Genomic DNA, 104,960 nt, shown 5'->3' on the forward strand with positions numbered 1-104,960 from the left:
ATAACCAGCGAGCAATCGATGCTCGGTCTCCTCAGCCTGTTCCATTGCCGGAATCCAGAGGATGGCGTACAGACGCTGATCGGAGATCCATTCAGCCCATACTTCCGTTCCTTCATGACGCGCACTCTCCTGCAGGATACTGGATAACACAAATTTCAGGAGGGATTGGTCCTGATCATGATACTCCGTCACAAATGTATCATACCGATCCATTTCAATTACCATGACGGCCCAACGATGCTCCAGCTCAGGCAGTTTGAACTTCTTCATCTCCGCTGTCAGCTCCGTGCTCGTAAAGTCTCGTGTGCCCTCCAGCAACTCCTGAAAGAACATTTTTTTCTGCAAAATCAGATTCTCTTCGTGCTCCTCCTGATATTGTCTCGTCTGATCAATCATGCGTTCCAGCGTTGTATGGATGAATCGAAACTCATTCTCCTTGCCATAGCCCAGCCCCGATTGCTTCTGCGAAGAGACGGTCTGAATTAACGTGACAATCTGCTGAATCGGCTTGTAATTTCTACGGGTCACGTAGATCACCCACACCACCCCGATCAACACAACCACTACCGCAAAGGCAAACCAGATATTATAAAATTGCAGCGTCCATTTGACGATTTTTCCATTGTTGAGACCTGTCTGCACCTTCCAACCGCTATAACTCGACGTGAATTCGGAGAAGACTTCTCCCGACGTGGTTTTAGTAGAAGCTGCACCCCCTCCTGGCATGCTGCTATCCCACAGATTGCCGCCCGAACGGTTGAAGATGTTCACAAACGTAAATTCCGGATCATACATCTGCATGATGGATTTTCTCAGGGTACTCAGGTCCACGTTTGTGACCACAAGTCCTTTGCCGTTTCCTACACTGCGCACAATCGTAATCACTTGCTCAGTCGCTTGCGATGGAAAAGCCCGGAACGCTCGTGCCCCTGCCCACTTCTGTTCATCCCTTGACCGGCTATCTGCAATAAAGTCTGCATCCGGGAACTCTTCAATCGGAACAGCCTTCCCGTTACTGAAGACCGTGCCATCCCCGTATCGAACGAGATAAATCGAATCAATCAGCGGATACTCTATTTTCAATTCATCAACCACCTGGACCGCCTGAATGCCGGCATACACATCATCGCTGCCAGATACCGAGAAATAATTCTTCAAGTTAGGGTTGGTCAAAATCTCACGCAGTACCTTGAAGTCGATGGAACGCAGGGAGTTGTCCAGATATTGCGTGACCTGAGAGGCCAGAAATTCATTGGCCTTAAGCGCTTCTCTACGGTTCTGTTCATTGAATACTTGAAAGAAAATAAAGAATAGAATGGTCGTCACAATAAAGAAAACAGGCAGATACGATAACAGCAAACGTCTAAACCAATTGTTGTTCATCTCCGAGATCCCCCCACCATTACTGTTCATGCTGAATGACGACAAACATCTGTGCTGATCGCTAATTTTCCATAAATATTCAGTACATTATATCGGATGACGTGGGGTTGTCATAGGAGAAGACCGTCCCGGTCACGGGTGACAGACGGGACAGCCTCTATATTGAATCCTTCAATTATTGATTCTTCTCAATGGCACGCTGGTAGATCTCAAGGTAATTACTCAGTCCGAGACCATCAAAGCCTTTGACATACGAATCCCATTCCTTATCAATGCTCTTGCTGCCAATAATGAACTGTGCCATATTCGTCTGTACATAATCCTTGATGGCCGTAGTCAGTTGTGCGGCTGATTCCGTATCCTCTGGACGAATAAATACGTTCGCAGGGTATACTTCTTTGGGTGCATAAGGTTCATACACATTGGTAGCTTGAGCCAGACGTGTACCATAACCCTCTGCTTCTAAAGGATTCTGTCCTTCCGCAAACAGATTACGGAACGTGTTGGACAAGTCATGTGCTCCGATCTGTGACCAACTCTCGTTCACAACAACGTTTGGATCACGCTCAGGCAGGTTGTAGTAGCTGTATTTGGCCGGCTCGCCATTGATGTTTTTCTCATCGGCATCTGCCTTCTTCCAGCCCTTGCCTTCAGTTGGTCCATACTCCGCGTACAGCGCACCTTCTTCACTGAACATGTAGTCTACGATCTTGATGGCGGCAATCTGCTGTGCTTCTGTCGCTTTGTTCGTGATGGCAAACTCAAACTCACCTACGCTCTGCGTGGCGCCTGTCGTCTGCACTCCATCTGGTCCTTTCAATGGAGGAACGATCTCCCAGTGCTGGTGACGGGTGATATCTTTGTCATAAGTATTCACGAGATAACTGACCAGCGCCGTTGTAATGGAACCGACCACTTCATCGCCTTCCTTGTTCCCCAGCTGTCCAATCGCCTGATCATTCTGTGTAAAGGAAGCCGGATCAATCAGGCCATCTGCATAGAGCTTGTTCATGTACTCCAGCCCTTTCTTCCAGCCTTCCTGATTGGCGGCAAAACTCACCTTGCCATCGTTCACGATCAGATATTTGTCGTTGTCATTGTATATAAAGCTATTCATCAGGTAGGCATCAATGTTGCCATTCCATACATACTTGTTCGGTGCGCCTGTAAGTGGAATCTCGTCCGCTTTCCCGTTACCGTTTGGATCTTGTGTCTTAAACGCCTTCAGAACGGTATACAGTTCATCAGTTGTGGTTGGCATTTTCAGAGCCAGATTATCGAGCCATTCCGTGTTGATCCAGTATTTCTGTGCATACGTACAGTGGTAACATTCATTGAAGATAGGCAGCGCATAGATGTTGCCGTCCGGTGCCGTAATGGCTTCTTTGAAGTATGGTTTCTCTTCCATAATCTTGGTCAGATTCGGACCATACTTCTGAATCAGATCTTGTAGCGGAAGGAACACGCCCTGTTTTCCATAGGTTTGAAGGTCTGAGGTGGTGAACTTGCCGTGAAGAAATACTTCCGGATAATCACCACTAGCCAGCAGCAATTGTCTGCGATCCTGCAAAGCGTCCGTTGGGGCCAGATCCCATTTTAGGGTAACGTCGAACTTGTCTTCGATAAATTGGGTAAATTCATTCTCTTCCATGGACGCTTTGCCTTGCGGAGCAAAGAGGGTCATGGTTACAGGACCGCCGCTCTCCCCGCTACCGTCGCTACTTCCACCCGATTCCTCGGATGAACTGCATGCGGACAACAAAGCCATCGAAGCAAAGACCAGAAACAACATCGAAATCCAAGATTTTCTCAATCTGACTCCTCCTTTTTGTTCATAACGGCAAATTATTGACTTGTACTGCACGTGTATAAAATCGACCCCGGAAGCCGGCGTGTTCCTTCCACCTCCTTTCAAGAGGCAACCGGGCTTAACTCACAAGGATTAACCTTTCAGGGAACCAACCATGACCCCTTTAACAAAATGTTTCTGTACAAATGGATACATGATCAGAATTGGAATGCTCGCGACAACAATCAGTGCATATTTCAACACCTGCTCGAACCCTTGGTCCCGCATCTGTTGGCTGGTATTGGCGAGCATCGCCGGATCAGCCGCGTTCAGGATAAGCAGATTGCGAAGCACGTATTGTAGAGGGAACAATTTCTCGGAACGCAGGTAGATCAATGCATCAAAGTACGCATTCCAGTGACCTACGGCATACATGAGTGTCATGACTGCCAGAATGGGCTTTGATAAGGGAAGAACTACGCTGATCAGATACCGGATATCCCGGCAACCATCCATTTCCGCGGCCTCCCCGAGTTCTTCCGGAATGGAAGATTGGAAGAAAGTTCTTGCCACGATTACCTGGAATACTGCGAGCGCCCCGGGCAGCCACATCGCCCAACGTGTATCGAGCAGGTGCAAATCCTTCATCAAGAGGTAGGTGGGAATCAGACCGCCATCAAAGAACATCGTGATCATCATGAAAATAATGATGGCCCCTCGTCCATAGAACGATTTTCGTGACAAAGGATACGCCAGCATGACGGTCAGCACCACGTTAATGAACGTGCCCACCACGGTGTAAATGATCGTGTTATAGAAACCGAGCATAAGCTGTTGGCTTTTGAAAATGGAGATGTACGCCTTGATGTTAAAGTCTACCGGGAACAGCCACACCTGACCGGATGTCACGGCTCGTGAAGAGCTGAACGAAGAACTGATGATATACAAAAGCGGATAAAACACTGTTAGCAGTATGGCGAACAGAAAGATATAGTTGAATGTCATGAAAATGCGGTCACCGAGCGGGTCCTTGATCCGGTTACGATTAATCAGGTTGAACATGGATAAACTCCTCCTTTACCACAAGCTGTTCTGGGATACTTTGCGCGATATGCCGTTGACGATAACCAGCAGGATCAGGTTGATAATGGAGTTGAAGAACCCAACTGCCGAGGAGAAGCTGAAATTCGCTCCGATCAGACCCACCTTGTACACATACGTGGAGATAACCTCCGAAGCGCTTGTGTTGAGTGGATTCTGCATCAGGTATATTTTCTCAAAGCCCACACCCATAATGCTGCCCAGACTCAGAATCAGCATGATAACGGTGACTGGAACGAGCGATGGGAGGTCGATGTGCCATATTTTCCGAAGCCTTGATGCGCCGTCCATCTTTGCTGCTTCATAGAGAGATGGATCAACACCAGCAAGAGCTGCGATATATATAATTGATGAATATCCCATGCCCTGCCACACACCTGACCAGACATATATCGATTTGAAGTATTCCGGAATGCCCATGAAGTTCGTCATCGGGAAGCCGAGCAGTGTGAACAGCTTGTCTACCACGCCCACATGCGGGGAGAGCATCAGAATGATAATGGATACCATAACAACCGTTGAGATAAAATGCGGAGCGTAAGTGACCATCTGCACGGTCTTCTTGAAGTAACCCGTTCGAATCTCATTCAGCGCCAGCGCCAGAAGGATCGGAATGGGGAAACCGGCAATTAAGGAATAAAAGCTGATGCCTATCGTGTTTTTGATTAACAGCCAGAAGTTTGGAGATTGGAAGAAGGCTTCAAAGTGTTTGAATCCGACCCACGGGCTTCCCCAGATTCCTTTGACCACACTGAAGTCCTTGAAGGCGATTTGGACACCTACCATAGGAATGTACTTGAAGATCAACAGATACAACACCGGGGGCAGCACGAGCAGGTAGAGCTCCCAGTGTTTCTTGAGGCTTTTGATGAATGGATGCTGCCGCTTGGGCTCTACATGTTTCCTCTGATGGAGTTCCATCTTGGCGGGTATGCTTTCCGTAGCTCGACTCATTTGCGTCACTCCTTCTACACCTCAAGTGTAATAATACATTACATTTACATCCCTTAAACATCCTTTTTTCTGTTCTTAGTTCCTTGTTCAACAAATATGATGTAAACATTCATATCAGGTAGCGCTTTCTTGATTTGATAGTACATCGCTCGATAAACTTTTATCAATTTGCAATTTTCTCCGACTTCTCTTTATTCCACAAACCCTTGTGTGACAAGCGATTGCGAGCCGTTTCTATTGGGCATCGTGTCCCTTATGTATGAATAAAAAAATCCCGGAGGTGGTTATATCTCCCCCGGAATTGACATGGCATTCTTACATGCAAGTTCAAAAAGTTAACGATTCAGCACCGAGAAGGCTGCGAGAACCTGAAAGAGGAGGAGCGGAGTGTAGGCAAACCTACATGAGCACCGGACTCCGAAGGTGAACGCAAGATTCGATGTCGAGTTCGCTTCGTGGTTTACTTCGTGATCAATTGGGGACTTTTTGAACAACCTCTATGCGCTTGTGACCAATCTGAACGTATGTGTGATGGGAGCTTCATTGGTTGTAGCGGATTGGGGCAGATCCACAAGAAGTCCGTCTTCTGTCTGCTGATACGAAAGTACGTCATCGCTACCGACGAGTTCGATCCGCTCTACCTTTTCCAGATAAGGAATGATTAACTGTGGTTGTACGGTCTCATTCTCGTTTCGGTATATACGGAAGGCATACACGGTGTTGATCTCTTCTTTCTGTGTGAAAGCCCAATCTTTCGTAAAATATGGCCCGCAGATCCGGGTTCCATAGACGCCTTCCCCATGAGTACCCAACCATTCACCGAGGCCCTTGATGCCTCGAATTGCCCCTTTTGGCAGACGCCCATCGGGTTGTGGACCTACATTCAGCGCCAGGTTACCGCCCTTGGACACAACTTCGAGTAGAATATGTGCCAGCTGTCTTCCCGTTTTATACTGATCATCGAATCCGAAGGCAAAGGAGTTCCCCACGGTAATACAGCTCTCCCATGGAATGTTCATCGGATGTTCCGGTATGGTCTGCTCGGGGGTAACGATATTCTCATACGCCCCACCCACGGTGCGATCTGCGGACAGGAGCCAAGGTTGTGTGGTCTTACGCGCCCGTTCCACGACTTCTCCAAGCCTGATATCCTGACCATGGCGACCTTCGCGCACCCATCCAGCATCCAGCCACAGACATTCGATTCGCCCGTAATTCGTCAGTAGCTCCATGATCTGCTCATGTGTGAACTCCACGAATTTCTCCCACAGCCACGGATACTTATGGGGATCATACGAGGGCCCGCGCCACATATGACGTCCACGCTCCATGCCCGGTGCCCAGTAATACGGGGTATGCCAGTCCGCTTTGGAGAAATACGCTGAGATGCCCAGTCCTTTGGCCCGAAATGCATCAAATAATGCTCGACAGATGTCCGCATACTTATGGGTATGAAAAGGCGTGTCCTTGCCCGTTATCCGGTAATCCGTCGTCTTGGTATCCCACATGCAGAAACCGTCATGGTGCTTGGTGGTGAACAGGAAATATTTGAACCCGTTATCTGCCGCCATTTGTGCCCATTCCTCAGGCTGGAAACGAATCGGATTGAAGGTTTTGTTCAGATCAAAATATTCCCGCTTGAAGTCTTCCATGTCATCCGTCCAGTCGATGTCATCGCGCGACCAATCGCCATCTTCGTCGCTCAGCGCCCAAGATTCCACGAGGCCAAGCTGGGAATACGGCCCCCAGTGCATCATCAACCCCAGCTTCTGATCCTTGAACCACTCCAACCGCTCATTCAGCAGCGGGTCCTCCGGTTTGATCCACTCGTCCTCTTTGCTAAAATTGTGCACGCCGGCTTCGACAAACTGCTCTTCCTGCTCCAGTACGGTTTCTTTGGCTTCGCTCATCCTGTTTCATCTCCTTTGGATTGGATAAAAGATAAACCATGCATGTTACGCCTGGTCACTCCGAGTGCAGTACCATCTTCCGATCGCTGTTATCCCCGGATTTCTTTTATTTCACTTTATAATTGTTGGAAATCCGGTGATAAAGGCGAGCGCTTCGCTTCTTCAGATTGGTTCTGCACTCTCCGTTTTGGCGTAAACGCTAGTTTAACTATTAAGGGGCGTAGTAACTTTGTTATTTCGAGTGCGGTGCCATCTTCAATCACTATGGAACCCCTTATTTCCCTTGTCTCTATAAGGGAAATCCAAGCTGCTGATCCTGGTGAATAAGTAGAATATTTCTTAAGGAACACAGGGCGTCTTATTTAACCTTATGATCCTCTTTTAAAATTGTAAGGAACATCAGACACGTTATTTCCCGAAATTAGCTGATAAAAACGCTGTAAACTGCTGCTTATTCTGATATTGGATGTGTCAGATTCCTTAGATTTCGACTAGCGCTCCGAATCCTTAAATAAGATGTCTGAGATTCGTTAGCATTCGCTCCCTACTCTGCTCCACCGGCGAGCGGGAAGGACGAATCCACACCCGCCCGGAGCGGAGCTTTTCATTGAAAAGGAGCGAAGTGCTCATAACTTTCAATGCACGGGAGTAGTAAAGTATCAACTTGAGCATCTCCGTATTGCAAGGCCCCAATTACAGCGTGATTTCGCGGCCCTGGCGTGCTGATTCGTAGATGGCACAGAGCATCTTCATTACCTCGACGCCGTCTTCGACGGGGCTAAGTGTTTCTTTGCGGCCCTGTGTACTATCGATAAAATGGTTGATTTCATTGCGGAACGATCCCATAAAGTCGAATGATTTGAAATCCACCTGTGGCGTCATGTTCAAAATGGTGTTGAATTTCTCGCTAATGATCGAAATTTCCGGCTCCAGCTCGGCACCGCCTTTATCGCCATATAGCTTTACCGAAGTCTCATCCGCTTTAGCATGGAGCGTGAAGCTGACATCCACGAGTAGGCTCGCACCGTTCTCGAAACGAATCAGTGCATTCGCCATGTCCTCAACGGTGTTCTGCCCCGCGTCATAGTCCGCTGCCTTGTAGAACGACAGATTGTTAATATTCGAGCGGTTTCCCAATCGATTGGACACGTTGGCGGAGACGGATTTCACCTTTGGTCTGCCCATGAGATACCAGCAAATGTCGATTACATGCACCCCGATATCGATCAGCGGACCACCACCAGAACGGTTGATATCCGAGAACCAGCCACCCGGATTGCCCAGACGACGAAGACTGGAGGCTTTGGCATAATAGATCTCGCCCAGCTCACCCTCGTCGATAAACTTCTTCAGAATTTGTGCATTGTCGCTATATCGGCGAACAAAACCGACTTGCAGCAGCTTTCCACTGCGATGAACCGCCTTCTCTACTTCGAGGGCATCCTCCACCGTTTGGCAGAGTGGTTTCTCACACAGCACGTTTTTGCCCGCGTCCAGAGCAGCAATACTAATCTCCGCATGGGAGTCGTTCCATGTACAGATGCTGACGGAATGGATCTCAGGCAGTGCGAGCAATTCTTTGTAATCGGTAAACACATGAGGTGCATTATATTGCTTCGCCACTTCTGTGGCACGTTCTGCATTCAGGTCGCAGATAGCGTATATTTCAACGTCCGGGTTACTGGCGTAGGCTTGCAAATGGCAATCGGATATGGATCCGGCACCGATAACGGCGACTTTCAATTTGGACATAGTGCTGACTCCTCCATCGTTTTCATATGAATTGACTCAAGAAATTATACTCGGCTTAACGTAACGACGGTGAATGCTTGGACTTTCGGCCGCTGTTGTCTGCAAATTTCTTTTATTGACCGCTCTAGCGGTTGAAATCCGCAGACAAAGGCGGTCGCTAACGCTCCTACAGTTCCAAGCTTCCCCTCTGTTACTCACGCCTTCTTTAACATTTGATTCAATTTTATTCATTTAAAACAAGTACTCAGCCCTATGCCTCTTCCCATAGGCGGCGGACGTTATCCATGGCAATGCGTGAGGCGGTTTTACAATCCTCCATGCCTTCAAATTCTACCGAGATATATCCGTCGTACCCGGATTGTTTCAACACCCGGAACACCTCAGGCATGTCGATATCGCCATGGCCCACAATGGCACCGCGCAGGTAATTGCCATGCGAGGTTTGGAACCAGCCTTCACCGGGGTTCCGGTAGGAAGGTCTCCAGTAGAAGTCTTTGGCGTGCACGATCGACGCGTACGGAATGTTATTTTTTACGGCACTCACCGGGTCTTCGTCCACACAGAGGAAATTGCCGACATCCAGCGTGGTCTTAAAGTTACTCCGCGCCGTTTCTTGTAACAAACGCTGAATTCGCTCACTCGACTGCACATAGTACCCATGGTTCTCCACGCTTGTTGTGATTCCAAAATCCGCTGCATAATCGGCTATCCGCTGACAAGCCTTCACCAATACCGGCAGGTCGATCTTGAACTGTGCTACGGTTCCCTCTGGTGCAGGGCGGAAAGCCACGTCATGACGCATTAACTTCACACCGAGCGCTGCAGCCACATCCACATGTCGCATCACATTCTGGATCTCTTGCTCCAACGCTTCGGCGTCCTCCTGAACAGCGAAGTTTGCGCCGATGGCGTAATTGGAAATGTCGATCCCGACCTCTTTTGCCACAGCTTTAATCTCATCAATCAACTCCGGATTATCGATCAGACTGAATCCCATCGGTACAATCTCCACATGTTCCCCGCCCTGATCGGCGATCCAACGAATGGCATCTGGTACGTTTAATTCTTTGCGATCCAATGCTTGTTGCAGACTGTAGGTGCTGAGTCCAACTTTCATTTTTCCTCATCCTCTCCTTTAGGACGTGTCTCAAAACTCACTGAAGTGCATCTTTTACCGCCTTTTCGCCCCCTGCTGCGTCACTTTCCCTTGACGTGCCCCGGCACGCCTGCGGAAAATTTCCTTGCTTGGAACGAAAATTCGGCAAAATCTGCGTCCTTCGGAGTTTTCAGACACGCCCTAGTCGATGTCCATACCCAACGTATACCTTTTTCCGGCGGACACGACAATTCTCAATAATCGTTTTGCTCTACTATTTTCCTTTTTCTAGCCCAAATCCGGTGTATCTACAAACGTTACGGCCTGATCAGCCGTCTGATGAAGCTCGAATACCATGATTTCATTCTCACCTTCATGGAGGAACGGGGCTGGTACATATAACGTTTTTTGCGGTCCTTTATTCCAGTAGCGCCCCAGATTGAATCCGTTTACAAATACAACTCCCTTCGTCCAGCTATCCAGTCGCAGAAAAGTATCTCTTACATTCGTGATATTAAACTCTCCTCGATAAAATGCTGGTCCCTTTACTTCATTAACTGTTTCGTTAATTGCCTCGCTAATCACATCACTAAATTGTAAACCCGACAGATCAGTTAATGGCAGACAATGAATCGTCCAATCATATAAAAATTGAAAGCCATGTCGTACCCCCTCCGTAATCCCCTTCGGATCTCTCAGGTATGGACCATAATTAATTCGCCCCATATTTTCGACAAGGATCAATAGTTCTGCGCCCTCTGGCGGTACTTCAAAGGAAATCAATAATTCCGTATTGCCCCGCTCGAACACACCTTGAAATTGCCCATCAACAAACACAAGCGCACGGTCACGCACCTCCTGAACCACCAGTTCCTGTCCCTCCCTTGGGCCGGATATTCGGGTTTGATAACAAATAAAGCCATAATCCTGACCCAGCTTCTCCATCGGTTCCGGATTCGTGCGTTGTACCGGGACTGATATCCGGTCCATCTGCGCCAGTAATGACGCCTGTTGGGTCAACTCCACTCGCCCATAGGCGATAGTCCCCTTCGATTTTGGTAGCACAAGCTCACCCAGATCTTCATTGCTATACCGAGCAATAAGATCACGTACGGCATGGAACTTCGCTGTCGGCTCCCCGGATTCGCTGAGCAGTGAATCGTAGTCGTAACTTGTAATTGTGGGTTCGTATTGATCCTTCTGCTGACAGTTCGCCCCATTGTAAAATCCAAAGTTTGTTCCACCGTGGAACATATAAAAGTTAACCGAAGCTCCTGCTCGAAGCATCTCCTCAAACACACCAGCCACATCTGTGGCTTCTCGGGTGTGATGTGACTCACCCCAGTGATCGAACCAGCCGTTCCAATACTCCATGCACATCAAAGGTTCATCCGCCTGATATTCACGCAACTTGGCGAACGCTCCTTCCGTTCCTGATCCAAAATTAACTGTAGCCAGATGCCCCGGGACTGATCCCGCTTGCAGCATGTGGTCTGTCGGTCCGTCCGAGGTAAATAACAACACATCCATACCGCGCTCCACCATGCCCTCACGTAAATATCGCAGGTAACTCGCGTCGTTCCCGAAGCTGCCGTACTCATTTTCAATCTGCATTGCAATGATCGGCCCGCCATGGGTGCTCAGAAGAGGTTTCAACTTGGGCAAAAGCACATCATAATAACGATCCACATTCTCCAGAAATTTTGCATCACTACACCGCAGACGAATTTCATCATCGGCAAGCAGCCAGGCAGGTAATCCGCCAAACTCCCACTCGGCACATATATAAGGACTTGGACGAACAATCACATGCAGACCCACATCTCCCGCAATGCGAATAAAACGTTCCAGATCAGCCATGCCTTCAAAACAATACTGGCCCGGCTGGGGCTCATGAACATTCCACGGCACATACGTTTCCACCGTATTGAAACCGCAGGCTTTCAGCTTGAGTAACCGATCCTCCCAATAGTCGGGGACCACTCTGAAATAATGAATGGCACCCGACAAAATCTGAATGGGCTCGCCATCATACATAAATTGTGAACCTTTATACGTTAGCACGGCCATATTACAACCCTCCCCGCTCGCTCAGATATATGCCTAACCCGGACAACGTAGGGCACCATCTGGATTCATGAATGCTTAAACGCATCTTTCTCGATGTAACCTGTGGGAAACAGCAAATTCGCTTATACCCCACCACCGTCCCCTTGTAAAACTCTTCCCAACCACCATCTGCCCTCTGCGACTCCAGCGTAAAACGCTCAATCCGTTGGCCTGTCTGGATATGTTCCATCAGCACCACCCGGTCAAACGATCGTTCCCCCTGCAAATCCAGCTCGATCCAAGCCTGCTCCGTTCCTTCGTGAGGACACCAATACGTATCCCGTCGTTCCGTGAGCACTTCCGATACGGCATGTTGTTCATCCATCGTCTCCGATGCTTTTACCAGCGCCTGCAAGGCGAAATTTTCCTGAAAAATGGTGCGCAGTGAATCTCCCAATTCCTGTAGTCGCTCCACATCCCGCTCGTGAATGAGACCACGCATATCCGGTGGCAGATTGAGTAAAAAGGTGGCGTTGCCCCCCACTGCGCCGTAATAGACGGCGAGCAGTTCTTCCAGTGTTTTGACCTGATCATCTTCACTGGCATGATAGAACCATCCTGGGCGAATCGAGGTATTCACCTCGGCAGGGTACCAGATCAGTTGCTCACCTTGGGAACGAATGACCTCTCGGCTTCCCAAATCACCGTCCTGCGTATTGATCCTTGTGGCGAACTCACCATCATCCACCTGTTGCGATTGCTCCTGAATCTTCTCATTATCCTGCATATGCGCTGGCACAACGCTCCATTCCGATTCCCGTGTGTGTCCCGCTTCATTGCCACACCAGCGAACATCCGGGCCACATACCGAGATGACTGCTTCGGGCTGAAGTTCACGAATAAGCGCATAATAGGCGTCCCAGTCATAGACCTGCCTTTTGCCATTCGGACCCTCCCCACACGCACCGTCGAACCATACACAGAAGATGTCGCCATAATTCGTAAGCAGCTCGCGCAACTGTTGGAGGAAAAACTCGTTATACCTCTCGGAATCTCCATAAGTGGCTTCATGCCGATCCCAAGGAGACAGGTACACGCCAAACTTCAATCCACCCTCACGACAAGCATCGACGACTTCCCGAACCAAATCCCCCGTACCATTCCTCCACGGACTAGCCGCGACCGTATGCGCTGTAAACTGACTGGGCCACAAACAAAATCCATCATGATGCTTACATGTCAGAATCAGCCCCTTCATCCCCGCAGCCTTGCACGCCTGTATCCATTGCGTTGCGCTCAGTTCAGAAGGATTGAAAATCGCCGGGTCTTCCTCCCCAGTGCCCCATTCCTGATCCGTAAATGTATTTACCGTAAAATGAATAAACGCGTAGAACTCCATCTCCTGCCACCTCAGCTGGCGTTCGGATGGGCTGACCTGTGCTGCGGACTTAATCCATTCGGCTGGTTGCAGTTCTTGATTCATGGCGTATCACTCCTTTTATTTCGTACATTCCTATGTCACTAGATCTCCATCGCTTGGATCGCTACTCAGTGCACTACTGTCCATGAAATGGCTGTGATGCAAGCAATAACTGCTGCTTGGCTTCTTCAACCAAATGTGGATCAATAGGATAATTAAAGCTGCCTTTGTACCTCACGCCTGATCCCATATGGATTTCCGTGATACCCGTCTGACTCACTAGCGTTTGAATTCCCTCTATGGTGACCCCCGACCCTGCCATGACAGCGATGTTCAAGGTTTGCCCCAATTGCTGAAGCTGTTTCAGTTCCAGTATGGCTTCAGGTGCTGTCTGTTTCCCTCCCGATGTAAGCACACGCTCCACGTTGCCCAATGTGTTAATAGCCTTGAGCGCCTCAGTCAAGCTTGTGCTCACATCAATTGCACGATGAAACGTAACGCCCAAACCCTGAGCTTCGGCCATACATAATTGCATGGGTAAAAGGTCCACTTCACCATCTCCGGTGAGGGCACCGATTACGATGCCAGCGGCTCCAAGTTCCCTCGCCACGCGTACATCCCGGGTCATAGCGTGGATGTCATCTGGGCTATAGCGGAACGAGCGGCTATGGGGACGGATCATGACATACACCGGAATGGATACCTGGGATACCACATGCTCCATGACACCATAACTGGGGGTAAGTCCTCCTTCAGACATCGCAGACACCAGCTCAATCCGATCAGCCCCTCCCTCCTCAGCTGCTCTGGCATCTTCCACATTCACAGCAATGACTTCCAATACAGGCTGTCTTTCCATAAGGTCGCTCCCTTCACTTCATCGTAGATTATTCCAGAACCGTTAACCCGTATCGATACACATCTCTCGAACTGCACACAGCCTGATCCATGACATAAAGGACCGACTAAACGCTTCATCAGCGCTCCTGCGGTCCTTCTTCATCATTATTTGACGACGGTCAGCTTCTTAATCTGCAAAGGCTGACCTTCCTGAACGATATATGGTTTGTCGGCAATGATCTTCATGATTGGATTCTCCTTTGGGGACCGGAATGGGCTAGCAAATAGAGAGTGCAATGGATTTCATCACTTTATCTAATGAGTTTTGTTATTTTTGTTATTTGTAATGTTATTATTTATTAGCAATAGTCTAAAACGTTAGGATCAGAACGTCAATACAAAAAAAGACACCCGGAGGGTGTCTTCGTGTCTTGGATAACCTTCTCGTTATCCGAGCTTTTTCTATTTTCTACGCCGAGCCTTCGTCATTCGATTAAACATAATCAGTGCAGCAATGATCATGGCTATCATGGCAATATTACTCGCCACTTCTTGTGATAATCCGAAAAGAACTCCCAGGTTAGTCACCAGGCCTCTCACAATCAGCGCCACCACAACCAGCAGAATTGGACTCAAAAAATTATAATTTCTCATTCCTCGCAACACCCCTGACCCCATTGTTCAGAACTACGAATCTCATAACACTATCATAACAGTAGCTATTCTGTGTTACAACAAAGGACACCCGCGTACAGTGTCCTTTGTCATATACCAACGTATTCTGCTTTGGATGACAGAACAACCTTCCGATTGCTCTTATCACCTGATATTTCCGATTATCTTCTAGACCTGCTTGAATTCGATCCAGTCAATCTGGAGGCCTGGTTTGGTGAAGTCCAGTTTCAATTCATACAGTCCTGCTTCAAGGTCTACTTTGACAAGTTTCTGTCTGATCCATTTACCTTCCGTACCATTCGTTTGAATGGTGGTTACCAACTGGTCATTCAAGAGCAGGTTACATGCACTTTGAGCGAGTTCCGGCTCTGGGGACATGATCTGTACGATAATCCGATAATGGCCGGCCTCGCTCACTTTCATGTAGACGGGTTCAGCTACTGCAGGTTTCACCTGTGCGTTCTCAACCAGATCCTGAGCTTGTGCAGCAGATAGGGAGGCATTCGCTTGGAACGAAGCGACATTCTCCACGATCTCATGTTTTCTGCCGGACACCGGTGCATTCATGATGAACTTGCAGATATTAATCGCCGAGCGTTGCAGCTCTCCGCGAGTCAATGTTCCATTTTCCAAGGATTCAATCGTGTTGTCGTCCCAGCCATTGATCTCTGCGCCGTAGTTCGGTACAACCATGTAGAGATCATTCTGCGCACGAATCATCCAGTTGGTGTATTTGCGATCAGCCTCGCCACCTTCGGTCACATCGTTCATAATCGCCCACCAGTCGGTCATTACGATTCCGTCGAAATTCCATTCGCCACGCAAAATCGTGGTGTTCAGGTCGTAGTTGGATGCCGCCCAGTGTCCGTTAACCGGGTTGTAGGAGGTCATGATGGAGTTTGCTCCGCCTTCTTTTACAGCGATTTCGAACCCTTTCAGGTAAATTTCACGCAGTGCACGTTCGGAGACAACAGCATCTACTTTACTGCGGTGTTTCTCCTGATTGTTGCAGGCAAAGTGTTTCAGTGTGGCATTGGAACCACCCTTCATAATACCTTTTGTACATGCTGCTGCAAATACACCCGAGATTAGTGGATCTTCAGAGAAGTACTCAAAGTTCCGGCCATTGAGCGGGCTCCGGCGGATATTGAGTCCAGGTCCGAGCAGGGTATCCACCTGATTTCTCAGTAATTCCTGTCCTTCCATCACATACAACTCTTCAACAAGATCCTTGTTCCATGTCGCAGCAAGCAACGTACCAATGGATACCTGTGTTGCCTTCTCGCCACTATCCATACGAATACCGGACGGGCCATCTGCCGTACATGCTACCGGAATACCGTAGTTAAACAGGCTGTCGCTGACACCACCAAATGCAGATGCCGTCCCCGAAGTAACGAGCGGACTGCTCATGCCTTCACCACGGACAATCGCCGCCAGATCCTGATCACTCAGTTGAGCGATGAAGGTTTCCAGACTCACTTTGCCAGCCTTAACGTCACTCAGCTTGTGGCCCTGGTTACCTGTCTGCTCCAGCGTTTGCGGGAGATTCTGCTCAATCCGGTTTGCCATGGATATCTTACGTTTCGGTACTTCTGCATAAGTCAGTTCATAAGATCCATCTTCCTTGCGTGAACCTGGTTTCATCCGTGTAAAATCTTCAGTTGGGGCCATCGCTTCTTGCAGTTGCTCCACCAATTGAAGAGATTCAATACTATAGCCATCCTGGCCATCAATGCTGATATGCTGCACTTGTTTCACACTGGTTCCTACATGCAGTCGGTATGTGCCTTCTTCCAATACGTACGCGGAAGCAAGACCTGTAACGCCTGCATCATCGTAAGATGCCATGGCATGGATCGGGAAGCTGATCGTCAGAATTTCTGACTCGCCCGGCTGCAACAATCCTGTTTTTCCAAAAGCCACCAAAGCCTTCACCGGTTGTCCCAGTTTGCCTTGTGGTGCCTCATAATAAACTTGCACAACCTCTTTGCCCGCATATGTTGTACCTGAGTTGGTCACATTGACACGAACTTGAATGTAGGTTTCGCCGTCTTTAGACACGGATTTTGCTTCTTCGTGCTGGGCCAAAAACGTCGTATAAGACAGGCCGTAACCGAATTCAAACTGAACGCGCTCAGGTCGAAACGTTTCGAAATAACGATAACCTACATAGATATCTTCCTGATACAGGTTCTTAAACTCATTGCCGTAGTTGCTTGTCGAAGGATAATCTTCGATGGAATATGCAATCGTATCTGTCAGTTTACCGCTTGGTGTAACGTCCCCCGCCAGCACATCGGCAATCGCATTGCCACCCTCCATACCGCCATGCCAGGAGTAAATTACGCCTTGGATCGGATGTAGATGCGTTTCGTTTAACCAGCTCATGTCGATGATATTTGAGACATTCAACACAACAATTGTGTGTTCGAACTGCGAAGTGACTTGCTTCAACATCGCTTTCTCATCTTCTGTCAGTTGGTAACTTCCTGGCGCATCCGCATTATCCTGGTCTTCTCCTGCTGTACGTCCAATCACGATAATGGCTTTGCTGGATTTGCTTCTAGCCTGTGCAACAAGTTCATCCGTCAAAGGCATTTCTTTTTGATTCCATGGCTCGGCCGCCCATACTTTTCCGCCATCATCAAATGGATTTTCCTCAATCCACTTCTCATAGACAGCTGCTAGCTCTTCATTGACCGTTATATTCTTCTTGCTGCGCAGACCATCCAATAGATTCGTTGTGTAGGCTACATGAACACTACCGCCTGAACCCGTGCCGCTGCGATAATAATTGACTTGAATCCGTCCAAAAACTGAAACGTTTTCGTTTTCACGAAGTGGAAGCACTTGGCCTTCATTTCTGAGTAAAACGGCTCCTTCAGCGGCAACCGTACGACTAAACTCTGCAAACCCTTCCAATGGAACTCCGATTTGATGTGTGCTCAATGATTTCCCTCCTGATTGTCATCCCCATACCAACGAATCGCTATATATAAAATGAACTATATAAATTGAACTAAAGAATATCTACACTGGACACTCCGATGACAGAATAACCTTCCGATCGCTGTTATCCCCAGATTTTATGAATCCCCCTTATATGGGGAAAATCCGGGGATAAAGGCGAACGCTTTCGCTTCTTCAGGTTTTTTCTGTCCTCTCCGTTTCGTGTAAATGTTTAGTTCAATTTATATAACAAAACGTACACTCATTTTATAAAAAGATATTCTATGATCTGGTAGATTCACTTGTTCATAGTCTCATATTAACAGATTCTATAGAAGAAATTAAATTAGATTTGTGCTTTATTTATATTATTAAAAAATGTCCAGGATTAGCGGCATAATAAAAAGCCACGGACACCTGTTGTCCGTGGCTTTTCTTGATTTTATATTACTCATATTAAGTCGTAAGTTTCGCATACACCAAGAAGAATAACATGTCTTCGCCCATGATCACATAAGCAGGAACCCGGTAGACCAGATCAACAAGGACAAATGCCACCAGTAAGCCCACCATGACTGCCAGATGACGTGGCCGGAGTCGTAGATGTGCGTGTCTGTAACGGTGGAACACAAGTGATGTCGACAAGAAATACAGTAACGCTGATCCAAATACAAACCCCAGCATGAACACATAGTTTAACTGATTCTGATATAACAGCTGAATTGAGGCAGCGATCATACTCATAGAGATGTAGATGAACAGATGGCCGTATATGATCGCTTGCCCGGCAGTCTGAATCTCTTTGCTGACTTTTTTCTCCACGTTGTCGAAGTATTGCCACCATATCGCAATGACAAAGATGGACGTAAAGGCGGCAAACAGAATGGATTTCATATCCCAATGATCGGCTTGCAGCACAGCGATAATGCTTACCACCGATTCACCCAGCAGGATAAGTGTAAAGAGCGCGAAACGTTCCAACAAGTGATGGGTCTGAACCGGTACCTTCACCAGATTTTTGCGTCCGATCAACGGAAGTATGATGTCCACAGCAATCCCCGCATACAAGATAACGTAGCGTAACCAGGAATCGAAGAACAAAGAACCCGATGAGATCAATATGCCAATGAGGAAACAGATACCCAAATAACGGGCCGCTCGCTGCTGATGCTCGCCTTTTGACTTGTGAGCCGTCAGATACTGAATCGCCGTAAATGCCCGCGAGCCGATATATCCTATGAAGAAGGACAAGTAGTATTGGTCAAAATGGGTAGAAAGACTCGCCGTCATGACCATAACGGACAGAAGCTGAAGGATGAGGAATATTCGATGGATCAGGATGTCTTGACCATAACGGTTAATAAACAAGGTCTGACCGACCCATGCCCACCAAACAGGGATAAAAATAAGCACAAACTTCATTAAATATTCAAACGTAATTACTCCATGTTCGGCATGTAACAAGACATGACCCGCTTTGGCGACCGCTGCTACAAAGAGCAGATCGTAAAACAGCTCCAGCCAGGTAACCTTTTTCTCCATCATCCTTCGTTGCTCCTTTAGGTTTTTCTCATAATACAACGCCTGTTGCTAACTCAGTTACCTTCCCGCTGACCTGGTGACGCGCCCAGAGGAAAAACTCTGAGCGCCATCTACCTTACTTCATTGTACTGTAGCAGGTACGAGCGTTCTTACCACGATTGGTTGCAGATTGTCCTCAATTTGAGGGCGGTATTTCTCAAACCACTCTGGCAGCATCAATTTTTGTCCAAGCGAATCAGCAGGTTCATCTTTGGCAAAGCCCGGAGGATCTGTAGCAATTTCAAACAGAATGCCGCCAGCTTCTCTGAAGTAGATTGCGTTAAAGTACTGACGATCCCGAACTGGAGTTGGTTGGTACCCATAATCACGTACAGCTTCACTCCACTGTGCATGCTCCTCATCGTCTTTGGCGCGCCATGCAATATGGTGCACGGTTCCTGCGCCGCCCATACCCAGAGCCATACGGGTCACTGGAACATCTACGACATTACCGATATCCCCGCTGGACCGGAAACGAGCATACTCTTCATTTTCACTCACTCTGACAAATCCCAAAATTTTCTCAAGAGCATCCATCGTTCTTTGCGGGTTAACACTGAACAGGACAGCACCACCAAAGCCTTTGATTGCTTTATCTGTTGGAATGCCTTCGTGTGCCCAAGTGCTGGTTGCTCCCTCTTCCCGTTCAACAAGCTCAAGCCGCAGGCCTTCGCCATCTTCGAATTGAAGCAGGTCTTCATTGAAGCGACTTGTTTTGGTTACCTCAATGTTATACTGTTCCAGCCGATTCTGCCAGAAGCCAATCGACCCAGGAGGAATGACATAGGAAGTGATGCCGACCTGACCTCCACCAATTTTCCCCCGTGGTGATCCAGCGGATGGGAAGAAGGTAATGATGGTACCTGGGCTTCCGTGCTCATCGCCAAAATACAGATGATATACATCAGGTGCATCGAAGTTGATTGTTTTTTTCACCAGACGAAGTCCCAGAACTCCGGCATAAAAATCAACGTTGGCCTGTGGATCTCCTGCGAAAGCTGTAATATGGTGAATACCTGCTGTTTGAATAGTCATGATTATTTCCTCCTTGGTTTGGTAAGCATGTTTTGAATTGAGTAGGTGTTGTACATATTTGAGTTAGTTAAATGAGTTAGATAATTGATTTATAGTAAGTTTGTATTATCTTTAAATTAAGATATATGGTCTAGCGAATTGTATTCTAGTCGTTATTTTGATTGGCCTGTTCTTGTTTCAATTTATCAGGAGTCACGTCATCGCCGTTTGGATCATAGATGGTTGCATTCAGCAGAATGTCGTTGACCGAACCGCGAAAAGTTTGCAGATATTCCTGGCGAAGACGAACCTGTTCCTCTTTCTCCATCTCCGTCAATCCGCCCTCTTTGGCTTTTCTTGAAAGTTCATTTATTCTGGTCAATGTTGGGATAATCATCTTGATCTCTCCTTGTGTAATGGATTAAAGATATTTATTTGGGTTGCTATTTATATTTAAATTAAATATCTTAAGTTAAAGATAAATGATTTGTGAGCAGTTGTCAACTCTTTTATCAAAATTAAATAACTGCACTCGTTCCTCTGCTCTACGCCATGTTGCTTTAACTATGTACCCATACCAAAAAGGGCTAGCTCCGCAGTAATTTCACTTACTACGAACCTAGCCCTACATGTATTTATTTGATTAGCCCAGCTTTTGACCACAATTTGGACAGAAGTTGGCTCCTTCATTTTTGGCTCCACAGTTCGGGCAGAAGTTTGGCTTCTTGTTGCCTTCTGTAGATGAAGAGTTACCTGAATCACCGTTGCTATTTCCCGCTGGTTTCTGGTCGTTATTTTGATTCTGAGACGAATTGGAATTATTGTTCTGGTTTTGGCCTTGATTCTGGTTCATGTTTTTCATCATTTCATTGGCCATGTTCATACCCATCATCATGCCAGCCATATCTGAGGCCGCGCCGCCGCCCTGTACTTTACCGGATGAGATGCCGTCTGTCATACTCACCTGTTGATACTTTTGCAGATTACCAATCATCTCATGCGAAGCGGTCTTTGTAATCATATCCTGAATCTCTTTCGGATAATTGAAGCTCATCACTTGGAAACCGGTAATCCCAATGCCGATATCCATCATCTGCATATCAAGATCTTCCTGAATCCCTTTGGCAATATCCGATGCGTTGGCCTGCAGGTTGAACATATCCTTCCCTTCACGGCTAATCCACTTCATTAGAAGCTGATCCAGCACGGAAGTTATTCGGATTTTGACATCCTCCACCAGATAACTCTGCTTGATGCCTGCAATCTTATCAATCAGGGTCACGTAGTCACTTACTTTGAAATTAAATGTTCCGTTAGCCCGAATTGGCATCCCGCCCGGGAGCTGTGGTGTTGGAATCAACACCGGACTTTGCGTGCCCCAGCGCACGGTGAACTCTTTTGTATTTACAAACAAGACTTCGACCCGCATGCCACTGTTGAATCCGAATTTGAACCCTTTTAATGTAGAAAGGAATGGAATGATCTCGGAATCGATATTAAATGATCCTTCGTCCTCGAAAATTCCTTCCACTTTACCGTTATTTAGGAAAATGGCGTCCTGACCGGAACGGATGATCAGTTTACTCCCCTTCTTGATCTCCCGGTTGCTCCACTTCCAAAATATCATGTCATCTCTAAACTCTTCCCATTCCACCACATTCGAAAATTGATTTCTGAAAAATCCCATATTCGTTTCCATCCCTTCTATTAGTAAGCATTGTGTGTCATCATGCCTGCGTTAAGTTATTGCGAGTGTCCGTGATGCTAGAAAGATCGGCTGCTACCGCTATGGGAATGGCCACCTCGGGTAGTTCCTCCACCGCCGCCTCCGCCACCGTTATTATTGTTCTTCTCAATCTTCCGTTTGGTGACAGTTGTACGAATGTACCGATCCTGACGATCAATTACACTGGAATTACTGGAATCCTCATACGTTGCACGATTTACAGTAACTCGCCCGCCAGAACGATGGGTCATTATACCAACTACAATTCCTCCGATTGCCACGGATACAGCAAGTTGAAACCACGTCTTAAAGAGGATATTATCCGGGTTTACCCCGGGCTTAAGATCCATATATTCGTAGGAGAGCTCCAGATATTTTTCAAAAGCCAATCTATAATTTCCATCCGATACATCTGGGGCAATTTTGGCCGTAATTTTATCGGCTCTGCCATTATCGATGTACTCTTCCCCTTTGTAAAAACCAGCCAGATACATCTTCCGATTGTACATGTCTATTGTAAGAATAACTGCGTTTCCATGCGTTTTATCGTAACCAAATCCCTGATCGTCATAAAAGTCTTCGGTAAGCAGTTTTTCACTTTTATGCTCCTCATTATTGGAGGTATAGATTACAAAGTCCGTCTGCCGTTCCGCGCCATACTGATTCGCAAGCAGATTCAATTCACTTATCTCCTGCTCACTCAGCAGGTTGGCCTCATCGTAGATGAGATTTTTGCTCTCCGCTGCGGATGCCGATGACATGGGAATCAACGGAGCGACAAGGGTTATCATAAGTAAAATGAGCGTAGCCATCACGGCCAGAGGGGTTCTTTTTCTCATAAGAATCCACCTCCCATCATCCAAGAAACCAGCTTCAGTGACAGTAACGAGACCGCAGAGACTCCTGCGAACCAGCCGGCCACTTTGGCTTTGCTGATCGGCGGTTTGCCGACCACTTTACCTGTCTGACCATTCATGGCAAAGGTATACTGTGCCCGATTGTAGTCATAGTTGACCATCCACACTGGGAGCAGCACATAGTCCGCATTTTTGAGCGTAGTATCAATCTGTTTGTCCGTGTAGCTCACGCTGGTATATCCGGATACAGTTGAGGCAATATAAGAATCAATGTACGATCTCGTTTTATCCTTGGCCCGTGGGAAAAGTTCCTCGTCCGTATAACTGTATTTTTCCGCAATGTACCCCGCCAGATACGGGGTCTTGAACAATTTCAGCTGATTATATGGAAAAGGCTCAAGCTTATCCATCAGTTCATCTTTCATTTTCTCCGATGCATCGATGGGCAGGTTCACGTAATTCAGCCGAATCCGGCGGTATATATCGAAATGCTGTGTTTCCGTGTAATGGTAGTCGCCCTGGGTGTAGGATCTGACCTTGGTGCCACGACCATGCACTTCGATTTTGTTATGTAACTCGTACAACCAGAACGGAACGTACATGCCGGTAATGCTCTGAATCCGATCGGCGGACATGAAGCCACTTGGCGTTAAAAGGCCGTTTTTGCACCACTTTTTGAAAGCCTGCTTGGCTTGATCCTTGTTGATCGAAAAGGGAATCACCATCGCAGGGGCCAGATTGCCCGTCAGCCGATCACTGAGTACAACCGCTGCACCGCAGAAACTGCAGGTCGTCGCACTGGTCTCCGGTTCTGTCACAATGTCAGCTCCGCAGCTGTTACAGTGGTATTCCTTGACCTCATTTTCGGTGAATACTTGTCTCTTCAAGGGATCGGGGATCTGCTCTATGTTGTCCTGGCGGCCGCAGCTGGGACAGGATAATGCACCTGACACACTGTCAAAGATCATACCACTGCCGCAGTTTGGACATTTATATTCAATAACCGGCATCTGCTCACCTCAATGTTAACGAAATGGTGTAACGTATTACTTATTCTTCAGCTTTTCCTGAATCGCTGCGAGTTCTTCCTCTGCACTTGGCGACGCACTCTCATTATTACCCGCATCTGCGTTCATGTCCCTCTCCAACTGGGCAATTAATTCGTCCAAATCATCTTCCTGTGCCCCAGCACGAAGTTCTGCCAAAGCCTCTGCTTCGTTCAGCGCCTGGTTCGCCTTGTCTTCCATGGCCTTCAATGTAGCATCAGCTCTGCCCGCAGATGCATTCCGTTCGTTGACCTGTTGCTGCCCCTTTGCATCTGCCATGCGACCTTTCAGTTCTGCATGCCGCGCCTCCAATTTCCCCAGATCTGCAACGAGTTTATCATTCATATGTTTCATCATCTTGGCTTTGGCTGAAGCACGTTCATAGGCAGCCTGTAATTCGTTCAATTTGTCAGCCAACTTCACTTTCTTCTCCAGAAAACCACGTGCCTTGTCTTCGTCTCCCGACTCCGCCGATTTTTCCGCATACCGCTGTAACTTGTTGACCTCGGCGCTGCACTCATCCAATGCTCGCTTCGCCCGGCTCTCATCCGACAGCACCGCTGCCGTTTCAGCCTTCACCTGACCCAGATCACTGCTCAGGCTGCGCATATATTCATTCACACTTTTCTCCGGGTCTTCCGCCCGAGACAACATGTGGTTCACATTGGCCTTCATCACGTCTCTAAACCTCGATAAGATTCCCATTACTTGTTCCTCCTCCGAAAAGTTCATATGTATACTATAATACATGAATACGCCCACATACGTTTCACATTTCACGATGGCAAGTGGAGTTACTACGATCCAAACTCGGGTAATGATGGAGTAATAAAAGAAAAGACGAACACCTATAGTGTCGCCTTATGACCTTGTATAAACACACAAAAACGTAAGTACTAAACCCTTTGCCCGCAATCCACAATTCCCTGCTAATCTATGGCTCAACTGGAAGGCTCTCCACCGCTGTGAAAAACACATCCAACAGCTCAACGTTATACGTTTTATGGACGTATTTTGTGATTAACGCCACATTCTCTTCCCTTTGATACTCCAGACATGGGCGGCCTTCACTCCACAGCACCCTGCACGGGAACTTTCCGACAACATCCTTAATGATGTGATCCGGCTCAGCAACTTTATGAATCTCTCCCATTTAGAATCTCCTCATTTCTCTATACTTAGCGTGTGCAATTATGCATTAATTTTGAAATACATAACGATTCGATTCAGTGCATTTCATCACATTCCACTCGGAGAGTTATGAAGGCATAAACACAGGTATTTTGCAGACACAACAGGGCTGGTTCCCCCATAGGTGCCATTCCTTCGCAAGTTGGCTATAATAAGGGGATCAAAGTTTTCTATAAAGGCAGGAAAATTATGCGTACACGAGTTCACTTTATTGCTCCCTACGAATCGATGATTCCTATTATACAAGAGTGCATTCCTCGCTTTCCCCAGTTAACCATTCAGACGGACGTGGGCGACTTGGCAAACGGTGTGGAATTAGCAACTCAAGCTGAGAAAAACGGTGCAGAGATTATCATCAGCCGCGGCGGAACCGCCCAACTCATTAAAAAAGCAGTGACCATTCCCGTCATTGATGTGCAGTTATCGGGCTATGATATGATTCGTTCACTTACACTAGCAAGCCAGTTTAACGGCCAAACAGCTATTGTTGGCTTCTCCAACATCACCTCTGGTGCACAATCGATTATTGATCTGATGGATCTGCCCCTCAAGGTCTATACCATACATAGCTCGGAAGATGTGGCACGATTACTCTTGGAGTTGAAAGCTTCCGGGTACCGACAGATTGTCGGAGATGTGATCACCGTCAACACCGCGAAGACTTATGGTCTGGAGGGATTGTTGATCCAATCCGGCCAGGAATCCATCCTTAGAGCGATGGAGGATGCGCAGTTGGTCTATCGTTATTTGAGCAAAAATCATGCGATATCGATCATCCTGAATGACCTGGTTACACGGGAACATCCCAATTTAGTTATTTTAAATGAACGGAATGAGGTTGTATTTGAGAACCTGACCGATTTTGAGCAAAATCCGCTGACCGATAATCACATATATCTGACCAATACCAGTCTGGAATTCCATCAATCCCAGATCCAAAATGTGTTTATGGTGGACGATTATCAACTTACGGTTAACGCCTATGAAACGACCTTGGACAACAAGAACTACAAGGTATATATGCTGGAAAAAGGACAACCCTATGCCTTTGCACAATTCGGCATCACAACGTTTACGGACGCATCGATGGAGCCTATCGTTGCCGAATCCCCTGCCATGCAGGCGGTATTACAGAACATTCGGGCACTCTACGAGAATCATGAACCGATCTATCTGCGGGGTGAAGCGGATTCCGGTAAATCTTTTCTGGTCAAACATATTCATCAGATGTACTCCGGTGGCGGACTCTTATTACAGATGGATCTCTCACAAGTTCCGCCCGGTCATTTGCACAAGATACCACTCGCCAAGGTTAGAAATGTAGAGATTAACCACATGGAAACACGTATGGAAGATCCGGAGTTGCTCGCCTTTATCCAGAGTTGCCTTCAAAACCAAATAGGTGTGTTTATACTCGGGGAACAGATATTGAACCCGCAGTGGTCACTTGATCTGGAGCTTAATACAATCATGATGCCAAATCTTGCGGATAGACCGGAGGATCTGGCTCCACTGATGCAGCATTTCCTGACGGATTACTACCACAAATACGGAACTACTGCGGTGAGAATCAAAGAAGATGCTCTACAGCTGATCCAAGATCAGATCACACATATGAATGTCAACCAGCTGAAACATCTGATCAAGCAGGCTGCACTCAACGAACAAGATTATGTAATCACCACGGCTACCTTGTCCCGCTTGCTGGATCAGCAACCTTCTTCAAGCCCAATGAAGTTGAACGGTACGCTGAAGGAGATTGAGAAAGAAGTTATTCAGTTCGTGCTTCAGGAGGAAAATAACAATCAATCAAAGGCCGCAGAGCGTCTGGGGATTAACCGGGCCACATTATGGCGTAAACTTAAAGATTAACTTTAAGTTTGCGTCTTTTTTATCGCTTTTATGTGTTGCATTTTTAAACAGTTAACAGCGTATTTAAAATTTACAATAATTTATTGTTGCTATATTAAACGATATGGGATAATATAATCCCTGCAAGCGCTTCATAAAAACGATTACTTCATAAGGAGCTACTACTATGAACATTAAAGCAACTTTAGATCGCATCCCTGGCGGTATGATGGTCGTTCCCCTGTTACTTGGTGCAACCATTAATACATTCTTCCCGAATGCCCTGCGCATTGGCGGATTCACGGAAGCACTTTTTGTTAACAGTGCCAGTACGTTGATTGCCCTATTCCTGTTCATTGCGGGTACACAGATTACGTTTAAAACAGCAGGTTCCTCTGTCGGCAAAGGTTTGACCTTGCTTACGTTCAAATGGGTGATTGGTGCAGCCCTTGGTTTTATCGCTATTTTGTTCGCGGATTCAAACGGGTTATTTCTCGGTCTGGCCCCGCTTGCCATTATTGCTGCGATGACTAACTCTAATGGCGGTTTGTACATTGCTCTCGCCGGCCAATACGGGAAAGAAGATGACAAAGCAGCCTACCCTTTCCTCGCTCTCAGTGATGGTCCTTTCCTGACCATGGTAGCGCTCTCCATCTTTGGTGCGATGGGTTTTGCAAACGGTATGTTTTCCCCTATGGCCTTTGTTGCGGTATTGCTTCCACTCATCGTTGGTGTCATTATTGGTAATCTGGACCGCAATCTGGCGGAATGGCTGCATAAAGGCAGTGACAAACTTGTTCCGTTCTTTGCATTTGCTCTGGGTATGAACATTAGCTTCTCCTCCATCATTCAAGGTGGTCTTAGCGGAATTTTACTGGGTGTGTTAACCGTGTTATTAACGGGGGGAATCGGTTTCCTGCTCTTTAAAGCCATCGGCTGGAACCCTATCGTTGGTGCTTCCGAAGGTTCAACTGCCGGGAATGCCGTAGGTACACCTGCTGCCATCGTGGCTGCTAATGCTTCATTTGGCCCAATTGCCGAGATTGCTACGGTGCAAATTGCAGCGAGCGTTGTAACAACAGCCATCCTGTTGCCGATCTTCATCGGGTTCCTCTCCAAACGATTAGAGAAATCAGGTGGAGTCGAGAAATACAATCAACGACCAACCACATAAATGGGTATCACCTGATTTAATTTGCTTAATCTGTGCTTAATGGATGATCTGAACGGACTTTTTATTAAATTGTGCTTACAAGGAGGGATGACTGCATGAAATTAGCCATTATTGCAGATGATTTGACCGGTGCCAATGACAGCGGGGTGCAGCTTGCCCGTCACGGCTTGAAGACCAGTGTTCTTTTTAATATGGATGAAGGCCCTCTTACACGTTACGATGCCGTCGTCTTTGATACAGATAGTCGTTCCATATCCTCGCAGGAAGCGTATGACCGTGTATATCGGGCTGCTGAATTGCTGAAGAACAACGGATTTGAGACGATTTTCAAAAAAATGGACTCCACCATGCGCGGTAATATCGGTATCGAGATTGATGCTGTATATGATGTCGTAAAGCCGGACTTTATGATGATTGCCCCAGGTTATCCAAAAAATAACCGGACGATATTGGAAGGAATTCATTACCTGAACGGCGTTCCGCTGGCAGATACTGAAATTGCCCATGATCCGAAGACACCTGTAACGATTTCCTACCTTCCGGACTTGTTGAAACAACAGACCAAGTACGAAGTTGGCGAGATCACCGTCGCCGATCTGGAAGCCGGGCAGAATCATATTCGCACCAAGCTAGAGCAGTTGAAAACAAAGAATATCCCGTATGTAATGGTGGACTCCACCGAAGAAAGACATCTGGAACTGATTCTGCAGATGACTCGCGAGTTGGAGTATACCTTTACTTGGGCAGGTTCGGCGGGCATTGCCAATTACCTCCCCGCACATTACGAGTTGGAATCCAGGGCTTCGTCACTTGATATCCCGGAGAATCCCGGTCCAATCCTAACGGTGGTTGGCAGCGTGAACAAAAACTCCCGAGAGCAGCTGCATCGCTTGATGCGCAAGTCCCGCGTAGCTTCAGTCTCCTTCCATTCTTTCAAAGCGGTATCCGCAACCGCAGACCGCGCGGAAGAGATGGAACGTGTATATAACGAGGTTCGAGACAAAGCGCTGGAAGGACAAGATGTTGTCCTCTACTCCACCGCTGAACAGGTGGATATCGAACTGGCACGAGCAACGGGCGAAATTCGTGGTCTCAATCACACGGAAGTCAGCAACGAGATTGTACTTGCGATGGGTGAGATCTGTGCCAAACTGCTGGAAGAGGGATTGTTCAAAGGGGTATCCATGACCGGTGGCGATACAGCAAAACAAATCTGTCTGAAATGGAATATTAGCGGCTTCGAGCTGCTGGATGAGCTTGAAATCGGCGTGCCGATCTCCAAGTTTATCGGGATTGATGATCTGCATGTGATTACCAAAGCAGGCGGATTCGGCAAACCGGATGTCTTTATCCATGCGATTCAAAAATTAAAAGGGGGTATTCTCGTATGAAACCTACAATTGGAATTACGATGGGCGACGCAGCAGGTATTGGACCGGAGATTATTATGAAAGCACTGGGTCATCAAGAAATGTACGATCAGTGCAATCCACTCGTTATCGGTGATGCAAAGATTCTGGAGCGTGTGTTGCCAGTCATCGGTTCAAGTCTGAACGTTAACGCGATTCAAGAGCCTTCTGAAGCCAAGTATGAATTCGGTACAGTGGATGTGATTGATCTGAACCTCGTTCCTGCGGATCTGGAATATGGTAAAGTATCTGCCGTGGCTGGAGATGCAGCATTCCAGTTTCTCGCCAAAGCCATTGATCTTGCCAAAAAACAGCAGATTCACTCCATCTGCACCGCACCTTTGAATAAAGAAGCTCTCCATCAAGGGGGGCACCTGTATCCGGGGCACACCGAGATTCTGGCTGACCTGACCGATACACAGGACTTCTCGATGATGCTGACCACGCCTAATCTGCGCGTTATTCACCTGACAACACACATGGGTCTGATCGATGCCATTGCAAGTATTAACCCGGAAAGAACCTACACCGTCGTGAAGCTTGCTCATGATACGTTGAAAAAAGCAGGCTTTGAGAATCCGCGCGTTGCCGTATGCGGAATCAATCCTCATGCTGGAGAGAACGGCTTGTTCGGTAATGGAGAAGAAGAAGAGAAGCTTCAGCCCGGCATTGAGCGTGCACAGAAGGAAGGCATTAACGTCGTTGGTCCACTCCCGGCGGACACACTCTTCTTCCGCGCTGGTCGCGGCGACTTCGATATCGTCGTAGCTTGCTACCACGACCAAGGCCATGCGCCGATCAAAGTAATGGGCATTGAGGAAGGCGTGAACATCACCGTTGGTCTGAAAGGCGGTATCATCCGTACGTCTGTTGACCACGGTACGGCCTTTGATATCGCTGGCAAAAATATCGCAGATGATAAAAGCATGCTGGCTGCCATCCGCTCCGCTATTGAGCTGGCGCCGAAGGATCACGTTTAAGAATAGCCGTCATACGGGAACATGATTGAGAGAGTGAGTCTGGTCAGGAGGACCATCTCCAGGTAGACGTATCTTTATATAGAAGGAAACAGAAAAAGGCATTCCCTTTGTAACTTAGAGGGTTTGCCTTTTTTATTAGTCCTCTATACATTCTTGGCTGTCGCGATTTATGCAACACATCTCCACTGACATCCCCAGATTATCTCTGTCTTCAATCAGCGCTCAGGACTACCCAAAGATATCAGTTCACGCTCACTCTGTGAATGTCTGCTACGGCGATATGCGCTCGGTGACATGCCATTCAGTTTATTGAAAATTCGATTGAATTGAGAGAAGCTGGCGAAGCCACACTGTGCAGCAATATCTGTGATTTTCTCACTCGAATTCAGCAGCATTTGCTGGGCATTCCGAATACGGGTCATCTGCACATACTCCGTGAAGGTGAAGCCGGTAACCTTATTGAATTGGCGAGACAAGTGATGGGCACTTACATAAAAACGCTTGGATACCTCGTCCAAAGATAAATCCTGCTGATAATGGCTGTGAATATAAGAGGCAATGGCATACATGCGCCTGGACATCGTTGATCCAGTCTCTTCACGCACATACCCGTTCTCTGGTGAGTAACGATGAAGAGCACAGAGAAACTCCACGAACTTGCTATGAATCATAACCGATTGAAGGACAGAAGACTGCTGCGATATAGCAAAAATATCATTGATCGGCGCGAGGACTTCCTTGCGTCTTTCTTCTGTAAATCGGAATATCGGGACCGGTTTATTAAAAATCGAAAACAGCTCTGTGTAACCGCTCTCAAGACCAGGTGTATTACGTGGCATGGCAAAGGTGATCATCAATCGTTTCGGCGGGGCACCCTTCGGATATTGCGTTTTATGCAGCAATGAAGGCCGCAGCAGAACGATATCCAGAGGCTGGATCTCATATAAACTGCCTTCAATGATGTGCGCAGCTGTTCGATCCAGAAGAATACAGATTTCATAGAAATCATGGAAATGCTGAAATTCCATATTCAGTTCATGGGAGCGCTCGTCATAATCCAGATGATAAAAAAGTGAATCTCCAGGCTGGTTCACATGGATCGCATATCCTTGCTCGTATGCCAAAACCGATGGTGTCATGGACATGCCCCCTATCCTGATTCTAATGATTTTATTTTAGCATGAAATGCAATAAAAAGACGTTATTTTCAGCATACAATACGTAGTTTCGCCCATTTCTCTTTTGTTATGATAGAGTTGATATGTTAGCGCTTGCAGTATTTTCGCCCCAACAACGACTACAGCCTGTACTTACTACAAACCAAGGTGGGAAACCAACATGAAAATGAATTCCTTATATACTCGAATCCATACCATTGTGAAACACTTGGAACGTGCACGACTAACCTCAAAGACATATATCCCTGAGCTTTATCATAAAGAAAGTGGATACCACTCCTGGGAACTGGTGCATGAGGACCCTTCCTCCTGGAACGTATTCCGTAAGGGTGATGGCTGGGGTGGCAAAGATGTACACAGTTGCTTCAAAACCCGCATTCGAATCCCGGACCATCTGGAAGGAAAAAAGGTCGTATGTACCATCGTTACTGGTGCTGATGACATCTGGAATTACGATAATCCGCAATTCTTAGCATTCCTCAATGGGGAACTGATCTGCGGTCTAGACGTGAACCATACGGAAATTGACCTGACACCCGCTGCGGCAAAAGGTGATGAATTCGAACTGGCATTATATGCGTATTGCAGTACGTCTGCTGCGGATGTTTTTCTAAATGTATATATCGCCGAGCATCATCAGCAAGTCTCCGATTTGTATTACGATCTCAAGGCTGCGCTGGATGCTGCGGATCTGTTGCGTGAGGATGATCTGGAGCGCCTGAAGTTGGTCGAACATCTGAATAAAGCCGTGAATTTGCTGGATTTGCGTCAGGAAAACAGTGCAGAATTCCATGCGTCGGTACTGGAAGCGCGCCGATATCTGCAAGATCATGTCTATGGTGATATCCGCCCTGCCGGTGATCACATCCCTACCGTGCACTGTATCGGACACACGCATATCGATGTGGCATGGCTGTGGACGCTGGATCAGACTCGGGAGAAGGTCATTCGTAGCTTCGCGAGTGTATTGTATCTGATGGACAAGTTCCCGGAGTATACCTTTATGTCCTCTCAGCCCCAGCTGTATGCATACCTGAAAGCAGACTACCCGTCCCTATATGAAAAAATCAAAGAAAAGGTGGCCGAAGGCCGCTGGGAAGCGGAAGGTTCAATGTGGCTGGAAGCCGATTGTAACCTGATCTCGGGTGAATCCATGATTCGTCAGATTATATACGGGAAACGTTTCTTCAAGGAAGAATTCGGTGTGGAGAACCGTGTGCTCTGGTTGCCGGATGTATTTGGTTATAGTGCAGCGATGCCGCAGATTATGCGCAAGAGCGGCATTGATTATTTTATGACAACCAAAATTGCCTGGAATGATACAAACCAAATTCCAAACGATACGATGTACTGGAAAGGAATCGACGGATCAGAGGTCCTGACCCACTTTATCACAGCAACAGACTATGACAAACACCCTGATTTCAGGCAGCGTCGCTTCGAAACGACCTATAATGGACGATTTAATGCTTCGCAAGTGAAAGGTACATGGCAGCGATACCAGAACAAAAACATCAATGCAGATGTGCTTCAATGTTTCGGATTTGGAGATGGCGGCGGCGGACCAACCGAAGAGATGCTGGAGCATGGCAGACGACTCGATGTCGGATTGCCGGGTGTACCCGCGGTGAAACGCACCTTTGTACGCGAGTTTTTCGAGAAGCTGGAGCAAAATCTGGCTGATGTTCCTTCCGTTCCTCGCTGGTCGGGTGAGCTGTATCTGGAGTATCACCGGGGTACCTACACTTCCATGGCGCGCAACAAACGGTATAACCGTCATAGCGAATTTGCGCTGGCCGATGCCGAACTATATGCCATGATTCATCGTCAGGCGAATGCACATGCGGCCTATCCAACCGATGCACTGGAGCATGCGTGGAAGCTCACGATGCTGAACCAGTTCCATGATATTCTCCCGGGCAGCTCCATTGAGCAGGTATATGTGGATTCCAAGGAGCAGTATGAAGAAGTTCTGCGTGTCACGGATGAGCTGAAAGACAGTGCGCTGAACGGCATTGCAAGCCAAATTACATCTGATGGCGAAGCCATTGTAGTATTCAACACGACCGGATTTGTACGGACGGATGTGGTTGAACTGCCTGCTTTTGCGAGAAAAGTAACCGTCTATGATGGAGATCGCCCTGTACCAAGCCAGCGGACTCCCGAAGGCGGACTTGTGTTCCTTGCAGAGAACGTGCCTGCATCCGGGTATAAATCCTTCCGAATCACACCAGATCTGACAGACGAGCTTGTTGCGGGCGTATCGGTTGCACAGTGGGAAGCAGATCGGCGCCACATCCATACACCTTGGTACAATATTCACCTGAATGAAAGTGCCGAGTTCACATCCGTATGGGACAAGCTGGAGGGCCGTGAGCTGCTTCAGTCTGGCAAGCGTGGTAACGTGCTGCAAGTGTTCGAGGATCGACCTGCGGAATACGAGGCATGGAACATTGACGATTATTATGAACAGCATATGTGGGAGATTAATGACCTGCAGTCGCTGGAGTGGGTTGAAAGTGGGCCGGTACGTTCCGTGCTTCAAGTGAAGCGACAGTTCCTGGACTCGGTCATTGAGCAGACAATCATCTTCTACGCGCATACGCGCCGGATTGATTTCCGTACGTTTGTGGACTGGAAGCAGGAGCATTTGCTGCTGAAAGCCGCTTTCCCGCTGGATATCTGGAGTGAAAAGGCCGTCTACGAAATCCAGTATGGCAACGTTGAGCGTGCTACCCACCGTAATACGAGCTGGGATCAAGCCCGGTTTGAAGTATGCGGGCAGAAGTGGGCCGATCTGGCGGAGAACGGGTACGGTGCTGCTCTGCTGAACGACTGCAAATACGGATATGATATTCATAACTCGGTGATGCGACTGTCGCTGATCAAGAGCGCAACGTACCCGAATGAAAATGCCGACAAAGAGCAGCACGTATTCACCTACGCGCTCTATCCGCATCAGGGCGACTTCCGTGAAGGACGTGTCATCCAAGCTGCTTATGATCTCAACCGTCCGCTGGTTGCCCGTGAAGTAAGTCCGCAAACCGGTACGTTGCCGGGAACATGGTCAATTGCATCGGTCGATCAGGATAATGTCGTGCTGGAGGTTATCAAAAAAGCCGAGAACAACGATGATATGATCATCCGAGTCTACGAAGCACATGGCCGCCGCAGCCGTGCTTCCCTGCAATTGCCTGAGGGAGCAGGTGCTACGGCGTACGCGTGTGATTTGCTCGAGAATAACGAAGCGGAATGCGCCGTGGAAAATGGTCGAATTTCTTTTGATATCAAACCGTATGAGATTCTGACCTTCCGTATCCCTGCTGAACAGTAAACAGAAATTACGCAACATGAAAAACTGCAACATTGCTTAATATGCTTCAACAATAAAGCAATAAAGGGCTGCCTCCTGTCATATCTGACATGAGAGCAGCCCTTCATTTGTCGTTCTTTAAAATTCTTCGTACTCGCTTGGGTCCTGATCCCACAAACGTCCATCCGGACGATTAAATGCAGAGATGACCTGCATCTCTTCTGTGCTCAACTCAAAATCGAATATATCGATATTTTCCTGTTGATGCTGCAAGGAGCCGGCTTTCGGAATGGGAATGGAACCCAGTTGAACATGCCAGCGCAGAATGATCTGGGTTGGCGTTTTGCCATGCGTTTCCGCAATCCGAAGAATGTTCTCATCCTTCAGAATATCCTGTACGGCATCATTGCCACGTCCAATCGGACTCCAGGATTCGTTCACGATGCCATGCTTTTTATCCTGTTCCCGCTGATCGGCTTGGTCAAAGAACGGATGCAGCTCAATCTGATTCAGACTCGGCGCTATCCCCGTTTCCTTAATCAGCCGATCATTGTGCTCAGGCAGGAAGTTGCTGACTCCAATGGATCGTATATATCCACGTTTTTTGGCTTCGATCAGTGCTTGCCATGCCTCGACATACATGTCCTTTTTCGGATTGGGCCAGTGAATCAGATACAGGTCGTAATAATCCAGATCCGCTCTGTACAGGGATTCCTGGATCGCCACAAGTGCTTTATCATGAGCGTGATAACGCCCCGGCAGCTTCGAGGAAATGAGCAGTTCTTCTCTGGCGATGGAGCTTTGTTTGATTGCTCTGCCCACCGTTGCCTCATTCTCATAGTTATACGCCGTATCAATTAATCGATAACCCGTATCCATTGCGGACGCGATCGATTCAACGCCTTCTTCACCTTTTAAACTATAGGTACCAAATCCAATTGCAGGCACTTTCAAGCCATCGTTCAATGTATATTCCGGAATTTGATGATTCATCTGAAGACTCTCCTTTGCAAAAGGTATACGAACAATATGGTAAAAATAATGCCCCTCTCCGTTTATCTACCCCTCCATACGCGCTTGAATCAATTGGAAGTCACCACTCCGTTTTAGTCGGGTGACGGCTTCCTCTTCTAGCTCTCATGAAGAACGCTCTCCTTTTCATTCAAACGAAGAGATGGGCGTCGCCGATAACGGCTGATTGCCTATAAAGTTCTTAATAGCCATAGCAGCCTGCTTATACCCGCCAGCATCGCGTAACGTTTTCCCAATAACCTCAGCATGCTCCTTGTAGGAGGCATTACCGAGCACTTCTAATACTGCGTTTCTAAGCACATCGGGTGTAAGGTTATTTTTGTCCACGATGACCCCTGCTCCCAACTCCTGTACCCGGCCTGCTACACGCGGCTGATCCGATGTTAACGGAAGCATGATTAATGGTACATTGTAATACAAAGCTTCGCTGGTACTGTTCATGCCTGCATGGGTCAGAAAAGCATCTACACACTGCAACACTTCCAGTTGAGGGACATAGGGTCTTATGATGAAATTGTCAGGAATGAGATCAGCAATGGGCTCTATATCGGTATCCTTCCCAGAAGATAATATAAACTGCACAGGCAAATTACGAAAGGCCGTAAAGCAAAGCTTATAAAAATCAAGATCTTTATTTAAAATGGTTCCCATCGAAATATAAACGACCTGCTTATAAAGAGCATGCAGAGATTCATTTGCAAAAGCTGGCGCATCCTTGCGTGGGATAATGGATGGGCCGGTGAACACAAAGCTGTCGTCCAGCTTGTCCCCCATGGGTTGAAAATAACGACTTGTATAGATAATCTTCAGTTGTCCTGAATGCCCTGAAAGTTCCGCCAGGGAAGGTACAGCCACATCGAACTGGGAAGCTATTTGCTGGGACATTTCCACGATGCTATTATATAGCTCCTTGACCTCCTCCGTATCATCATTCAGTTGATTGTCTGATCCAAGAGGCTCCACAAAAACAAAGGTGCTGGTTGAGCATACCGTTGGTATACCTAACTTCTCACCTAGAATTTGTCCTCCCCAGCCTATTATGGAGTCAAAAATGATATAATCGTAGGTTTCATGTTCGATCAGATTCAGAACATCTGGTATAAAGCGTTGAATCACTTTATTCAATATCATATATAAAAATTGGTAAGGATGCTTGAGTTCGAATGGCTTCATTCCAGGGTTATTGAGCAGAGTTGCCTCGTTGAAAGAGTATGCTTTAAATTGTGCGCCTATCGCTTCAATCTTCGTCCGGTATTTTTCGGTACAACAGTAGACCACTTCATCACCGTTCTCAACCAGTTCCTTGATTAATCCAAGCGACGGATTGATATGGCCTTCTGCAGGAATCATCACAACTAATGCACGTGCCACGACACTCACCTCCATTAAATTTTCCAATGAACTCAAGTGGGGAAATGATAACCCATTCTTCCAGACCATTGGCTTGAATAAATAAAACTCTACTACCTCATTGAGGCGGTAGAGTTCCTATTCATGAGACGGAAGCATTAAAGTCTACGATACCTAACGTTATTTTACTCTCACGAGCTGGTCACGGCACCCAGACATCCCTTTTATAAAAGGTTACGCTGTAAGCATCGGTATCGCTGTATCTTCCATCTTTGCTTACCACTTTAAAATATACATTATTGTAGTCGACAAGAACCGTATCCGCTCCTGACGTATTCGTAGAAGAAGCAACCAAATTTCCAGCGCTGTCATAGGCGTACAAATCGTAATCATAACCGGAAGGAGAACCCAGCACGACAGATTTGCCATGCCCTCTGAATGTAAAGTAGTCTACATCTGTCGGGGAAGATAGATAAGACCAAGCACTTCCACCCCAGTAAGCCGGACCGTAGGGAGTGGCCACCGTTTGCGTTGGGATTTTATACGCGCTGCTCAAAGTGTCATTCGACTCGTAATTATCCGCCAAGGCCGTACCCACAATCGATCCTGATAAAAGCGTCATCATAATAGCAGAATACAATGTTTTCTTCATTTCATTCTCCCTCCATTTCTTTTGAAAAGTTAGCACGCCAAAGAGACTCCATGCTTTTCCCTCGTTCATAGACACGCCTGATCAGAAAAAGCTCCAAATCACCCCTTTCAAAATATGGAATTAATTAGATTATAATGTAAATAAATACATATTGTCTACTTGTTTTTACAGTAATTCTGTTTTGCTAACTGTATTTGATCCCGATTCCAGAACTGTGCCGTCAGTCTCATAAATAAAGCACTTGGATCTGTTCCTGTAATTTTAAAATTAGCCAACTTACCAACACTCGACGTGTTCTCACCCATGGCCAATTTGGAGGGGCATCCAAACGTAAAAACGACCACCAATATGGTGGCCGTCACATCTATTTTGATAAATCTTCTTAATACTCTCGTGCATATTGCTTATCCTCTTTCAGTTGCACAATGTCATGTCCGGTTGGATTCTGGAAGGCCCGTAGTCCAAATGTTGACGCCACCGCGAAGATATGGTCAAAGATATCCGCCTGAACGTTCTCATATACACCCCAGTTAATATCATTGCTGAATGCATAGATTTCCAGAGGCAGCCCGCGATCTTCCGGTGCTAATTGTCGCACAATCATCGTCATATCTTTATTGATTTTTGGATGATTCCTCAAATATTGATGGATATATTCCCGGAATACACCGACATTTGTCAGTTGTCTGCCGTTCACGTTGCTTTCGGTATTCACCTCGTGCTCCATATTGTATGCTTGAATTTCCTTTAATTTTTCCGTGACATAATCAGTCAGGTAGTGGATTTTCTCAAATTCAGCCACCATCTCTTCCGTACAAAAACGGATACTGCTGATATCAATATAGATACTCCGCTTAATCCTTCTGCCGCCGGACACCTGCATGCCTCTCCAGTTACGGAACGAATCCGAAATGAGGGCGTAGCTTGGAATCATCGTAATCGTTTTATCAAAATTCATAACCTTTACCGTATTCAAAGTAATGTCGATGACGTCACCGTCCGCATTATACTTTGGCATCTCGATCCAGTCACCAACACGCACCATATCGTTTGACGATAGCTGTACACCGGCCACGAGGCCCAGGATTGAGTCTTTGAATACGAGCATTAATACCGCCGATAACGCCCCAAGTCCACTAAGGATAATGAGCGGGTTCTGTCCAATCAGGCTGGAGATGACGATGATGCCCCCGATAATGAACAGGACAATCTTGGCTACCTGAATGTAACTCTTGATTGGGCGAATCTTCGACACCTCATAGGTACGATAGATATCATCGAACACATTCAGCAGAGCATTCAGAACCGTAATCATGATAACAATCATATAGGTCATTGCTGATTTTTCAATTATGGCCTGATAGGGCGAGAAAATATAAGCAGAATAATAGATTATAATGGCTGGCACAAGATGCGACAGCTTCTGAAATAAATTTTTCTGAACCACAATATGGCCCCACTTGAAACGGTTGTTACTTACGATACGATGGACCGTCTTCAGTACCACTCGCTTGGCAATCACATTCGCCAATATCGAGATCACTGCTATAAAAATAATCATAATGATGTTTGAAAGATAACCAATGGAGGGTCCACTCATGCCGAGTTCTTCTAGTTGATTTCTGATAAAGTCCATTGTTTCCTCCTGACATAATCTAGTTTAGCCTATTATTATAAAGTAGTTTGAGAGGGCAAGCAAAGTTTGTGCTCCCGCTCCGTTCTTCCTATGCATTATATATATTAAAAAAGGACCCTGTCATTCAAAGAATGATGGGTCCACTTGATTATGTCGTCTTTGCATTATGATCACGAGAAATGTCCAGCAACTCACTCACCGTCACCAGACGGTACCCTTCCGCGACCAGTTCATCCACCAGCACACGAACCGCCTCCACCGTCTGGGAACGATCCCCGTACCCGTCATGGAATATGAGCACGCTGCCGGGTTTCACCGCAGACCGGGTATGCTCCAGAATGTGCTCAACGCCGGGATTGTCCCAATCTCTCGCATCACCGTTCACCGCACCAATCGTACGATATCCACGCTCCGCCGCCAGAGACAATATATCATCGTTTACGCCAAAATACGGCGGTCGGAAGCAGCGGGCAGGTTGCCCCGTAACTTTTTGAACAAGATTTTCTGCACGTTGCAGCTCCTCCCCGGCTTCCTCCAGCGTCAACTTGGTCAGATCTGGATGCGTGTACGTATGGTTGGCGATCTCATGCCCTTCACGGTGCACCTCCGCGGCAATCTCCGGGTGGTTCTCTATCTCTTGGCCAATCATGAAAAACGTCCCCCGCCCACCTGCACGGCGGAATATCTCAAGAACTTGAGGTGTATACACCGGATGTGGCCCATCATCAAACGTGAATGCCACAACCTTTTCCCGAACAGACTCCTGCTCTACCATCACGATATTGACCATATTATAATGACCCCTCTCTGCAACTGCCTGGCTACATACACCCTTATTATTCCATGACCACAGGCTCCGGTCTAGTCCAGAGATCACACCTTGCGAAATCCTGAATCAGCCGATATCCACCAGAAAGAGAGCACAGCGAGCGAGCAGCAAGCCCTTCTACCGCCACGCCCTCCAGTCCAGCCTCCAGCTAACCTTTAATTGCACCTGCGATCATACTCTTCTGCACCTGTTTGTTCAGCAGCAGATAGATGACCACCGTTGGCACCGTCGTAATCATCAGTCCCGCACCAATGATACCCCATTGCGTAATGTACGTTCCCACCATCGACATCATGCCCACCGTCAATGTCTGGTAAGCCGTGTTATTGATAAACGTAACTGCAAACATCAGCTCATTCCAGCAGGACAGAAATGTGAAGATAGCTACCGTTGATATAGCCGGGGTTACCAGAGGCAGGATAATGGAGAAAAACGTCCGGTATATGCCGCAGCCGTCGATAACCGCCGACTCCTCCATCTCTCTTGGGATACCTTTGAAAAAACTGCCCAGAATGAATACCGCCATCGGAATGCCAAATGCCACATAGGGAATGATCAGAGACCAGTAACTGTTGAGCAGGCTCAGATTCTTCAAAATAATAAACAATGGCAGCAGCGCTGCATGAATCGGCACCATCATGCCCAGCAAAATAATCGTCATCGTCAACCCACTGAGCTTCCAGTTCATTCTCGTGATTGCGTAACCCGTCATGGAGGACAGGATCAGTACCAAGACAATGGAGGCCGCAGTAACCAGCACACTATTCATAAAATAGGTCAGCACATGGCCGTCGGACATTGCTTTGGTGTAGTTGCTCCACAGAAACGCTTTGGGCAACCCGGCTACATCACCGCTGAAAATCTCACTGTTATCCTTCAGGGAAAACAGCGCCAGCCAGATGAGGGGATAGATCTGCACAATCGCAACGAGGATCAGAAACGCTTGCAGGAACACTTTCCCGATCGGTCCGGAGATGGACCTCGGCTTGGGCTTTTTTTGCAACATGACTTCTACGGTACTCATGCCTTATGCCTCCCTCTACTCCGTTTTGAACAATGAATTAATGAGGATCGTACACACCAGACACTCCACAATAATAAAGACCGAGATCGCACTGCCATATCCGTACCGGAACGTATCAAAAATGGTAGCGTACATCAGCGTGCTTGGCACTTCAGTGGTGTAAAATGGCCCGCCACCTGTCAGCACATAGATCAGGTCAAACACCTTGAATGCACCGATGACCGAAAAAACAAGGCTTACCTTCAGAATTGGCTTCATCAACGGGATCATAATGGACCACGCCGTCCGAATACGGGAAGCACCATCCATTCGAGCCGCTTCGAGCACATCCTGAGACACGGACTTCGCACCTGCATACATCAGCAGCATGTGATACCCCACGTACTGCCACAAGGTTGGAATAAAGGATGCCGCCAGCGCGGTGTCCTTCTGCCCCAGCCAGTCCTGCGCCAGGCTGGATAAGCCGATACTTTGCAGCAGCACATTCAGCAGGCCGTAATCGGCATTATAGATTTTTGACCACAACTGGGCAATAACCACCGTTGAGATCAACACCGGGATGAAATATACGGTGCGGTAGAAGCCTTCCCACTTGACGTTGGACGCCAGAATCAGTGCGAGCACCAGCGAGATCGGCAGTTGAATGAACACCGAAGCACCCGCGAATAACAGGGAGTTCTTGATCGAATTCAGCACCCGGGTATCCTTAAACATCTCTACATAGTTGTCCAGGCCGATAAATGTACCCCTGCCTACGCCGTTCCAGTCCAGCAGACTGTAATAACTGGAGACAAAGATGGGAATAAGCACAATTCCGCAGAACAGAAGCAGGGTGGGCAGTACAAAGACGGCTATCGTGCCTTTATTGGAAAATACAGAGTTCATTGTTGTTCTCCTCTCAAAGGCGTGACCGGGATATGCCGGACCACGCCTTGTTTGGGTTCATCTTCATTGTTAGAAGCGGTAGCACATTGCAAGCTCACAAGGTCTATGCGCAAGATATTCACAGGTAATTTGCAAAGACTTGTAGTGTAAGGACCTAGGGCCTGTAAGCATTTAAGCTTGTAAGCTTGCACGCACGTATACCTGCCTACCTGTTTTCTATAGACTTAGCTCTGTTGGTTTGAGCTGTGCCATCTGTTTGCAGAACTCTTCCGGTGTTACATCGCCAGCAAGCAGCTGGGCAATTAGGTTTTTGTGCGCTTCGGCAGACTCCGCAGGCAGAATGTTATCCCACCACGCGATGAATGAGGTCGCCGTTTTCATAATATCTGCCGCAGACAGATCAAGAGAGGACAGGCTGGATGTGTCGAGTGCATCGGTTTTCCAGCTTGGCAGACCCGCTCCAGCCAGGAAACCTTGCGTACCAAGCTGCTCACTCAGATACATGAGGAATTCCACGGCTTCCTTCGGATGTTTGGTATTCTGGTTGATGTAGAAACCATCGACGGCACCGCCGAAGATTTCGGTATTTGTGCCTTTGCCATCTTCAAATACCGGGAACGGAATCACTTTCACTTTTCCTTTGACTGCGGAGGACGGGTCCTCAATTCCTGCATTCACCCAGTTGGCCTGGAACATCATCGCCCCGTTGCCTGCATTAAATGCCCCAAGCATCTCGTCATAGCTCATGCTAAACATACTGCTGTTGAACGCTCCTGCTTGCGCAAGCTGTTGCATTTTGGTCGCGGCGGCAACAAAATCGGGCGAATCCCACTTTGACGGATCTTTAAAGGCTTCCATCACCGCAGCATTGCCTGCCTGACGCATCGCAATAATGTCGTACCAGTACATGCCCGGCCAGCGATCCTTTTCCCCAATCACAGCCGGGGTGATTCCTGCTGCTTTCAGCTTAGTGACTGCATCCAGCAGTTCGTTATATGTGGTCGGAATCTTGGCACCCGCCTGCTCGAACAATTCCGTATTCACGTAAAGGTTGGCGATATGGGTATACACGGGCAATGTGTAGATTTTGCCGTCCATATTGATGGCCTCCGCCATACCCGGTCCCATTCGTTCTTTAATATCGTCCGTCAGGTAACTTGAGATTTCCAGCACATTACCGGATTTGATGTATGGCTGCATGAAGCTGCCGCCACCCATGCCATAGAACAGGTCTGGCGCTTCACCAGCTGCAATTGATGTTTTGACTTTGGTTTTGTACTGTTCTCCTGTCGTGCCCGTGCGTTCAACCTGAATGTCTGGGTGCTCGCTGTTCCATTTCTCAACAATCTCGGGTAGTAACTTGGCCGAAGGATCGGTATTGCCGACCGATTGATCCCACAGCGTCAGCTTAATCTTGCCGTTACTTTCCCCCTGTGCTCCGCCGGACGAACCGGATGAACATGCCGCCAAACTGCTTACAATGCCCAGAGTCAGAATTAGACTTGCTGATTTTTTTAATAGCGCTTTCATCTCTATGGACCTCCCTATGCGTTTTAGTTGGTTATATCCCATATTTTAGGCAAACTGTGCTTTGTTCTCCATTTAGAAAACAGGCATCGATTTGTAATATTCGAACATATGTGGAACTGGAAGTGGAAGTGAGTTTACGCTCAAACCTTCTCTGCACTCCCCCACACTCCCCATTTTTGCATTCTCGTTTTTCAGGTTTTTACATTCCGATACTCATTCATGGATCGGCCGATATGTTTTTTGAACAAGACGCTGAAATAATGTGGGTCCGGGATGCCTACCTGCTCCCCAATCTCATACCCTTTCATATCCGTCTGTTTCAGCAGCATTTCAGCCTTCTTCATGCGGAGTTGAGTCAGATATTCCACAAATGTCTGCCCGGTTTCTTTTTTCATCAGCCGCCCCAGATGGCCCGAACTTACGTAAAAAGCAGCCGCGGTGCTGGAAAGCCCCACTTCCGCATTGCCCATGTTCTCTTCAAGATAAGCGATCACCCGGTCGATCAGATTACCTTCCTTGGCCTGTCGTTTGGCTTGTATGACATCCGATACCGTGCGGACATGCTGCTCCAGCATGCTTTTTAGTTCAGGCAGATGACCTGCTGTAAAAATGGCCGCAACGGCCTCTTTGTTCAATGCGTGTTCTCCCTCAAGTTGCTGCTCTATGGCGGCACGCTGGCACTCCGTAACCACATCCATGGCTGCCATCCGAAACTGTGAAACGTCCGAGAACGGCACTGACAGCATACGCTCCAGCAACAATACGGCTTCTTCCCCCGCACCAACACTGACGTAAAATTGCAGTTGTTGGAGCAGCTGAGCATCCGAGTGGTACCGCCTTTTTCCGCCTTCGATGACCAGATCCTCGAAGCAAATAACCTGATTCTTCCCCACAAACGCCTGATAATCGAGTGCACGACAAGCTTCCCGGTATCCCACACAGGCCCTTCCCCATCCTGATTGCCATTGCCCAATCCCTACGGTCACATCAACTTCACACCCTTCGAGCTTAAGTGTATGTTGAAGTTCTTCCTGAAGCTGCTGCACCTGATTGGAAAATTCCGTATCCGCACCAAGCGAGAGCACAACTATCCGGTTATGCGGGTCCATGACGATAATGGTTTGCGGATCCTGCGGATAAAATGCCTGCACCTGCTTCATGCCTACCATCCGCAGCAAAATATGTATTTCCTCGGCAGTATGTGGATGGGCTTCTGTCTGATGCTGGCTTAATTGGGGCTGACCGTGTTGTTGTTGGGGTCCTCGATGTGCTTCATGTGTTTGGAGTGTTTGGGGTGTTGGGTGATATGGTTCGGACAGATGTTGATATACCTCTGGTGCAGCTATCTTCGCTTGCGGTACAGCAACCTTCACCTCCATTACTGCGATGCGTGATCCTGGTTCGCCTGAAGAGATGGGAATACCGAAGAAACGCGCCTTCTCTTGTAGTTCATCCTCAGGTATCACATCACTTAACCATTGATTTACAAATCGCTCCCTGAGATAAGGCAGGCTCTGCTTCATCTCCTCTCGCAGCTTCATCAGCTCGTACTCACGCCCCATCTCCTGCTCGATTGCCACTCGCAGCTTCGCCGTAACCTGTAATAACTCAAAAGCACGAATGGGTTTCAAAATAAAATCGGATATGCCCAGCTTCACACTCTGACGAGCATATTCAAATTCATCATGTCCCGTCACAACCACGATTTTTAAGTTCGGGTAACGCTCCATGAGGATACCGCTCAGTTCAATGCCGTCCATCTTGGGCATGTATATGTCCGTGAACACGATGTCCGGGCGCAACAGCTCGACCTGTTCCAAAGCCTCTGCAGCATCGGAGGCCTCGCCAATGATGCTCATGCCTTGCTGCTCCCAATCGATACGCATACGCAGCAGATTTCGGATGAGGTACTCATCATCCACTATCAATACCTTTAATGGTTCCACAGTTAATTCCATGATTCATCGGCTCCCTTCGGGATCGTTATGATAATGGTTGTTCCTTTTCCAACCTCGCTCTGCAGCTTGAGTCCATCTTCTCTGTCATAAAAAATGCGAAGCCGCTCCATCGTCCCCCATAAGCCAAAGCTTGGATTGTGTTTAGCGTTATAGGTAGGATTAGAGGTATTAGAAGAGTTAGATGGGTTCGAGCGATTAGACCTGTTCATTTCTGTGCGTTGAACCTGCTGCACTTCTTCCTCGGACATGCCGACTCCGTCGTCAGTGATCGTTAGAAGTACCCCTTCCTTGGATCGACGAGCTTGAATGCGTATCGTGCCTGGACTGCTTTTAGGGCGTATGCCATGATATAGCGAATTTTCCACCAGCGGCTGGAGCACAAGCTTGGGAATCATCACTCGCTCACAATCTGGAGCAATATCGTACTGCACCTCAAATACACCGGGGTATCGTACCTGCTGGATCGTCAGATAATTGCGTACAATCTCAACCTCCTCGTGCAGTGTAATCAGTTCACGCCCTTTGCTGACACTCAGCCGATAATAACTTCCGAGCGCTTCTAACAGCTCACATACCTTATCGTTCATGCCCGACATCGCCAGGGAGGTAATGGAATCAAGTGTGTTGTATAGAAAATGCGGCTTGATCTGCGCCTGAAGTGTATTCAGCTCTGCTCGGCGAATCGTCTGCTGCTCCTGAATGATGCGTTTCAACATCTGGTCAATCTGCTCAATCATTTGGTTGTATCCTCCATATAGCTGTGCGAACTCGTAGCTGTTCAGCTCAACCGTCACTTTGCGGAAGTTGCCGCTTGGTGCTTTCTGCATGGAGCGAAGCAGCTTGTGAATCGGCTTAATGACGCTGCGCGAGATGATGAATGAACTGACAAAAAAGACAGTCCCGTTTACCGCCAGTAGGATCAGCGCAAGCATCACCATGGATTTATTGCGGGTATCGGTAGCCTGGTATGGGCTCATGCTGATGAATTTCCACTGATCATCACCAGACGAACGATAGGTAACCGCATATTCCTGACCACCCGATTGCAAGGTGATGAAGCCGAAGGATTGCTCTTGAAATGTTTGTTTTAACTTGGCCTGATTGGCCTCTAACATCTCGTGCATCCCTTCCTGTCCAGAAGCCACAGATATGGATTCGCCGGATACAGCAGGCACGACCTTCTTTCCATCGGTAGCGTTGGTTGCAATCACCCGCTGATGCTCATCCAGGATGGCCACCTGAAATGAATCCGGTGCAGACAGGTTGGCATAGGCTTGAGCAATGGATTTTCCCTTGATGTTCATGACCAGAAATCCAAGCGGAGACGTATCATCCAAATCCCGAATGAGGCGAATAAACGACACCACCTCTTGCCCATCCTTATCCCCCGTCGCCGAGACTCCGCTGTCGTTGTTGCCACCATTCAGCCTGAGCAGATATCTTCCGTTATGCTTCAGTGCCTGTTCGTACCACGGCGCTTCCTTCACATTCGCTTCCATAAACGTGGGCCATTCCTGTGTACCAACCGAGAATCGGTGCCCCGAATTATCGTAAATATATACTGAATCGATAATTGGAACCGCTTGCATAAGATTGGTCAAATACGCGCTGACCTTGGACTGTGTCTGTAAATTGGAGTACACATTGCCCTGCCGCAGCAGGTTCTGCAAGTTGGGATCGGAAAAAATCATTTTCGAATAATTGTTCACGTTCTCGATCATCAGATTAACGTTGGTTTCAATGGATGTAATTGTTTGCAATGATGCTTCATTGATCTTTCGCTGCGCGTCACTTTCCGAGATTCGATTCAACACCAACGCACTGAACGCCACCGTTAGCAGAATAATGACAAAGTAAGCAAACGGGATTTTAAAAGCGAGTGTCTTGGGCTTGCGTTGAATGAACTCTTTGAAACGGGGAGTCCAATTGTTCTTCATTGCACCAATGTTCACTTTTGTATTTGCGTTTACTTCTGCATCGGTCTCAATATCTGATTGGGCTGTTGCTGTTGCTTTCGCTTCAATCGTGGCATCTTCTTCTGCTGCTTCTGTTGCCTCTGTTGTTGTATCCTTTGCTCTGTTTTGCATTGTAACCCTCCTTTGTTTCCGAGGTGTGATGGGTTTATCGGCTGGGATCGGATGACCTGTTGTGATATCCACCACTCTCTCGGATTTTATACAATTGTATATTATAGGACTGTGTATGGAGGAGGCTCAACTCTTTTTATCGCTTGGATATAGCTTGACTGAGTGAAGTGAAATGAGGCTTTGGGGATCTGATCGTGGTGAATGCTGCGGGTAGGGGCCCCTAATTGGAGCCGCAAGAAGTACTGCTTTATAAAATGTTGGAGGTACAGATAATAAGCTGTGGTTTGTGCCGGATGGAGAGTGAAGCGGGGCAGAAGCGGAGGGTCTGGATACACAAAAGACGATGATAAACGTCTACCTTGATATGTACATACTTTTGAGCAAAATTACAATATCTACGGGCATAATTCTTACTACTTACAGAGTGTTGATCGAGTGGTTAAGGTTGGGAAAATCCAATTATCGTTTTCTCGTATGATGAATTTAAGTGGGAAAAATGTCGGGAGCATACTGCCCTAGTGCAGGACAAGCATAGCGTTCGTTATGGTAAGAAACAACGAAGCGTGATCAAAGCGAGAATTCGGTAACGCCTTTTTTGGAGGCATATTTCAGCGTGTAGCTTCCTTCTGTGCCATATGGCATCGTAGCGATTTGGATGCGGGTATAATCCAACCGACTCTCTCTCAGCACTTTTTTAACTAGCGCTATGCTCCGATCTTCATCCGTTACCACACAGAAAATGTTCATTACATATTCCTTCGGATCAGCCATACGGCTGCCCAGGTCACATCCATCCACCTCTCCCAACTCCGCCTGGGTCAGAACGGTTTCCAGATATTCCATCACCTTTTCCTTCAACCAATGATCACGTTTGCTACCCTGCGCGCTCTTCAGCGGATATTGCACCACAAGCCAGTATTTTTCATTCATTTAGCTTCACCAACCAATCTTTATATGATAGGACATTACATTATGTGTAGGGCACTTGAACGATAAAAATGCATATGTCAGCCTTACATTTCTCCAGTTCAAAATGGGCTAGATCATTGACCTTACTGCTTTTTGAAATTGTACTGCCCTTCCATTTGCAGGATGAGGAACATGGTGATGTTTAATGAGTTGGGAGCTTAACGTGTCTGCTGACTTTCTGCCAATAGCCACGATCTGAGCATCAGGATTCAGTTGCATAAGCTGTCTGGCGAATACCACACCATCCTCCAACTCTGCCAAAGTCGGCGTTCGATTCGTCATCCTGTTTTCGGCAGATTGATAAGGATGAAAGGGATAGATGTTCCAAAATATAAAGTCCGTTGGTTTCCACCTTGAACTGGATAACACTTCGCCCCATATGATGGATGCTGTCGGTTCTGCGAAACCATACAGTGCCTGACTCCGGTTAGGTTTGGCGATATTGGGCAGGCTTGTTCGGACACCCGGATCACCTGCAAAAATCATCTGGTGATTCACCAGTGAGTGATTCCCGGTAACCATTCGCTCGGACGTCAAAGGTACGCCGGAGAACCTCGCCCCTTGATATCCCACGGCTTCAGCAATAAAAATGTACCGAGCCTTGGATATTCGTGGTTCCAAATACCTGACCAAATGTTCAGAACGAATCTTCACCGCTTCGGGGCCGATATCATAGCCCGTCACATAATCTCTCCAAGGATTAATCACATTTACTGGCGAGACATATGCTTGTATCCCTGCAACAAACTCGCAGATATGTTGCTGCGTTTCGCTCATGCTTTTTTGCCTCCTTTGGGAGATTACAGAGTAAATTAGGCTTGCATCAGCTTATTTTACAAAGATTATAGCATAAACAGAAAAACCACCAACCAGACCGCTGGTTGATGGTGGATAGAAACTGTAGAAAACTATTGCGGTATAACTTCTTCCCACTGACCATTGGTGGTTTCTTTGTAGGTAAGAAGGTTTCCATCATACTTTCCCTGAATAAAGTTAGAACCCGCTTCTTTCCATTCCTTAGTAACAGATATCACAACTTTAGAATCCTGTGAATTTATTGGAACATACTTTCCTCTTGATAAATTTATCTCAAAGGCTACTGGATAAAAATCGTACCAGAATAGTTTGTCTGATTTCTCTCCCAGTATACCCGCATCACCACCTTTAGAGAAATGAGGACTGATGACTCGAAACCTGAACTCTAACCACTTTCTGGGATCTAAAGGAAATTCATAATGACTATCGGGCTCCACTATAATGTATGACTTTTCAGGAACTGGGTGTTGAACTTGAACTTTATGCTCGATTATTTCTTTGGATATTATTCGAAAAACTAAATATACCAATATGAATAGTATCGAAGTAACTACGGGTAATTTAGGCTTGTTCCTCAAAAAAACACTCAATCCAAGACCAATAATTAATGGAAACCATATCCATGGATCTCCCAATGTAATGGCTCCCATAATATATGACTTATCGCTAAGGGGATAGAATGCTGGTAAATCATGTCCCATATAGTCTAAAAATAAGTGTCCAAACAAGACAGACAAAATAGAAGATCCCCAGATTAATTTGAAACTTGTCTTTTTATAGAACAGTTTTGTCAAATATGCTATTCCTAAAGCTAAAAGGGGTGTAAACAATATAGAATGAGACCACGGAGCTACACTTCTATCCCCAAAAATATCAGGAAATATTCCACACAGTGCACCCGAACATAGACATATCATAAGATTTTTCCATGTATCCCTTGGCAAAAAGCAGTATGCAATTACCGCCCCAAGAAGAGCATGTGATAGAACATGAAAAAACAAATATAAGTACGGATCCAAAATAACTACTCCTTTACTCTGTTATAGAATCAACATTGTGCTATGTAATGTTACACACTATAAAATTAGTTTTTCATAAAATAGACCCTGAGAGTCAAGCCTCTTCCAAAGATCTGCGGGGAGTAGTCTCAGTATGGATGTTACCTAATCTAATTTCTTAATACTAAATTCGAGCACAAATCAACGTAGGCTCCACAAAATAGAATCAACAAGCTATTAAAAATCCTCATAACAATGGATGGCCCGTATGTATTTTCTATTATCATAATTTGGTCTAGTTAAAGCAGGCTATAGATACCTATATACGTTTCAGAACCTAAATGTACCTGATATACTTTCTTAAAGCTTTTCGACCTACATATACCTCGATTCCCTCCATTTATATAATTTAGGTTATTATATCATAAAATAAAAATCCACCAACCAGAACAATGGTTGGTGGATTTTGCTTACTCTAATGGAGGTGAGGGGGTATCGAACCCATGTCCGAAGATAACGGAACAAAAGCTTCTACGGGTATAGTCACTGTTGTGATGTCCCGTGTATCAGTAACCCACAAGAACAGGATTAGCCCAAGCAGGTATGGACTCAACACAATAGATCAAATCACCCTGTATGATTTCAGCAACAATTAAAGGCTCGTATGTATTATCAATGATGATAACCCGATCTGCGATAGATAGAGCCGGTTTAAGGTTCTTCAAAGACTGACCATATCGATAACGAATGTCTTCTTCTGCAATCCAATGTCCACCTTGTTCAACACGAGAGGCAACACGATCTATATGCATTTGCACATCCTCAAGGCCGATATAGTATACGACAATTTCGTAACTGTTTTCTTTTGCAATTTCCATATGTTTTAAAACAAATGATCCGGACAATGTCGTTTCAATAGCGAAGTTTACACCACTTTTAATGAGAGATCGGATTCTTTTCACAGCTTCCCTGCCAGCAGACAGGTCAGCACTGCGCGGATTCTCTGGCTTCAACTCTCTTGCAATTTGATCCGGATCAACCAGTTCACCAAGCCACTCTCTCATTTGCATACTGAGTGTACTTTTCCCTGCTCCATTGGTTCCAGCAAATACCGTCATGACTGGTCTGATTTCACTCATGATACTCAAACTCCTGGCGTTTCCCAGTAGCATCAAATATAATTTCAAATTTATTACCCGCAGCATCCTCACGAACGCGTTTGTTATTCTTTATATAATAAATAGAGGCGCCTGATTCTTTAGCTTGTTTCCGTGCATGTTGACTTGCTTTGTTTAAAATTTCTTGGAGTTGTTTTCGATTTGTAAACATCCTGAGTCCCCCAATCTAAATTTCTGTTTATTATATCATAAACTAAAAAACCACCAACCAGATTTACTGGTTGATGGTTTTTGACTCTAATGGAGGCGAGGGGAGTCGAACCCCTGTCCGAAGATAACGGCACATAAGCTTCTACGGGTGTAGTCACAGTTTTGATGTCACCCGAGTATCGCCCCGTAACCGGCTATACGTTGGGTCAGCCTGATTGTCTTCTTCAGCACACCCCAGGCGGAGATGTGACAGCGTATCCCACTACTAGTTAGCCCCTATCCCTGTCACATGGGCGATGCAGGGTAGAAGCACGCACACAGTTTCTTAGGCTGCGAAAGCGTAGTTTGTTTGTTGTTTGCCGTTTAATAGGCTTTAGCGTTGATAAAGCGGACGCGTCCCCACTACCCGCTACCCATGCTCGAACTATCCCCGTCGAATCCATAAACGCCCCCTCAATGAAGAAGGGCTCCAGGATTAATCCGTGAATACGGAGCAAAGGTGCTGCACATCTTTTTCCTCCAAGGTAAAAAGATGCTTCTTTCAAACTCGGCATTCCTGTCTGCTACATGAGTAATCATAACACAGGACACATCACCGAAATAGTACAGATTGCTGGAAGACATTCCAGCATGCTGAGCATGTGTACAAGGTTATCCAATACAACAGGCTCAATCGTCTACATATTATACCGCGTCGCCAATCGGAAGTAAAGTTTACCCAGATCGGCTCACGAAAAACTGTACCTAAGTATCTTACCCACGTTTCAGGCAAACTACGCAAAGGCTAAAATTTAGATTGAACGCCAAGCTCCATGCTCCTACCGAATTCCATTCAACACATATCAAAGGAAATCACGACACAATACACTTCAGCAACTCACACCACATCCCCTTTCCACTAAAAATAAAAAAGCCTCAATCTTGCCCATTGCAGGACAAACCTTGAGACTTCTTAACTCATACATCAATCTTCCTAACTTCATCACAAAAAATATCTTCTACACTTAAAAGTAAAGCATTTACGCCCAGCGCTCCACTTAACGCGCAACCTTCTGCTTCTCGCGCAGTACCCGTTGGATATCACGTTGTGCATCCCGCTTAGCCGCAGTCTCCCGTTTGTCGTATTGCTTCTTACCTTTACCCAGTCCAAGCAAAAGCTTTGCATAACCATTGCGGATATAGATTTTCAGCGGTACAATGCTGTACCCATCCTGTTTCGACAGCCCGAGCAGCTTGTGAATCTGCACTTTATGCATCAACAACTTGCGCGTACGTGTCGGATCGAGCGGATTATTTCGGTTCCCTTGTTCAAAAGGACTAATATGCATATTGTGAATATGAATCTCACCGTTTCGAATCGTGGCAAATGCATCACCAATATTCGCACGGCCGTTACGAAGAGATTTGATCTCCGTTCCGGTAAGCACCATGCCCGCTTCATACGTATCTTCAATGAAGTAGTCATGGGAAGCCTTTTTATTCTGTGCGAGCACTTTACTCTGTCCATCATTCTTGCCCATGTCCTCACTCCTTCTCCGTAAAATAAGCCGGTACCATGCTCTATAGCAGCGCACCCAATGTTGCACCAAGGTACCACGTGCCAGACCTTAATTGTAGCAAGTACGGCTGTTAAAATCAAGAAAGAGGCGACCTCTGCCGCCCCTCCTCATTACACCACTTCCAGACTGTGCGAAACAACACACCGGCTGAAGTGGCTATTTTCTCCAACGATTAACCTGAAGGAACGAATTGTAATCCATCTCTCCAAGTTACGTTAGCTTTATTTTTTCTTTTTCCGTACAAAAGCTGCCGTGCCGTTACCAGCTGCACTTTTGCTCTTCTTCCGCTTGCGTCGTGGTGCTCCGCCTTCCTGAGCGCCACCAGGAGTTGCATTCTCTCCAATAAATACGCCGCTTGGCGAAGTGTTTTTGCGTCCACTTCCGCCTTTGCCACCTTTACCGCCGCCCTTGCCGGACTTAAAGCTTCCTTCACCGCGACCGCTGCCGCTGTTCAGGCCACTTCCTTGTCCATCGGTTGAACTACTATCCGATCCACCCGATGTAGAGCTATATCCGCCTTTACCTGAGCCAAAACCAAAGCTCACCGCGCCTTTGCCCCGACCAGTTGATCCACCAGCATCACCAGCACGACGCTCACCTTTTGGTTTGCCGCCGCCTTTACCTGCGTAGCCACCAGATGAGCCTGCGCCCGCGCCTGCACTTGCTGCTCCACCGCGACCGCCACGTCCACCTTTGCTGCTTTCTTCCGTTGATCTGCCACCACGGCTGGCTCCAGCACCTGTCGAACTGCCTTTGCCGCCACGTGAACCGCCGAAACCACCCGGTCCACCCTTGGCACCGCCGCGACCGCCACCACTTGCTGGGCGTCCACCTTTACCGCCACGTCCGCCACCGAAGCCGCCAGGACGTTCACCGCGAGGTTTCATATCTACCATTTCAAAATCAATCGTATACTCTTCCATGCTTACACGTGCCACACGGATCTTCACTTCATCACCGATGCGGAAGACTTTCGAGGTACGTTCACCAATCAGAGCCATATGCTGATCGTCAAAATGGTAATAGTCGTCCGTGAGTGCGCTCAGGCGAATCAAGCCTTCAACCGTGTTTTCCAACTCAATGAACATACCAAAGCTGGTCACACTGCTGATCATGCCTTCGAACTCTTCGCCTACTTTGTCGAGCATGTACTCGGCTTTTTTCATTTTCTCCGTATCCCGCTCAGCTTCTACCGCCACACGTTCACGTTCAGAAGACTGCTGCGCAATATCGGACATACGTGCTGCCAAATACTCCTGACGGTTCTCCGGCAATGCACCATTATTTTCAATGACTTCGCGAATCACCCGGTGAATGACAAGATCGGGATAACGACGAATTGGAGACGTAAAGTGACTATAGAATTCTGCCGCGAGGCCAAAGTGACCCGACATTTCAGAATCATACTTTGCCTGTTTCATCGAACGGAGCATCATCGTACTAATCACGGTTTGTTCTTTCGTTTCTTTGATATCCTCAAGCAACGATTGAAGCGCACGTGGATGAATCGCATTGCCACGTCCTTTGACCTGGTGTCCAAAATTCGCCGCAAAGGCGAGGAAATTTTGCAGTTTTTCCTGATCGGGATCTTCGTGCACACGATAGATGAACGGAACCTTCAACCAATGGAAATGCTCTGCCACTGTTTCGTTCGCTGCCAACATGAATTCCTCAATGATTTGCTCGGCAATCGAACGCTCCCGTTTCACGATATCTACCGGTTTGCATTCTGCGTCCACAATGATTTTGGATTCTTCAAAATCAAAGTCAACCGCACCACGGCGCATACGCATAGCACGCAGCTTCAAGGCAATCTCTTTCATCAGATGGAAATCATCTACCAGATCCTTATAACGCTCGAGCAATTCCGGCTCTTCACCTTCAAGGATTTTACGGACGTTGGAATACGTCATCCGCTCTTTGGTTTTGATTACACTTGTGAAAATGTCATGTTTTACAACCTTCATCTGGTCGTTAAACTCCATCTCACAAGACAGTGTCAAGCGGTCTACCTGCGGATTCAAACTACAGATTCCGTTGGACAGACGTTGTGGCAGCATCGGAATAACCCGGTCTACCAGATACACACTGCATCCGCGGTTGTAAGCTTCCTGATCGAGCTTGGAATTCTCCTGTACATAATAGCCAACGTCAGCAATATGAACACCCAGACGATAGTTACCGTTAGGCAGCTTCTCTACGTTAACAGCATCATCCAGATCCTTGGCATCTTCGCCATCAATCGTGACAATGTTAAGTCCGCGCAGATCACGGCGACCCTGTTGTACAATCTCTTCATCCGTAATGGAGTCGGGTGCTTTCTCCGCCTCTTCTACCACCTCATCAGGGAAAGCTTCAGGCAGCTGATGCTTGCGAATGACGGACAAAATATCAATACCCGGCTCATCCTTATGACCGAGAATCTCGATCACTTCACCCTCGGCCGCCGCACGACCCTCCGGATAGCTGACGATCTTGGCTACGACCTTCTGTCCATCAACCGCCCCAGCAAAGTTGGTACGTGGGATGAAAATATCGCGATTAATCCGTTTATCATCCGGAATGACAAATCCGTACACCTCATGGCTTTGGAACACACCAACGACTTGTGTCACAGCACGAGTAACAATACGGACAATCTCACCCTCCAGGCGACCACCTGAAGGTCCTTGAGATGTGACTTTAACCAATACCGTGTCACCATTCATCGCACTTTTCATATCATTGGCGTGAATGTACACATCCGGGTGCTCCCGATCCTCAGGGATAAGGAAAGCAAAACCTTTGGCGTGAGCTTGTAAACGTCCACGTACCAGGTCCATGCGCTCTGGCATGCCATAGCGATTGTTACGTGTCAGCAAAACTTTACCGGATTCCTCCAGCGTATTAAGCATAATCAAAAAGGCTTTGAAATCAGCTGCATCTTCGATCCCGAAGTGCTGTTCCAACTCCTGATAAGTCATCGGTTTATAAGCGGTTTCCCGCATGAAGTCGAGCAATTGTTGTTCTGTTATCATTAATATATTCACCTCGGGAAACATAAAAGTGTAAGCAAGTCTCATCTCTTTATGTATCGGAATTCTTACCATTTTCATGCAATACAATATCACTGCTGTGAAGAGTGTAGTGGTACAACCATACTATCTCATACCCTAGTATACACGAATTCAATCCGGCCCATCCGTACCTCGCAAAAAAACCACAGTGGCCAGGCGCTCCTCTAAAATCACGCTTTCACGTATCTCTACAGACATTTTATGCGATACACGTGCTGTGCGCATCTGAAAAAGGACTACATCCGAAAATTTTCTGTACACATGACATTCATTATAGGGAGTGAGTTCGCGTAACGAATAAGCGAGGGACATACCATACATGATAGGGGTGTGTTGCATGTTAAGGAAGGAAAACCAAACAGAAGTGAGAAGAAGACCGAAAATCATGGAGTCTATAGATTAAATTGTTGGGAAAGTTTGGACGCGTAAGAATTTATTAAAAAACCCCCGTTTCTTCACGAAACGAAGGTTCATCAATTAAGCCATTAGCTTAAGCTATTCATTGAACAGCAGTTCCAATTCTTACTTGGAAGCCACCGTAACAACAATAGACAAAATCATAAATCCTGCACCCAGTACTACCGTTGCACGTTGCAGGAAGAGATCCAATCCGCGCGCTTTCGTTTTACCGAAAAGATGTTCCGCACCACCGGAGATGGCACCCGCCAAACCAGCGCTTTTCCCGTGCTGCAGCAATACTACAGTGATTAGACCGATCGAGAAAACAACGAGCAGCAATTTCAAAGCAATATCCATTCTTTCCACCTCCTACCCATGTGGGCATACATCTCACCATAAAAACAGTTACTTTAATTGTAACATAGCTATGGTTGTACTACAAGTAGTACAGTTTATACAATGCCCTAAATTTCACCATCTGCGTGATCCTTACGTTATACCATTACTTCGTTGCAATAAAAAAGACAAGCCGGTTACCCGGCTTGCCCGTAAAAGCTGGATATCCAGCTTATTTTTTAAGGTTGTAGAATCCTTTAAGACCATTGTATTGAGCCAGTTCACCCAGTTGATCCTCAATGCGGAGCAATTGGTTGTACTTCGCGATACGGTCTGTACGGGAAGGAGCACCCGTTTTGATTTGACCAGCGTTAGTTGCAACAGCGATATCAGCGATTGTGCTGTCTTCGGACTCACCGGAACGGTGGGAGATTACAGCTGTGTATCCTGCGCGTTTAGCCATTTCGATTGCATCAAATGTTTCAGTCAATGTACCGATTTGGTTAACTTTGATCAGGATGGAGTTACCGATACCTTCGTTGATACCTCTGCCCAGACGCTCAGTGTTTGTTACGAACAGGTCATCACCAACGAGTTGTACTTTGTCTCCCAATTTCTCAGTGAGCAATTTCCAACCATCCCAGTCATCTTCGGACATACCGTCTTCGATTGTGATGATTGGGTATTTCTCAACCCATGAAGCCAGAAGGTCAACATACTCAGCGGAAGTGTAAGATTTACCTTCGCCAGCAAGTGTGTACTTACCATCTTTGTAGAACTCAGTGGAAGCAACGTCCATACCCAAGAATACGTCAACGCCTGGTTTGTAACCAGCTTTTTCAATTGCTTCGATGATTGTAGTGATTGCTTCTTCGTTCGAACCAAGGTTCGGTGCGAAACCACCTTCGTCACCTACAGCTGTGTTCAAGCCTTTGGAGCTCAATACGGATTTCAAGTTATGGAAGATCTCTGCACCTACGCGAAGAGCTTCTTTGAAGCTTGGTGCTCCAACTGGAAGAACCATGAACTCTTGAACGTCGATGTTGTTGTCAGCATGCTCACCACCGTTGATGATGTTCATCATTGGTACTGGCAATGCTTTAGCGTTGAATCCGCCCAGGTAAACATACAATGGCAGGTCCAGAGCGTCAGCAGCTGCGCGAGCTACTGCCATGGATACAGCTAGGATGGCGTTAGCGCCCAGTTTACCTTTGTTTGGCGTACCATCCAAAGTGATCATCAATTTGTCGATACCCAGTTGATCCAATGCATCCATACCGATAACTTCTGGAGCGATTGTTTCGTTTACGTTTTTAACAGCTTGCAGAACGCCTTTACCGAGGTAACGGGATTTGTCACCATCGCGAAGCTCAACTGCTTCGTGGGCACCAGTGGATGCACCAGATGGAACGATTGCGCGTCCGATTGCGCCGGACTCCAGGTATACTTCAACTTCTACTGTAGGGTTACCGCGGGAGTCGAGGACTTCGCGAGCGTACACGTCAGAAATAATAGTCATTTGTGATAATCTCCTTTATAGTTGGGATTTAATTTTGGGACCAACTTGTGTTTGCCCTTATTTTACTACATCAGCAGAATCGTCTTCCAATCGCTGTTATCCCCTGATTTCTTTGAACTTATTTTCATAAGTTGAAATCATGTGAGAAAAGCGAACGCTTCGCTTCTTCAGACTATTTCTGCTGCCTTCGTTCAATGTGCAAACGCCAAACCGTCCAATTATATATGTTGTTGCGTATCTTATTTACGAGTAGCGATGACGGATGTACCTGTCATCTCAGCCGGTTTAGGCAATTGCATCAGGTCAAGGATCGTTGGCGCGATATCCGCCAGGATTCCGCCTTCACGCAAGGTTACATTGGCATCCGTAACGATGAATGGAACCGGGTTCGTAGTATGAGCTGTGAACGGACGTCCTTTCTCATCGAACACCATATCCGCGTTACCATGATCCGCCGTGATCAGTACAACGCCGCCTTTGGCAAGTACTGCATCCACAACACGGCCCATGCACTCATCTGTTACTTCAACCGCTTTGATGGTAGGCTCCAGCATGCCGGAGTGTCCAACCATATCAGGGTTAGCAAAGTTCAGAATGATGGCGTCATGTTTGTCTGCTTCGATCTCGCGAACACATGCGTCAGCTACTTCATAAGCGCTCATCTCTGGTTGCAGATCATACGTTGCAACTTTTGGTGAGTTGATCAGTACACGAGTTTCGCCCGGAAGCTCCACATCACGACCGCCGCTGAAGAAGAAGGTAACGTGCGGGTATTTCTCAGTTTCTGCAATACGCAGTTGTTTTTTATTGTTCTGTACCAGAACTTCACCCAGGGTGTTGTCGAGGTTCTTCGGCGAATAAGCCACATAACCTTCAACCGTCTCGCTGAACAAAGTCAAGCATACAAAGTGCAAGCCCACAGGGAACTTCGGACCACGCTCGAAACCGCGGAAATCCTGGTTTGTGAATACTTGCGACAACTGGATCGCACGGTCAGGACGGAAGTTGAGGAAGATAACGGAATCGCCGCTCTCAACCAAACCTACCGGCTCACCATCCGCTTTGACGATAACCGTTGGTTCAACGAATTCATCAAATACGGATTTCTCATACGATTCTTCAACCGCTTTGAGTGGGTCAGTGTATTTTGGTCCATCTCCATAAACGATGGCACGGTATGATTTCTCAACCCGTTCCCAACGTTTGTCACGGTCCATCGCGTAATAGCGACCTTGAACCGTAGCGATTTTACCTACACCGACTTCTTCAATCTTGGCGATCAGTTTCTGCATGAAGTCTTTACCACTGTCTGGCATAACATCACGGCCATCCATGAAAGCATGAATATATACATCATTCATTCCTTCTTTTTTGGCCAGATCCAGCATAGCAAACAGGTGGTCGATGTGACTATGTACGCCGCCATCAGACAACAAGCCGTAGAGATGAAGTTTTTTGCCGCTTTGTTTCGCTTCGCGAACGGCTTTGACAAGTGTTTCATTGTCGTAGAACTCGCCGTCACGAATGGATTTGGAGATACGGGTCAAATCCTGGTATACGATCCGGCCGGCACCAATGTTCAGGTGACCTACCTCGGAATTTCCCATTTGCCCTTCTGGCAAACCTACAGCTTCACCGCAAGCAGTGAGTGTTGTATGTGGGAATTGGCTCATGAAACGGTCGTAGTTCGGTTTCTTGGCTTGCGCTACCGCATTACCTTCCACCGTGTTACGCAGACCAAAGCCATCCATGATGATCAGTGCTACAGGTTTTGGAGCTGTCATCTTACTTCGCCCCCTCAACAAGCGCGATGAACGAAGCCGGCTGCAAGCTGGCACCGCCAACAAGTGCGCCGTCGATGTCGCTTTGTCCGAGGTATTCTGTTACGTTCTCTGGTTTAACACTGCCGCCGTATTGAATACGAACTGCATTCGCAACCGTCTCGTTGTACAGATCCTTCACCAGCGTACGGATGTAAGCAATAACTTCATTCGCATCTTGGGAAGTGGAGGATTTGCCTGTACCAATCGCCCAGATTGGCTCATAAGCGATAACAACTTGTGCCGCTTGCTCTGCAGACAGACCTGCAAAAGCAGCTACTGTTTGCACTTTGCATACGTCTTTTGTTTGGTTCGCTTCACGCTCTTCAAGCGTCTCACCAAGGCAGAAGATTGGAGTCAATCCGTGACGGAATGCTGCATGCAACTTTTTATTGACAGTCTCATCGGTTTCCGCAAAATATTGACGGCGCTCCGAGTGACCAATAATGACATAATCCACACCCAGGTCTTTCAGCATCACGCCGCTGATTTCACCTGTGAATGCACCGTTATCTTCAAAATGAAGATTTTGTGCACCAATTTTGATGTTTGTGCCTTTAACAGCTTCTACCAGGGATGGCAGATTTGTAAACGGTGCGCAGATTACAGTCTCCACGCCTTCAACTTCCGCTTTTCCTTTAACTTCCTGAATGAAGTCATTGGATTCGGAAACCGTTTTGAACATTTTCCAGTTACCTGCGATAATCGGTGTTCTCATGGGTTTCAACTCCTTCATGCTATAGACTACTAAAACTTACTTGTCGTTCAATGCCACTACGCCTGGAAGTACTTTACCTTCCATGAACTCGAGCGATGCACCGCCACCTGTAGAGATGTGGTTCATTTTGTCAGCCAATTTGAACTTCTCAGCTGCTGCTGCGGAGTCACCGCCACCAATTACAGTGTAAGCTTCTGTCTCAGCGCAAGCTTCCGCTACTGCACGAGTACCGTGGGAGAATGGCTCGATTTCAAATACGCCCATTGGTCCGTTCCACACAACCAATTTGGAGTTTTTGATTACGTCAGCATAGATCTCACGTGTTTTAGGACCGATGTCGATGCCTTCCCAATCTGCTGGGATGCCGTCGATGTCAACGATTTGTGTGTTTGCTTTCGCACTGAAATCGTCAGACACTACGATATCTACCGGCAGGTAGAAGTTTTTGCCCAGTTTTTTCGCTTTTTCGATGAAACCGAGAGCAACATCAAGTTTGGAATCATCCAGCAAGGATTGTCCAATTTCATGTCCTTGTGCTTTGAAGAACGTGTAAGTCAGACCGCCACCAATGATTACGTTGTCTGCAATGTTCAGCAGGTTGTCGATTACATCGATTTTGTCCTTAACTTTGGATCCACCAATGATAGCTGTGAAAGGACGCTCAGGGTTGGAGATTGCTTTACCCAACACTTCAAGTTCTTTCTCCATCAACAAACCGGACACTGCTGGAAGCAAGTGAGCGATTCCTTCAGTCGAAGCATGTGCTCTGTGAGCCGCGCCAAACGCATCATTAACGAAAACGTCAGCCAGTTCAGCAAATTGTTTTGCCAGTTCCGGATCGTTTTTCTCTTCGCCTGCGTGGAAACGAACGTTTTCAAGCAACAATACGTCACCGTTGTTCAGTTCAGCGATTTGAGCTTTAACAGCGTCACCAACAGAATCGTCAGCTTTAACAACTGTTTTACCAAGCAATTCAGACAAACGCTCAGCTGCTGGAGTCAAACGCAAGGATTCAACCACTTCGCCGTTAGGACGACCCATGTGGCTTGCCAAAATGACTTTAGCGCCTTTTTCAATCAAGAAGTTGATTGTAGGAAGCGTTGCACGAATACGTTTGTCATCTGTAATTTTACCATCTTCGAGCGGCACATTGAAATCTACACGGACAAAAGCCCGTTTTCCTGTCAATTCGATATCGCGTACACTTTTTTTGTTCATCTGTATTTCCTCCGCACCCATGTATTTGGTGGACCAATCAAGAGCTAAAATCCCTCGTCAATCCTGGTGTTTTTGAGAAATTTGCAAAATGTAGATATATAAAGAGCGGAAACAATATAGCATCTGTTTCCGCTCTATGTTATTACAGATATTACTTAATCATTTTTGCAAAGTGCTCCAAAGTGCGAACCAATTGTGCAGTGTAGGACATTTCATTGTCATACCAAGCTACAGTTTTAACCAATTGTTGGTCGCCAACAGTCAGAACTTTAGTTTGAGTTGCATCAAACAGGGAACCGAAAGTGATTCCTTGGATATCGGAAGATACGATTTCGTCTTCTGTGTATCCGAAAGTTTCTGGATCGGAAGCTTCTTGCATAGCTGCGTTAACTTCTTCAGCAGTTACTTTTTTGTTCAGAACAGTTACGAGCTCAGTCAGGGAACCAGTAGCTACTGGTACACGTTGAGCTGCACCATCAAGGATGCCTTGCAGTTCTGGGATTACCAGACCGATTGCTTTAGCAGCACCAGTTGTGTTAGGGATGATGTTTTCAGCTGCTGCGCGAGCACGACGGAAGTCACCTTTAGGGTGTGGAGCATCCAACGTGTTTTGGTCGCCAGTGTAAGCGTGAATTGTAGTCATCAAACCTTGAACGATTCCGAATTTGTCTTGCAGTGTTTTTGCCATAGGTGCCAGGCAGTTTGTTGTGCAAGATGCGCCGGAGATTACAGTTTCAGTACCGTCGAGGATTTCATGGTTTACGTTGTAAACGATGGTTTTCATGTCGCCAGTAGCTGGTGCGGAGATAACAACTTTCTTAGCTCCACCTTTCAAGTGTTTCTCAGCTGCTTCTTTAGTTGTGAAGAAACCGGTACATTCCAGAACGATATCTACGCCCAGGTCGCCCCAAGGAAGTTCTTCCGGGTTACGGTTAGCCAATACTTTAACTTCTTTGCCGTTCACTTTGAAGAAGCCATCGTGTACTTCAACATCGCCATCGAAGCGACCTTGAGTTGTATCATATTTGAGCAAATGAGCGAGCATTTTAGCGTCAGTCAAGTCGTTGATTGCTACTACCTCGATGCCTGCTACATTTTGAATACGGCGGAATGCCAAGCGTCCAATACGTCCAAAACCGTTAATACCTACTTTAATCATGAGTAAGTTCCTCCCAAGTTTTGATTAATTTTTTTATGAAACTTATATATTCAAGACAGACGGTGAAGTCCGTCAAGACAACAATAGTTGTGATGCAAAGTAAAACCTTATTCCATTTCAGCAACGATGACTTCGGCAGCAGCCTCATCAATAATCAGAATATCTTCCTGACCAAATCGTAACACGGAATGTATAGCAGCAGCTTTGCTTTTGCCACCTGCAATTCCAATCACAACATCGGTTCGTTCAATATCCTGAAGTCGCATACCCAGTGTAAGCATGGTATGTACCACCTTACCCTGATCATTAAAGTAATAACCGAAAGATTCAGATACGGCCCCTTGCTCCTGAAGTTCATCTATAATCTCCGTCGCAAGTTTGCGTCTTTTGGCCATCTCTACGGCATCACCAATTCCATGAATAACAATCCGTGATTGCCTGATCAGCTGCAGAATCTCCTGAACACTAGGGTCCTGGATTAATGATTCATAGGCATGATCACTGAGCAAATCCGGTACATGCAGGAGTTTGTATTGCGCCCCTACCCGTTTTGCCATTGTGGATGCGATCGTATTAGCCTGAATTTCAAGGCTTTCTCCAAGTCCACCGCGTGCCGGTACGAACCAGACACCTTTGAGCGATGTTGGCGGATTTAGTTGTTCTGCGACTTCGGCCGTTGTTGAACCACCAGTAACGGCGACAACGTCGTTGTCACTCATGATATTGCCGAGAGCCTTCGCTCCGGCTCTGCCCAGTTCCCTTTTGGCAAATGGAGAAACGTCCGAATCGCCAGGAACCACAACTACCTTTTGCAGACCGTAGGCTTGCTTGATGCGCTCTTCCAGCTCGGATAATCCGAACAGCTCTTTGGCTACGGGCTCTAACTGCTGCAGCAAATCATACCCTGCCTCGCTGATCTTCATTCCTGCACTGTCAATTTCAATAAGTCCCTGAGCCTTTAACAGATCGGTCTCAGCCCTCAGAACCCGCTCGGTCATCTGCATGGAATTAGCTAACGTTCTCCGTCCGATCACATCCGATAACATGATCTGTTGCAGAATCGTATACCTCTTTTTCAAGATATCCATGAGATCAGGCAGAAGCTGCTTTTGTACTTCTAAAATCGTTCGCATGCTTTCCACTCCCGCAAGTTCTCGTTCTAAGCTCTCTTTCGTGGCCCTAAAACGTCCCGGGTTAACTTTTTAAGTCCCACGTCTATTCTACCTAAAACTGACGTGACATGCAAGTGTTTCAACGTGTTATTTCGACACGCATGCAGCGTTTGTACGCGCCTATTTTCACAATCTTAGACTTCCATGATCTAGGACTAGCTCACGCATACCATATATAGAAGAAACAAATGAATTCAATCTACATATCGCTCAGAATCACATTTCATACGGCATGTCCAAAACCTCTAATAGCATTTACTTAAATGCACTCTTTATCCACTCTTCTTCATCATGATCATTTTTAGGTTAATCCAAACCAATACCACAACGAACTGCTTGCAATTAAATATTTCATGAGCTATAATCATTATTGCTGTCACATAATGTGCGCCCGTGGTCCAATGGATATGACGTAGGCCTCCGAAGCCTGAGATCCAAGTTCGATTCTTGGCGGGCGCGCCATTTTTATTTAACAGCTCATAACCCATTTAACCAATGAAACCGGAAAGGTTTCTTTTTTTTGCAAGTTAGTTTGACTTTCTTTGACTTTTTGTTTGGAATTGTTTATTATGTGGGTAATACGGTAACAGTTTAAGTATAAACACCAATAACATTTACATTCCAAGGAGGTTTTTCACGTGAGTTTTATTCCAATGGTCGTTGAACAGAGCAACCGGGGTGAGCGCGCCTACGACATCTACTCCAGATTGCTGAAGGATCGTATTATTTTCCTTGGTAGCGATGTTAATGACGTAGTGGCTAATGCCATTATGGCACAGATGTTGTTCCTGGCTGCGGAAGATCCGGAGAAAGACATTCACTTATACATCAACAGCCCAGGCGGATCGATTACAGCCGGTATGGCGATTTACGATACAATGCAATTCATCAAACCGGATGTATCTACCATCTGTGTAGGTATGGCGGCTTCCATGGGTGCATTCTTGTTGAATGCCGGTGCAAAAGGTAAACGTTTTGCATTACCAAACAGTGAAATTATGATTCACCAACCACTTGGTGGTGCACAAGGTCAGGCTTCTGACATCGAAATCCGTGCTCGTCGCATCCTGAAAATGCGTGATACCTTGAACCGCATCATCTCTGAGCGTTCAGGTCAACCGCTAGAGCGGATTGAGAAAGATACAGATCGTGACTACTTCATGAGTGCTGCTGAAGCCGCCGATTACGGTATCATTGATAAAGTCATCGAAAACGTAGGATCACAAGGCATCTAAGTGTGACGTAGACCACGGTCTATGCGTTAACATAATCAACACCTACGTAATCAGCAACATATAATTGTGTTGTCTATACGAGAAGAAGCCCTCATCATAATCATGATGGGGGCTTCTTTTTTCATTTTATAAGGAAGAAAACTTAAGAGTGCACAATAATGATTCTTTATTTGGTTCCAGATACATTACTGAAAGGTTCTGTGCCTTTAGGGAGAAGCTCTTTATACGTAAATGGCATTTCAGGGAATCCTTCTGCGTACGCCGTATACTCATACAACTGGAAGAACACAACTACACCCGTTGGTGTCACATAGAAATCTTGATCTTTATTCAGCCCTTTGTATCCGTCGAGGTATCCACCGCGGCCTTTCAGTTGCTCACCCACTTTTTTACTCAACGTCTCGCGCATCGTTTTGTTATTTTGCAGCACATCATCTAACGTAAGCTCCTTGCCTGTGTCCAGTGCAAAGGTGTGTCCCGTACGGTATGTCATGCCATGAGCGCCAGCATAATCCTCATATCGTTGTGTAATGAGTCCCAGCACGCCTTTTTCGTTGTACGTCACTACATAGGAGCTCTCAAATGCATATGGACGGTTGGCTGTTGCACCGCCGAATTCAGATGTCTGTTTCTTGAAGTCAGCTACATACGCATCCACTTCGTCTTTCAGCACTTTATTGATCGCCGCTTCAGCTTCTTTGCTGGCAAGTCCACTCACCTGTGGATATTGAACATCTACTTCAGCATTTTTCACAGTGACATTAACTGTTGCCGCTTTAATTTTAACGTTATTTTGTTTCACCTTGCTGAGTGTCAACGTTTTGGTTTTGCTATCCCAATTCCCCTGTACACCCAGATAATCTCTCATTGCCGAGAATGGGATATATAATCTGCCGTTGATCAGCTTTGCGTCCACTTGAGGATAATAGTTGTTAATTCGAACACTCGGCTCGCCATCCAATAGGCTGATCGTCATTGTGTTATTGGCTGCTGTCAAAGCGTACTCTTTGGTTTTCGCATCATATTTCAGCGTTCCACCTGCCACATCTTTAACTGCCGTAAGAGATACCCAAGTTGAACCACCTTGAAGAAGTCCTTTTTGAGTCAGTGTTTTTCCACCCGACTTCAGGGTCACCTCAGCTGTGGTTGTCACTTTCGAGGATACCGATGCCGCCTGAACCGAACTGTCCTGCCACACCGAACCGCTACCTACAATAATTCCTGCTGCGAGCAATGCACTTGTCCATTTTTTCCATGATGTCATATATAAAACTCCTCTCCGAATTCACAATTAGGGATCATTGCGTATGTAATCCTGACCTGATCGCATATCTCATACGCTCACCTCTCTATTATAATTAACCCGATTTCGGAAAGGTTTACAGCTCGAGTTACAATGTTGATGAATATCAGTAGGAAAATATATGGGGATATGACCTTTTTGTCACGAACAACTATACAAAAAAGATACCAATATACAACATTTCATGTTGCTTCGAATAAAGTTCCCTCCTATCTAACTTCATCAAAGTTTGCTTTTCCAACAAAAAAAGACTCTGTCCACAGGACAAAGTCTTTGTCATTATTTCGTTGTACCCTTCAAATGACACTTATAAAGGTTACTTGAGCTTACAATCCTTAGTTCACTCTTGTTTATTTCATTTCATACGTGATATTCAGGATTGTGCTTACTTTAACCTGGCCTGTTTCAATCTCAGTGCCACCTGCTGTATCTTGTGCTTTGGACATCAACGCCTCGCTTGCATAGAATACAGGCACATTGGCATCACCTTGGCTCACGGAAAGAACAGCACCCAGTTGACGTTTAACTGCTTTTGCAATGGCGCCCGCTTTCACATCTGCATTGGCAACAGCTTTTTCAATCACTTGGGACTCATAACTTTCCGGATTTTCTACAGTAAAGCGCACGTTTTCAATATTGTTGGCACCCGCACCCGAAGCAGCATCGAGCAACTCGCCAATCTTATCCATCTGACGATATGTGACTGTCAGCGTATGATGCGCTGTATATCCTTTAATTTGTTGTCCGTCTTTTTCGCTATACGTATAGTTGGGTTGTACAGAGAACTGACTCGTTTGAATGTCGTCTGCACTGATCTTCCACGTATTCTTCAGCAAGTTGGATACCTTTTGAACTTTGGCAGCATTCGCTTTTTGAGCAGATGCAGCTGTCTCTGCAGTACTGTTCACACCAATGGACAGATAAGCGATATCAGGCTTCACCTGAATCTCACCTTTACCCACAACATTAATCACATTCTGTTGTACACCCTGAACCTCTGCAGCGTAAGCATAGTTACCTGGTGCAACCCATGCTGTTCCTCCAATAAGCAACGTACTTGCCACCAGCACCGCACCAAACGGTTTCATCCATTGTTTACCCATCACGATAGCCTCCTTATGTGTTAACATCTCAAACTTTAAACGATTTGATACCTTAACAGACGGGACAAATTCCATAATGTTGCACTTGACGATAGCATAAACGTGAAAAACACAAAAAAGCCCCTTTCGGGACTTCTTCATTAGATTGATCATATCTTATTGGTTTTCGAGCTCTTCCTTGCTTACCAGACTAACTAAAGCGTTTACAGCCTGTTCGGCATCCGCGCCTTCTGCACTAATCTGGATTTCCGTACCTGTGCTAATTGCAAGGCTCATGATCCCCATGATACTTTTTGCATTAACTTTTTTGTCGTCCTTCTCGACGAACACTTCAGACGAGTACTTATTCGCTTCTTGAACGAACAGTGCCGCAGGTCTGGCATGGAGACCCGTTTTCAAACGGACAACTACCGGGTGCTTTGTCATGGAAACTTACCCCCTATTATGAAATCTGGACATTAAATACACAATTATATTTATACAACATTATACCATTAACCCGTGCAGGACACTAGAAGAAAAAACTCAGGGTGCTTTGGAGGACATTATCTTGCCCTAATTTCATCTTTTGCACAGCGCATCCAATGACCTAAGTGAGTCTCCCAGATCCTTAACGGCTGACTTTCCCGACCTTGTTACTTTACCCTACTCCGTCTTAACCATAACGTTCTGTGCGTACTTTCTCAGCCAGCTCATCAATTTTACGAAGCCGATGGTTCACTCCCGACTTGCTGACTGTACCTTTAAGGAGCTCGCCAACTTCCTTCAAGTTGATATCCGGATGAGCGAGTCGAACTTCCGCCACTTCGCGAAGCTTCTCAGGCAAAGATTCCAGACCAACTTCCTTTTGTAACAACCGGATATTATCGATTTGCCTCACCGCCGCTCCGATGGTCTTATTCAGGTTGGCGGTCTCACAATTGACAATCCGATTAACGGAGTTACGCATGTCGCGCATAATCCGTACGTCTTCAAACTTGAACAAGGCCTGATGAGCACCAATGATGCTGAGCAGCTCAATGATTTTCTCGCCTTCCTTAATGTATAGGATGAATCCTTTTTTCCGTTCTATACACCGGGCATTCAGATGAAATTCATTGGCCAGGTCAACCAGTGCCTGACAGTGCTCTTCATACATGGACGCAATCTCCAGATGGTACGAGGAACCTTCCGGATTATTAACCGATCCACCGGCCAGAAATGCACCGCGAAGATAGGCCCGTTTACAACAGTTTTGTTGAAACAATTCCGTACTGATCCCTGGGGTAAAGAGAAAGCCCTCAGATACAATATGAAGACTATTGAGAATCTCCTGTACCATGGTTGGAATACGAACAATATATACATTGTTCTTTTTCAGCCGCATTTTTTTGCGGACCAGTAATTCCGTATGCACTTGAAAATGCTTTTTAAGCAGAGAGTATGCCCGTCTTGCAATCGCGGCATTCTCCGTCGAAATATCCAAGATCACTTTTTTATTCGATAACTGCACTGCACCAAGCATACGGATGAGGGCTGAAAGTTCCGCCTTTTCGCAGCACGGTTCGCTCTCGATCATGGTTAATTCTTTTTTGGTCTGTGCTGCAAACGACATGGGACTTCACCTCTTCCGTAACATCCAATTTTGTACCAGTTGGTAGATGTGATGACTTAACTTGTCAGCATCATGACGCAGATAGGTTTTGAACAGAACAAGGGTATCTGCAACCACCTGATAACCGGCACTTTCGAGTACATTCATATCCAGTACAACCGGTTTTGCTCCTTTTTCCGCATACTTATTTTGCACTTGCAGCGGAATATCACCATTATTTACGATAACATAGTCGAAGAGCTGATGACCTATATGCTCGTGTACCGCCTTAAGGTGGTCACTTACCGTATAGTTATCTGTTTCTCCCGGCTGTGTCATCACATTACAGATAAACATCTTCACCGCATCAGCCTCTACCACAGCTTCTGCAAGCTTAGGTACGAGTAAATTGGGAAGGATGCTTGTATAGAGGCTGCCTGGCCCGATCAGAATAGCATCAGCTTGACGAATGGCCTCTACTGCCTCTGGCAACGGCTCCACGTGATCCGGTTCAAGGAAAACACGTTTGATGCGTCCACCCGCCTCAGGGATTTTGGACTCACCTGTAATAATTGTCCCATCTTCCATCTCGGCATGCAACACAACGGCCTGGCCTGCGGCTGGCAATACCTCACCTCGAACGGCAAACACGCGGCTAAGCTCCCGCACTGCGGTCACAAAGTCGCCCGAAATATCCGTCATTGCAGCCAAAATCAAATTTCCCAAGCTGTGGCCTGCAAGCCCCGCGCCTGTATTGAAACGGTACTTCAACATATCTGAAAGCAATGGTTCTACATCAGCCAGTGCCGTAAGCACGTTGCGAATGTCGCCCGGAGGCGGCATCTGTAGCTCATTGCGCAGGATGCCTGAACTTCCACCGTCATCTGCAACTGTGACGATGGCCGTGATATCCAGCGGCTTCTCTTTCAAACCGCGCAGCATCACGGATAATCCGGTTCCGCCGCCCATTACAACTATTCTCGGACGTTCTCTTCGTGGTCCGGCCTCTTTCATCCCTTCACCCTCTTCAATGACGGTCCCGGTCAGCGTCGCGATGGCTCACGGTAACAGCTTCTGTCTCGCTGCTTCCCAACATCTTGCCCAAATATTCCGATATTGCTACCGAACGATGCTTGCCTCCGGTACAGCCGATTCCAATAATAACCTGGCTTTTGCCTTCCTTCCGGTATTGCGGAATCAGGAAATGCAGCATATCCAGCAGCTTGGTCAGAAACGCCTGTGTCTCTGGCCACTTCATAACATATTCGTACACATCACTATTCTGTCCCGTATTCGGTCGCAAATGATCAATATAATGTGGATTCGGTAAAAAACGTACATCAAACACCAGATCAGCATCAATCGGAATCCCATACTTGAATCCAAACGATGTAATATTCACCGACAGCATTTGGCTCTCGAGATGAGAAAAACGGGATATGATACGTTCTTTCAGTTGAGCAGGCTTCATTGTACTTGTATTCAGTACCTGAGTCGCAGAGTTTTTGAGTTCCTCCAACATCTTGCGTTCCAGTCGGATGCCATCCAGCGGCATGCCCTCAGGAGCCAGAGGATGTCTGCGCCTGCTTTCTTTGTAACGCTGAACAAGTACAGAATCTGTAGCATCCAGGAATAAAATCTCGCAATGAATGGTAAAATGATCTTTAATATAGTTCAAAGACTCGGACAGAGCCGTAAAGAATTCACGCCCGCGCAGATCGATAACCAATGCAACCTTACCAATCTTGCCGTTTGACTGTTCAATTAGTTCCGCAAATTTTGGAATCAATACCGGCGGCAGATTATCCACACAGAAGAAACCCAGATCCTCCAGGCTTTGTACTGCAATGGTTTTACCTGCTCCGGACATGCCCGTAATGATAATGAGCGTGGCGCCTGTGCCTGGTGATCCTTCACCTTCAAGCATAAATGTCCCCTCCTTATCATATTGCTGTCTTCATATATTGTTACGAGGATACTAGGAACGCAAGAGAAGACCTGCTGCACCCACAATACCTGCATTATTACCAAGTGTAGCTTCCAGAATCTGAACCCCATCTTGCAACGGTTCTGGCGTCAGCTTAGCAAACACAGTACGGATTTCATCAAACAAGAAATTGCCCGCTTTGGATACGCCGCCACCGATGATGAACATCTCCGGGTTAATGACAGCTGCTACAGTAGCCATGGACTTGCCCAGGTAAAAGGCCGCACGATTCACAATGCGCTGTGCCACTTCATCGCCTGCCTTGGCAGCATCAAATACTTCTTTGGCTGCAATCTTGTCGACGAGTGCCAGTGACGTATGATCCCCGCGCTCTACGGCATCCTTTGCCATACGGATAATACCCGTTGCAGACGATACTGTTTCTACACATCCCATTTTACCACAACCGCATTTGATGGCTTCCAGATCAGGTACAACACTGATATGACCCAGTTCTCCCGCCATACCGGAGAAACCCTGATAAATGTTACCATTCAGGATCAAACCTCCGCCAACACCCGTACCGAGTGTATAACATACGCAGTTGTCTACGCCTTTACCCGCACCTGCCCAGACTTCACCCAGTGCAGCCACGTTTGCATCGTTATCTATTTTGATTGGCTTGCCCAGACGTTCTTCCAGAATCGAACGAATGGCCACATTCCGAAATCCGATGTTAGGGGCATGAACGATAATTCCCTCGCGTACATTCGTGAAACCGGCCACTCCAGCACCTACACCCTCAAGCTGTTCCCAACTGTACGGTGATTCGGCTACGATATGTCGGACATACTTCTCGATGTTGGCGATGACCGTGTCTACGCCCTTATCCACTTCAGTCGGTCCTTCATACGTATGCATTAGCTGACCTTGTTCATCGCATATACCGACCTTGATTGCTGTTCCGCCGAGATCGACCCCAACGTAGATTTTCTCAGACATGCTGCAAGCCACCTTTATCTATCTAAAATAGTTTAAGTCCTACGTACCAACTATAATTGAAGGATACGCCTGGGTCAAGACGAGAAGACCTCTAGTACCTCCTGCTCCGCCGGGGTTGTGAACCACATCACGCACCGTTTTTGAATACGTATACATCCTCATTACCTTCATTTATAAACGCACGCTTTATTCCTTCCTCCCCATAACAGAGGAAGCCTCAACTCATGATATTGCATCTTCACTCGTTCCATTCATAAAAGATCAACATCGTCCCCTCATATAGGTGACTCATCTTATGCACCCCGCCACCTGTCATTTTTACGCAGAAAGCTATCTAATGACGGTATTGCCAACAAAAAAAGAGCCTTCCATCCACAGGAAGGCTCCCTTACTTTTATGAAAATCTAAAATTGTAGAAATTGGGCTGACTCAGTTGATTTTTCTACGTTATAACTTCGTTTCCACACGTACCGGCTCTTCCGTCTTCTCCATCTTGTTCACATCCAGAATATCGAGCAGGAAGACAAAGATCGGAATACCAATGATCAGTCCCCAGATCCCCAGGAAGTGTTGCGACAGAATCAGTACGATAAAGGTGTAGAACATTGGCAATTTGGTCTTGTGTGCCATCAGTTTTGGATTCAGGAAGTACGTCTCCAAAGCATGAATAACAATAATCATGATGATCACAATAATGCTTAATTTCAGTCCACCCATCTGATACCCAATCAGACAGAGCGGTACAAGTGAGATGATAACCCCCGCAACGGGAACCAGACTGAGCATGAACACCAGAATGGTCAGAGCGAACAGATACGGGAAACCCAGAATCCATAAGCCCAGTATCGTCAGTACCGTATTAAACACCGCAATAAGAAGCTGTGCCTCAATGACTTTACCAAAAGAAGATACGAACTTGTCTCCCAGATAAGCAACTTCATTGTAGAACCATCCAATTTTACTTGTTTTAAACTTGGACGTGAACTTGGATATCTCCTGCTTCTGCAACAAGAAGAACAGACTCAGAATGATGACGAGCAGAATAAACTCCAGCCATTTGCTCAAAGCGAAAATATATTTCAATGCATCATTGGTGTAATTTTTAATATCGAAGGATTGAAGATAACCCGCAATTTTGGACGCAAAGTTATCACCGTCTGCACTATCCAGAAATTTCATAATCTCGTTTGTCAACTGAACGACCTGATCCACGATCCGTGGTGAATATCTGGAAATGCCAAGCACAATGACTGCGATCACAATCATATAGAGTAGGATGACTACAACTTTATAATTGATTGGAAACAACCGATTTAAACCACCTGTAATGAAATGCTGTAACCTGTTCATGACATACGTCACCAGGAACAACAGCAGAATCATGTGCAGCATACTCCCCATACTGAACAAAATTAAACAGAACAAGAGCAGGATCAAAAATCGTCTCACTGTCGCATTCTGTAACCAATCTTTTATCATTTCCCCCAAAATCTTCACCTCACAGCTAATATGCCCTATATGTATACGATCTCATGCCCACTGTAGTTTCAAAAAAAGAGAAGCCTTCCGGCTTCTCTCATTTCATGAGACTTCCCGTTGTCTCTTATTCCCAGCATATGCCTAACCTCACGCATGTAATGCTTATTTATCCAACGTTTCGCTCCAATCATGGACAATGCTTCCTTCAAGGAACTTCTCACAATCCATCGCAGCCATACATCCTGATCCTGCAGCCGTAATAGCTTGACGATACTTCGTATCTTGAACATCACCACAGGCAAATACACCCGGAATATTGGTCTCCGTTGTTCCGGGTTTAACGACAACATAGCCATGTTCGTCCAGTGCAATCGCATTACCCAGGAATCCGGTATTCGGTGTGTGACCAATGGCAACGAATACGCCATCTGCTTCAAGCAACTCTTCCTGCCCCGTCTCGTTGTTGCGCACTTTCAGCCCTTTGACACCCAAAGCTTCAGGTACGACCTCAAGAGGAGTACGGTTCAGTGCCCACTTCACCTTTTCATTGCTGCGAGCCCGATCCTGCATAATCTTGGATGCACGTAATTCATCCCGGCGGTGAACCAATGTCACGTCTGTTGCAAAACGAGTCAGGAAACTCGCTTCCTCCATCGCGGAGTCTCCACCGCCCACGACCACGATTTTTTTGCCACGGAAGAAGAAACCGTCACATGTCGCGCATGTACTTACACCACGTCCCACATTTTCCTGCTCGCCCGGAATACCGAGATAACGAGCGGAAGCACCTGTGGAGATAATGATCGATTCAGCTTCCAGTTCACCGATTCCTCCAACTTTGACCTTGAAGGGCGGTTTGCTGAAATCAACCTCTTCCACCCAACCGTTTTTGAATTCCGCTCCAAAACGTTCAGCTTGCTTACGCATGTTGTCCATCAGTTCCGGACCCATGATACCTTGCGGGAAACCGGGGAAATTCTCAACTTCCGTTGTCGTCGTCAATTGACCACCCGGCTGAAGACCTTCGATAACCAGTGGTTTCAGATTAGCACGAGCCAGATATATCGCTGCTGTCAGACCCGCAGGTCCCGTTCCGATCACAATCGTTCTGTATTTAGACATATAGATACAGCCTCCTTAATTAAGGTGAGAATGTGTTGTACTAGCGATGAACTTGCCAAGATGATATCCTACAGGCGTTTACGAAGCCCATTCGTTAAGTTTACCCGTTTTCCCGGTTGTTGTATCCTTCACCTGATGATGTCTTTCTGAAAACGAGTTGAAGCGAACTTTCTATACTAGTGGTGGCTTGCTGTTACAAACCGAATGAATCTGTTTAGCATACTTGCTAACCGTTGATGCCGATATCCCATACCGCTCAGCAATGCTTTGATAGGTAACGGGCCGACTGTGATTCTTCGCTGCCAAATATTCAAGTCCTGCAGCCCAACCCTCAATCTGCTTCGTACCCGGAACTTCCGGATGTACCCGGGATACATAATCCGTCCAGAGCCGTTCCATCTCGTGCTGCAACTCAGCCTTTGCTTCAGACATCTGTAACGCACGATCAACAACAGCCTGCCAATGGGAGGTTGATCCAGTGTCCGATTGCTCTGATGTGGATGGAACCTTCCCAATAGACTTCAAGGCTACAGGAGAAAAGGGTCGAACCACCTGAGAATTCCGATCCTCATGTTCAGCCGATTTCAATCCGTTCAGTACAGTCTGTGCTGCCTCAAGCAGATCCTGTTCTTCTCCAGTCTCTTCAATAAAGGATTGCAGAGCCTGCTGCACCTCATAGTCACCGATCATCCCAAGCGCATGAATCACCTGTAGCTTGGTTGCCCGATCACCATGACGCAATGCCCAGAAGAAGGATGAGCGAATCAGTGGATCATTTTTCATTTCTTCAGGTATGCCACTACCATAGTTCTCCCACTGTCTGAATTGCTCATCAAATGGTAGATGATAATGATAACTTAGCTTCTCTGGCTCTTGCTCGCCTTGTTTTACAGCCTCAAGACCTGACAGATAATACCGGGATACTTCGGAACCCGGATCAAGCTTGGACACATGATGCCATAAACGCTCAGCAGCATCATATCGTTCTGTATTATAAGCCGCCACTGCTGCATAGTGAGCAAGTGCCGGATCAGCAGCTGTCTCTTCGTCCTTGAGCAAACGCCGGAAGTGAACATAAGCCGTATCGTGTTGGCCCAGAATTCCCATCGTTGTCGCCAGTTTGTAGACTTGTTCGTGCTGGAAGGGCACGATGACCCGCAATTTTTTGATCAGAAGCAAAACCTGATCAGCCCGGTTCTCATTTTGATGGAAAATGGCCAAATTACAGAGTGCATGCAGATTACCTGGTTCCTGTTCAAGCACTTCGGCAATGGTCTCTTTTGCTTTGGGAAACAGACCCATATAATAGTAGGCGAGTGCCAGATTGTTACGGGCAGCCAAGTAATCAGGATAATCAGAAGACATGCCTTCGAGCAATTCAGCAGCCTGTGCAAATTTTCCTTCTTCCAGCAGTTCCCGTGCCTGATCGTGCTCCACTACACCTTTGCGTGATTTGATTCGATTCAGTTTGGTCGGACGATCCAGCTCATAATACAGAAGCTCCATCATCTCTTCGGCTTCCGTCATGAACTGACCTTGGGTGTCCTCCTCCAGATAGGTAACAAGTGCTTGCTCGGCTTCCTCAAACCGATCCATATTTGCATAATTGTTCGCCATATAAAAATAACATTCCGTCATTGACGGATCTACCACTTCCAGCACGTTAGCCAGAATGGCATTGGAGGCTTCGTAATCCCCCTTCTCCGATAATATACCCGCCATATTACAATGATTTACCGGATTTTCCGGTTCGTATTCAACAGCTTTGCGAAAATATTTTAATGCCTTGTCGACATGATTACGGTCCAGCGAGCGGACAGCTCTTTCAAAAAAGAAAGAAGCATCCAAGTGAATCGGTATAATATTGGCAAGGTGTCCCTCAGCCCGCACTAGCTTGCCCTTCATCTTCCAAGGCACCTCCTCTTTGCATTTCATTCATACTCTTCAGTATACCACATCTTAAGGCCCACTTCTCAATATGTAGTTTCATGTCGTTTATGAAAAAAATGCAAAAGAAGATGATATTCCATTTTGCGGAAACCTATCACCTTGGAGCGTTGTTTATTCAAAGGAAAACCATGTTTACCTAGAGACTCCTACACTCACTTACCATAGGCTCTCTTTGCAGTATTGCATTAGTCTATTCTTGTCGGTTACGCGGCATCTAACTGGATTCGGTCCGGTTATAATAATACGAGTGTAGTCTATGGTATTATTATCCTTATTGTCCTTTTTAGTGGTTTATCTCCATTAAAAATCAAACAACGTATATTAGCTCTGACGGTCAGCCTCTTTTTCGCGTATGTAATAAAAAATAAATATTTTAAGGGGATGTTATATTGAGAATCTCAAAGATAAAACCACTTATATTCATCTTAATAGGCTTGTTTGCTTTGAATGGATGTTCAAAAGATATAATAAACATAGAAAATAAGTTCACATTAGAGGATGTACTGAGCGCGCTCGAGTCTCAAGAACTGGATTTAGTGTCCTTTGGTATCACCGGGTATCCTTTGAAATTAAATGATGTTGTACCTGAGGTGTACTCCGTTGAAGTGCCCGTGGAAGAAGAACCATATAGCCCTGAATTTATACATTTTTATATTTTCAATTCTGAAAAGGATCGCATCAACGGGACAAAAGAATTCAATAAACACATGGAAAGCGCCCAATTTACAACATTCCCTTTTCTATATGAGAAAGGAAATGTTTTTATCGTTTACTGGAGCAAAACCAAAGATGATCCTCTGTTCACTAAACCAATCGAAACTGCGTTAGAGCAACTGAAATGATCATAGTTCATACATTACTGGACTGAGCTGGACAGTGGGAAATACATTTTAGAACGTTAATTGTAGTCATTCGTAAAAAAAGAAGACCGAGCATTTGGGCTCGGTCTTCTAACTATTATGGCTTAAATATCTAATAAATCTAGATCTTCGACGCCATCGATGGTGAAAGTGAAATATGCAGGGTTTTATCAAACGGCGTCATGAAATTGACCAGCACAACCTTACACTTGTCCGGCAGTTTTGCCTCACGTACCGTGGCAGCCAGATGCCCCAGCTCGCCCCCGGTGATCTCCAGCCAGTCTTCTCCGCAGGTATAGCGTAATGTACCGCCTTTCCACAAATAATGACCCTCACTCGTTTCAATTGCGTCCTCACAGGTCAGTTCACCTTCGCTTCCGAATACAAAGGACAACTGCATCATAATGTCTTCCGGTTCCTGTCCAGATAGATGCATGTTCCATCCGTTTTCCGTTGGCTGTAATTCTGCTCCTACACGGAAGGTCTGCTCATGAGTAAGCTGACGACTCTGATGAGGTAACAAGTACCATGGACTGATGGCTGATGTAGCCGATTCTGGCAGCAGGTTCGCAGGAATTGGGCCGTAATAACCTTTTTTCTGCTCACCAGTTAGTCGATACCCTTCGGACAGCCTCGTCATTTGCTGCATAGGTACATACCCTGGATTAAAGTACGAGGCCAGTTGCACAGCCAGCAGACGCACCTTGCCATGACGAAGCGCGAAGAAAGAAGGAACTTCTGTCATCACAGTCACGCTAGTAGCACCATCCCGAATTCGGGCTACCGGAGCACCAAAATCCGTATGCATCCGACTGTGAGAGATCCGTCCGTGATGCCCCACTGAGTCCATCTGCTCCAAATATTCTTCCCGTACAAAATGTTCATTCAGCATGACCTCATACTGTTCCGGTAATGCATCACGTGTATCATTCGTCTGCTGAAGCTCCGGCTCAAGCATTAATCGAATGAGCGTATTCACAGAACATACTCCCGGATCTGTCAATGTATCTCCAGCCCAGGCTGCCATACCTGCAAAGAGTGGATCACCGTCCAGCCGAGCCAAAATGGCATAAGGCAGATAATAAGGTGACAGATCATGAACACTGCCCAGATCCTGTCGCCCTGAATAATCCGTAACAATTTCACCCGTTGGATGGACCAGATACACCATCATGCGGAGATTAAGCCTCACTGGTTCCAGCAGTTCAGGACGATTGAGCAGGCGCGCAGCATGAATTAACATGATGTCGCTAACTGCGCTGTATATCCCGTTGCTCCGTTCTGTCCACTCCCCATCGGGTGTGATATCCATGCCTTCATCCATCCACTGCTCTGCGCGCTGCACAGCTTCCTCCAGATCAAATATTTTATGCAGGAAACCAAGCGCCGCGCATAGCACCCAGCGATGATTGGGCGTATGACAACCTCCTGTAAGCATGGTTGGGATTGTACGTTCCAGAAACAGCCTCATATTGTTCAATACAGGTTGAAGCGGCTCCCATTCTTGCTGCTGAAGAAGCTGATACAACTGTGAATACCCTACAACGACAAATGCAGTATCCGGAGGGGAATGGTAATTGGTCCAGCCAGGCGATATTGAACCGTCTTCATGCTGGAAACGGAGTACAAATTCCGTAGCTAACAGCAGTCGATTTAACAACGATTCATCCCGGTAATAGATAGAGTCCGGATTGGAGAGCGCAGCTCCCCAGTAACACATATCCGTGGGCGTTCCAGTCGTATGGTTGACCCAGGCAACACCTGTGAAGGGATCAACTGTCCCTCCATAGAAACGGCTTTCCGGGTCAAGCATCTGCCGGGATATGCCTCTTTCTACCGCTCTGTCATTACTGTCCACCAGTTGTTTGTACATGTGCAGTCCCCTCCATACCAATGCATTCTCCCGATGTGCGGAGTATGTTGCTTCAGTGCCTTCAATTCAGACCGGAAGCCTTCTCATACCGCCCGTAGGTGAGTTCATTTTTCTCGTCAGTATATATCATATTTCTACAAAAGTCGCCAGAAAATCTGTGCTTGTTTTACTAAATACTCATGTGTCTCCGTCACTGAGGAAACAGTCGTTGAACACAGGCTGTGAACATGCAAACTGTTCCCCACTTCACCGCGCCTACTCTGTCACTCCAAGCTTCTTCATTAGCAAGTCATGACTCTCATGAATCTCTTCTGCCTTACAGGCAGACTTCAACTCATACACCTTCACCTGTGCGCGACGAATCATCGGCAGATAGGCATCATAGAAGTTCATATCCTTACTGTGTACATACGGGCACCAGTGGTCAGAGAGACCAAGTGTCTCATGGATATGGACCCCTACGATATCATCCATCAGCCCTTGCATTTCTCCCACACTGTCATAAAGGCCCATTCGGTCCATCATGATGGCATGACCTGTATCGTACCAGATACCAACCGGAGCCCCTTTGAGAGCTGTGATGATAGTCTTGGCTTCGGCAAGGGTAGGAATCTGTTGTGGTCGCGATCTTGTCTCGATGCCAAAACGAACATCCAGACCTTTAGCTGCCGCCCGATTGCATACCTCATCCAGACTGGCGATAATTTTCTCCACATACCCTGAACTGAGGGCTTCCCGCCGCTCCATCAATTCAGCCCATTTACTGCGATACTTCGGTGAGTCCGGACCTTCCTCGTTATAGATCTTTCCAAGGTCTTTGCTGATATCCTCAGGAAAAGGTACCTCTCCCGGGTGTACAACAACTGCTTCTCCACCATAACGTTGGGCATATTCAGCCGACTCTACCAGCAATTCGATCGCCCGTTTACGTTTCACTTCATCTTCGAAGCCGAGCAAGATGGAATCCGTACCGTAGTCTGGATCAGGGTCATGTGGAAAAGTGTTGTGGACACTAGAAATTCCGATCTCTCCACGCTCAATCATGGGCTCAATCGTCGTGAGCATCTCCTTCGTCACATTATAATTGAGCTCCACCCGACGAAAGCCGAGATCCGCAATCTCCCGAATCATATCTTCCCCTATGGGATGTTTCCTGATGTTCCAACATGTCGAGAATGAGTATTCGCCCTTGTCTATGTGCTGCATCTGTTTTCCTTCTCCTCCCTCTGGCTAAACTTTTTACATCAGCCTTAACTCAACCTTTTACCGCGCCAAGCATCGCACCACTGACAAAATACTTTTGCAGCCACGGATAAACGAGTAGAATCGGAACGGTTGCGAAAATAACGGTTGCGGCCTTGAGACTCTCGGGAGTCAATGGCGTACGGTTAGCACCCTCCATCTGGGTAAGCTCGCTGACCATATTGTTCTGTACCATTTGGAATAACTTCAGTTGAAGCGGGTACAGCTTCGGATCATTAATATACATCAGGGAATCCTGGAATCCATTCCAGCGTCCAACCGCATAGAATAGCGCTAGTGTAGCCAGTACTGGCATGGATAGTGGCAATATAATTTTGAAGAGCGTGTGTACATGGGAACTGCCGTCAATCTCAGCGGATTCTTCCAGACTTTCAGGAATACCTCTGAAGAAGGAAATCAGGATAATCAGGTTAAACGGACTGACCAGTCCTGGCAGAATCAGTGCCCACACGGAATTAAGCAAGTTCAAGTCACGAATGAGCAAGTACTCGGGAATGATCCCGCCACTGAAGAACATCGTAATGATGATGACATACATGAAGAGCTTGCGCCCTTTCAATTTTTTCTTAGTTAACGGGTATGCAGCTGCCAGTGTGAACACCATGCACAGCACAGTAGTAGCAATTGTCAGAACTGTCGTGTAACCCAGTGAATAGATCATCGACTGATCAGAGAACACCTGGATATACGCATCCCAATTGAATTCTTTCGGGAATATGGTCACTTCGCCTGACGTAATCGCACGGTTAGAACTGAATGAGATCGCGATCGTGTGCAGAAATGGAGCCAGGCAGAATATAACAAACAAGGTGATAAAGGAGATATTAACGATATCAAAAATCCGGTTTGAGGTGCGTTCACTCATATGCGCACAGCTCCTTTACTGATGGTCTATACAAACAAGCCGATTGGCGTCTCTTCCGTTCATCCACAACCTACAAAATACCTTCACCGGTTGCTTTCTTCGAAATATAGTTAGATCCTAGCACGAATATGAGTCCCACCACTGCCTGGAACAGTCCGACGACAGTTGCCAGCGTGTATTGTCCTGATTCAAGACCAACTCTGTATACAAAGGTACTGAGTACATCGGAATATTCACGCACGGCCGTATTACCAATGATATAAGGCCGATCAAAACCGATGCTGACCATATGTCCAAGATTGAGAATAAGCAAGGTCACGATGGTTGGTTTAATACTTGGCAATGTAATATGCCAGATTCTCTTCAGCCGCGATGCTCCATCGATCTCAGCTGCTTCAAACAATTCCTTGTTGACGCCGGTTAATGCGGCCAGATATAGAATGGTTCCCCATCCTGCACTTTGCCAGACACCTGTGAAGAGATACGTCACAAGCCATGGATTTTTTTCTGTCAAAAATGGTATTGAATTTAAGCCCATGCTTTCCAGTACACCGTTAACCATACCGGATTGATTACCGAACAATTGGTACACAATTCCCCCGATGATTACCCATGAGATAAAGTGAGGAATGTACAATATCGTTTGTGAGATTTTTTTGAACCATTTGAATCGAACTTCATAAAGCATGATCGCCAGAATAATAGGAGCTGGAAATGAAACGACCAGATCAAGAAAATTCAGCATAAAGGTGTTGCGCAATGTCGTGTAGAAGTCCCGCATTCCAAATACTTCGCGAAAAGCATCAAAACCGATCCACTCACTGCCGCTGATTCCCTGAAACAGGTTAAAGTCCTTAAAGGCGATCTGTACACCGTACATCGGTCCATAACGAAAGATTAAAAAGTAGATAATGGGCAGTGAAATCAGAGCGTATAATTGCCAATACCTCTTCAAGTATGTGGTGGTCAAGTCGGTTTCCTCCTATCAACAAGGAAACGGCTGTGCCGCCAGTCCGGCGGCACACGTTCCTTTCTAGTTAAGCAGTAGTATGGGTATCTGTCTTGGAGATTGAAATGTGGAGCTACTTAATTTGCAGGAAGTGCCTGAACTGCTTCTTCAAGTTCTTTTTTCAGTTCAGTACCACCCAGAGACATGAAATCAGCCATTTCTTTTTCATATACCGCATCGAATTCTGCTGGCTTAGCCATCGCTGTTTTTACGATAATGACATTTAATTTGTCTTTGAGAGCTGTGCTGTACTTCATCTCTGCTTCAATCGGTTTGTCGAAAATGATTGGTCCTACCGTATCGGTGTTAGCAATATCAATGGATTGTTTCAGCATCTCCTGATTATTTTGCGGGAAGCCCATAATCCATGCCTTTTCATTCGTCGCTTGATCACCAATGTTTTTACCGTTCGAGATAATGGCTGTATCCCCTGCGTTAAACAGACGATCCTGCGCTTCCTGGGATGCATCCTCTTTCACTACTGGAATGCCGTCTACCAAATCATAGTTCTCGCCTTCCACACCACTGTAGATATCAATCAGATTGTTGTCAGATGCCATCCAGTCGAGATATTTGATCGCTTCGACAGAACGTTTGCTGCTCTTCGGAATCATAATGTACATACCATTTGTTCCGTAGCGTGACTTGATGTGTTTGTTGTCTGCATTTGGATTGGTGTACACATCAACCGGCAACACTTCACTGCCACTCACATTTTTATGCAAATTATCCAGTGTGCCATCTCCGTAGAACATGGCATCCACATCTTCAGACCAGTAACCTACGTTACCGTTTTGAATGTCTTTCCCTAACTGCGTTTTGTCTTCATCCAAACTGAAGTCTTTGCTGATCAGACCTTCGTTGTACAGTTTGTTCAGGAACTGCATCGATTCTTTGAATCCTTCATGCAGTGGCAATTCATACCGTTGACCATAGGTCAGGTCGCCACTAACTGGCTTGATGAATGAGTAGATGAGCGTTTCGAATTGAGCTGGTGCAAGAGCCATACCCATTGGGATGTTTTTGCTTCCGAGACCACCAGGATCTTTATCCTTGAACGCTTTCAAAGTTGTATATAATTCATCCGTGGTCTTCGGCGCTGGCAATCCCAGCTTATCGAGCCAATCCTGACGGATGTAAGAACTGTATCGGCCTGTGATAGCACGTTTACCCGGAACAGCAAACTGTTGTCCTTCCACTTGCCCAAACTTCAAAGTATCTTCACCCAGGAACTTCTTCAGGTTCGGACCGTGCTGATCAATCAACTCTCCAACATCAGTCAAACCACCCTGCTGGGCATACCGATAAAACACGCTTGAGTCATAAACAAAGACAATATCAGGGACATCCGTATTGCTAGCCATCAGGACGTTCAGCTTGGTAACTTCCTCAGAACGCTGAACGGGTACAAACTGTACGTCAATATTGTTGGGATCACCGAACTTCTCCTGAATCATTTTAGATAGATAGTTGTTCGTAATTGTGTACGGTGAAGGACTGTTACCACGGTCAAAAATCTCCACCTTTAAGGTAACGCGCTCGCCATTGCCTGATGTTCCGCCTTCAGCTGATTCTTCTGATGCTGATGAGCATCCCGCAAGTAAAGAAACGCCCATTACCATCGTAAGCGCCAAACCCATCCATTTCTTTAGACTCCCTTTGGTTGCTTTGCTTCTCATTTTGTCATCCCCTTTGGCTTTGCGTGAATGTTTAAAGCTTGCCCAGAGTATTTCACATTTTTCCGTCATCCTGCAATAAACCTCTTTCGGAAGCGCTTACAAACGGATTATGGTTTATATGTTAAGCCTATTTTCGCAGACTGATTCTTTTCCCAAAGCTGCGCTGCTCTAGGCTTTGACGGCACTCTTCGCCTCAAGGATCAGAACTGCCTGTCCCAAGTCGGATAAACCATTTTCACACACTGCCTATATTCGTAAACGGGAAAAAAACAGGAATATTAGCTTGTTATCCTGCGAAAACAGTTGCATCCGATTTAGTATAAGAGTATTGTTCAACGAAAACAGGGCGAACCTCTGCAAGCCTCTCTCCTAAGTGGAAAGTGACTACATGAAATTCACCCTGTGTTATCCTGATGTACAGATCTCAGAATAGGATCACTTTTGCTTTACTCTTCGGGTTCTCGATGTTCACGTTTCAAACGACGATAATCTCCTGGTGTAATACCCGTTACCCGCTTAAATACACGTCCCAACGTAATTCCATTTGCATACCCCACCTTCAGGGCAATATCCTGCAAAGAGTAATCGGTATTGAGCAGAAGCTGCTCCGTCTCCTTCATGCGAAGCTCTGTAACAAAATCAACAAACTTCATGTTGAATTCTGTCTTGAACAAATAACTCGCATGTTTGCCCGTAATCTGGAATCGATCGCTCAGATGTTTCAATGAAAGATCAGGATTCGCAAACTGTTCTTCGATATAATTTTTCATTTCGTTGACCATGGCTTTGTAGCTCTTGGTTTCCGTTACCGCTACATACGTTCTGAACAAGTCCGTCAGACCATCAAACAAAAGACTTTTCACATCCGCAAGCGTCTCTGCCTCTTCTACAGCACTCAACCATCTGTTGATGTTTTCTTCGGACAGCTCTTCCTGGAGTCCTTCCGACATCATGGCCACCTCTCGGCTGAGCATCTGTAACATGGCCTGAATCAGAGAACGAATCTCATCATCCGGCAGTTTGTTCTGTTCAAACGCTGTAAAGATCTCCTCCAACTGTTCCCGCCACTGTCCACTCGACATCCGGAACCGCTTAACAAAGTCCGCAATCATCTGCAGATAGGTATAGGTATCCAGCAAAGGATGCTGTGTTTCACCGCAGTCGGCTTGACCGACATCTCCATTCATCAACAGTTTACGTTGCATTACTGCTTCTGCGGCCGCATAGGAATCTCGTATTGTACCGATTCCCTGAGCGATAGGTCCAATGCCAAAGCTTAAGGAAATGCGTAGATTTTGTTCTACCCAAGATTTGCATTCCTCAGCTACAACACGAATCTGCCCAGACATATCCAAGTTGTTATTATTCTGTTCTTTGAACACAAAAAGGATTGCAATTCGATCCACACTAATCCATTCCGTCCAGCATTGGACTCCCGTATTACGTGACAGCTCTTGCAAAACGTTCATCAAGGCAAACTTCAGCGTATTTTGTTCACCTCTCGTGTACCTCTCCTGAAATCCCTTCTCATAACGGTTAATCTCTCCAACAACAACGACAAAACGCGACGAGTCATTCACGTCATTCAGTGGAGAGAGCTCTTTTAATTGCTCTGCTGCATTTTCCATGTGTTCACCATGCAACAGGGCATTGAACAACTTGCTGCGCTGCATGAGTACATTTTCCCTGCTTTTCTTGTCATAATCCATCATATGATTAATCAGATTCTCAAGCACACCATCAATCATCTTCATCTCATCCGTGCGAGCACCTGAGTGTTCGAACGCCCGAATCTGATGAGACTCAATCCGGTTCATGATGATCTGAATGGGTTTATAGTTACGACGAGTAATATACACGATATATACAATCGCACAGATGACAGTCACAATAGCAATGATTACCCATACATAAGATATGACCGATACCCAGCCAAATAAGTTGCCGGCCTTAATTCCACTGGATATTGTCCAGCCCAGTCTTTCTAGCGCTAGCCTATTCAGTTCCTGACCATCTATCGAGCCCTCTTGGTCCGAATGTGCATTATACACAGCCTTACCGTCCCGATCCGTAATCGTCAGGAATGAGAGCTGACCATTAACCATACTATCTACACTCTGTTCAATGCTGCTCATCTTGATATTAATGACCAATGTGCCCTGAGAGCCAAAAGGCAAAGGCATATCCTTGTTCACGGTTAATACGCGAATAGGGGTACGTTGAACAGAGTCTGCATCGAATTCCCGGACCGGTTGCCAGCCTGAACCGATAGACCCGGTACCCATCTGATCAATCCATGCCTCATCCGAGAAACCTTCCACTTCTCTGGAACCACTTACGGTCAGAACATGTTTATTTCGCTTGTCATATAGATAGATGGATTGAATCCATGAGGACGAATTGGATAGCTCACGTAAATTCTGCGCAATTGCATACACCGTGTCCGAGCTGGTCAGGTTTGTGTTATTAAAATAGAGTTTGTATGCCTGCTGACTCTGTACCGTTTCCAGGATGGATAGTTCAATATCCCTGATTGTACGATCCACCGTGTCTATCATATAACTGGAGGAAATCCGGTCTGCTTTTTTTGTTTCCTCTTTAGAGATGTCATTGATGAAAACAAACGCGATAAAAATGAGTATGGTCACCGTAAGAAAAAAAATTGGGAAGTACGAGAACAATAACCGGTAGTACCAATTACGAGACAATAGACCCCACTCCTCACTCCACGATGCCAATGTTCTCAGCCGTGGTTCTACTGTTCAGCATCCATCTCACCTTAGGGGCTGAATACTATATGATAACGCTATCATAACTGATTTTATGTTATTATAGCACAAGCCTCTGAGCAGCAAAGCAAGAATTGAATTCAAAGAGCCAAAACAAAAAAAACCGTGCTGAGCAGATAACAACTCAGACACGGAACAATTCATCTGGCAGCACACCGTTATATCTTCGATGCTCTAAATGCCAGAATCCTTAAACAATGTGGCCATGGAGCCACCATCCACAATAATGCGTACAGCGCGGGCCAGCATTGGCGCAACAGGTAACACTTTGAAGCATTCAGGGTGATCATCTGGCAGTGCGATCGAGTCCGTAACTACCACCTCTTCAATCGACGGGTGATTCAATTTACTTACTGCACCATCCGAGAACAATCCGTGTGTTGCACATACATATACATTTTTGGAGCCACGTTCCTTCAACCCTTCCACGACATTCAGAATGGTTGTTCCAGTGTCGATCAGATCCTCAATAATAATAGGTGTCCGTCCTTCTACATCACCAATGACATGGGTAATCACCGATTCATTATGGCTTGGACGTTTCTTGATCATAATGGCAAATGGAGAATCCAGACGGTTCGCCAGCTTCTCTGCCATCGATGCTCGTCCCGCATCCGGGGAGACGACAACAGGGTTCTCAATTCCTTTGCTTAACAGATAATCACTAATCAAATCCAGTGATGTCATATGGTCAACCGGAATGTTGAAGAATCCCTGAATGGCCGCTGCGTGCAGGTCGATCGTTACCACTCGATTGGCGCCAGCCGTAGTTAATACATCTGCTACCATCTTGGCCGAGATCGGTTCCCGTGGTGCGGATTTGCGCTCTTGACGAGCATAGCCGTAATACGGAACAATGATGTTAACAGTGCGCGCTGAAGCCCTCTTTGCAGCATCAATCATCACAAGCAACTCGACAAACAGCTCATTGATCGGATGAGACAACGACTGTACCAGAAACACATCACAATTACGGATCGTTTCTTCATAATGAACGTATATTTCTCCGCTCTTGAACCTGGACAGCTTGATCTTGCCCAGTTGTACACCCAGCTTGTCACATACCTGTTCTGCCAGCTTAGGGTTCGATGAACCGGAAAAAATACGTAACGAATGCTGCATAATGCCCTCCCGAGGGTTGAAATCCCTATATAATCCCTTATCTAAAGCGAGTGTTCAAAAAGACCGGTTTTCAGTACCGAGAAGATGGGATAAAGCTAGAAATGGAGTAGCGGAGCGTAGGCAAAACTACGTGAGCAACGGACATTTCGGCTGAATTCCAGCTTCGATGCTGAAGATGCCATTAGGCATCCTTCGTAATCAAAGGCGGAATTTTTGAACTACCTCTAAAAGGTTATTTCCTACCCTCATTATACTCTAATGGCTTATACATTTAAAGGAATGAACGAGCGATGACGGCCTTCAAAAACAGCGACTTCCGTACAGCCCAACTCATGTAAAAGTGCTTCAGCTTCAGGCAAATAATCGCCCAGCTTCAGTGGGTCATGTGCATCAGAGCCCATGGTTAATGGAATACCCAAGCGAATGGCTTCTGTCAGCATTCTGCGACTAGGGAACATCTCGGCACAAGGCTTCGATATCCCGGAAGCATTCAGCTCCATGGCGCAACCACTTTTGGCAATAGCCTGCAGCGCTGCGTTCTCCAGTGAGATACGTTCTTCTGTCTGCTCCGTTGAAGGAACAAAGCCAAACCGTTTAATGACATCCGTATGACCCATAATATCGTACATGCCCGTGGCGGCTGCCTTGCTTACGGCATCGTAGTACTGACGATATACCTCAAGGATGTCTTTGCCCTCCCAGTGATGGGTCTGGCGGAAATCCGTAATGTCCCATTCCCCGAGGAAATGAACAGAGCCAATCACATAATCCCATGGATAACGCTCAATGATCGCACGGATCTCTGTTTCCCAGCCTTCAATATAGTCACCTTCCAGACCAACACGTACGTCAATCTGCCCGCGGTAACGTTCTTTCAGGGAGAAACACTCCTCTACGTAACGCGGCAGCTCATCCATAGGCATCGCCATTTCCGGATAATATTGAGCCGGATCGACATGCAACAATGGCATGTGATCGGACAATCCAATCTGGGATAGTCCGATCTCCACACCACGTTGTACGTACTCTTCAAGTTTGCCAACGGCATGTCCACACCGCTCATGGTGTGTATGATAGTCTATACGCACGAAACTCGCCTCCTAATCGCGGCGAGGCCGTTCATGACGGCGGCTCAGCTCTGACATAATGTCGTCCAGCGGTAGCTTGCGCTCTTGTAACAGGACGAGCAGGTGATACATCAGGTCACTGACTTCCAGACGAAGCTCGTCATTATCTTTATTTTTGGCGGCGATGATCGTCTCGGACGCTTCTTCACCGATTTTTTTCAGTATTTTGTCTACACCTTTATCAAACAGATACGTTGTATATGCACCCTCAGGACGCTCACGTTCACGCTCTGCAATAACGGATTCCAGTTCAGCCAATACCTCAAAGCGACTTTCGGAACCGGAACTTGCAGAAGCAGATGCTGCACCCGCTTCATCCGAAGCCTTGTCTGCCAATTTCTCTGGCAAACCAATGATTTCATTATGGAAACAAGTTACCGTCCCTGTATGGCAAGCCGGACCGTTCGGTTTCACCTCAACCAACAAGGTATCGCCGTCACAATCATATTTTAGGGAAGTAATCGTCTGCACGTTGCCAGATGTTGCTCCTTTATGCCACAACTCCTGACGCGAGCGTGACCAGAACCACGTCTCACCGGATTCCAGCGACAACTTCAGGGATTCGCGATTCATATAAGCCATCATTAAAACTTCACGAGTATCTACATCCTGCACAATGGCAGGAACCAAACCGTCACTCCAACGAATGTGTTCCACAACCTGTTCCAAGGATAACTGTTCCTTGATTTCATCGCTCACTTTAGTCACGGATCTCCACCCCTTGTTCTCTCAAATGTTGTTTTAACGCCGGTACGGCGATTTCTTTGTAATGGAAAATCGTTGCGGCCAGCCCTGCGTCCGCTTTGCCTGTGGTAAATACATCATAGAAATGAGATTCCTTGCCCGCACCGCCCGATGCGATGACTGGAATATGCACAGATTCGGATACCGCTGCCGTCAGCTTCAGATCAAAACCGTCTTTTGTTCCGTCCGCGTCCATACTTGTGAGGAGAATTTCTCCCGCGCCCAAGCTCTCAGCCTGTTTAACCCATTCCAGTGCCTTGATCCCGGATGGTTTCCGTCCACCATGCGTGTAGACCTCCCATTCGCCCCAAGCTTCATTATATTTGGCATCAATCGCTACGACGATACATTGGGAGCCAAAGCGACGTGCCCCATCAGCAATCAACTGTGGATTAAGTACCGCGGCTGTATTCACTGCAATTTTATCCGCTCCTGCACGGAGAATCCGCTTCATATCCTCCACCTTGGAGATGCCACCGCCTACCGTAAAGGGAATAGCGATCTCGCCCGCCGTCTGACGCACGACTTCTTCCATCGTTTCGCGACCTTCTACCGAAGCGGAGATATCGAGAAACACCAATTCGTCCGCGCCCTCGCGGTCATATAGTGCCGCCAGCTCTACCGGATCACCCGCATCGCGGAGATTAACGAAGTTGACGCCTTTGACGACCCGGCCGTCCTTCACGTCCAGACAGGGGATGATTCTTTTTGCCAGCATGCTACCTCTTCCTCTCTATCCGAATATCCCTTACTTATTGACCGCACGTACTGCTTCAGACAGATCGATGCTTCCCGTATACAGTGCTTTACCCACAATTGCTCCACCAACACCATCATCCGCGTGGCGACTCAGACGAAGCAGATCATCCATTACACTCACACCGCCGGAAGCAATAACCGTCCGTCCGCTTGCCTTGGCTAGAGACACAATCGCTTCCACATTAGGACCCTGCATCATGCCATCACGGGAAATATCCGTAAAGATAAACGTTTCTGCCCCATATGCCGCCAATTCCTTTGCGAGTACCTCTGCTTGCACTTCCGATGTTTCAAGCCAACCGCGAGTTGCCACGTAACCGTTACGAGCGTCGATGCCAATTGCCACTTTGTCGCCATAACGTCCCAGTACTTCCTCTGTAAAAGCACGATCCTCAATCGCTGCTGTTCCAATGATCAGCCGGCTAACACCCAGACCCAGCAAACGTTCTACATCCGCTACCGTACGAAGTCCGCCGCCCACCTGAACAGGTACGTTCACAGCCGAGGCAATCCGCCCGATCAGCTCATCGTTAACAGGATAACCCGCTTTCGCACCATCCAGATCCACCAGATGGACATATGTACCGCCTTGTTTCTCCCAGGATAAAGCCACTTGAACCGGGTCATCGTTATACACGGTCTCCTGATTATAATCTCCCTGCACCAGTCTTACACATTTGCCGTCCCGGATATCAATCGCCGGATATAGGATAAAAGATGACATACAAGGCCTCCTGAATATGAATTAGATTTGTACGCTTTCTATAGTTAAGAAGAGATGATGTTTTACCTTTGTACAGGTGCTCCTGTCAGAGCCAAAAAGTTGCCAAGCAGCTTCATACCGAGCTCTCCACTTTTCTCTGGGTGGAATTGCATGCCGAAGTTGGATCCTCTGCCTACAATGGCTGTCACCGGATGTCCGTAATCCGTTACCGCCAGCAGATCGTCCCTGTTTTCAGTAAGCGCATGATAGGAATGGACAAAATAGACGTGACCTGCTTCAAGCCCCGTAAATAGAGGATTTTCCGCGTGCAGAAATTCCAAACGGTTCCATCCCATATGAGGAACTTTCAGCTCTCCTGGTGCGAATCGCACCACTTTACCTGGAAAAATATCCAGTCCCTCATGCTCACCATGCTCTTCACTTGAGCTGAATAACAATTGCATGCCCAAACAGATACCGAGCAGTGGTTTGGTCCCGGCAGCGGCTTCCTTCACCACCTTATCCAGTCCACTCTCACGCAGATGAACCATCGCATCACCAAAAGCACCTACGCCTGGTAAAATGACACCATCTGCGCCAAGAATCTCTTCCCGGTCACCCGTGACCAGCGCTTCGTAGCCAAGACGTTCGACCGCTTTGCCGACGCTGTGCAGGTTACCCATACCGTAATCGACAATTGCAATCGCCATCGTCTACAGCACTCCCTTCGTGGAAGGCACACCCGTTACACGTGGATCAATCATCGTTGCTTCATCCAGTGCACGTCCCAGCGCCTTAAAGATCGCTTCAATCATGTGGTGGGTGTTCTGACCATAGTGCACAATGACATGTAACGTAATCCGAGCTTCCAGCGCTAATTTCCACAGGAATTCATGTACCAGCTCCGTGGAGAAACTGCCTACTTGTTGGGAAGGGTATTCTGCACGGTATTCAAAGTGAGGTCGGTTACTCACATCAATAATGACCTGAGCGAGTGCCTCGTCCATTGGTACAAAAACACTGGCGTAACGCTTAATTCCACGTTTGTCACCCAACGCTTCTCGCAACGTCTGTCCGAGACAGATTCCGATGTCTTCAACCGTGTGATGATCGTCGATATCAATATCTCCGCGGGCCTGCACGTTCAGGTCGAATTGTCCGTGCTTTGTGAACAGATCCAGCATATGATTCAGGAAAGGTACATCCGTTTCAATCGTGGATTGTCCTGTTCCATCTACATTAAAGGCCAACTGAATATTGGTCTCGTTTGTTTTGCGGTCAACCTCTGCTTGGCGCACCGCACCTTTGTTTTCAAGTTCCACACCATTATTTTGCTTATCCATTGTCCGATTCCGCCTTTCCTTCCTGTTCTAACCGTACAGCGATTGCACGGGCATGCCCTTCAAGACCCTCATGGCGGGCCAACTCTATAATAGCCGCTCCGTTCTTCAGCAGCGCTTCTTTACTATAATAGATCAGACTCGATTTCTTGATAAAATCATCCACGTCCACTGGTGAACTGAATCGCGCAGTTCCATTGGTCGGAATAATGTGATTGGGTCCTGCAAAATAATCCCCCACCGGCTCCGAGCTGTATGGGCCGAGGAAGATCGCGCCGGCATTTTCGATCCGGCCAGCGTAAGCCATCGGCTCCTGCACCATGATCTCCAGATGCTCCGGTGCGAGCCGGTTCACCACGTCAATTCCCTCATCGATGGAATCGACCACAATAATCGCGCCATACTGCTCCACGGAAGCAGCAGCGATATCCCGCCGCGGCAGCACTTCAAGCTGCCGCTGCACTTCGCCCTGCACGGCTTCCGCCAGCGTGGCCGAATTCGTGACGAGAATGGCCGATGCCATCTCGTCATGTTCCGCCTGCGACAACAGGTCGGCGGCGACGTACACTGGATTCGCCGTATCATCGGCGAGCACCACAATCTCACTCGGCCCGGCGATACTATCGATATCGACCGCACCGTACACCTCGCGCTTCGCGAGCGCCACGTAAATATTGCCCGGTCCACAGATCTTGTCAACCGGTGCAATACTCTCCGTGCCGTAAGCGAGGGCGGCGATGGCTTGAGCGCCGCCAACCCGGTACATCTCGCTCACGCCTGCTTCCGCAGCAGCAACGAGGATATACGGGTTAATACCTTCGCCACCGTTCGTTGACGGCGGCGTCACGAGAACAATCTCCGGCACGCCTGCCACCTGTGCCGGAATCACATTCATCAGCACAGACGATGGATACGCTGCTTTGCCGCCAGGTACATAGACGCCGACCCGCTTCAGCGGTCGGATGACCTGGCCCAGCAGGCTGCCGTCCGGCTGCCAATCCATCCACGAGTTGCGTTTCTGTTTCTCATGAAACGCACGAATGTTGGCGGCGGCTTGCCGAATCGCCGTCACAAAGGATGGCTCCACGGCTGCATAAGCCGCCTGCAGCTCTTCCTGCGGCACGCGCAATTCTGCGGCCGTCAGCTTCGTGCGGTCCAGCTGCTCTGTGTAACGCAGCAGTGCCGCATCACCCTCACGGCGAATGTCGCTGACAATACGCCGTACCGTTTCATTTTGCTCCGGCGTGCCATACTCCACTTCCCGCTTCAGATCAAACTCCCGTGCAGGTACAATTTTCATACGTACAACCTCCTCATCCTCTGTAATACCTGCCTTCTTGTGGTCGATTTGCTTCTTTATTTTGTCTCTTACTCTTACTTTTGCTTCTGCTTCTGCTTTGTATGTTTCTCATCTATGTTTCCAACGCAGTAGTTTATCCCCGAAAGCTTCCCGCCGAAATCTCATTCGATGCCGGAATGACCTGCTGAAGTGCATCACACAAAGCCTGAATTCGTGCATTTTTCATCCGATAACTTACCCGATTGGCGATAAGACGGCTCGTGATATCCAGAATGCCCGTCATCTCCACCAGTCCGTTCTCTCGCAGCGTCTGACCAGTCTCCACCAGATCGACAATCCGGTCTGCCAGACCAATCAGGGGTGCCAGCTCAATGGAACCATTCAGCTTGATCACCTCGACCTGCTGTCCCTGCTCCCGGAAATACTGCGAAGCAATCCTCGGATACTTCGTTGCGACACGTTGCTGGATGCCTGGCTTCCAGTCTGGAAGTCCGATCACAGACATACGGCACTGAGCGATTCCCAGATTCAACAGTTCGTACACATCCCGATCTTCCTCCAGCAGCACGTCTTTACCAACAATTCCGATATCGGCAACACCGTACTCCACATATGTTGGAACATCTACTGGCTTAGCCATAATGAATTCCATTCCCGCTTCCGGTACTTCAATGACCAATCTGCGTGTATCGTCTACGTCTTCTGGAATATCCAGCCCCGCTTCACGAAACAATTTGGAGGCTTTTTTGTAGATTCGGCCCTTCGGCATGGCCACCTTCAGAATATCCGACATCTCAGCGTCCTCCTTCTTCAGATCCGTAAGTAATAACCTGCTCAGCCTGAGCGGTTCTTGCTTCAACCGATACGGCACTTGCCCCAGCCCCATCTTCAGGAAGAAGGAGTGTCACTACATTTTGTCCCATACTGCGTAATCTTGCCGCTTCTGTTAGTGCCTCAGCCCGACGTTTCGGGGTATATTGGATAAGTATCGTTTTTTTCTCTTCAATCGTAATGCCATGAACACCATCAATAATACGGTTCGTTTTCAGTGCAAATCCTGTAGCTGGCAATGAACGACCAAACTGTTGTAACAGATTATCATACCGTCCACCGCTACATACCGGAGATCCCAGTTCGGCTGCATACCCTTCAAAGGTCATGCCCGTATAATAGGAGAAATCACCGATCATCGTCAGATCAATCAGCACATGCTCGGATACACCGTACGCTTCCAACACTTCGAATACGGCACACAGATGTGCAATCGACTGTGCTGCTTCAGCACTTGAACTTAGCTCTACCGCATGTGTGCATACTTCCTTGCCACCACGCAGACGAAGGATCGCTTCAAGCTGTTCTTTCAACTTCGGCTCCAGATTCAATGCTTCAATCGACTGGCGATAGCCGACATAATCACGTCCGAGCAACCCTTCCTTCAATTGCTCCTGCTCAGCGGTCTGGCCTGGAATCACTTCCTCCAGTAATCCGTTCAGGAATCCCATATGACCCATCGCTATTTTAAAAGAAGACACACCCGCTGCCTGCAAAGAGGCAATCGCAAGCGCAACAACTTCTGCATCCGCTTCAGGCGAGTCGTCTCCAACCAACTCCACGCCCGTCTGGAAAAATTCAGCTTCACGCCCAGCTTCCTCTTCAATAGAACGGAATACGTTCGCATGATAGGACAGACGCAGCGGCAACTGCTCATCTTTGAGCATGGATGAAACGACGCGTGCAATAGGAGCCGTTAGATCCGATCTGAGTACCAGTGTGGTTCCCCGGCTGTTTAGCAATTTAAATAATTTACGATCTGATGTAGAGCTTGCCACACCTACCGTATCGTAATATTCAATGGTTGGTGTGATGATCTGACGGTAACCCCAGCGTTCCATACATTCCAGTACATTGCGTTCAATCGTCCGCAGCTTGGATACTACATGTGGTGTATAGTCGCGGAATCCGGTCGGTTTTTCAAAACCTTTTGGTTTGGACATTGGTAATATTCACCCCGAGTCAGTAATTTAAGAGTTGCACTCGTTCTATTTCAACAGGATTTATGTAGTGTAAATCCCCATTCTATCTTATAAACCTGAATCACAGTATTATCGCATAAGCCTTCAACTATTGGTTTAGTCCAATCCTTATCATGCTTCATTTCTCCAAGAATACTTTCACATGGTAAAGTGCTAACAAACTAAAGGATATGGGATATGATAACACGAAATCCGCACTACCGTCAACAATACCAAAGCTTGATTGCCCTTGGATCGACATATCGTTTTATATGCACACCATTACGCTCGCCAATCGGTATTTATATACGAAAAAAGCTGCCATAAGCAGCTTTTAACTTCAACCCATCTTCATTCATTACTTTATTGACTCAATGCACACTACCCTGAGAAGAATCATCCGTGTTAAAGACAGTTTCTTCTGTAGAAGCTGCCGCGTGGGATAAATCACGAAGTGGATTACCTCCAACAAAAGCTCCTGGTGCAACATCCTTATGTACGACAGCTCCAGCAGCCACAACAGCTCCATCTCCTATAGTTACCCCGGGCAGAATCGTTGTATTGGCACCTATCAGTACATTTTCCCCGATAATCACCTCACCGAGTCTGTACTCCTTAATGAGATACTCATGAGCGAGAATCGTTGTGTTGTAACCGATGACCGAGTTTTCGCCGACCGTTATTTTCTCCGGAAAAAATACATCCACCATCACCATCAGGCCAAAGGCTGTGTGTTTTCCCACCTTCATACCGAGCATTCGGCGGTAAATCCAATTCTTCACCGATAGGATCGGACAGTAACGTGACAACTGGATCCAGATAAAATTACGAACGCCCTTCCACGGACTCACTGTCTTGTAGATATGCCAAAGTGCATTCTGGTCCTCTACCGGATAGCGGGTTACTTTTCTCATGAACGTCCCGTTTCAATACGGATGAGTTTCAATAAATCTCTCATGTCATGCAACATATGATCGGGTCCATATCCGTTCAGGATTGTTTCCCCTTTAAGGGACCATGCAACCCCCGCCGAGAGTGCGCCCGCATTTTGAGCCGATTGGATATCCACTGGACTGTCACCCACCATTAACGTTTTGGCAGGATCTGCACCCAGTTCCGTCATCGCTTTCAGTACCGGTTCAGCGTGCGGCTTCGGATTCGTTACGTCAGTTACTGTTACAATCGTCTTCATATACTTCAATAGGTCAAAACGTTCTAGCACCTTTAATGTAGATGGACGAATTTTGGTTGTGACCACACCCATCACAATGCCAGCCTGATGCAGCGCCTCTACTACCTCAATAACATGTGGAAAAGGTCTAACCATCGCTTCATGATGGATATCATTATAAGCACGGTAACCTTTCACGTACTCGGAGACTTCCTCCTGGCCAGAGAAGGTACGCATTTGCTGCTCCAGTGTGCCGCCCATATGTGGAATAATCTGTTCCCGTGTCCATGGAGCTGAATGCTCCCATCCCCCCATGACATGCTGGAATGAGCTGATAATCAGCTCATTGGTATCAATAATCGTGCCATCCAGATCAAACAATACCGTGTCAATCATGTTGCATTACTCCTTTTTATCATCAACTTGCTTGGATTCATCCTTGGCTGGAGGTGTTAACTTATTCTCTTTGCCAGCAACTGTTTCCGTATGCTCCATATCATCTGAGGTAACTTTGGACGATACAATCGGATCACTGTAACGAACATCTGCTTTACCTGTCACTCTTCTCACCACAATGAATACAACAGCAACAATAATGATGCCAATAGCGAGCAGTTGCGAGATTCTTACGTTACCGTAAGCAGGATCAAGATATCCTTGTTCAAAGCCCATTGCAGTCATTGGAGACCATAGCCCGTTTACTAATGAAGCGACCCATTGCGGAGCCTGGAAGCCAAGACTGTCCGTACGCAAAGCTTCAATAAAGAAGCGACCGATAGAGTACCAGATGAAATAAGACATGAACAGTTCACCTGAACGCAGAAACTTCTGACGACGCAGAACCAGCAGCAACACCAGACCAACGAGACTCCACATCGATTCATACAAAAACGCAGGATGGTGGAATACGCCTTCTACGTTCATTTGATTCACAATAAAGTCCGGCAGATGAAGCTTGTCTCTCAAAAATGATTCTTCTACAGGACCGCCGTAGGCTTCCTGATTCACAAAGTTCCCCCAGCGTCCGATCAACTGTCCAACGAGCAGTCCAGGCGCACAGATATCGGCCATACGCCAGAAGTTATACCCTTTACGACGGAAGAAAATAACTGCACAGATGATTGCACCAATAAGGGCACCATAGATGGCTATACCGCCATTCCATATTTTAAAGACATCCCAGAAATTATCCTTATAATCTTCCCATTTAAATGCGACGTAGTAGATGCGGGCACCAATGATGGCAGAAGGCACACCCAGCAGGACCATGTCCATGAACACTTCCTGTGGAATATTGTATCGTTTGCCCTCCCGGATCACGAGCAGGAGTCCTATAAGTGCCGCAGCACCAAGAATAAGCCCGTACCAGTGAACCTTTAACGCTCCAATAGAGAACGCAATCGGGTTCAACAGTAATAATGTATCCATTCATTCACACTCCTATTTATTCAATCAATCGCACGCATGACGAATGGTTGGCATACACTGCGCCTTAAGAGAAGCAGTACATGTCAACCATTTATCTTCATTTCCTTGTATAAAATGTTTCTTAATCCATGTCTTCCATATCTTCCGAGATGGTTGCTGTCAGCTTGTTCGTGAATTGCAGCGCAGCATTCAGACCCATCTGTTTCAGGCGATAGTTCATACCTGCCACTTCAATAATAACCGCCAAGTTCCGTCCCGGACGAACAGGGATTGTAACAAGAGGTACATCCGTATCAATGATACGTGTAGTCTCTTCATCCAGACCCAGACGATCATATTGTTTATCCTGCTGCCATGCTTCCAGACGCACAACCAAAGTAATCCGTTTGTTATTCCGAACCGCACCAGCCCCGAATAATGTCATGACGTTGATAATACCGACACCTCGAATCTCGAGCAAGTGGCGGATCAATTCAGGTGCAGTACCGTGCAGCTGAAAATCTGACGTTTGGCGGATCTCTACCGCATCATCGGCAATCAGTCGGTGTCCACGTTTCACCAGTTCAAGCGCTGTTTCACTCTTACCAATACCGCTGCTACCTGTGATCAGCATACCTACGCCATAGACATCACAAAGTACACCGTGAATGGTTGCTGTTGGTGCCAATTTCTTTTCCAGGAATCCCGTGATCCGGCTGGATAGAATCGTTGTAGCCATGTTGCTGCGAAGTACAGCCAGATTCTGTTCTTCACTAATATCAATCAGCTCTTGTGGAACTTCCAGTCCACGCGTGACAACGATACAAGGTGTCTCTTCCGTACAAAGACGTTGCATACGATCGCGCCGCTCTTGCTCAGGTAACATTGCAAAGAAAGCTAATTCCGTTCTTCCAAGCAGCTGTACCCGTTCTTGTGGATGGTATTCAAAATAACCGGCCATTTCCAGACCAGGACGATTCAGGTCATCTACCGTAATGACTCTTTTCAATCCGTGAGATCCAGAAACAACCTCCAACTGAAATTGCTGCACCAGTTCAGATACTTTCACTTTTTTCGCCATTTGTCTCTTCCTTTCAGCATTAGCTGTCCCTCTATGTACATCAGATCGTGTATCAGTTATTTCCATTATTAGCGCATTCACAACATGAGGTACAGAATGCATACCCTTCCAACAGTCAATTCTCTCAAATAAATGAAGACAGACCTTCAAATAATCTTAAATGAATTCCGGGATGAATGCAATCGCAGCCTCCGACAACCATTAGTAAGAAAAGTCTTCTGATCGAAGCACCTTCTAGGATACTACATTCGTAGTTTAAGGGGTGTTTTTCTTGCGATTATTAATCCTTCCACTCTGCCGAAACTTATAAATTCATTAATCTTAAAAAAGCCCCTTCCAGCAATAACGGAAGGGGCTCTCATTACAATGTATAATTGCGTTAACTGTCAGGTTCCATCGTCACCGAGGAATCCCAGTATTATTTGTCTTGAAGAAGTACGTTCACTTCAGTCTCTTTGTCAAAGATATGAACTTTGTTCATGTCGATGGCCATTTTAACTGTGGAACCATCACGAGTGTTAGAACGTCCGTCTACACGTGCGATCGTTGTATCATTACCAACACCGCTCAAGTAGAGGAGCATTTCGTGACCCAGGTTCTCTGTAACATCTACGTGTGTAGAGAATACAGAGTTCGGGGATGCTTCCAGGAATACTGGCTCTTCGTGAATGTCTTCTGGACGAACACCCAGAATCACTTCTTTACCAATGTATCCTCTAGATTTCAACACTTGTGCTTTACCTTGCGGGATTTCAACATCCACACCAGGAGCTATGAAATGCATGCTAGTACCTTGCTCAGCGAGTTTACCCGAGATAAAGTTCATTGTCGGGGAACCGATGAAACCAGCTACGAACAGGTTAGCCGGCAGGTTGTACAACTCTTCCGGAGAAGCTGCTTGTTGGATGATACCATCCTTCATAACAACGATCCGATCACCCATCGTCATAGCTTCGATCTGGTCATGCGTTACGTAGATAACAGTTGTTTCCAAACGTTTCGCAAGTTTAGTGATCTCAGCACGCATTTGACCACGCAGTTTGGCATCCAAGTTGGAGAGAGGCTCATCCATCAAGAACACTTGTGGATCACGGACAATCGCACGTCCCAAAGCGACACGTTGACGTTGACCACCGGACAATGCCTTAGGTTTACGCTCAAGCAAATGTTCGATATCCAGGATTTTAGCTGCTTCACGTACACGTTTGTCGATCTCATCTTTTTTAACCTTACGCAATTTCAAACCAAACGCCATGTTTTGATATACGCTCATATGCGGATACAAGGCATAGGATTGGAATACCATCGCGATATCGCGGTCTTTAGGTGCAACATCATTAACGACACGGTCACCGATATAGAGTTTACCTTCAGAAATTTCCTCAAGGCCTGCGATCATACGAAGTGTTGTTGATTTACCACAACCGGACGGACCTACCAGTACCAGAAATTCTTTATCTTTAATGTCCAGGTTAATGTCAACTACAGTTGCTTTATCAGAACCCGGGTATTTTTTGAAAATATGCTCTAAACGTACTCCAGCCATGATTGTTGCCTCCTCAGAGATCATTTTGTAATCGAATACAATTTGTATTTTTATAATACCCTATCTACGTGAGGTTTGACTATTCGCAAACTGCACAAAAATATCAATGCTTTTTCGTCACTTTGTACATTAGTAGTAAAAACTGCACTAGAACAGCACTTTCGAAGTGCCTCACATCGTAACTAATCTCCTGTTTTATCTTGTCCAGACGATAAACCAACGTATTACGATGAATGAAAAGTCGTTTCGCTGTCTCGCTGACATTACAGTCCAGGCTAAAAAAGGTCTCCAGCGTAGCAAGTGTCTCACTGTCATTGAAGATTACCGTGTCTTTACCAGTTTCCTTTATAAAACGTATACGTTGATCATCTGGAATGCTCGCTACCAACCGCTCCAGGTGAAGATCCCATGGGAGATGAATATGCTGCGTAACATGGAATGCTCTCCCTAAGTGAACACTTTCTTTAAGAAGAACTGTGACCGATACAAGTTGTTGCGCAGGAATGCATGGCAGAGATGCAGACAGATGGAACACCCCAGCCCACTCACTGGCAACCAATTCATGTAACCCCAGACAAAAAGCGTTCAGTGAATCCTTTTTGGCTTCCGTTGTATCTTCTTCGGCTTCTTCAGTAACAATTTCTTTATCACCCATGAAAATCCACTCTTGCTCCCCCAAAGGAATCAAGACTATCTCCTCGCCAAAGTAACTCTCAAGCAACTTGTTGAGTTCCTTGGATCGTAAACGATGTGCATCCGGTGTATCCCCTTGCAGCAAGAAGAGAATCTTCTCAGCATTTAAGCCTGCGGGCACCACAAAGCGATCAGGAACCGCTTCAGATTCCTGCTTGGTTGGTTCTTCGATCTGCTCTTTAAGCCAGAGACCCAATTCAGTCAAATACTGCTCCCTATCATTCTCATATACAACAGGTTGTACCTCATCGGGTAGAGCCGTGTTAGTACGGATCAAAAGCTCAATCAATTGTCGTGTCTCCACGGTAATAGATTTTGCAGGGCATCCCCAACACACGACAGTCTCTTCTTGCTCATTCATCCGAACCTTAAAAAATATACGCTTTCCCGTATTCAAACTGATCACATCGGATGAAATTGGAGATGCAGATTGATCAGATAACTCCTGACGCTCACCTTCATCACCAAAGGTCTCTGAATTTTCATGATTACCAACTAGATTGGCAACAGATTGCATCCATTCTTCTATTGTAATTTCATATTCGTCCAAATTTGTGCCTATAATGACTTCAATTTGCTGTTTTAGATCAGGTATGAGCTTCATATAATGAACGTCACCACTCTGCATGTTTTCTATTAGTTTATCATATCTTGCCCAGCATTAATAAATATCCATATTGAGCTAAAATTACATAACAAAAAAGAGCGACTAATCAAATTAATGATTAATCACTCTTTTCTTAAAGATGAGTCATGAAGGGCTCGAACCTTCGACACCCTGATTAAAAGTCAGGTGCTCTACCAACTGAGCTAATGACTCATAAAACTGGTGGAGGATGATGGATTCGAACCACCGAACCCGTACGGGAGCAGATTTACAGTCTGATGCGTTTGGCCACTTCGCTAATCCTCCAGGGATTAAAGGTGGCTCGGGACGGAATCGAACCGCCGACACGAGGATTTTCAGTCCTCTGCTCTACCGACTGAGCTACCGAGCCATATTTAATTTTTAGGATTAATGGCGGAACCGACGGGATTCGAACCCGCGATCTCCTGCGTGACAGGCAGGCATGTTAGGCCAACTACACCACGGTTCCAGGCATTAATGGTGCCGGCGAGAGGACTTGAACCCCCAACCTACTGATTACAAGTCAGTTGCTCTACCAGTTGAGCTACACCGGCGTATATGGTGGAGGCTGAGGGGATCGAACCCCCGACCCTCTGCTTGTAAGGCAGATGCTCTCCCAGCTGAGCTAAGCCTCCTGGGTAATATGGTAGCGGCGGAGGGGATCGAACCCCCGACCTTACGGGTATGAACCGTACGCTCTAGCCAGCTGAGCTACACCGCCATATTAATTGTGTCTTGATTGCTTGTCCATCTTTAGGTAAAGATGGCGGAGAGAGAGGGATTCGAACCCTCGCACCGCTTACGCAGTCTAACCCCTTAGCAGAGGGTCCCCTTATAGCCACTTGGGTATCTCTCCAAATAACAATCATCAACATCATTCAAGGATTGCTCCCTGAAAACTAGATTCGAAACGAAACATGCGAATGACAACTTGCTATTGGATAAGCCCTCGACCGATTAGTACTGGTCAGCTCCATGCATTGCTGCACTTCCACCCCCAGCCT

86 protein-coding genes, 9 tRNA genes and 1 other RNA gene (1 of these 96 only partly in view) are annotated in these 104,960 nt (G+C 46.7%); 9 read left to right on the top strand and 87 right to left on the bottom strand.

Going from position 1 to position 104,960, the window contains the following annotated elements; all coding sequences use genetic code 11:
* The 21 genes from C161_RS29090 to C161_RS29185 form a co-directional block, all read right to left on the bottom strand.
* On the bottom strand, positions 1 to 1,383 hold the 5' portion of the coding sequence (locus C161_RS29090; RefSeq protein WP_036674692.1) for a helix-turn-helix domain-containing protein. It extends 837 nt beyond the left edge of the window; the window shows 1,383 of its 2,220 coding nt (coding positions 1-1,383); the start codon lies at positions 1,381 to 1,383; its stop codon lies off the left edge, out of view.
* A 175-nt stretch (positions 1,384 to 1,558) separates the two neighbouring features.
* A complete protein-coding gene (locus C161_RS29095) occupies positions 1,559 to 3,196 on the bottom strand; it encodes an ABC transporter substrate-binding protein (protein WP_051447422.1) in 1,638 nt (545 codons plus the stop codon).
* Between the two features lie 129 nt (positions 3,197 to 3,325).
* On the bottom strand, positions 3,326 to 4,234 hold the full coding sequence (locus C161_RS29100; RefSeq protein ID WP_017691189.1) for a carbohydrate ABC transporter permease: 909 nt from the start codon (positions 4,232 to 4,234) through the stop codon (positions 3,326 to 3,328).
* Between the two features lie 15 nt (positions 4,235 to 4,249).
* Complete coding sequence (locus C161_RS29105; protein WP_036616334.1) at positions 4,250 to 5,227, bottom strand: ABC transporter permease; 978 nt, start codon at positions 5,225 to 5,227, stop codon at positions 4,250 to 4,252.
* 497 nt (positions 5,228 to 5,724) lie between these two features.
* Positions 5,725 to 7,137 (bottom strand): alpha-L-fucosidase, encoded by a 1,413-nt coding sequence (locus tag C161_RS29110; RefSeq protein WP_036616331.1) that lies wholly within the window; start codon positions 7,135 to 7,137, stop codon positions 5,725 to 5,727.
* Between the two features lie 693 nt (positions 7,138 to 7,830).
* Entirely contained in the window at positions 7,831 to 8,889 is a 1,059-nt protein-coding gene (locus C161_RS29115; protein ID WP_036616328.1) for a Gfo/Idh/MocA family protein, read from the bottom strand.
* A gap of 250 nt (positions 8,890 to 9,139) precedes the next feature.
* Positions 9,140 to 10,006, bottom strand: a complete 867-nt coding sequence (locus C161_RS29120; protein ID WP_036674694.1) for a sugar phosphate isomerase/epimerase family protein — start codon at positions 10,004 to 10,006, stop codon at positions 9,140 to 9,142.
* 54 nt (positions 10,007 to 10,060) lie between these two features.
* The gene (locus C161_RS33385; RefSeq protein ID WP_268745237.1) at positions 10,061 to 10,183 is read right to left on the bottom strand and encodes a hypothetical protein; all 123 of its coding nucleotides are present in this window, start codon (positions 10,181 to 10,183) and stop codon (positions 10,061 to 10,063) included.
* Between the two features lie 90 nt (positions 10,184 to 10,273).
* The gene (locus tag C161_RS29125) at positions 10,274 to 12,055 is read right to left on the bottom strand and encodes a glycoside hydrolase family 35 protein (protein WP_036674696.1); all 1,782 of its coding nucleotides are present in this window, start codon (positions 12,053 to 12,055) and stop codon (positions 10,274 to 10,276) included.
* Position 12,056: 1 nt separating this feature from the next.
* Positions 12,057 to 13,517, bottom strand: a complete 1,461-nt coding sequence (locus C161_RS29130) for an alpha-L-fucosidase (RefSeq protein WP_036674698.1) — start codon at positions 13,515 to 13,517, stop codon at positions 12,057 to 12,059.
* 73 nt (positions 13,518 to 13,590) lie between these two features.
* Entirely contained in the window at positions 13,591 to 14,313 is a 723-nt protein-coding gene (locus tag C161_RS29135) for a copper homeostasis protein CutC (RefSeq protein WP_036674700.1), read from the bottom strand.
* A 443-nt stretch (positions 14,314 to 14,756) separates the two neighbouring features.
* Entirely contained in the window at positions 14,757 to 14,948 is a 192-nt protein-coding gene (locus C161_RS29140) for a hypothetical protein (protein ID WP_017691199.1), read from the bottom strand.
* A 189-nt stretch (positions 14,949 to 15,137) separates the two neighbouring features.
* Positions 15,138 to 17,921: a glycoside hydrolase family 3 C-terminal domain-containing protein gene (locus C161_RS29145; protein WP_036674702.1), complete on the bottom strand. Its 2,784-nt coding sequence runs from the start codon at positions 17,919 to 17,921 to the stop codon at positions 15,138 to 15,140.
* Positions 17,922 to 18,377: 456 nt separating this feature from the next.
* Positions 18,378 to 19,466 carry a low temperature requirement protein A gene (locus C161_RS29150; RefSeq protein ID WP_036674704.1) on the bottom strand — a complete coding sequence of 363 codons (1,089 nt, stop codon included), beginning with the start codon at positions 19,464 to 19,466 and terminating at the stop codon, positions 18,378 to 18,380.
* A 117-nt stretch (positions 19,467 to 19,583) separates the two neighbouring features.
* A complete protein-coding gene (locus tag C161_RS29155; RefSeq protein WP_036674706.1) occupies positions 19,584 to 20,537 on the bottom strand; it encodes a ring-cleaving dioxygenase in 954 nt (317 codons plus the stop codon).
* Positions 20,538 to 20,682: 145 nt separating this feature from the next.
* The gene (locus C161_RS29160) at positions 20,683 to 20,913 is read right to left on the bottom strand and encodes a DUF896 domain-containing protein (protein WP_036674708.1); all 231 of its coding nucleotides are present in this window, start codon (positions 20,911 to 20,913) and stop codon (positions 20,683 to 20,685) included.
* Positions 20,914 to 21,159: 246 nt separating this feature from the next.
* Positions 21,160 to 22,203, bottom strand: coding sequence for an SPFH domain-containing protein (locus C161_RS29165; protein ID WP_036674710.1), 1,044 nt, complete (start codon positions 22,201 to 22,203; stop codon positions 21,160 to 21,162).
* Between the two features lie 77 nt (positions 22,204 to 22,280).
* On the bottom strand, positions 22,281 to 23,081 hold the full coding sequence (locus tag C161_RS29170) for a TPM domain-containing protein (RefSeq protein ID WP_036674712.1): 801 nt from the start codon (positions 23,079 to 23,081) through the stop codon (positions 22,281 to 22,283).
* A complete protein-coding gene (locus C161_RS29175; protein WP_036616300.1) occupies positions 23,078 to 24,109 on the bottom strand; it encodes a hypothetical protein in 1,032 nt (343 codons plus the stop codon). The genes C161_RS29170 and C161_RS29175 overlap by 4 nt, the downstream gene beginning before the upstream one ends.
* A 36-nt stretch (positions 24,110 to 24,145) precedes the next feature.
* Positions 24,146 to 24,850, bottom strand: coding sequence for a PspA/IM30 family protein (locus C161_RS29180; RefSeq protein ID WP_036616298.1), 705 nt, complete (start codon positions 24,848 to 24,850; stop codon positions 24,146 to 24,148).
* Positions 24,851 to 25,079: 229 nt separating this feature from the next.
* The gene (locus C161_RS29185; RefSeq protein ID WP_036616296.1) at positions 25,080 to 25,298 is read right to left on the bottom strand and encodes a hypothetical protein; all 219 of its coding nucleotides are present in this window, start codon (positions 25,296 to 25,298) and stop codon (positions 25,080 to 25,082) included.
* A 227-nt stretch (positions 25,299 to 25,525) separates the two neighbouring features.
* Between C161_RS29185 and C161_RS29190 the strand changes: the two genes are divergently transcribed.
* From C161_RS29190 to pdxA, 4 genes are all read left to right on the top strand, one after another.
* Positions 25,526 to 27,208, top strand: coding sequence for a sigma-54-dependent transcriptional regulator (locus tag C161_RS29190; RefSeq protein ID WP_036616294.1), 1,683 nt, complete (start codon positions 25,526 to 25,528; stop codon positions 27,206 to 27,208).
* Positions 27,209 to 27,374: 166 nt separating this feature from the next.
* Positions 27,375 to 28,361 carry a 2-keto-3-deoxygluconate permease gene (locus C161_RS29195; RefSeq protein ID WP_036616292.1) on the top strand — a complete coding sequence of 329 codons (987 nt, stop codon included), beginning with the start codon at positions 27,375 to 27,377 and terminating at the stop codon, positions 28,359 to 28,361.
* Positions 28,362 to 28,456: 95 nt separating this feature from the next.
* Complete coding sequence (locus C161_RS29200) at positions 28,457 to 29,752, top strand: four-carbon acid sugar kinase family protein (protein WP_036616289.1); 1,296 nt, start codon at positions 28,457 to 28,459, stop codon at positions 29,750 to 29,752.
* The gene (gene pdxA / locus C161_RS29205; RefSeq protein ID WP_036674714.1) at positions 29,749 to 30,750 is read left to right on the top strand and encodes a 4-hydroxythreonine-4-phosphate dehydrogenase PdxA; all 1,002 of its coding nucleotides are present in this window, start codon (positions 29,749 to 29,751) and stop codon (positions 30,748 to 30,750) included. Before C161_RS29200 ends, pdxA begins: the two co-directional genes overlap by 4 nt.
* Positions 30,751 to 30,965: 215 nt before the next feature.
* Here pdxA and C161_RS29210 read toward each other — a convergent pair whose 3' ends face one another.
* On the bottom strand, positions 30,966 to 31,889 hold the full coding sequence (locus C161_RS29210) for an AraC family transcriptional regulator (protein WP_036674716.1): 924 nt from the start codon (positions 31,887 to 31,889) through the stop codon (positions 30,966 to 30,968).
* Positions 31,890 to 32,088: 199 nt separating this feature from the next.
* On the opposite strand from C161_RS29210, the gene C161_RS29215 reads away from it, so the two are divergent.
* Complete coding sequence (locus tag C161_RS29215) at positions 32,089 to 35,262, top strand: alpha-mannosidase (RefSeq protein ID WP_051447420.1); 3,174 nt, start codon at positions 32,089 to 32,091, stop codon at positions 35,260 to 35,262.
* 117 nt (positions 35,263 to 35,379) lie between these two features.
* Here the strand turns inward: C161_RS29215 and C161_RS29220 are convergent, their stop codons facing one another.
* The 17 genes from C161_RS29220 to smpB all read right to left on the bottom strand — a co-directional run bounded on the left by C161_RS29220 (position 35,380) and on the right by smpB (position 53,855).
* Positions 35,380 to 36,234, bottom strand: coding sequence for an aldo/keto reductase (locus tag C161_RS29220; RefSeq protein ID WP_036616272.1), 855 nt, complete (start codon positions 36,232 to 36,234; stop codon positions 35,380 to 35,382).
* A gap of 165 nt (positions 36,235 to 36,399) precedes the next feature.
* On the bottom strand, positions 36,400 to 37,644 hold the full coding sequence (locus C161_RS29225) for a macrolide family glycosyltransferase (RefSeq protein WP_036616269.1): 1,245 nt from the start codon (positions 37,642 to 37,644) through the stop codon (positions 36,400 to 36,402).
* Between the two features lie 181 nt (positions 37,645 to 37,825).
* On the bottom strand, positions 37,826 to 38,275 hold the full coding sequence (locus C161_RS29230; protein WP_036616266.1) for a hypothetical protein: 450 nt from the start codon (positions 38,273 to 38,275) through the stop codon (positions 37,826 to 37,828).
* Between the two features lie 382 nt (positions 38,276 to 38,657).
* Entirely contained in the window at positions 38,658 to 39,911 is a 1,254-nt protein-coding gene (locus C161_RS29235) for a mechanosensitive ion channel family protein (RefSeq protein WP_036616263.1), read from the bottom strand.
* 148 nt (positions 39,912 to 40,059) lie between these two features.
* Positions 40,060 to 40,701, bottom strand: coding sequence for a polysaccharide deacetylase family protein (locus C161_RS29240; protein WP_036674718.1), 642 nt, complete (start codon positions 40,699 to 40,701; stop codon positions 40,060 to 40,062).
* A 187-nt stretch (positions 40,702 to 40,888) separates the two neighbouring features.
* Complete coding sequence (locus tag C161_RS29245; RefSeq protein ID WP_017691224.1) at positions 40,889 to 41,764, bottom strand: carbohydrate ABC transporter permease; 876 nt, start codon at positions 41,762 to 41,764, stop codon at positions 40,889 to 40,891.
* A 15-nt stretch (positions 41,765 to 41,779) separates the two neighbouring features.
* On the bottom strand, positions 41,780 to 42,649 hold the full coding sequence (locus C161_RS29250; RefSeq protein ID WP_036674720.1) for a carbohydrate ABC transporter permease: 870 nt from the start codon (positions 42,647 to 42,649) through the stop codon (positions 41,780 to 41,782).
* A gap of 216 nt (positions 42,650 to 42,865) precedes the next feature.
* Entirely contained in the window at positions 42,866 to 44,179 is a 1,314-nt protein-coding gene (locus C161_RS29255) for an extracellular solute-binding protein (protein WP_036674723.1), read from the bottom strand.
* 191 nt (positions 44,180 to 44,370) lie between these two features.
* Positions 44,371 to 46,137, bottom strand: a complete 1,767-nt coding sequence (locus C161_RS29260; protein WP_036674724.1) for a response regulator — start codon at positions 46,135 to 46,137, stop codon at positions 44,371 to 44,373.
* The gene (locus C161_RS29265; protein WP_235193980.1) at positions 46,128 to 48,224 is read right to left on the bottom strand and encodes a cache domain-containing sensor histidine kinase; all 2,097 of its coding nucleotides are present in this window, start codon (positions 48,222 to 48,224) and stop codon (positions 46,128 to 46,130) included. The genes C161_RS29260 and C161_RS29265 overlap by 10 nt, the downstream gene beginning before the upstream one ends.
* A 567-nt stretch (positions 48,225 to 48,791) precedes the next feature.
* Complete coding sequence (locus tag C161_RS29270) at positions 48,792 to 49,154, bottom strand: hypothetical protein (protein WP_036616245.1); 363 nt, start codon at positions 49,152 to 49,154, stop codon at positions 48,792 to 48,794.
* A 108-nt stretch (positions 49,155 to 49,262) separates the two neighbouring features.
* A complete protein-coding gene (locus C161_RS29275) occupies positions 49,263 to 49,970 on the bottom strand; it encodes a uracil-DNA glycosylase (protein WP_036674727.1) in 708 nt (235 codons plus the stop codon).
* A gap of 131 nt (positions 49,971 to 50,101) precedes the next feature.
* A complete protein-coding gene (locus tag C161_RS29280) occupies positions 50,102 to 51,028 on the bottom strand; it encodes a metal-dependent hydrolase (protein WP_036674729.1) in 927 nt (308 codons plus the stop codon).
* A gap of 545 nt (positions 51,029 to 51,573) precedes the next feature.
* Positions 51,574 to 52,146 carry a zeta toxin family protein gene (locus C161_RS29285; RefSeq protein WP_036674731.1) on the bottom strand — a complete coding sequence of 191 codons (573 nt, stop codon included), beginning with the start codon at positions 52,144 to 52,146 and terminating at the stop codon, positions 51,574 to 51,576.
* Entirely contained in the window at positions 52,139 to 52,336 is a 198-nt protein-coding gene (locus C161_RS29290; protein WP_036674733.1) for a hypothetical protein, read from the bottom strand. The genes C161_RS29285 and C161_RS29290 overlap by 8 nt, the downstream gene beginning before the upstream one ends.
* An 87-nt stretch (positions 52,337 to 52,423) precedes the next feature.
* Positions 52,424 to 52,788: a transfer-messenger RNA gene (ssrA, locus tag C161_RS32220) on the bottom strand.
* A gap of 584 nt (positions 52,789 to 53,372) precedes the next feature.
* Positions 53,373 to 53,855 carry an SsrA-binding protein SmpB gene (gene smpB, locus C161_RS29295; RefSeq protein ID WP_036674736.1) on the bottom strand — a complete coding sequence of 161 codons (483 nt, stop codon included), beginning with the start codon at positions 53,853 to 53,855 and terminating at the stop codon, positions 53,373 to 53,375.
* A 57-nt stretch (positions 53,856 to 53,912) separates the two neighbouring features.
* On the opposite strand from smpB, the gene C161_RS33250 reads away from it, so the two are divergent.
* Entirely contained in the window at positions 53,913 to 54,113 is a 201-nt protein-coding gene (locus tag C161_RS33250) for a hypothetical protein (RefSeq protein ID WP_156946189.1), read from the top strand.
* A 2-nt stretch (positions 54,114 to 54,115) separates the two neighbouring features.
* On the opposite strand, the gene rnr is transcribed toward C161_RS33250, so the two are convergent.
* The 8 genes from rnr to C161_RS29335 form a co-directional block, all read right to left on the bottom strand.
* On the bottom strand, positions 54,116 to 56,911 hold the full coding sequence (gene rnr / locus C161_RS29300; protein ID WP_036674738.1) for a ribonuclease R: 2,796 nt from the start codon (positions 56,909 to 56,911) through the stop codon (positions 54,116 to 54,118).
* Between the two features lie 561 nt (positions 56,912 to 57,472).
* Entirely contained in the window at positions 57,473 to 57,706 is a 234-nt protein-coding gene (gene secG, locus C161_RS29305; RefSeq protein ID WP_017691238.1) for a preprotein translocase subunit SecG, read from the bottom strand.
* A 211-nt stretch (positions 57,707 to 57,917) separates the two neighbouring features.
* Positions 57,918 to 59,204 (bottom strand): phosphopyruvate hydratase, encoded by a 1,287-nt coding sequence (gene eno / locus C161_RS29310; RefSeq protein ID WP_036616228.1) that lies wholly within the window; start codon positions 59,202 to 59,204, stop codon positions 57,918 to 57,920.
* Positions 59,205 to 59,443: 239 nt separating this feature from the next.
* Positions 59,444 to 60,988, bottom strand: a complete 1,545-nt coding sequence (gene gpmI / locus C161_RS29315) for a 2,3-bisphosphoglycerate-independent phosphoglycerate mutase (RefSeq protein ID WP_036674740.1) — start codon at positions 60,986 to 60,988, stop codon at positions 59,444 to 59,446.
* Between the two features lies 1 nt (position 60,989).
* On the bottom strand, positions 60,990 to 61,742 hold the full coding sequence (tpiA, locus tag C161_RS29320) for a triose-phosphate isomerase (protein ID WP_036616221.1): 753 nt from the start codon (positions 61,740 to 61,742) through the stop codon (positions 60,990 to 60,992).
* A 36-nt stretch (positions 61,743 to 61,778) separates the two neighbouring features.
* On the bottom strand, positions 61,779 to 62,960 hold the full coding sequence (locus tag C161_RS29325; protein WP_036674741.1) for a phosphoglycerate kinase: 1,182 nt from the start codon (positions 62,958 to 62,960) through the stop codon (positions 61,779 to 61,781).
* A 151-nt stretch (positions 62,961 to 63,111) separates the two neighbouring features.
* Positions 63,112 to 64,119 carry a type I glyceraldehyde-3-phosphate dehydrogenase gene (gene gap, locus C161_RS29330; protein WP_017691243.1) on the bottom strand — a complete coding sequence of 336 codons (1,008 nt, stop codon included), beginning with the start codon at positions 64,117 to 64,119 and terminating at the stop codon, positions 63,112 to 63,114.
* 107 nt (positions 64,120 to 64,226) lie between these two features.
* The gene (locus tag C161_RS29335; protein ID WP_036616216.1) at positions 64,227 to 65,252 is read right to left on the bottom strand and encodes a sugar-binding transcriptional regulator; all 1,026 of its coding nucleotides are present in this window, start codon (positions 65,250 to 65,252) and stop codon (positions 64,227 to 64,229) included.
* A 426-nt stretch (positions 65,253 to 65,678) separates the two neighbouring features.
* Between C161_RS29335 and C161_RS29340 the strand changes: the two genes are divergently transcribed.
* Together C161_RS29340 and clpP are read left to right on the top strand one after the other, a co-directional pair.
* Positions 65,679 to 65,753: transfer RNA gene (locus C161_RS29340), tRNA-Arg, on the top strand.
* Positions 65,754 to 65,929: 176 nt separating this feature from the next.
* Positions 65,930 to 66,526 carry an ATP-dependent Clp endopeptidase proteolytic subunit ClpP gene (clpP, locus tag C161_RS29345; protein ID WP_017691245.1) on the top strand — a complete coding sequence of 199 codons (597 nt, stop codon included), beginning with the start codon at positions 65,930 to 65,932 and terminating at the stop codon, positions 66,524 to 66,526.
* 166 nt (positions 66,527 to 66,692) lie between these two features.
* On the opposite strand, the gene C161_RS29350 is transcribed toward clpP, so the two are convergent.
* The 10 genes from C161_RS29350 to C161_RS29395 all read right to left on the bottom strand — a co-directional run bounded on the left by C161_RS29350 (position 66,693) and on the right by C161_RS29395 (position 77,940).
* The gene (locus C161_RS29350; protein ID WP_036674743.1) at positions 66,693 to 67,790 is read right to left on the bottom strand and encodes a stalk domain-containing protein; all 1,098 of its coding nucleotides are present in this window, start codon (positions 67,788 to 67,790) and stop codon (positions 66,693 to 66,695) included.
* Between the two features lie 389 nt (positions 67,791 to 68,179).
* Entirely contained in the window at positions 68,180 to 68,932 is a 753-nt protein-coding gene (locus C161_RS29355; RefSeq protein WP_051447418.1) for an SIMPL domain-containing protein, read from the bottom strand.
* 156 nt (positions 68,933 to 69,088) lie between these two features.
* Positions 69,089 to 69,358, bottom strand: coding sequence for an HPr family phosphocarrier protein (locus tag C161_RS29360; protein WP_017691248.1), 270 nt, complete (start codon positions 69,356 to 69,358; stop codon positions 69,089 to 69,091).
* 229 nt (positions 69,359 to 69,587) lie between these two features.
* A complete protein-coding gene (whiA, locus tag C161_RS29365; protein ID WP_036616210.1) occupies positions 69,588 to 70,526 on the bottom strand; it encodes a DNA-binding protein WhiA in 939 nt (312 codons plus the stop codon).
* A 6-nt stretch (positions 70,527 to 70,532) separates the two neighbouring features.
* On the bottom strand, positions 70,533 to 71,519 hold the full coding sequence (locus C161_RS29370) for a gluconeogenesis factor YvcK family protein (RefSeq protein WP_017691250.1): 987 nt from the start codon (positions 71,517 to 71,519) through the stop codon (positions 70,533 to 70,535).
* A 13-nt stretch (positions 71,520 to 71,532) separates the two neighbouring features.
* Complete coding sequence (gene rapZ, locus C161_RS29375) at positions 71,533 to 72,432, bottom strand: RNase adapter RapZ (protein ID WP_017691251.1); 900 nt, start codon at positions 72,430 to 72,432, stop codon at positions 71,533 to 71,535.
* 51 nt (positions 72,433 to 72,483) lie between these two features.
* Positions 72,484 to 73,434, bottom strand: coding sequence for an ROK family glucokinase (locus tag C161_RS29380; RefSeq protein WP_017691252.1), 951 nt, complete (start codon positions 73,432 to 73,434; stop codon positions 72,484 to 72,486).
* A 447-nt stretch (positions 73,435 to 73,881) separates the two neighbouring features.
* On the bottom strand, positions 73,882 to 74,913 hold the full coding sequence (locus C161_RS29385) for an AI-2E family transporter (protein WP_036616412.1): 1,032 nt from the start codon (positions 74,911 to 74,913) through the stop codon (positions 73,882 to 73,884).
* A 162-nt stretch (positions 74,914 to 75,075) separates the two neighbouring features.
* The gene (gene trxB, locus C161_RS29390) at positions 75,076 to 76,035 is read right to left on the bottom strand and encodes a thioredoxin-disulfide reductase (RefSeq protein ID WP_036674745.1); all 960 of its coding nucleotides are present in this window, start codon (positions 76,033 to 76,035) and stop codon (positions 75,076 to 75,078) included.
* A 171-nt stretch (positions 76,036 to 76,206) separates the two neighbouring features.
* Positions 76,207 to 77,940: a tetratricopeptide repeat protein gene (locus C161_RS29395; RefSeq protein ID WP_036674747.1), complete on the bottom strand. Its 1,734-nt coding sequence runs from the start codon at positions 77,938 to 77,940 to the stop codon at positions 76,207 to 76,209.
* Between the two features lie 434 nt (positions 77,941 to 78,374).
* Between C161_RS29395 and C161_RS29400 the strand changes: the two genes are divergently transcribed.
* The gene (locus C161_RS29400) at positions 78,375 to 78,827 is read left to right on the top strand and encodes a hypothetical protein (protein ID WP_036674749.1); all 453 of its coding nucleotides are present in this window, start codon (positions 78,375 to 78,377) and stop codon (positions 78,825 to 78,827) included.
* A 139-nt stretch (positions 78,828 to 78,966) separates the two neighbouring features.
* On the opposite strand, the gene C161_RS29405 is transcribed toward C161_RS29400, so the two are convergent.
* From C161_RS29405 to C161_RS29550, 30 genes are all read right to left on the bottom strand, one after another.
* Positions 78,967 to 80,718: a hypothetical protein gene (locus C161_RS29405; RefSeq protein WP_036674751.1), complete on the bottom strand. Its 1,752-nt coding sequence runs from the start codon at positions 80,716 to 80,718 to the stop codon at positions 78,967 to 78,969.
* A 255-nt stretch (positions 80,719 to 80,973) separates the two neighbouring features.
* Positions 80,974 to 81,924, bottom strand: coding sequence for a sugar phosphate isomerase/epimerase family protein (locus C161_RS29410; RefSeq protein WP_036674754.1), 951 nt, complete (start codon positions 81,922 to 81,924; stop codon positions 80,974 to 80,976).
* 49 nt (positions 81,925 to 81,973) lie between these two features.
* Positions 81,974 to 82,846: a carbohydrate ABC transporter permease gene (locus C161_RS29415; RefSeq protein WP_036616194.1), complete on the bottom strand. Its 873-nt coding sequence runs from the start codon at positions 82,844 to 82,846 to the stop codon at positions 81,974 to 81,976.
* Between the two features lie 70 nt (positions 82,847 to 82,916).
* Positions 82,917 to 83,816 carry an ABC transporter permease gene (locus C161_RS29420; protein ID WP_036616191.1) on the bottom strand — a complete coding sequence of 300 codons (900 nt, stop codon included), beginning with the start codon at positions 83,814 to 83,816 and terminating at the stop codon, positions 82,917 to 82,919.
* 116 nt (positions 83,817 to 83,932) lie between these two features.
* Positions 83,933 to 85,534 carry an extracellular solute-binding protein gene (locus C161_RS29425; protein WP_036674794.1) on the bottom strand — a complete coding sequence of 534 codons (1,602 nt, stop codon included), beginning with the start codon at positions 85,532 to 85,534 and terminating at the stop codon, positions 83,933 to 83,935.
* A gap of 446 nt (positions 85,535 to 85,980) precedes the next feature.
* Positions 85,981 to 88,242 (bottom strand): helix-turn-helix domain-containing protein, encoded by a 2,262-nt coding sequence (locus C161_RS29430; protein ID WP_036674756.1) that lies wholly within the window; start codon positions 88,240 to 88,242, stop codon positions 85,981 to 85,983.
* A 255-nt stretch (positions 88,243 to 88,497) separates the two neighbouring features.
* Complete coding sequence (locus C161_RS29435; RefSeq protein ID WP_036616184.1) at positions 88,498 to 89,445, bottom strand: ribose-phosphate diphosphokinase; 948 nt, start codon at positions 89,443 to 89,445, stop codon at positions 88,498 to 88,500.
* A 263-nt stretch (positions 89,446 to 89,708) separates the two neighbouring features.
* On the bottom strand, positions 89,709 to 90,533 hold the full coding sequence (gene hisJ, locus C161_RS29440) for a histidinol-phosphatase HisJ (protein WP_036674758.1): 825 nt from the start codon (positions 90,531 to 90,533) through the stop codon (positions 89,709 to 89,711).
* 12 nt (positions 90,534 to 90,545) lie between these two features.
* A complete protein-coding gene (hisIE, locus tag C161_RS29445; RefSeq protein WP_036674761.1) occupies positions 90,546 to 91,271 on the bottom strand; it encodes a bifunctional phosphoribosyl-AMP cyclohydrolase/phosphoribosyl-ATP diphosphatase HisIE in 726 nt (241 codons plus the stop codon).
* A gap of 1 nt (position 91,272) precedes the next feature.
* Positions 91,273 to 92,034, bottom strand: coding sequence for an imidazole glycerol phosphate synthase subunit HisF (gene hisF, locus C161_RS29450; RefSeq protein ID WP_036674763.1), 762 nt, complete (start codon positions 92,032 to 92,034; stop codon positions 91,273 to 91,275).
* A gap of 30 nt (positions 92,035 to 92,064) precedes the next feature.
* The gene (gene hisA, locus C161_RS29455; protein ID WP_036616178.1) at positions 92,065 to 92,799 is read right to left on the bottom strand and encodes a 1-(5-phosphoribosyl)-5-[(5-phosphoribosylamino)methylideneamino]imidazole-4-carboxamide isomerase; all 735 of its coding nucleotides are present in this window, start codon (positions 92,797 to 92,799) and stop codon (positions 92,065 to 92,067) included.
* A gap of 62 nt (positions 92,800 to 92,861) precedes the next feature.
* Positions 92,862 to 93,488: an imidazole glycerol phosphate synthase subunit HisH gene (hisH, locus tag C161_RS29460; RefSeq protein ID WP_036616175.1), complete on the bottom strand. Its 627-nt coding sequence runs from the start codon at positions 93,486 to 93,488 to the stop codon at positions 92,862 to 92,864.
* A gap of 3 nt (positions 93,489 to 93,491) precedes the next feature.
* Positions 93,492 to 94,121: an imidazoleglycerol-phosphate dehydratase HisB gene (gene hisB / locus C161_RS29465; protein WP_036674766.1), complete on the bottom strand. Its 630-nt coding sequence runs from the start codon at positions 94,119 to 94,121 to the stop codon at positions 93,492 to 93,494.
* Positions 94,114 to 95,418 (bottom strand): histidinol dehydrogenase, encoded by a 1,305-nt coding sequence (gene hisD / locus C161_RS29470; protein WP_036674768.1) that lies wholly within the window; start codon positions 95,416 to 95,418, stop codon positions 94,114 to 94,116. Before hisD ends, hisB begins: the two co-directional genes overlap by 8 nt.
* A 133-nt stretch (positions 95,419 to 95,551) precedes the next feature.
* Positions 95,552 to 96,211: an ATP phosphoribosyltransferase gene (gene hisG, locus C161_RS29475; RefSeq protein ID WP_036674770.1), complete on the bottom strand. Its 660-nt coding sequence runs from the start codon at positions 96,209 to 96,211 to the stop codon at positions 95,552 to 95,554.
* Position 96,212: 1 nt separating this feature from the next.
* On the bottom strand, positions 96,213 to 97,412 hold the full coding sequence (locus tag C161_RS29480; RefSeq protein ID WP_036674773.1) for an ATP phosphoribosyltransferase regulatory subunit: 1,200 nt from the start codon (positions 97,410 to 97,412) through the stop codon (positions 96,213 to 96,215).
* A gap of 389 nt (positions 97,413 to 97,801) precedes the next feature.
* Complete coding sequence (locus C161_RS29485) at positions 97,802 to 98,344, bottom strand: acyltransferase (protein ID WP_036674775.1); 543 nt, start codon at positions 98,342 to 98,344, stop codon at positions 97,802 to 97,804.
* Entirely contained in the window at positions 98,341 to 98,997 is a 657-nt protein-coding gene (gene ppaX, locus C161_RS29490) for a pyrophosphatase PpaX (RefSeq protein WP_017691276.1), read from the bottom strand. The genes C161_RS29485 and ppaX overlap by 4 nt, the downstream gene beginning before the upstream one ends.
* 6 nt (positions 98,998 to 99,003) lie before the next feature.
* Complete coding sequence (gene lgt / locus C161_RS29495; protein WP_036674776.1) at positions 99,004 to 100,029, bottom strand: prolipoprotein diacylglyceryl transferase; 1,026 nt, start codon at positions 100,027 to 100,029, stop codon at positions 99,004 to 99,006.
* A 121-nt stretch (positions 100,030 to 100,150) separates the two neighbouring features.
* Positions 100,151 to 101,089: an HPr(Ser) kinase/phosphatase gene (gene hprK / locus C161_RS29500; RefSeq protein WP_017691278.1), complete on the bottom strand. Its 939-nt coding sequence runs from the start codon at positions 101,087 to 101,089 to the stop codon at positions 100,151 to 100,153.
* Positions 101,090 to 101,507: 418 nt separating this feature from the next.
* Complete coding sequence (locus tag C161_RS29505) at positions 101,508 to 102,635, bottom strand: ABC transporter ATP-binding protein (RefSeq protein ID WP_017691279.1); 1,128 nt, start codon at positions 102,633 to 102,635, stop codon at positions 101,508 to 101,510.
* Between the two features lie 103 nt (positions 102,636 to 102,738).
* A complete protein-coding gene (locus tag C161_RS29510; protein ID WP_051447417.1) occupies positions 102,739 to 103,932 on the bottom strand; it encodes a PucR family transcriptional regulator in 1,194 nt (397 codons plus the stop codon).
* Between the two features lie 143 nt (positions 103,933 to 104,075).
* A tRNA-Lys gene (locus C161_RS29515) sits at positions 104,076 to 104,148 on the bottom strand.
* 7 nt (positions 104,149 to 104,155) lie between these two features.
* Positions 104,156 to 104,241: transfer RNA gene (locus tag C161_RS29520), tRNA-Tyr, on the bottom strand.
* A 12-nt stretch (positions 104,242 to 104,253) separates the two neighbouring features.
* Positions 104,254 to 104,326, bottom strand: a tRNA-Phe gene (locus tag C161_RS29525).
* A gap of 21 nt (positions 104,327 to 104,347) precedes the next feature.
* Positions 104,348 to 104,425, bottom strand: a tRNA-Asp gene (locus C161_RS29530).
* 9 nt (positions 104,426 to 104,434) lie between these two features.
* Positions 104,435 to 104,510 (bottom strand) — tRNA-Thr (locus C161_RS29535).
* A 5-nt stretch (positions 104,511 to 104,515) separates the two neighbouring features.
* Positions 104,516 to 104,591: transfer RNA gene (locus C161_RS29540), tRNA-Val, on the bottom strand.
* Between the two features lie 9 nt (positions 104,592 to 104,600).
* Positions 104,601 to 104,677: transfer RNA gene (locus C161_RS29545), tRNA-Met, on the bottom strand.
* Between the two features lie 43 nt (positions 104,678 to 104,720).
* Positions 104,721 to 104,812: transfer RNA gene (locus C161_RS29550), tRNA-Ser, on the bottom strand.
* Positions 104,813 to 104,960: the final 148 nt, after the last annotated feature.

Source organism: Paenibacillus sp. FSL R5-192 (assembly GCF_000517845.1).
Lineage (GTDB): Bacteria > Bacillota > Bacilli > Paenibacillales > Paenibacillaceae > Paenibacillus > Paenibacillus amylolyticus.

Excerpts from the sequence above, each read along its gene's own strand:
- gap (WP_017691243.1), bottom strand. The coding sequence starts at position 64,119 with ATGATTAAAGTAGGTATTAACGGTTTTGGACGTATTGGACGCTTGGCA.
- C161_RS29415 (WP_036616194.1), bottom strand. The coding sequence starts at position 82,846 with ATGAGTGAACGCACCTCAAACCGGATTTTTGATATCGTTAATATCTCC.
- C161_RS29360 (WP_017691248.1), bottom strand. The coding sequence starts at position 69,358 with ATGACAAAGCACCCGGTAGTTGTCCGTTTGAAAACGGGTCTCCATGCC.
- C161_RS29265 (WP_235193980.1), bottom strand. The coding sequence starts at position 48,224 with ATGCAAAACAGAGCAAAGGATACAACAACAGAGGCAACAGAAGCAGCA.
- C161_RS29260 (WP_036674724.1), bottom strand. The coding sequence starts at position 46,137 with ATGGAATTAACTGTGGAACCATTAAAGGTATTGATAGTGGATGATGAG.
- C161_RS29185 (WP_036616296.1), bottom strand. The coding sequence starts at position 25,298 with ATGGGAGAGATTCATAAAGTTGCTGAGCCGGATCACATCATTAAGGAT.
- C161_RS29510 (WP_051447417.1), bottom strand. The coding sequence starts at position 103,932 with ATGAAGCTCATACCTGATCTAAAACAGCAAATTGAAGTCATTATAGGC.
- C161_RS29240 (WP_036674718.1), bottom strand. The coding sequence starts at position 40,701 with ATGGTCAATATCGTGATGGTAGAGCAGGAGTCTGTTCGGGAAAAGGTT.
- C161_RS29325 (WP_036674741.1), bottom strand. The coding sequence starts at position 62,960 with ATGAACAAAAAAAGTGTACGCGATATCGAATTGACAGGAAAACGGGCT.
- hisF (WP_036674763.1), bottom strand. The coding sequence starts at position 92,034 with ATGCTGGCAAAAAGAATCATCCCCTGTCTGGACGTGAAGGACGGCCGG.
- C161_RS33250 (WP_156946189.1), top strand. The coding sequence starts at position 53,913 with ATGTTGCACCAAGGTACCACGTGCCAGACCTTAATTGTAGCAAGTACG.
- C161_RS29190 (WP_036616294.1), top strand. The coding sequence starts at position 25,526 with ATGCGTACACGAGTTCACTTTATTGCTCCCTACGAATCGATGATTCCT.
- ppaX (WP_017691276.1), bottom strand. The coding sequence starts at position 98,997 with ATGATTGACACGGTATTGTTTGATCTGGATGGCACGATTATTGATACC.
- C161_RS29405 (WP_036674751.1), bottom strand. The coding sequence starts at position 80,718 with ATGTACAAACAACTGGTGGACAGTAATGACAGAGCGGTAGAAAGAGGC.
- pdxA (WP_036674714.1), top strand. The coding sequence starts at position 29,749 with ATGAAACCTACAATTGGAATTACGATGGGCGACGCAGCAGGTATTGGA.
- C161_RS29285 (WP_036674731.1), bottom strand. The coding sequence starts at position 52,146 with ATGAGTGAAATCAGACCAGTCATGACGGTATTTGCTGGAACCAATGGA.
- rnr (WP_036674738.1), bottom strand. The coding sequence starts at position 56,911 with ATGATAACAGAACAACAATTGCTCGACTTCATGCGGGAAACCGCTTAT.
- C161_RS29110 (WP_036616331.1), bottom strand. The coding sequence starts at position 7,137 with ATGAGCGAAGCCAAAGAAACCGTACTGGAGCAGGAAGAGCAGTTTGTC.
- C161_RS29120 (WP_036674694.1), bottom strand. The coding sequence starts at position 10,006 with ATGAAAGTTGGACTCAGCACCTACAGTCTGCAACAAGCATTGGATCGC.
- C161_RS29125 (WP_036674696.1), bottom strand. The coding sequence starts at position 12,055 with ATGGCCGTGCTAACGTATAAAGGTTCACAATTTATGTATGATGGCGAG.
- C161_RS29180 (WP_036616298.1), bottom strand. The coding sequence starts at position 24,850 with ATGGGAATCTTATCGAGGTTTAGAGACGTGATGAAGGCCAATGTGAAC.
- lgt (WP_036674776.1), bottom strand. The coding sequence starts at position 100,029 with ATGGATACATTATTACTGTTGAACCCGATTGCGTTCTCTATTGGAGCG.
- C161_RS29410 (WP_036674754.1), bottom strand. The coding sequence starts at position 81,924 with ATGCAGCACATAGACAAGGGCGAATACTCATTCTCGACATGTTGGAAC.
- C161_RS29425 (WP_036674794.1), bottom strand. The coding sequence starts at position 85,534 with ATGAGAAGCAAAGCAACCAAAGGGAGTCTAAAGAAATGGATGGGTTTG.
- C161_RS29105 (WP_036616334.1), bottom strand. The coding sequence starts at position 5,227 with ATGAGTCGAGCTACGGAAAGCATACCCGCCAAGATGGAACTCCATCAG.
- hisA (WP_036616178.1), bottom strand. The coding sequence starts at position 92,799 with ATGTCATCTTTTATCCTATATCCGGCGATTGATATCCGGGACGGCAAA.
- C161_RS29170 (WP_036674712.1), bottom strand. The coding sequence starts at position 23,081 with ATGAGAAAAAGAACCCCTCTGGCCGTGATGGCTACGCTCATTTTACTT.
- C161_RS29165 (WP_036674710.1), bottom strand. The coding sequence starts at position 22,203 with ATGGGATTTTTCAGAAATCAATTTTCGAATGTGGTGGAATGGGAAGAG.
- hisG (WP_036674770.1), bottom strand. The coding sequence starts at position 96,211 with ATGTCGGATATTCTGAAGGTGGCCATGCCGAAGGGCCGAATCTACAAA.
- C161_RS29245 (WP_017691224.1), bottom strand. The coding sequence starts at position 41,764 with ATGAGTACCGTAGAAGTCATGTTGCAAAAAAAGCCCAAGCCGAGGTCC.
- C161_RS29210 (WP_036674716.1), bottom strand. The coding sequence starts at position 31,889 with ATGACACCATCGGTTTTGGCATACGAGCAAGGATATGCGATCCATGTG.
- C161_RS29130 (WP_036674698.1), bottom strand. The coding sequence starts at position 13,517 with ATGAATCAAGAACTGCAACCAGCCGAATGGATTAAGTCCGCAGCACAG.
- C161_RS29175 (WP_036616300.1), bottom strand. The coding sequence starts at position 24,109 with ATGCCGGTTATTGAATATAAATGTCCAAACTGCGGCAGTGGTATGATC.
- C161_RS29115 (WP_036616328.1), bottom strand. The coding sequence starts at position 8,889 with ATGTCCAAATTGAAAGTCGCCGTTATCGGTGCCGGATCCATATCCGAT.
- gpmI (WP_036674740.1), bottom strand. The coding sequence starts at position 60,988 with ATGACAGCTCCAAAACCTGTAGCACTGATCATCATGGATGGCTTTGGT.
- C161_RS29160 (WP_036674708.1), bottom strand. The coding sequence starts at position 20,913 with ATGATTATCCCAACATTGACCAGAATAAATGAACTTTCAAGAAAAGCC.
- whiA (WP_036616210.1), bottom strand. The coding sequence starts at position 70,526 with ATGTCGTTTGCAGCACAGACCAAAAAAGAATTAACCATGATCGAGAGC.
- C161_RS29480 (WP_036674773.1), bottom strand. The coding sequence starts at position 97,412 with ATGTCCAAACCAAAAGGTTTTGAAAAACCGACCGGATTCCGCGACTAT.
- C161_RS29195 (WP_036616292.1), top strand. The coding sequence starts at position 27,375 with ATGAACATTAAAGCAACTTTAGATCGCATCCCTGGCGGTATGATGGTC.
- C161_RS29380 (WP_017691252.1), bottom strand. The coding sequence starts at position 73,434 with ATGTCTGAGAAAATCTACGTTGGGGTCGATCTCGGCGGAACAGCAATC.
- C161_RS29255 (WP_036674723.1), bottom strand. The coding sequence starts at position 44,179 with ATGAAAGCGCTATTAAAAAAATCAGCAAGTCTAATTCTGACTCTGGGC.
- hisD (WP_036674768.1), bottom strand. The coding sequence starts at position 95,418 with ATGAAAATTGTACCTGCACGGGAGTTTGATCTGAAGCGGGAAGTGGAG.
- secG (WP_017691238.1), bottom strand. The coding sequence starts at position 57,706 with ATGGATATTGCTTTGAAATTGCTGCTCGTTGTTTTCTCGATCGGTCTA.
- C161_RS29505 (WP_017691279.1), bottom strand. The coding sequence starts at position 102,635 with ATGGCTGGAGTACGTTTAGAGCATATTTTCAAAAAATACCCGGGTTCT.
- C161_RS29100 (WP_017691189.1), bottom strand. The coding sequence starts at position 4,234 with ATGTTCAACCTGATTAATCGTAACCGGATCAAGGACCCGCTCGGTGAC.
- C161_RS29230 (WP_036616266.1), bottom strand. The coding sequence starts at position 38,275 with ATGAAGAAAACATTGTATTCTGCTATTATGATGACGCTTTTATCAGGA.
- tpiA (WP_036616221.1), bottom strand. The coding sequence starts at position 61,742 with ATGAGAACACCGATTATCGCAGGTAACTGGAAAATGTTCAAAACGGTT.
- C161_RS29140 (WP_017691199.1), bottom strand. The coding sequence starts at position 14,948 with ATGAGAAATTATAATTTTTTGAGTCCAATTCTGCTGGTTGTGGTGGCG.
- rapZ (WP_017691251.1), bottom strand. The coding sequence starts at position 72,432 with ATGCTTGAAGGTGAAGGATCACCAGGCACAGGCGCCACGCTCATTATC.
- trxB (WP_036674745.1), bottom strand. The coding sequence starts at position 76,035 with ATGTCTAAATACAGAACGATTGTGATCGGAACGGGACCTGCGGGTCTG.
- C161_RS29435 (WP_036616184.1), bottom strand. The coding sequence starts at position 89,445 with ATGCAGCATTCGTTACGTATTTTTTCCGGTTCATCGAACCCTAAGCTG.
- hisH (WP_036616175.1), bottom strand. The coding sequence starts at position 93,488 with ATGGCGATTGCAATTGTCGATTACGGTATGGGTAACCTGCACAGCGTC.
- C161_RS29220 (WP_036616272.1), bottom strand. The coding sequence starts at position 36,234 with ATGAATCATCAAATTCCGGAATATACATTGAACGATGGCTTGAAAGTG.
- C161_RS29350 (WP_036674743.1), bottom strand. The coding sequence starts at position 67,790 with ATGACATCATGGAAAAAATGGACAAGTGCATTGCTCGCAGCAGGAATT.
- C161_RS29250 (WP_036674720.1), bottom strand. The coding sequence starts at position 42,649 with ATGAACTCTGTATTTTCCAATAAAGGCACGATAGCCGTCTTTGTACTG.
- C161_RS29335 (WP_036616216.1), bottom strand. The coding sequence starts at position 65,252 with ATGCGAACGATTTTAGAAGTACAAAAGCAGCTTCTGCCTGATCTCATG.
- C161_RS29235 (WP_036616263.1), bottom strand. The coding sequence starts at position 39,911 with ATGGACTTTATCAGAAATCAACTAGAAGAACTCGGCATGAGTGGACCC.
- C161_RS29150 (WP_036674704.1), bottom strand. The coding sequence starts at position 19,466 with ATGATGGAGAAAAAGGTTACCTGGCTGGAGCTGTTTTACGATCTGCTC.
- C161_RS29135 (WP_036674700.1), bottom strand. The coding sequence starts at position 14,313 with ATGGAAAGACAGCCTGTATTGGAAGTCATTGCTGTGAATGTGGAAGAT.
- smpB (WP_036674736.1), bottom strand. The coding sequence starts at position 53,855 with ATGGGCAAGAATGATGGACAGAGTAAAGTGCTCGCACAGAATAAAAAG.
- hisB (WP_036674766.1), bottom strand. The coding sequence starts at position 94,121 with ATGGATAAGCAAAATAATGGTGTGGAACTTGAAAACAAAGGTGCGGTG.
- C161_RS29275 (WP_036674727.1), bottom strand. The coding sequence starts at position 49,970 with ATGAGCGAAACGCAGCAACATATCTGCGAGTTTGTTGCAGGGATACAA.
- C161_RS29155 (WP_036674706.1), bottom strand. The coding sequence starts at position 20,537 with ATGACTATTCAAACAGCAGGTATTCACCATATTACAGCTTTCGCAGGA.
- C161_RS29215 (WP_051447420.1), top strand. The coding sequence starts at position 32,089 with ATGAAAATGAATTCCTTATATACTCGAATCCATACCATTGTGAAACAC.
- hprK (WP_017691278.1), bottom strand. The coding sequence starts at position 101,089 with ATGGCGAAAAAAGTGAAAGTATCTGAACTGGTGCAGCAATTTCAGTTG.
- C161_RS29355 (WP_051447418.1), bottom strand. The coding sequence starts at position 68,932 with ATGGGTAAACAATGGATGAAACCGTTTGGTGCGGTGCTGGTGGCAAGT.
- C161_RS29385 (WP_036616412.1), bottom strand. The coding sequence starts at position 74,913 with ATGATAAAAGATTGGTTACAGAATGCGACAGTGAGACGATTTTTGATC.
- C161_RS29370 (WP_017691250.1), bottom strand. The coding sequence starts at position 71,519 with ATGAAAGAGGCCGGACCACGAAGAGAACGTCCGAGAATAGTTGTAATG.
- C161_RS29395 (WP_036674747.1), bottom strand. The coding sequence starts at position 77,940 with ATGAAGGGCAAGCTAGTGCGGGCTGAGGGACACCTTGCCAATATTATA.
- C161_RS29290 (WP_036674733.1), bottom strand. The coding sequence starts at position 52,336 with ATGTTTACAAATCGAAAACAACTCCAAGAAATTTTAAACAAAGCAAGT.
- C161_RS29200 (WP_036616289.1), top strand. The coding sequence starts at position 28,457 with ATGAAATTAGCCATTATTGCAGATGATTTGACCGGTGCCAATGACAGC.
- C161_RS29485 (WP_036674775.1), bottom strand. The coding sequence starts at position 98,344 with ATGAGAAAAGTAACCCGCTATCCGGTAGAGGACCAGAATGCACTTTGG.
- eno (WP_036616228.1), bottom strand. The coding sequence starts at position 59,204 with ATGACTATTATTTCTGACGTGTACGCTCGCGAAGTCCTCGACTCCCGC.
- C161_RS29270 (WP_036616245.1), bottom strand. The coding sequence starts at position 49,154 with ATGAATGAAAAATACTGGCTTGTGGTGCAATATCCGCTGAAGAGCGCG.